99 protein-coding genes and 2 pseudogenes (1 of these 101 running past the window's edge) are annotated in these 115,343 nt (G+C 66.2%); 48 read left to right on the forward strand and 53 right to left on the reverse strand.

Going from position 1 to position 115,343, the window contains the following annotated elements; genetic code table 11:
• The first annotated feature begins 389 nt into the window (after positions 1–389).
• From AC5Y49_RS09395 to AC5Y49_RS09415, 5 genes and pseudogenes are all read left to right on the forward strand, one after another.
• The gene (locus tag AC5Y49_RS09395) at positions 390–1,259 is read left to right on the forward strand and encodes a DUF427 domain-containing protein (protein ID WP_499886380.1); all 870 of its coding nucleotides are present in this window, start codon (positions 390–392) and stop codon (positions 1,257–1,259) included.
• Positions 1,260–1,269: 10 nt separating this feature from the next.
• On the forward strand, positions 1,270–1,701 hold the full coding sequence (locus tag AC5Y49_RS09400) for a VOC family protein (protein WP_499886382.1): 432 nt from the start codon (positions 1,270–1,272) through the stop codon (positions 1,699–1,701).
• 90 nt (positions 1,702–1,791) lie between these two features.
• Positions 1,792–2,061 (forward strand): annotated as a pseudogene (locus tag AC5Y49_RS09405) (TMEM175 family protein); the annotation flags it as partial.
• A 333-nt stretch (positions 2,062–2,394) separates the two neighbouring features.
• Positions 2,395–3,480, forward strand: a complete 1,086-nt coding sequence (locus AC5Y49_RS09410) for a zinc-binding alcohol dehydrogenase family protein (RefSeq protein WP_499887210.1) — start codon at positions 2,395–2,397, stop codon at positions 3,478–3,480.
• A 112-nt stretch (positions 3,481–3,592) separates the two neighbouring features.
• Positions 3,593–4,423 (forward strand): SDR family NAD(P)-dependent oxidoreductase, encoded by an 831-nt coding sequence (locus AC5Y49_RS09415; RefSeq protein WP_499886384.1) that lies wholly within the window; start codon positions 3,593–3,595, stop codon positions 4,421–4,423.
• A gap of 95 nt (positions 4,424–4,518) precedes the next feature.
• Here the strand turns inward: AC5Y49_RS09415 and AC5Y49_RS09420 are convergent, their stop codons facing one another.
• The 3 genes from AC5Y49_RS09420 to AC5Y49_RS09430 are packed head-to-tail and all read right to left on the reverse strand — an operon-like array spanning position 4,519 to position 7,572.
• The gene (locus AC5Y49_RS09420; protein WP_499886386.1) at positions 4,519–5,385 is read right to left on the reverse strand and encodes a glycine betaine ABC transporter substrate-binding protein; all 867 of its coding nucleotides are present in this window, start codon (positions 5,383–5,385) and stop codon (positions 4,519–4,521) included.
• Positions 5,382–6,563 carry an NAD(P)-dependent malic enzyme gene (locus AC5Y49_RS09425; RefSeq protein WP_499886387.1) on the reverse strand — a complete coding sequence of 394 codons (1,182 nt, stop codon included), beginning with the start codon at positions 6,561–6,563 and terminating at the stop codon, positions 5,382–5,384. The genes AC5Y49_RS09420 and AC5Y49_RS09425 overlap by 4 nt, the downstream gene beginning before the upstream one ends.
• A 19-nt stretch (positions 6,564–6,582) precedes the next feature.
• Positions 6,583–7,572 carry a malate dehydrogenase gene (locus AC5Y49_RS09430; protein WP_499886388.1) on the reverse strand — a complete coding sequence of 330 codons (990 nt, stop codon included), beginning with the start codon at positions 7,570–7,572 and terminating at the stop codon, positions 6,583–6,585.
• Between the two features lie 153 nt (positions 7,573–7,725).
• On the opposite strand from AC5Y49_RS09430, the gene corA reads away from it, so the two are divergent.
• Positions 7,726–8,817, forward strand: coding sequence for a magnesium/cobalt transporter CorA (gene corA / locus AC5Y49_RS09435; protein WP_499886390.1), 1,092 nt, complete (start codon positions 7,726–7,728; stop codon positions 8,815–8,817).
• Positions 8,818–8,923: 106 nt separating this feature from the next.
• Here the strand turns inward: corA and AC5Y49_RS09440 are convergent, their stop codons facing one another.
• From AC5Y49_RS09440 to AC5Y49_RS09465, 6 genes are all read right to left on the reverse strand, one after another.
• Positions 8,924–9,532: a suppressor of fused domain protein gene (locus AC5Y49_RS09440; protein ID WP_499886392.1), complete on the reverse strand. Its 609-nt coding sequence runs from the start codon at positions 9,530–9,532 to the stop codon at positions 8,924–8,926.
• On the reverse strand, positions 9,529–10,710 hold the full coding sequence (locus tag AC5Y49_RS09445; RefSeq protein ID WP_499886395.1) for an ABC transporter ATP-binding protein: 1,182 nt from the start codon (positions 10,708–10,710) through the stop codon (positions 9,529–9,531). The genes AC5Y49_RS09440 and AC5Y49_RS09445 overlap by 4 nt, the downstream gene beginning before the upstream one ends.
• A 4-nt stretch (positions 10,711–10,714) precedes the next feature.
• On the reverse strand, positions 10,715–11,539 hold the full coding sequence (locus AC5Y49_RS09450) for a carbohydrate ABC transporter permease (RefSeq protein WP_499887212.1): 825 nt from the start codon (positions 11,537–11,539) through the stop codon (positions 10,715–10,717).
• A 4-nt stretch (positions 11,540–11,543) separates the two neighbouring features.
• Positions 11,544–12,443 carry a carbohydrate ABC transporter permease gene (locus AC5Y49_RS09455; RefSeq protein ID WP_499886396.1) on the reverse strand — a complete coding sequence of 300 codons (900 nt, stop codon included), beginning with the start codon at positions 12,441–12,443 and terminating at the stop codon, positions 11,544–11,546.
• Complete coding sequence (locus AC5Y49_RS09460) at positions 12,440–13,852, reverse strand: extracellular solute-binding protein (RefSeq protein ID WP_499886398.1); 1,413 nt, start codon at positions 13,850–13,852, stop codon at positions 12,440–12,442. The genes AC5Y49_RS09455 and AC5Y49_RS09460 overlap by 4 nt, the downstream gene beginning before the upstream one ends.
• 157 nt (positions 13,853–14,009) lie before the next feature.
• On the reverse strand, positions 14,010–14,537 hold the full coding sequence (locus AC5Y49_RS09465) for a YflT domain-containing protein (RefSeq protein WP_499886400.1): 528 nt from the start codon (positions 14,535–14,537) through the stop codon (positions 14,010–14,012).
• A gap of 75 nt (positions 14,538–14,612) precedes the next feature.
• Between AC5Y49_RS09465 and AC5Y49_RS09470 the strand changes: the two genes are divergently transcribed.
• A complete protein-coding gene (locus tag AC5Y49_RS09470; RefSeq protein ID WP_499886401.1) occupies positions 14,613–15,104 on the forward strand; it encodes a DUF4190 domain-containing protein in 492 nt (163 codons plus the stop codon).
• A 12-nt stretch (positions 15,105–15,116) separates the two neighbouring features.
• On the opposite strand, the gene AC5Y49_RS09475 is transcribed toward AC5Y49_RS09470, so the two are convergent.
• On the reverse strand, positions 15,117–16,088 hold the full coding sequence (locus AC5Y49_RS09475; RefSeq protein WP_499886402.1) for an HpcH/HpaI aldolase/citrate lyase family protein: 972 nt from the start codon (positions 16,086–16,088) through the stop codon (positions 15,117–15,119).
• A 24-nt stretch (positions 16,089–16,112) separates the two neighbouring features.
• Between AC5Y49_RS09475 and AC5Y49_RS09480 the strand changes: the two genes are divergently transcribed.
• The 4 genes from AC5Y49_RS09480 (at position 16,113) to AC5Y49_RS09495 (ending at position 20,658) form a co-directional block, all read left to right on the forward strand.
• The gene (locus AC5Y49_RS09480; protein WP_499886404.1) at positions 16,113–17,408 is read left to right on the forward strand and encodes a magnesium transporter MgtE N-terminal domain-containing protein; all 1,296 of its coding nucleotides are present in this window, start codon (positions 16,113–16,115) and stop codon (positions 17,406–17,408) included.
• Positions 17,405–17,950 carry a DUF1003 domain-containing protein gene (locus AC5Y49_RS09485; RefSeq protein WP_499886406.1) on the forward strand — a complete coding sequence of 182 codons (546 nt, stop codon included), beginning with the start codon at positions 17,405–17,407 and terminating at the stop codon, positions 17,948–17,950. The genes AC5Y49_RS09480 and AC5Y49_RS09485 overlap by 4 nt, the downstream gene beginning before the upstream one ends.
• Positions 17,951–18,083: 133 nt before the next feature.
• Positions 18,084–19,439 carry a lytic transglycosylase domain-containing protein gene (locus tag AC5Y49_RS09490; protein ID WP_499886408.1) on the forward strand — a complete coding sequence of 452 codons (1,356 nt, stop codon included), beginning with the start codon at positions 18,084–18,086 and terminating at the stop codon, positions 19,437–19,439.
• A 70-nt stretch (positions 19,440–19,509) separates the two neighbouring features.
• Positions 19,510–20,658: an Mrp/NBP35 family ATP-binding protein gene (locus AC5Y49_RS09495; RefSeq protein WP_499886410.1), complete on the forward strand. Its 1,149-nt coding sequence runs from the start codon at positions 19,510–19,512 to the stop codon at positions 20,656–20,658.
• Positions 20,659–20,742: 84 nt separating this feature from the next.
• Here the strand turns inward: AC5Y49_RS09495 and tatB are convergent, their stop codons facing one another.
• The 4 genes from tatB to sigE all read right to left on the reverse strand — a co-directional run bounded on the left by tatB (position 20,743) and on the right by sigE (position 23,997).
• On the reverse strand, positions 20,743–21,138 hold the full coding sequence (gene tatB / locus AC5Y49_RS09500; protein WP_499886411.1) for a Sec-independent protein translocase protein TatB: 396 nt from the start codon (positions 21,136–21,138) through the stop codon (positions 20,743–20,745).
• Positions 21,139–22,641, reverse strand: a complete 1,503-nt coding sequence (gene htrA / locus AC5Y49_RS09505) for a serine protease HtrA (RefSeq protein ID WP_499886412.1) — start codon at positions 22,639–22,641, stop codon at positions 21,139–21,141.
• A gap of 89 nt (positions 22,642–22,730) precedes the next feature.
• Positions 22,731–23,123, reverse strand: a complete 393-nt coding sequence (gene rseA / locus AC5Y49_RS09510) for an anti-sigma E factor RseA (RefSeq protein WP_499886413.1) — start codon at positions 23,121–23,123, stop codon at positions 22,731–22,733.
• Between the two features lie 112 nt (positions 23,124–23,235).
• Positions 23,236–23,997 (reverse strand): RNA polymerase sigma factor SigE, encoded by a 762-nt coding sequence (sigE, locus tag AC5Y49_RS09515; protein WP_499886414.1) that lies wholly within the window; start codon positions 23,995–23,997, stop codon positions 23,236–23,238.
• 212 nt (positions 23,998–24,209) lie between these two features.
• Between sigE and AC5Y49_RS09520 the strand changes: the two genes are divergently transcribed.
• The 5 genes from AC5Y49_RS09520 to AC5Y49_RS09540 all read left to right on the forward strand — a co-directional run bounded on the left by AC5Y49_RS09520 (position 24,210) and on the right by AC5Y49_RS09540 (position 28,843).
• A complete protein-coding gene (locus AC5Y49_RS09520) occupies positions 24,210–24,878 on the forward strand; it encodes an O-methyltransferase (RefSeq protein WP_499886415.1) in 669 nt (222 codons plus the stop codon).
• 82 nt (positions 24,879–24,960) lie between these two features.
• Positions 24,961–25,599: a TetR/AcrR family transcriptional regulator gene (locus AC5Y49_RS09525; RefSeq protein WP_499886416.1), complete on the forward strand. Its 639-nt coding sequence runs from the start codon at positions 24,961–24,963 to the stop codon at positions 25,597–25,599.
• The gene (locus AC5Y49_RS09530; protein ID WP_499886417.1) at positions 25,589–26,524 is read left to right on the forward strand and encodes an ABC transporter ATP-binding protein; all 936 of its coding nucleotides are present in this window, start codon (positions 25,589–25,591) and stop codon (positions 26,522–26,524) included. Before AC5Y49_RS09525 ends, AC5Y49_RS09530 begins: the two co-directional genes overlap by 11 nt.
• Positions 26,521–28,158, forward strand: a complete 1,638-nt coding sequence (locus tag AC5Y49_RS09535) for an ABC transporter permease (RefSeq protein ID WP_499886418.1) — start codon at positions 26,521–26,523, stop codon at positions 28,156–28,158. Before AC5Y49_RS09530 ends, AC5Y49_RS09535 begins: the two co-directional genes overlap by 4 nt.
• Before the next feature lie 10 nt (positions 28,159–28,168).
• Positions 28,169–28,843 (forward strand): methyltransferase family protein, encoded by a 675-nt coding sequence (locus AC5Y49_RS09540; RefSeq protein ID WP_499886419.1) that lies wholly within the window; start codon positions 28,169–28,171, stop codon positions 28,841–28,843.
• 96 nt (positions 28,844–28,939) lie between these two features.
• On the opposite strand, the gene glgC is transcribed toward AC5Y49_RS09540, so the two are convergent.
• Positions 28,940–30,154 carry a glucose-1-phosphate adenylyltransferase gene (glgC, locus tag AC5Y49_RS09545; RefSeq protein WP_499886420.1) on the reverse strand — a complete coding sequence of 405 codons (1,215 nt, stop codon included), beginning with the start codon at positions 30,152–30,154 and terminating at the stop codon, positions 28,940–28,942.
• A gap of 125 nt (positions 30,155–30,279) precedes the next feature.
• Between glgC and glgA the strand changes: the two genes are divergently transcribed.
• Complete coding sequence (gene glgA, locus AC5Y49_RS09550) at positions 30,280–31,443, forward strand: glycogen synthase (protein ID WP_499886421.1); 1,164 nt, start codon at positions 30,280–30,282, stop codon at positions 31,441–31,443.
• 10 nt (positions 31,444–31,453) lie between these two features.
• On the opposite strand, the gene AC5Y49_RS09555 is transcribed toward glgA, so the two are convergent.
• The 7 genes from AC5Y49_RS09555 to log all read right to left on the reverse strand — a co-directional run bounded on the left by AC5Y49_RS09555 (position 31,454) and on the right by log (position 37,035).
• Complete coding sequence (locus tag AC5Y49_RS09555) at positions 31,454–31,621, reverse strand: DUF3117 domain-containing protein (protein ID WP_003406247.1); 168 nt, start codon at positions 31,619–31,621, stop codon at positions 31,454–31,456.
• Between the two features lie 104 nt (positions 31,622–31,725).
• Complete coding sequence (locus AC5Y49_RS09560) at positions 31,726–32,301, reverse strand: DNA-3-methyladenine glycosylase I (RefSeq protein WP_499886422.1); 576 nt, start codon at positions 32,299–32,301, stop codon at positions 31,726–31,728.
• Complete coding sequence (locus AC5Y49_RS09565) at positions 32,298–32,612, reverse strand: DivIVA domain-containing protein (protein ID WP_499886424.1); 315 nt, start codon at positions 32,610–32,612, stop codon at positions 32,298–32,300. The genes AC5Y49_RS09560 and AC5Y49_RS09565 overlap by 4 nt, the downstream gene beginning before the upstream one ends.
• Positions 32,613–32,641: 29 nt before the next feature.
• The gene (locus AC5Y49_RS09570) at positions 32,642–33,592 is read right to left on the reverse strand and encodes a glucosyl-3-phosphoglycerate synthase (protein WP_499886426.1); all 951 of its coding nucleotides are present in this window, start codon (positions 33,590–33,592) and stop codon (positions 32,642–32,644) included.
• On the reverse strand, positions 33,589–34,413 hold the full coding sequence (gene folP / locus AC5Y49_RS09575) for a dihydropteroate synthase (protein WP_499887214.1): 825 nt from the start codon (positions 34,411–34,413) through the stop codon (positions 33,589–33,591). Before folP ends, AC5Y49_RS09570 begins: the two co-directional genes overlap by 4 nt.
• 129 nt (positions 34,414–34,542) lie before the next feature.
• A complete protein-coding gene (gene fadD6 / locus AC5Y49_RS09580; RefSeq protein ID WP_499886428.1) occupies positions 34,543–36,324 on the reverse strand; it encodes a long-chain-acyl-CoA synthetase FadD6 in 1,782 nt (593 codons plus the stop codon).
• A gap of 159 nt (positions 36,325–36,483) precedes the next feature.
• A complete protein-coding gene (gene log / locus AC5Y49_RS09585; RefSeq protein WP_499886429.1) occupies positions 36,484–37,035 on the reverse strand; it encodes a cytokinin riboside 5'-monophosphate phosphoribohydrolase in 552 nt (183 codons plus the stop codon).
• A gap of 46 nt (positions 37,036–37,081) precedes the next feature.
• Here log and AC5Y49_RS09590 point away from each other — a divergent pair, with 46 nt between their 5' ends.
• On the forward strand, positions 37,082–39,223 hold the full coding sequence (locus AC5Y49_RS09590) for an AAA family ATPase (protein ID WP_499886431.1): 2,142 nt from the start codon (positions 37,082–37,084) through the stop codon (positions 39,221–39,223).
• Here the strand turns inward: AC5Y49_RS09590 and dapE are convergent.
• On the reverse strand, positions 39,208–40,281 hold the full coding sequence (dapE, locus tag AC5Y49_RS09595; protein ID WP_499886434.1) for a succinyl-diaminopimelate desuccinylase: 1,074 nt from the start codon (positions 40,279–40,281) through the stop codon (positions 39,208–39,210). The two genes, AC5Y49_RS09590 and dapE, sit on opposite strands and share 16 nt — an antisense overlap.
• A gap of 17 nt (positions 40,282–40,298) precedes the next feature.
• Here dapE and dapD point away from each other — a divergent pair, with 17 nt between their 5' ends.
• Positions 40,299–41,252 carry a 2,3,4,5-tetrahydropyridine-2,6-dicarboxylate N-succinyltransferase gene (dapD, locus tag AC5Y49_RS09600; protein ID WP_499886435.1) on the forward strand — a complete coding sequence of 318 codons (954 nt, stop codon included), beginning with the start codon at positions 40,299–40,301 and terminating at the stop codon, positions 41,250–41,252.
• 78 nt (positions 41,253–41,330) lie between these two features.
• Here the strand turns inward: dapD and AC5Y49_RS09605 are convergent, their stop codons facing one another.
• Positions 41,331–42,722, reverse strand: coding sequence for an acyl-CoA synthetase (locus tag AC5Y49_RS09605; protein ID WP_499886437.1), 1,392 nt, complete (start codon positions 42,720–42,722; stop codon positions 41,331–41,333).
• 24 nt (positions 42,723–42,746) lie between these two features.
• Positions 42,747–43,544 (reverse strand): aminoglycoside phosphotransferase family protein, encoded by a 798-nt coding sequence (locus AC5Y49_RS09610; RefSeq protein ID WP_499886441.1) that lies wholly within the window; start codon positions 43,542–43,544, stop codon positions 42,747–42,749.
• Positions 43,545–43,645: 101 nt separating this feature from the next.
• Between AC5Y49_RS09610 and AC5Y49_RS09615 the strand changes: the two genes are divergently transcribed.
• The 3 genes from AC5Y49_RS09615 (at position 43,646) to AC5Y49_RS09625 (ending at position 45,882) form a co-directional block, all read left to right on the forward strand.
• Entirely contained in the window at positions 43,646–44,320 is a 675-nt protein-coding gene (locus AC5Y49_RS09615) for a helix-turn-helix transcriptional regulator (RefSeq protein WP_499886442.1), read from the forward strand.
• Positions 44,313–44,750 carry a group III truncated hemoglobin gene (locus AC5Y49_RS09620; RefSeq protein ID WP_499886444.1) on the forward strand — a complete coding sequence of 146 codons (438 nt, stop codon included), beginning with the start codon at positions 44,313–44,315 and terminating at the stop codon, positions 44,748–44,750. Before AC5Y49_RS09615 ends, AC5Y49_RS09620 begins: the two co-directional genes overlap by 8 nt.
• A gap of 130 nt (positions 44,751–44,880) precedes the next feature.
• Positions 44,881–45,882 (forward strand): Acg family FMN-binding oxidoreductase, encoded by a 1,002-nt coding sequence (locus AC5Y49_RS09625; protein WP_499886446.1) that lies wholly within the window; start codon positions 44,881–44,883, stop codon positions 45,880–45,882.
• Positions 45,883–45,905: 23 nt separating this feature from the next.
• Here AC5Y49_RS09625 and AC5Y49_RS09630 read toward each other — a convergent pair whose 3' ends face one another.
• On the reverse strand, positions 45,906–46,703 hold the full coding sequence (locus AC5Y49_RS09630) for a universal stress protein (protein WP_499886448.1): 798 nt from the start codon (positions 46,701–46,703) through the stop codon (positions 45,906–45,908).
• A 242-nt stretch (positions 46,704–46,945) separates the two neighbouring features.
• On the opposite strand from AC5Y49_RS09630, the gene AC5Y49_RS09635 reads away from it, so the two are divergent.
• The 8 genes and pseudogenes from AC5Y49_RS09635 (at position 46,946) to AC5Y49_RS09670 (ending at position 57,155) form a co-directional block, all read left to right on the forward strand.
• Positions 46,946–49,285, forward strand: a complete 2,340-nt coding sequence (locus AC5Y49_RS09635; RefSeq protein ID WP_499886451.1) for a nitric-oxide reductase large subunit — start codon at positions 46,946–46,948, stop codon at positions 49,283–49,285.
• 2 nt (positions 49,286–49,287) lie between these two features.
• A complete protein-coding gene (locus AC5Y49_RS09640) occupies positions 49,288–49,917 on the forward strand; it encodes a hypothetical protein (protein WP_499886453.1) in 630 nt (209 codons plus the stop codon).
• Complete coding sequence (locus tag AC5Y49_RS09645) at positions 49,914–50,711, forward strand: slipin family protein (protein WP_499886455.1); 798 nt, start codon at positions 49,914–49,916, stop codon at positions 50,709–50,711. The genes AC5Y49_RS09640 and AC5Y49_RS09645 overlap by 4 nt, the downstream gene beginning before the upstream one ends.
• Positions 50,712–50,809: 98 nt before the next feature.
• Complete coding sequence (locus tag AC5Y49_RS09650; protein ID WP_499886457.1) at positions 50,810–51,790, forward strand: Acg family FMN-binding oxidoreductase; 981 nt, start codon at positions 50,810–50,812, stop codon at positions 51,788–51,790.
• Between the two features lie 59 nt (positions 51,791–51,849).
• Complete coding sequence (dosR, locus tag AC5Y49_RS09655; protein WP_499886458.1) at positions 51,850–52,524, forward strand: hypoxia response regulator transcription factor DosR/DevR; 675 nt, start codon at positions 51,850–51,852, stop codon at positions 52,522–52,524.
• On the forward strand, positions 52,517–54,205 hold the full coding sequence (locus tag AC5Y49_RS09660; RefSeq protein WP_499886460.1) for a GAF domain-containing sensor histidine kinase: 1,689 nt from the start codon (positions 52,517–52,519) through the stop codon (positions 54,203–54,205). The genes dosR and AC5Y49_RS09660 overlap by 8 nt, the downstream gene beginning before the upstream one ends.
• A gap of 66 nt (positions 54,206–54,271) precedes the next feature.
• Positions 54,272–56,829: pseudogene (locus AC5Y49_RS09665) on the forward strand (SpoIIE family protein phosphatase).
• Complete coding sequence (locus AC5Y49_RS09670) at positions 56,829–57,155, forward strand: STAS domain-containing protein (RefSeq protein WP_499886462.1); 327 nt, start codon at positions 56,829–56,831, stop codon at positions 57,153–57,155. The pseudogene AC5Y49_RS09665 and the gene AC5Y49_RS09670 overlap by 1 nt, the downstream one beginning before the upstream one ends.
• A gap of 15 nt (positions 57,156–57,170) precedes the next feature.
• Here the strand turns inward: AC5Y49_RS09670 and AC5Y49_RS09675 are convergent, their stop codons facing one another.
• From AC5Y49_RS09675 to AC5Y49_RS09690, 4 genes are all read right to left on the reverse strand, one after another.
• The gene (locus AC5Y49_RS09675; RefSeq protein ID WP_499886463.1) at positions 57,171–57,506 is read right to left on the reverse strand and encodes a cupin domain-containing protein; all 336 of its coding nucleotides are present in this window, start codon (positions 57,504–57,506) and stop codon (positions 57,171–57,173) included.
• Between the two features lie 76 nt (positions 57,507–57,582).
• Positions 57,583–60,381, reverse strand: coding sequence for an aconitate hydratase (locus AC5Y49_RS09680; RefSeq protein ID WP_499886465.1), 2,799 nt, complete (start codon positions 60,379–60,381; stop codon positions 57,583–57,585).
• Between the two features lie 17 nt (positions 60,382–60,398).
• Positions 60,399–61,814, reverse strand: a complete 1,416-nt coding sequence (locus AC5Y49_RS09685) for a WS/DGAT/MGAT family O-acyltransferase (protein WP_499886467.1) — start codon at positions 61,812–61,814, stop codon at positions 60,399–60,401.
• 83 nt (positions 61,815–61,897) lie between these two features.
• Entirely contained in the window at positions 61,898–62,749 is an 852-nt protein-coding gene (locus AC5Y49_RS09690) for a hotdog family protein (protein WP_499886469.1), read from the reverse strand.
• 293 nt (positions 62,750–63,042) lie between these two features.
• Here AC5Y49_RS09690 and AC5Y49_RS09695 point away from each other — a divergent pair, with 293 nt between their 5' ends.
• The 3 genes from AC5Y49_RS09695 (at position 63,043) to AC5Y49_RS09705 (ending at position 65,518) form a co-directional block, all read left to right on the forward strand.
• The gene (locus tag AC5Y49_RS09695; RefSeq protein WP_499886471.1) at positions 63,043–63,540 is read left to right on the forward strand and encodes a lipoprotein LpqH; all 498 of its coding nucleotides are present in this window, start codon (positions 63,043–63,045) and stop codon (positions 63,538–63,540) included.
• A gap of 124 nt (positions 63,541–63,664) precedes the next feature.
• Positions 63,665–64,120, forward strand: coding sequence for a hypothetical protein (locus AC5Y49_RS09700; protein ID WP_499886473.1), 456 nt, complete (start codon positions 63,665–63,667; stop codon positions 64,118–64,120).
• A gap of 204 nt (positions 64,121–64,324) precedes the next feature.
• A complete protein-coding gene (locus AC5Y49_RS09705; RefSeq protein WP_499886475.1) occupies positions 64,325–65,518 on the forward strand; it encodes a glycosyltransferase 87 family protein in 1,194 nt (397 codons plus the stop codon).
• Positions 65,519–65,652: 134 nt separating this feature from the next.
• Here the strand turns inward: AC5Y49_RS09705 and AC5Y49_RS09710 are convergent, their stop codons facing one another.
• Positions 65,653–67,098, reverse strand: a complete 1,446-nt coding sequence (locus AC5Y49_RS09710) for an aldehyde dehydrogenase family protein (RefSeq protein WP_499886477.1) — start codon at positions 67,096–67,098, stop codon at positions 65,653–65,655.
• Positions 67,099–67,125: 27 nt separating this feature from the next.
• Positions 67,126–67,971: an esterase/lipase family protein gene (locus AC5Y49_RS09715; protein WP_499886478.1), complete on the reverse strand. Its 846-nt coding sequence runs from the start codon at positions 67,969–67,971 to the stop codon at positions 67,126–67,128.
• Between the two features lie 186 nt (positions 67,972–68,157).
• Between AC5Y49_RS09715 and AC5Y49_RS09720 the strand changes: the two genes are divergently transcribed.
• Positions 68,158–69,606 carry an MFS transporter gene (locus AC5Y49_RS09720; protein ID WP_499886479.1) on the forward strand — a complete coding sequence of 483 codons (1,449 nt, stop codon included), beginning with the start codon at positions 68,158–68,160 and terminating at the stop codon, positions 69,604–69,606.
• A 5-nt stretch (positions 69,607–69,611) separates the two neighbouring features.
• Positions 69,612–69,869, forward strand: coding sequence for a hypothetical protein (locus AC5Y49_RS09725; RefSeq protein ID WP_499887216.1), 258 nt, complete (start codon positions 69,612–69,614; stop codon positions 69,867–69,869).
• On the opposite strand, the gene AC5Y49_RS09730 is transcribed toward AC5Y49_RS09725, so the two are convergent.
• Both AC5Y49_RS09730 and pruA read right to left on the reverse strand, forming a co-directional pair.
• A complete protein-coding gene (locus AC5Y49_RS09730) occupies positions 69,846–70,808 on the reverse strand; it encodes a proline dehydrogenase family protein (RefSeq protein WP_499886481.1) in 963 nt (320 codons plus the stop codon). The genes AC5Y49_RS09725 and AC5Y49_RS09730 overlap by 24 nt on opposite strands.
• A gap of 53 nt (positions 70,809–70,861) precedes the next feature.
• Positions 70,862–72,493, reverse strand: a complete 1,632-nt coding sequence (gene pruA / locus AC5Y49_RS09735) for an L-glutamate gamma-semialdehyde dehydrogenase (RefSeq protein ID WP_499886482.1) — start codon at positions 72,491–72,493, stop codon at positions 70,862–70,864.
• 83 nt (positions 72,494–72,576) lie between these two features.
• Between pruA and AC5Y49_RS09740 the strand changes: the two genes are divergently transcribed.
• On the forward strand, positions 72,577–74,172 hold the full coding sequence (locus AC5Y49_RS09740) for a PucR family transcriptional regulator (protein ID WP_499886484.1): 1,596 nt from the start codon (positions 72,577–72,579) through the stop codon (positions 74,170–74,172).
• 9 nt (positions 74,173–74,181) lie between these two features.
• Here AC5Y49_RS09740 and AC5Y49_RS09745 read toward each other — a convergent pair whose 3' ends face one another.
• Positions 74,182–75,108 (reverse strand): DMT family transporter, encoded by a 927-nt coding sequence (locus AC5Y49_RS09745; protein WP_499886486.1) that lies wholly within the window; start codon positions 75,106–75,108, stop codon positions 74,182–74,184.
• Positions 75,109–75,266: 158 nt separating this feature from the next.
• Positions 75,267–76,136 carry an oxidoreductase gene (locus tag AC5Y49_RS09750; protein WP_499886487.1) on the reverse strand — a complete coding sequence of 290 codons (870 nt, stop codon included), beginning with the start codon at positions 76,134–76,136 and terminating at the stop codon, positions 75,267–75,269.
• A gap of 136 nt (positions 76,137–76,272) precedes the next feature.
• On the opposite strand from AC5Y49_RS09750, the gene AC5Y49_RS09755 reads away from it, so the two are divergent.
• A complete protein-coding gene (locus tag AC5Y49_RS09755; protein ID WP_499887218.1) occupies positions 76,273–77,274 on the forward strand; it encodes a diacylglycerol kinase family protein in 1,002 nt (333 codons plus the stop codon).
• 21 nt (positions 77,275–77,295) lie between these two features.
• Here the strand turns inward: AC5Y49_RS09755 and AC5Y49_RS09760 are convergent, their stop codons facing one another.
• On the reverse strand, positions 77,296–77,586 hold the full coding sequence (locus AC5Y49_RS09760) for a hypothetical protein (RefSeq protein ID WP_499886488.1): 291 nt from the start codon (positions 77,584–77,586) through the stop codon (positions 77,296–77,298).
• Positions 77,587–78,288: 702 nt separating this feature from the next.
• Between AC5Y49_RS09760 and AC5Y49_RS09765 the strand changes: the two genes are divergently transcribed.
• Genes AC5Y49_RS09765 through AC5Y49_RS09780 form a run of 4 tightly spaced genes read left to right on the forward strand, consistent with a single transcriptional unit; the run spans position 78,289 to position 85,361 of the window.
• Positions 78,289–81,522: a thioester reductase domain-containing protein gene (locus tag AC5Y49_RS09765; protein ID WP_499886489.1), complete on the forward strand. Its 3,234-nt coding sequence runs from the start codon at positions 78,289–78,291 to the stop codon at positions 81,520–81,522.
• Between the two features lie 47 nt (positions 81,523–81,569).
• The gene (locus tag AC5Y49_RS09770) at positions 81,570–82,478 is read left to right on the forward strand and encodes a metal-dependent hydrolase (RefSeq protein ID WP_499886491.1); all 909 of its coding nucleotides are present in this window, start codon (positions 81,570–81,572) and stop codon (positions 82,476–82,478) included.
• Positions 82,479–82,527: 49 nt separating this feature from the next.
• A complete protein-coding gene (locus AC5Y49_RS09775; protein ID WP_499886492.1) occupies positions 82,528–84,276 on the forward strand; it encodes an SDR family oxidoreductase in 1,749 nt (582 codons plus the stop codon).
• Complete coding sequence (locus AC5Y49_RS09780; protein WP_499886494.1) at positions 84,273–85,361, forward strand: PDR/VanB family oxidoreductase; 1,089 nt, start codon at positions 84,273–84,275, stop codon at positions 85,359–85,361. The genes AC5Y49_RS09775 and AC5Y49_RS09780 overlap by 4 nt, the downstream gene beginning before the upstream one ends.
• Here the strand turns inward: AC5Y49_RS09780 and AC5Y49_RS09785 are convergent, their stop codons facing one another.
• Positions 85,362–86,618, reverse strand: a complete 1,257-nt coding sequence (locus AC5Y49_RS09785; RefSeq protein WP_499886496.1) for an alpha/beta hydrolase fold domain-containing protein — start codon at positions 86,616–86,618, stop codon at positions 85,362–85,364.
• A 136-nt stretch (positions 86,619–86,754) separates the two neighbouring features.
• Between AC5Y49_RS09785 and AC5Y49_RS09790 the strand changes: the two genes are divergently transcribed.
• Positions 86,755–88,119 (forward strand): HNH endonuclease signature motif containing protein, encoded by a 1,365-nt coding sequence (locus tag AC5Y49_RS09790; RefSeq protein WP_499886497.1) that lies wholly within the window; start codon positions 86,755–86,757, stop codon positions 88,117–88,119.
• A gap of 79 nt (positions 88,120–88,198) precedes the next feature.
• Positions 88,199–89,659, forward strand: a complete 1,461-nt coding sequence (locus tag AC5Y49_RS09795; protein ID WP_499886499.1) for a flavin-containing monooxygenase — start codon at positions 88,199–88,201, stop codon at positions 89,657–89,659.
• Between the two features lie 6 nt (positions 89,660–89,665).
• Here the strand turns inward: AC5Y49_RS09795 and AC5Y49_RS09800 are convergent, their stop codons facing one another.
• Both AC5Y49_RS09800 and AC5Y49_RS09805 read right to left on the reverse strand, forming a co-directional pair.
• Positions 89,666–91,996 carry an APC family permease gene (locus AC5Y49_RS09800; protein WP_499886500.1) on the reverse strand — a complete coding sequence of 777 codons (2,331 nt, stop codon included), beginning with the start codon at positions 91,994–91,996 and terminating at the stop codon, positions 89,666–89,668.
• Positions 91,993–93,762, reverse strand: a complete 1,770-nt coding sequence (locus AC5Y49_RS09805) for an acyl-CoA dehydrogenase family protein (RefSeq protein WP_499886502.1) — start codon at positions 93,760–93,762, stop codon at positions 91,993–91,995. Before AC5Y49_RS09805 ends, AC5Y49_RS09800 begins: the two co-directional genes overlap by 4 nt.
• 80 nt (positions 93,763–93,842) lie before the next feature.
• Here AC5Y49_RS09805 and AC5Y49_RS09810 point away from each other — a divergent pair, with 80 nt between their 5' ends.
• Positions 93,843–94,769, forward strand: a complete 927-nt coding sequence (locus AC5Y49_RS09810; protein ID WP_499886503.1) for a GmrSD restriction endonuclease domain-containing protein — start codon at positions 93,843–93,845, stop codon at positions 94,767–94,769.
• Positions 94,770–94,778: 9 nt separating this feature from the next.
• Here the strand turns inward: AC5Y49_RS09810 and dapC are convergent, their stop codons facing one another.
• On the reverse strand, positions 94,779–95,864 hold the full coding sequence (gene dapC / locus AC5Y49_RS09815; RefSeq protein WP_499886505.1) for a succinyldiaminopimelate transaminase: 1,086 nt from the start codon (positions 95,862–95,864) through the stop codon (positions 94,779–94,781).
• A gap of 23 nt (positions 95,865–95,887) precedes the next feature.
• On the reverse strand, positions 95,888–96,214 hold the full coding sequence (gene fdxA / locus AC5Y49_RS09820; protein ID WP_499886507.1) for a ferredoxin: 327 nt from the start codon (positions 96,212–96,214) through the stop codon (positions 95,888–95,890).
• A gap of 328 nt (positions 96,215–96,542) precedes the next feature.
• Between fdxA and AC5Y49_RS09825 the strand changes: the two genes are divergently transcribed.
• Positions 96,543–97,088: a PadR family transcriptional regulator gene (locus AC5Y49_RS09825; RefSeq protein ID WP_499886509.1), complete on the forward strand. Its 546-nt coding sequence runs from the start codon at positions 96,543–96,545 to the stop codon at positions 97,086–97,088.
• Positions 97,085–99,103 carry an oxidoreductase gene (locus tag AC5Y49_RS09830; RefSeq protein ID WP_499886511.1) on the forward strand — a complete coding sequence of 673 codons (2,019 nt, stop codon included), beginning with the start codon at positions 97,085–97,087 and terminating at the stop codon, positions 99,101–99,103. The genes AC5Y49_RS09825 and AC5Y49_RS09830 overlap by 4 nt, the downstream gene beginning before the upstream one ends.
• A gap of 88 nt (positions 99,104–99,191) precedes the next feature.
• Here AC5Y49_RS09830 and AC5Y49_RS09835 read toward each other — a convergent pair whose 3' ends face one another.
• From AC5Y49_RS09835 to mshB, 4 genes are all read right to left on the reverse strand, one after another.
• Entirely contained in the window at positions 99,192–99,956 is a 765-nt protein-coding gene (locus AC5Y49_RS09835) for a maleylpyruvate isomerase N-terminal domain-containing protein (protein WP_499886513.1), read from the reverse strand.
• Positions 99,957–100,014: 58 nt separating this feature from the next.
• A complete protein-coding gene (locus tag AC5Y49_RS09840) occupies positions 100,015–102,618 on the reverse strand; it encodes a bifunctional FO biosynthesis protein CofGH (protein WP_499887220.1) in 2,604 nt (867 codons plus the stop codon).
• Between the two features lie 97 nt (positions 102,619–102,715).
• Positions 102,716–103,147 carry a hypothetical protein gene (locus AC5Y49_RS09845; protein ID WP_499887221.1) on the reverse strand — a complete coding sequence of 144 codons (432 nt, stop codon included), beginning with the start codon at positions 103,145–103,147 and terminating at the stop codon, positions 102,716–102,718.
• A gap of 139 nt (positions 103,148–103,286) precedes the next feature.
• Entirely contained in the window at positions 103,287–104,192 is a 906-nt protein-coding gene (gene mshB, locus AC5Y49_RS09850; RefSeq protein ID WP_499886515.1) for an N-acetyl-1-D-myo-inositol-2-amino-2-deoxy-alpha-D-glucopyranoside deacetylase, read from the reverse strand.
• A gap of 159 nt (positions 104,193–104,351) precedes the next feature.
• On the opposite strand from mshB, the gene AC5Y49_RS09855 reads away from it, so the two are divergent.
• A complete protein-coding gene (locus tag AC5Y49_RS09855) occupies positions 104,352–104,942 on the forward strand; it encodes a TetR/AcrR family transcriptional regulator (protein WP_499886517.1) in 591 nt (196 codons plus the stop codon).
• 27 nt (positions 104,943–104,969) lie between these two features.
• Here AC5Y49_RS09855 and AC5Y49_RS09860 read toward each other — a convergent pair whose 3' ends face one another.
• Positions 104,970–106,850: an ABC transporter family substrate-binding protein gene (locus tag AC5Y49_RS09860; protein ID WP_499887223.1), complete on the reverse strand. Its 1,881-nt coding sequence runs from the start codon at positions 106,848–106,850 to the stop codon at positions 104,970–104,972.
• Positions 106,851–106,938: 88 nt separating this feature from the next.
• Complete coding sequence (gene typA / locus AC5Y49_RS09865; RefSeq protein ID WP_499886518.1) at positions 106,939–108,813, reverse strand: translational GTPase TypA; 1,875 nt, start codon at positions 108,811–108,813, stop codon at positions 106,939–106,941.
• A 73-nt stretch (positions 108,814–108,886) separates the two neighbouring features.
• Here typA and AC5Y49_RS09870 point away from each other — a divergent pair, with 73 nt between their 5' ends.
• Positions 108,887–109,057 (forward strand): hypothetical protein, encoded by a 171-nt coding sequence (locus AC5Y49_RS09870; protein WP_499886519.1) that lies wholly within the window; start codon positions 108,887–108,889, stop codon positions 109,055–109,057.
• A gap of 19 nt (positions 109,058–109,076) precedes the next feature.
• On the opposite strand, the gene AC5Y49_RS09875 is transcribed toward AC5Y49_RS09870, so the two are convergent.
• The 5 genes in view from AC5Y49_RS09875 to AC5Y49_RS09895 are tightly spaced (at most 27 nt apart) and all read right to left on the reverse strand, a layout consistent with a single transcriptional unit that may run on beyond the window.
• Positions 109,077–109,463: a MarR family winged helix-turn-helix transcriptional regulator gene (locus AC5Y49_RS09875; protein ID WP_499886521.1), complete on the reverse strand. Its 387-nt coding sequence runs from the start codon at positions 109,461–109,463 to the stop codon at positions 109,077–109,079.
• A gap of 27 nt (positions 109,464–109,490) precedes the next feature.
• The gene (gene narI, locus AC5Y49_RS09880) at positions 109,491–110,246 is read right to left on the reverse strand and encodes a respiratory nitrate reductase subunit gamma (RefSeq protein ID WP_499886522.1); all 756 of its coding nucleotides are present in this window, start codon (positions 110,244–110,246) and stop codon (positions 109,491–109,493) included.
• Between the two features lies 1 nt (position 110,247).
• Entirely contained in the window at positions 110,248–110,901 is a 654-nt protein-coding gene (narJ, locus tag AC5Y49_RS09885; protein WP_499886524.1) for a nitrate reductase molybdenum cofactor assembly chaperone, read from the reverse strand.
• Positions 110,898–112,538, reverse strand: a complete 1,641-nt coding sequence (narH, locus tag AC5Y49_RS09890) for a nitrate reductase subunit beta (protein WP_499886525.1) — start codon at positions 112,536–112,538, stop codon at positions 110,898–110,900. Before narH ends, narJ begins: the two co-directional genes overlap by 4 nt.
• Positions 112,535–115,343 carry the 3' portion of a nitrate reductase subunit alpha gene (locus tag AC5Y49_RS09895; protein WP_499886527.1) on the reverse strand. It continues 860 nt past the right edge of the window, so the window shows 2,809 of its 3,669 coding nt (coding positions 861–3,669); its start codon lies off the right edge, out of view; it ends in the stop codon at positions 112,535–112,537. Before AC5Y49_RS09895 ends, narH begins: the two co-directional genes overlap by 4 nt.

The following is a 115,343-nucleotide window of genomic DNA, read 5'->3' on the forward strand; positions in this document are numbered from 1 at the left end:
CCGTCGCACTGGTGGCCGCGCACCAGGGCGGGGCGATGCTGACCTACACCACCGGCAGTGCAGAGCCGCTGCGCGCCGCGGTCAATGCCGCCGTCGACTACGTGCGCTCTTTCGCGCCGGGCTGACTGGCGGCGGCAGCGCCGCGAACATTCGAACCCTGACTTTCGCACCCTCGTCGCGCGTCGCTCAGACGGGATCATTCTGCTGCTGGACAACAGTTGTGCAGATAACCCATAATACTGGGTTAAGTATCCCATTCCGGGAGGAGCACATGTCGGCCTGCAATCCGTCGCTTCCAACAGCTCGACCCGGTAATCTCCGACGCCGCATCGCTGGCGTGTCGGACACCGTTCCGCGGCAATAGCTTTCCGCGCACGAAAGGAAATGCGATGGGTTTGGCATGGCAGCAGGGACCGTTGAACACCGGTTCGTTAGGACACTTCCTCACACCGCAGCCACTGCCGGAGCGACTGCTCTATGCCGAGCCGTTGCGCCGCCGGATGCGTGTGCGGTTCGCCGACGAATGGATCGCCGACAGCGAAGATGTGGTGCTGCTGCACGAGCCGGGCCGCTATCCGGTGGCCTACTTCCCTCACCGCGACATCCGCCCCGACACGCTCGTCGATGAAGACCGGACCACTCAGCACCGCGAGTTCGGCAATGTGCAGTGGTTCTCCGTTCACGCAGCGGAGCACGTGGCCAATCACGCCGCCTGGCACTACCCGGCGTTACCCGACTACGCCGATATCCTCGGCGGGCGGGTAGCGTTCGCCTGGCGGGCGATGGACGCCTTCTACGAAGAAGACGACCGCATCGTCGGGCATGCCTCGGACTTCTACCACCGCATCGACGTCCGCAACACCTCACGTCATCTGGTGGTGCGCCACGGTGATCAGGTCATCGCCGATACCCGGGCACCGCTCGCCTTATACGAGTCCGGCTTTGCGCCTCGCTGGTACGTGCCCCGCGCTGACATTGATGAAGCAGCGCTGAATCCCGTTGACGGGCAGACCTTCTGCCCTTACAAAGGCCTGGCCAACTACTACAACATCGGGGCCCGCAAACGCGCCGCATGGTCTTACGTCAACGCCTGGCCGGAGGTGGCCGCAGTGCGCAACCTGGTGTCCTTTGAACCCGACAAGATCGACGTCTACCTCGACGGCACCCAGCTGCACCTCGAGCCCGGTCAGACCGTGGTCTCCCACGGCATCGATCGCGGGCTGGACCCCGACGAAATCCTGCAGAAAAGCGCGGTCTGAGGGTTCGGCGATGAAGGCACAACTGGAAGTCGTGATTTTGCCGGTCTCGGATCCCGATCGGTCGCTGCGGTTCTACCGCGACCAGGTGGGCTTCAGCCTCGACGTCGATTACGCCCCGTCAGCTGATTTCCGGGTCGTTCAATTGACACCCGCGGGTTCAGGAACGTCGATCCAATTCGGCGTGGGACTGAGCGACGCACCAGCGGGCTCGGTTCGCGGCCTCTACCTCGTGGTCTCCGATATCGAAGCGTCTCGACAGGAATTGGAGGACCGCGGAGTCACCGTCAGCAAGATCCGGCACAAGGACACCAACGGCGGCTGGCGCGGCGGCTTCCACCCCGGCATCGACCCGGGCCGCGCTGACTATGCGAGTTTTGCGGACTTCCAGGACCCCGACGGCAATGCCTGGGCCCTGCAAGAACGCGGTCACGTCCCGGCGTGACCACGTCGTCGATGCCGAGCTTGCCGGCAGTGCTGGTATTCGATGACGCCAGTGTCTGGCCATCGCACCAGGATGAAGCCGGAGACTGCGATGACTGAGCGAAGAATCAGCCCAGACCGGCTCAGGCTGTTCTCCGATGCCGTGTTCGCGGTCCTCATCACGATCCTGGTTCTAAAACTCAAGCCGCCCGACAGCGCCACCTTCGGTGCCCTATTGCCGCTATGGCCAACAGGTTTGAGCTACGTGGTCAGTTACCTTTTCATCGCGATCGTCTGGGTCAACCACCATCACCTGCTCAGCTACGCGGAAGTGGCGACGCCCCGGCTGGTGTGGTCGAACTTCGCCCATCTCTTCTCCGTCTCGCTGATTCCCTTCACCACCGAATGGATCGCGGACAGCAGGCTGGCCGCGGCCCCGATGGTCCTCTACGCGGCTGTGTTCGTGTTCGTCGATGTCACCTACCTCGCACTCTGCTGGGAAGCCGTCGATCGACCCGCTCGTGACGATGTGCCAACGCGTATGCGCCGGTTGCTGCGCATGCGATCGTTCATCACCATCGGTGTATTCGCCGCCGCGGCAGCGGTCGCGGTCAGATGGCCGGTGGCAGCGATGGGAATGGTTTGCCTGTGTCTGGCCGGATACCTGCGGCCGGATTTTCCAGTACCGAAAGCCACCCCGACGAGAGGAAAAGCAATGGAGATTGCCGGCAACCACGGTTCGCCGACGCCGAACCAACTGCCGACGGCCTCGGACCAACTGCCGACGGCGCCGGCGGTGGTACGTGAGCAACCGGGGGGAGCCACCATGCGGGCGATCATCCTCGAGAAGTTTGGCGGGCTGGACAGTTTGGTCTACACCGATATCCCCAAACCGCTACCGAAAGACGGCGAAGTCGTCATCCAGGTCAAAGGATTCGGTGTCAACCACGCCGAGATGCACATGCGCCGGGGAGAATGGGCAGAGGCCGCCGAAGTCAGCGGCATCGAATGTGTCGGCATCGTCGAGTCGTGCCCCGGCGGGGAGTTTCCGATCGGTGCCAAAGTCGCTGCACTCATGGGTGGCTTAGGGCGAACCATCAACGGCAGTTATGCCGAATACACCCGCGTGCGCGCCGGCAATGTCGCGCTCATCGAGTCCGACTTGCCGTGGTCCCAGCTGGCTGCGCTGCCTGAAACCTATGCGACCGCCTGGACATGCCTGTTTCGCAACCTCAATCTCGCTGCCGGGCAAACCCTGGTGATCCGCGGTGCGACTTCATCTTTCGGTCAGGCTGCGCTGAAAATGGCGGTCGCCGCCGGTGCGCGGGTCATCGCCACCACCCGCAGCCGTGAGCGTTTTCGCCTGCTCGAAACACTCGGCGCCGAACGCGTGGAATTGGAACGGCGCGACTTGGCTCAGCACATCGCCGAAGCCAAACAACTCGACGCAGTCCTTGATCTGGTCGGCAACAGCACCATTCTTGATTCGCTCGACATGTTGCGCCGCGGCGGCACCGCCTGTCTGGCGGGATGGTTGGGTGGACTGGCTCCGATCGCTGACTTCAATCCGCTCCTGCAGATGGCCAGCGGCGTGTACCTGTCGTTTTTCGGTAGTTTCGTCTTCGGCACGCCCGGCTTTCCGCTGTCTGATGTGCCGTTGGCAGACATCGCACGGCAAGTCGCCGACGGCCGCCTCGAGGCGACGCCGGCCCGGGTCTTCTCGTTCCACGAGATCCACGATGCCCACCGGGTCATGGAGGCCGGCGAAGCCAACGGAAAGCTGGTGGTCGTCGTCGAATGAGCGGCCGCTGGCCCGATCGGGTCCGCGGAGTCCTCACATCGACCCAGGCCCGCATAGGCCGTACCGGGGGTACCGACTAGCCTCGACGGCAATCAACGAACAAGGAGTATCCATGGAGGGTTTTGCCGGCAAGGTCGCCGCGGTCACGGGCGCGGGATCGGGCATCGGCCAGGCGCTAGCCATCGAGCTGGGCCGCTCGGGCGCCAAGTTGGCGATCAGCGACATCGACAGCGAAGGCCTGGCGCAGACCGAGGAGCGGCTCACGGCCATCGGCGCACCCGTCAAAGCCGACCGCCTCAACGTCGCGGAACGCGAGTCCTTCCTTACCTACGCCGATGCCGTCAACGAGCATTTCGGCAAGGTGAACCAGATCTACAACAACGCCGGCATCGCATTCACCGGGGATATCGAGGTCAGCCAGTTCAAGGACATCGAACGGGTGATGGACGTCGACTTTTGGGGAGTCGTCAACGGCACCAAAGCGTTTCTGCCGCATCTGATCGCCTCCGGCGACGGACACGTCGTCAATATCTCCAGCATCTTCGGGCTGTTCTCGGTTCCCGGCCAAGCTGCCTACAACTCTGCCAAGTTCGCGGTCCGCGGCTTCACCGAGGCCTTGCGGCAGGAGATGGCACTCGCCAAGCATCCGGTGAAGGTGACCACCGTGCATCCCGGCGGCATCAAGACCGCGATCGCCCGCAACGCCACGGCGGCCGAAGGGATAGACGCCAATGAGCTGGCCCACTTTTTCGACACCCGACTTGTCTTCACCAGCCCGCAACGAGCGGCGCGGATCATTTTGGCCGCGGTCCGCAAGAACAAGCCACGGGTGCTGGTCGGCCCGGATGCCAAGGCGCTGGACCTGATCGTGCGCGCGACCGGCTCGGGTTACCAGGGACTGTTCTCCGCGGTAGTCGGCCGGATGCTGCCGTCGACCCGTTAGCCGCTCGTCGTCCTAGCCGCCGCGAGCGTGCGCAAAACACGTGATTTCGGCGGCGTGTCGGCCGGGGACACGCACGCTCGCGGCAAAAAAAGGGGTTAGCGGCCCAGGGGGTGTTCGCCCAGCCACGCGTCGGCCACCTTTTGCGGGTCGGCGCCATTGGCGACTTGGCGGCGCATGTCGACCAGCGCGGCGGTGTCCAACACACCGGCCACCTCGTTGATCGCCAGCAGCTGCCGATCAGTCAGCACGTTGCGCCGGTAGAGCGGCACCACGTTTTCCGCCTGCACCAACGCCGGCTTGCCGTCGGCCAGCACCACCACGTCGGCGGGCATGTCGGGTGCGGCGGTGGTGGTCCACGCCGCGGTGACCCGCCCATCCCGCAATGCGGCGAACATCGCTGCGGAATCAGGGAATTCGCGCGGAGCAGGCAATTGGCACCGGCTCACCTTCGCGGGAGTCTGAACGCCGCGGATCGCCCCGATGACGAGACCAGCACAGTGCCGCGGCAGTGCGCTGAGCTCAGTGCCGCCCCACGCTTTGGCGGTTGCCGGGGTCACCGCCAACGCGGGCTTGTCCTCGGCTGCAGTGGTGTAGTCGCCGGCGGCGATCCCCTCCGGCAGCACGCCGATCATCGCTCGGTAGACCTGCTCGTCTGATCGCACCTTCGCGCCCGGCTGAAAGACTTGTAATACCTGCCCGGTGAAGCCCGGAACGACGGTGAACGCTCCAGAATCCAACCCGGTCAGCGGATCGGAAGCCGGCTCGTTGCGCGCCGGGAAACCGTACGAACGCAGCGACCCGACGTAGATGTCGGCGAGCAGCACCGAGTCGGGATGCGATCCGACCACCAGCTCGCGGGGGTGCTGTCGGGTGTCGCCGCATCCGGCCAGCGCCAATGCCGCGACGAGCACCACTGCGCAACACGCAGCGGCTCGCCGCCGAAAAACAAGCCGGGCGCTCACTCCGCGGTGTCTGCGGCGGCCGCCACCGCGGCGGCAACCGTCGGGCCGACCTTTGGCTCCAGCGGGCTCGGGACGATCCGGTCGGGTGCCAGGTCATCGGCGACGACCGAGACGATCGCCTCGGCCGCGGCCATCTTCATCTTTTCGGTGATCTTGCGGGCACCGGCATCCAGCGCGCCGAGGAACACCCCGGGGAAAGCCAGCACATTGTTGATCTGGTTGGGGAAATCACTTCGGCCGGTGGCGACAATGGCGGCGTGCCGGGCGGCCACATCGGGATGGACTTCGGGGTCCGGGTTCGACAACGCGAACACAATGCTCTCCGGGGCCATCGACGCGATCAGCTCTTCGGGCACCACGCCGGCGGATACGCCCAGGAAGACGTCGGCGCCCTTCAGGGCCTCCACCATGCCGCCAATGAGGCCGTCCGGATTGGTGCGCCGTGCCAAGTCGGCTTTGACAGTGGTCAGATCATCGCGGTCCGGATGCAGGATGCCGCGCGAGTCCAGCACGGTGATGTGCGAAATACCTGCGGCCATAAGGATTTTCGCGCAGGCCACGCCCGCCGCACCGACACCGGAGATCACCACGCGCAGCGAGGCCATGTCCCGGCCGAGCACTTTGGTGGCGCCGATCAGCGCCGCCAGCACCACGATTGCGGTGCCGTGCTGGTCGTCGTGCATCACCGGGCAGTCCAGCGCTTCGATGAGGCGGCGTTCGATCTCGAAGCATCGCGGCGCCGAGATGTCTTCGAGGTTGACCGCGCCGAAGGTCGGCCGCAGCCGCACCAGCGTCTCGACGATCTCGTCGGGATCCTTGGTGTCCAGCACGATCGGGATCGAGTCCAGACCGGCGAATGCCTTGAACAGCGCGCTTTTGCCCTCCATCACCGGCAGCGCTGCCGCCGGCCCGATGTCGCCGAGGCCCAGCACCGCACTGCCGTCGCTGACCACGGCCACCAGTCGGTTCGCCCAGGTGTAGCGAGCCGCCAGGGTGTGATCGGCGGCGATCGCGCGACTGACCTGTGCCACCCCGGGGGTGTAGGCGATCGACAGCGCGCGCTGGGTGTCGAGCGGAGCCCGCAATTGCACGGCAAGTTTCCCGGCTACATGGGCCTCGAAGATCTCTTCGTCTGTTAAGACGATATGCGGGCTGTTCGCAGGGATGCTTTCAGACACTGCCTCAGGGTACTGCCGCTCAGATCAGGCCGAGATCGGTGACCGCGGTGCGCTCGTCGGCAAGCTCAGCGGTCGACTTGTCGATCCGGCCGCGGGAAAACTCGTCGACGTCCAGGCCACTCACGATGCTCCAGTCGCCGTCCTTGGTGGTCACCGGGAACGACGAGATCAAGCCTTCCGGCACGTCGTAGGAGCCGTCGGAGATGACCGCCATCGACACCCAGTCACCTGCCGGGCTACCCAGCAGCCAGTCGCGGGCAGCGTCCACGGTTGCCGAGGCCGCCGAAGCCGCCGAGGAGGCTCCCCGCGCGTCGATGATGGCCGCTCCGCGCTTGGCGACGGTCGGGATGAAGTCGTTCTCAATCCAGCTCTGGTCGTTGACCACCTCGGCGGCGCTGCGGCCGTTGATTTCGGCGTGGAAGATGTCGGGGTACTGGGTGGCCGAGTGGTTGCCCCAGATCGTCATCTTTTTGATGTCGGTGACCGCCGCACCGGTCTTCTGGGCCAGTTGCGAGATCGCCCGGTTGTGGTCGAGGCGGGTCAGCGCCGAGAACCGCTCCCGCGGAATGTCGGGGGCATTGCTCATCGCGATCAGCGCGTTGGTGTTGGCCGGGTTACCGGTGACACCGATGCGGATGTCGTCGGCGGCGACCTCGTTGAGGGCTTTGCCCTGCGCGGTGAAGATTGCGCCGTTGGCCTCCAACAGGTCGCTGCGCTCCATGCCCGGCCCGCGCGGACGGGCGCCGACGAGCAGCGCGAGATTCACGCCGTTGAAGATCTTGTTCGGGTCCGCGCCGATCTCGACACCGGCCAGCAGCGGGAAAGCGCAGTCGTCGAGTTCCATCACGACGCCCTCGAGCGCCTTGAGGGCAGGCTCGATTTCGAGCAGGTGTAGCTCGATCGGACGGTCGGGCCCCAGCAGCGAGCCGCTCGCGAGGCGGAACAACAGGCTGTAGCCGATCTGACCGGCGGCACCGGTGACGGCGACCTTGAGGGGAGTTGTGCTCACGTCGTTGGCTCCTTGTGCAGGGTTGCGTCGCGTCGAAACTAGCGCACCGAAGCCGGCCGGCAATCCCCCGGTCCCCCGAGCGGCTCACAGGCAGTGCCATGCTGCGGCGCGTAGCATTGCCGACGCTTGGTCAGCTGGGCGGGAGGTGACCCGATGCCATCGTTTCGAGGGTTGTCACCATCACTGCGGCCGGTCGCCCGGCCTAAGGTCACCGCTTCCGGCACGCCGCCGGTTACCCAGGTCATGGTCGACTGCGGTGTCTATGTCGACGGGGTGCGACTGGCCGGCACCTATACCCACGCCGAGGCGCTGGCCAAGGTACACGAGGTCGAGCAGACCGGCCAGAACGCATTCGCTTGGATCGGATTGCACGAGCCCGATGAACGCCAGATGCAGGATGTGGCCGACGTTTTCGGGATCCATCCACTGGCCGCCGAGGACGCGGTCCACGCTCATCAGCGACCCAAACTGGAGCGCTACGACGAGACCCTTTTCCTGGTTCTCAAGACGGTCAACTACGTTCCGCACGACTCGGTGGTGCTGGCGCGCGAGATCGTCGAGACCGGCGAGATCATGATCTTCGTCGGCAAGAATTTCGTGGTCACAGTCCGGCACGGCGAACACGGCGGGCTTTCCGAGGTGCGCAAGCGAATGGACGCCGAGCCCAGCCACATGCGGCTGGGCCCCTATGCAGTGATGCACGCGATCGCCGACCGGGTGGTGGACCACTACCTGGCGGTCACCAACCTGATGGAGACCGACATCGACACAATCGAGGAGGTGGCGTTTGCGCCCGGCCAGCGGACCGACGTCGAACCGATCTACCAGATCAAACGCGAGGTCGTCGAGCTGCGCCGATGCGTCAACCCGCTGTCGATTCCGTTCCAGCGGATGCAGACCGAACACAAGGACTTGATCTCCAAAGAAGTACGGCGCTATCTGCGGGACGTCGCCGACCACCAGACCCACGCCGCTGACCAGATCGCCGGCTACGACGAGATGCTCAGCTCGCTGGTGCAGGCCGCGCTGGCCCGGGTCGGGATGCAACAGAACACCGATATGCGCAAGATGTCGGCCTGGGCCGGTATCATTGCGGTGCCCACCATGATCGCCGGGATCTACGGCATGAACTTCGACTGGATGCCCGTCTTGCACCGACCCTGGGGCTATCCGGTGGTGCTTGCGGTGATGGCCACGTTTTGCCTGGTCCTGTACCGCACCTTCCGCCGCAACCGCTGGCTGTAACGGCGGGTCTGCGCTGCGGGCTTCGAGTGTGCGGATCGATACGCACTCCGCGGCGTGTCGCGTACGAAACCGCACAGCCAGCAGGTGTTTTCGACGGTGCCTGAATTCAGCTGGGCTGGGCGGCGCGGCGGTTGGGGTCCAAAACGTCGACGCCGTCGATCTGCCAGGCCTCCCGCATGGCGTCGGCGCCCTTCAGTCGCACCCAGGCCGCCTCGGTCGCGGTGATCGGCGTCGCCGTGACAAAGCTCACCGGATCGCGGGGCGGGTCCAGCGGCAACTCGGCAATATCGCTGCGGCCCAACAACACCGCGGTGAACGGCGCCCGCCCGGAGGGCCGCGTCCACAGCGGCGAACCGAGGTCGATCAGGGCGTCCGGCACCAAAACCACGCCCTCGACCGCGGGAGTTGCCGCTACCACTGCCAGGCTGCGGGCCAGCCCGGCGGCCGGCCCGGGATCATGCAGCTGCAGAACGACTTCGGCGCGCGGACCACGCAGCGGATCGGTTACCAGCGCCGTCGGGTCGACCATCGGATGCCGCGAGCAGCCCAGCGACACATAGTGCACCACCCCGTCGGCGGCGGCACGGAAGCGCAGCACCTCGATGGGCTGGGCACCCACAAACGTCACGCTGGCGACGTCGGGCTCCGCCTCGACGCCGGCTGCGGCAAAGTGGGCGCGCACATGCGCACGCACTTTGGTCAGCTCCGGTGTCACTCGACTTCGGGTGGTGGCGGAACGGTGAGATTGACGCCCGAATCGGCATCGAAGATTGCCAATTTCAGGGTGTCGAACGCCAATTCGATGGACTGTCCTTTGGCGGCCTTGGACTCCGACGGGACCCGCGCCACGAATTCGTGTTGGTCGCTGCTGGATTCGGCGTCGTCGTCGGCCAACTGGTCTGAGTGCACTGCGGCGCCCTCGGTGGTGAAGTACACGTACTTGTCTGCTCCCAGCGACTCGACCAGGTCGACCTTGGCCTCGAAGACCAGCGCTCTGATGCGCTGATAGCCGTCGATCAGGGCGGCATCAGCCAGATGCTCCGGGCGGATGCCTACGATCACGTTGTCCGGCGCAGGGTGCTGCGCGAGGACGTCGTGCACCGGCTGGGTCAGCGTCACCTCACCGAACGGCAGGTTCAGTCCGGTGGGCGTCAGGGTGGCCGGGAAGAAGTTCATCGCCGGGGAGCCGATAAAGCTGGCGACGAACAAGTTGGCCGGCCGCTCGTACAGCTCGTCGGGGGTGCCGATCTGCTGCGCCACCCCGCCGCGCATCACCACCACCCGATCGCCGAGCGTCATCGCCTCGGTCTGGTCGTGGGTGACATAGACGGTGGTGGTACCCAGTCGCCGTTGCAGTCTGGCGATCTCACCGCGCATCTGTACACGGAGTTTGGCGTCGAGGTTCGACAGCGGCTCGTCCATCAGAAATGCCTTGGGATGACGCACGATGGCCCGGCCCATCGCGACCCGCTGACGCTGGCCACCCGACAATTGGGACGGCTTGCGATCCAGAAAGTCAGTCAGGTCAAGGATTTTCGCAGTCTCCTCAACCTTCTGGGCGATCTCAGGCTTCTTCATCTTGGCCAACGTCAGCGGGAAGGCGATGTTCTGCCGCACCGTCATATGCGGGTAGAGCGCGTAGGACTGGAACACCATTGCGATATCCCGGTCCTTGGGCGCCTTCTCGTTGACCCGCTCGCCGCCGATTCGCAGCTCGCCGGATGAAATATCCTCCAGTCCGGCAATCATATTCAGCGTCGTGCTCTTGCCGCAGCCGGACGGCCCGACCAGAATGACGAACTCGCCGTCGGCGATGTCAAGGCTCAGCTCCTTCACGGCCGTCGCGCCGTCGGGGTAACTCTTGGTCACCCTGTCCAACACAATTTCGGCCATCGAGTTACCCCTTCACCGCGCCGGAGGTCAAGCCAGCAACAATTCGTCGTTGGAAGATTAGAACAAAAACGATGATCGGGACGGTGATCACCATCGCGCCGGCCGCGATCGAACCGGTCGGTTCTTCGAATTGGGAGCTTCCGGTGAAGTTGGCGATCGCCACCGGCGCGGTGATCGCTGCCTTGGTTGCCGTCAACGACAACGCCAGTAGCAGGTCGTTCCAGGCGAAGATGAACACCAGGATCGCGGCGGTGACGATCCCCGGTGCCGCGAGCGGCGCGATCACCTTGCGGAAGGCCTGACTCGGGGTGGCGCCGTCCATCTTGGCGGCCTTCTCCAGATCCCAAGGTATTTCCCGGAAAAACGCCGATAGCGTGTAGATGGCCAATGGCAACGCGAACGTGATGTAAGGAATGATCAGTCCCGGCCAGGTGTCGAACAGGCCGACGCTACGCTCGATGTTGAATATTGGTGTGACGAGCGAGATCTGCGGGAACATCGCGATCAGCAGGGCCGCACCGATCAGCAGATTCTTGCCCGGGAACGCCAGCCTCGCCACCGCGTACGCCGCCATCGCACCGATCACCACCGCGATCGCCGTCGTGATCACCCCGATGCCGAGGGAATTGATCAGCGCCGAGCTGAAGAAGTTGCCGTGGAAGATTCCTCGATAGTTGTCAAAAGTCACCGAGTCCGGAATCAGCTTGCCGTCCTTGACCGTTGACGTCGGCTTGAGCGACAGCGACAAGATCCACAGCACCGGAAACAGCGCGTAGAGCACCACCAAGGTGTCGATCACCACCCAGCTGGTGGCCCGCCGGACACCGATCCGCTCAGCCATCGCCGTCACCGCCGGGGGCCGAGGCGCCGAACACCTTGACGAACAGCAACGTGATGATGGCCACGCACAGGAAGATCAACACCGAAATCGCGGACCCCAGGCCGACATTGAAGCCTTTGAACAGGTTGTCGTAGCCCAGGATCGACACCGAACCGGTGTCGTTGGAGCCACCGGTGAGCACATAGATGTTGTCGAAGATCCGAAACGCGTCCAGGGTGCGGAACAGCAATGCGACCAGGATGGCCGGTTTGATCAACGGCAGGATGATCTTGACCAGCCGTCGCCACGCGCCGGCGCCGTCGACTTGGGCGGCCTTCAACAGGTCGTCGGGCACCAACGCCAGCCCGGCCAGTAGCAACAGCGCCATGAACGGCGTCGTCTTCCAGACCTCGGCGAGGATCACGATGCCCAGCGACGGGATCTGTTGGGTCAGTGGAGCGCTGCCCTGCGGCAGCAGGTTGGCCAGGTAACCAGTGCCCGGCGTCCAGGCGTAGTACCAACTGTAGGAGGCAGCCACCGTGACGATGCCGTAGGGAATCAGCACTGCGGTGCGCACCAGACCTTTACCGACCAGACTTCGGTGCATCACCAGTGCCAATGACAAGCCCAACACGAATTCGACCGCCACCGAGATCACCGTGATCGCCGACGTCACGGCCAACGCCGTCCACCACAACCGATCGGAAAGGATGGTCTGGTAATTGGCCAGCCCGACGAATGCGGTCTGGCTGGGTGTCGTGAAGTTATAGCGCTGCAGGCTCAGCCATACCGCGTAGCCGATCGGGTACGCCGTCACGGCCAGCATCAGGATCACCGCGGGGGCGACGAGGAAGAACGCCAACCGCCGCTCCGCCGTGCGGTTCTCGGTGGCAGCGGCAGCGGTCGCGGTCACGGGATCAGCCCCTTGCCGTCAATGGCTTTCTGCACCTGCTTGGTGAGCTGGTCGGCCGTGTGCTCGGGATCGATCTTGGTGATCGGAGCCAGCGTCGCTGAGATCCGGGTGGATACCGCCTGATAGACCGGTGTCACCGGCCGCACCGCGGCGTTGGTGAGCTGCCGGCGAATAACGTCATACATCGGGAACTTGGCCTGAAACTGCGGATCGGAGTACAGCGACGTGCGTACCGCCGGCAAGCCGCCTTCGATCGAGACGTACTTCTGGTTGGGCAGACTGCGCAGACAGCGCACCGCCTCGAAAGCTTCCGCCCGGTGCCGCGTCGTCTTGGCCACTGCCAGGTTCAGCCCGCCGATCGTCACCTTGGCCGGCCGGCCGGGCTGCACATCCGGATAGGGAGCGAACCCGAACACCGACTTGGCGGCTTGATAAGCGGCGCGGAACTGCTGATCGGTCGGCGCGAAACCCCCCTGTTTGTCGATGCTGCCGGCCAACTCCGGTCGCTGGTTCAGCGGTAAAAACCGCACGCCGCCTTTGACCGCGTTCTCCAGCAAGGACGGCAGCACGAACGGCCAGTTGACCTCCAACGCGGCCCTGCCTTCCTCGAACGCCAACCGTGCGGTGCCTTCGTCGGTCTGGGTGATCGACGGGTCGGCGCCCGGCGCGGTGGCCACCGACCTCAGAATCTGCAACGCCTTGACGGTCGCCGCCCGATGGGCGGGCGTGTCGGTCAACGTGACGGTCTTGCCGTCATCGGACAGCACCTGTCCCCCGGCGCTGACCAGCAGCGTGTTGAACCATGCCACCAGCCCCTCATACTGCTTGGCCTGCACGGCAATCCAACTGGGTTTATCGGCGGCGTGCAACCGGATCGCCTCCGCCACCATGGCGTCCCAAGTGGTCGGCGGCTTGTCCATCAAATCCGCGCGATACCAAAGCAATTGGGTGTTCGTCGTCATCGGCGCGGCGTACAGCGTGTGCTGTCGGCGGGCCGTGGCCAGCGGTCCCGGCAGCGTGTCGGAAGTGGCGTCGGCCTCCGCTCGTCCGGCCGGATCCTCGGACAGCGCCAGGGCCCATCCCGCGTCGGCGAACTCCGCGGTCCACACCACGTCGAGGGCCATCACGTCCAACGTGCGGTCATTACCGGTGAGCCGACGGGCCAGTTGCAACCGCTGGTCGTCGGCTGAGCGGGGCAGGCTGAACTGCCGAATGGCAAACCGCCCGCCGAACTGGCCGGTGCAGCGCTGAGCGATCTCGGTGAACGTCGCGCCTTCGTTGGCCGGGGTGTAGAGGCTGATCACCACGCCGTTGTCAGCCGATCCGCACGACGACAACACCGACGCGGTGGTCAACGCCGCCAACGCAGCCGCAGCCAGCCTGCGTGGGCGCCAGCGACGCTTCGCCACCACACCTGCCTCTCGTCCGTCCCCCCGTGGCGATCGCCAGCCCGGCGAAGCCGGGTGCAGCGGGTCGCCCACCGATGCCCCGCGCCAGAACGGTAGAGCGAGGTGCGCGTGAGATGCAACACGTCGGCGGGCGCGTCGCGCTCGTCGGCGCTGCTCTTCAGATCGCCAGGTGTGCGAGCAGATCGCGGGCCTTCTCGGCATTCTGCGGATCGCACAACACGTCGTATCGACCGGCGACCAATTGCATCGTCGAGCTGAAATCCCGGGTGCCGCGCGCCATCGCATAGGGGACCGCGGAGGTGATCAAGCCGAAGAACACCCCGGCAATTAGGCCGGTCGGCAAGAACGCTGACAGGTTCCCACCGAAGATGCCGAGCACCAAGCCGATGAATAGTCCAAGCCAGGCGCCGGAGAGCACGCCGCCGCCGAGCACCTTGGGCCACGTCAGCCGGCCGGTGACCCGCTCGACCTGCATCAGGTCGACGCCCACGATCGTCACTTGCTGCACCGGGAATTCTCGCTCGGACAGGTAGTCCACCGCTCGCTGCGCCTCGGCGTAGGTGGGATAGGAGCCGACCGGCCAGCCTTTCGGCGGGGTCGGCAATCCGGGCGCGCTGCGGCGGCCCGCGGCCGGGCCGGCGGATGTGGCACCGGGAACCTGTCCCGGCTGGTAAGGGCTGGTCATGCTCCCATTCTCCTCTGCCGACGCGGTGGCGGACGGTGCGGCCGTCAACCGCCCGCATCATTTAGGTTGAACAGCATGACAGTTCCCGGCGGCGACTCCGGCGAGAAGCCGCAAGGCGAACCAGACCAACCTTCGCAGCCTGGACAGACGCCGTTTGGTCATCCGCCGCCCTATCCGCCGACGCCGCCGCAGTACGGCGGGCCGCCGCCGGGGTACAGCCAGCCCTACCCGGGTGGTCCGGGCGGCTACGCCGGACCTCCGCCGCCCTGGTATCCCGACCCGTACGATCCCTACCGCGCTGTCCGGCCGACGGGTACCAACCCGTTGGCGATCGCATCGCTGGTTACCTCGATCATGGGATTTCCGCTGCTGTTCGTCTGCTACATCGGGATCGGAGGCTGGATCGCCGGGATCGTGCTGGGCATCGTCGCGCTCGGTCAGATCAAGCAGACTCAGCAAGACGGATACGGCCTGGCCGTGGCGGGCATCGCTGTCGGTGCCGTCGCGCTGCTGCTGGCGGTAATCGGCCTGATCGTGTTCTTCGGCCTGGTCGCCGCATCGGCCTGAGCCGTACGGACATTAGCCGCCCGGCGGCACGAAGGAGTCCGATTGGCGCCGCATGCCTGCTGCACGTCCCTTGGCCGCGATCACCAGCGCCATCTTTCGGCTGGCTTCGTCGATCATCTCCTCGCCGAGCATGACCGCGCCACGGGCACCGCCCGCGCTGGAGGTGTGCCATTCGTAGGCTTCCAGGATCAGCTCGGCGTGGTCGTACTCGTCTTGGCGGGGGCTGAAGATTTCGTTGCCGGCAGCGATCTGGTCGGGGTGCAGGACCCATTTGCCGTCGTAGCCCAGGGCCGCCGAGCGGCCCGCCACCCGCCGGAACGCCTCGATATCGCGGACCTTGAGATAGGGCCCGTCGACGGCGGCAACGCCGTGGGCGCGCGCTGCCACCAAAATCGTCATCAATGCGTGGTGGTAGGCGTCGCCGACGTCGTAGCCCTCCGGCTGTTCGCCGACGACCAGCGTGCGCATGTTGAGGCTGGCCATCAAATCAGCGGGACCGAGCACCAGCGCCTGTACCCGCGGCACGGCCGCGATCGCGCCGACATTGCACAGACCCCGGGCGTCTTCGATCTGCGCGTCGATACCGATGCCGCCGACCGGAAGGTCATGAAGCGTCTCCAACTGGGTCAGCAACAGATCGAGTGCCTGGACATGTGAGACATCGGAGACCTTGGGCAGCACAACGACATCGAGTTTCGCGTCGGGTGCAGCACCGACGGCCGACACCACTTCGATGATGTCGGCGTGGGTCCACGGCGTGGTCCAGCCGTTGACCCGAACGCCGCGCAGTTGTCCGGCCCAACCCGGCCCGGCGAGCGCGGCGGCCACCCGGGAACGGGCCGGCGCCTTCGCTTCCGGCGCAACGGCGTCCTCCAAATCGAGAAACACCTCGTCGGCCGGCAGACCTTTGGCCTTGTCGATCATCTTCTGGCTGCTGCCCGGAACCGACAGGCAGGTCCGGCGGGGCCGATAGGCGTTATTCACCGTTCCACTCCTACAGTTTGAACCATGACGTCGATCAACCGGGTGTACGCGGCGCGGCTGGCGCGAATGCTGGTACTCGGCCCGATGGGCGAGTCGCTCGGCCGCGTGCGCGACGTCGTGGTCAGCATCAGCATCGTGCGCCAACAGCCACGTGTGCTTGGCCTCGTCGTCGATTTGCCTTCCCGCCGAAGGATTTTCGTGCCGATCGGTCGAGTGTCGGCGATTGAACCCAATGCGGTGACGCTCAATACCACCAGCCTGTCGTTGCACCGGTTCGAGCAGCGGCCCGGCGAGGTGCTGGCACTGGGTCAGATTCTCGATACCAAAGTGCGGGTCAACGACCCAGAGTTGCCGCAGCTGGCCGACACCGAGGTGGTGATCACCGACCTCGGCATCGAGCAAACCCGAACCCGCGACTGGATGGTGACCCGGCTCGCCGTCCGCAATCAGCGCCGGCTGGGCCGCCGGGCGAACGTCTACGTCGTCGACTGGCACAACGTGGTGGGCCTGACCCCGTCAGCACTGGCGATGCCCGGCCAAGGCGTGGCGCAGTTGCTGCACCAGTTCGAAGAATGGCGGCCGATCGAAGTGGCCGACGCTCTGCGTGAACTGCCGCCGAAGCGGCGCTACGAGGTGGTCACCGCGCTCGACGACGACCGGCTCGCCGACATCTTGCAGGAGCTCCCTGAAGACGACCAGGCCGATGTGCTCAGGCAGCTGGGCACCGAGCGCGCCGCCAGCGTGCTCGAGGAGATGGATCCCGACGATGCCGCCGACCTGCTCGGCGCGATGAATCCGACCGATGCCGAGCTGTTGCTGGGCCGGATGGACCCGGGGGAATCCGATCCGGTGCGACGGCTGCTGAAGCACTCACCCAACACCGCCGGCGGCTTGATGACGTCGAATCCGGTAGTGCTGGGACCCGACACGTCGGTTGCTGAGGCGCTGGCCCGGGTCCGCGATCCCGACGTCACGCCGGCGTTGTCGTCGCTGGTGTTCGTGGTGCGCCCGCCCACTGCCACGCCGACCGGCCAGTATCTGGGTTGTGTGCCGCTGCAGCGGCTGCTGCGTGAGCCGCCGGCCGCGTTGACCGGCGGGATCATCGACACCGACTTGCCGTGGTTGGCGCCGGAAACCTCGCTGGCCGCGCTGACCCGCTACTTCGCTGCCTACAACCTGGTCTGCGGGCCGGTCGTCGATGAACAGAACCACCTGCTGGGTGCAGTGACGGTCGACGACGTGCTCGACCACTTGCTGCCGCATGACTGGCGCGAAAGTACCGAGGAACCCGCGCTGAATGCGGCCGGAGGGGCGCCGTGAGCAAATCATCGGCACGGCAACGGCTCTACACGCCGCGGACCTCGCGGATTTTCGCGCCGCGGGTGGACCCCGAGACCGTCGGGCAGGTCACCGAATCGGTCGCGCGCTTCTTCGGCACCGGCCGGTATCTCCTCATCCAGACCCTCGTGGTGGTGGCCTGGATCGTGCTCAACGTGTTCGCGGTCCGACTGCGCTGGGACCCGTACCCGTTCATTCTGCTGAACTTGGCTTTTTCCACCCAGGCCGCCTACGCGGCGCCGCTGATTCTGCTGGCTCAGAACCGCCAGGAGAACCGGGACCGGGTGACCTTCGAAGAGGATCGCCGGCGCGCCGAGCAGACCAAGGCCGACACCGAGTATCTGGCCCGCGAGTTGGCCGCATTGCGGTTATCCATCGGCGAAGTGGCAAAAACGCGCGAATACCTGCGCCATGAGCTGGAAAGTCTGCGGGTCCTGTTGGAGGAGCGGCAACCGGAAGGCGCGGACACCGCCGCGGTGCGTGCCGGCGACGGCAGCGACGGTCGCGCCAAGAAATCGAGCTAGCCGGAATACAGGCTCACATACTCCGCCATTGTTGCCACTGGTGTCACAACTGTTATGTATGGTGACTTAGTTCACGGGGCCGGCATGGCGTCGGGAGCACCCGGATACGACTCGAATACTCAAGGACGGTCGAGTGCGCATAGGGGGACGCTGGGATGCACGCCCGGCCCTAGCCCGGCGTGCCGCCCACCTGCGTGAGGCGGTGCAGCGGTCCGCTACTCGTGTGGCCGGGACGCCGGCATTCGGTCTTGCGGTGATCATCCCGCTGGTGCTGGCCGGGGCGGTCGGTGGTGCGCCGCCGTTCCCCGCCGCCACACACACAGTTCGCGACACCGGCATCACGCCGGTCGCGGCCGTGGCACCCGCGCCGCGTGACCTTTCCGGCCCATCGGTCATCGCTGTCGCGCGTCCACCGGATGCCTTCCACATCGCGGCGGCCACCGCGACGGCTCCGCCGCCAACCGTGGTCGTGAGCGCGCCGGGCGCACTGCGCATCCCGACGATGGCGCTATCGGCGTACCGCAACGCCGAGCAGATGATGGCGAGCTCCTACCCGGCGTGCGGCATCAGCTGGAATCTGCTGGCCGGGATCGGGCGCATCGAGTCGATGCACGCCAACGGCGGGGCCACCGACGCCCGCGGCACCGCGGTACGGCCGATCTATGGACCCACGCTGGATGGCACCCTGCCCGGTAACGAGGTCATCGTGCAGGGCAATGCCGGAGGCCGGGTCACCTACGCCCGCGCGATGGGGCCGATGCAGTTCCTGCCCGGCACGTGGGCGCGTTATGCCTCAGACGGCGACCGCGACGGCGTGGCGGATCCACAGAACCTGTACGACTCGACGTTGGCCGCCGCCCGCTACCTGTGCAGCGGCGGACTGAACTTGCGGGATTCGACCCAGGTGATGTCGGCGATCCTGCGGTACAACAACTCGATGCCGTATGCCCGCAACGTGCTGGGCTGGGCGGCCGCGTACGCCACCGGCGTCGTGCCGGTCGACCTGCCGCCGCTGACCGGGCCGGCGCCGCCGATCGCCGACCCGCGTCTCGAGCATCTCGAGCACCCGGAAGGCCTTGGCCCCGGCTTGCCGCTCAACATGCACGGCCTGCCCTCCACCGACCCGTTGTCGCGGTCGCCGCTGATCGATCTCAGCCAGTCCGCCGCGCCGACCCAACAACCGATGTGGCCATGGCAGTCACCCGCTCCTCGCCCCGCTACCTGCACGGTGATCTGCATCGGGGCACAAGAGGCGGCGCCGGCGCAACAGCCGTCGACGCCACCGTGGCTCGCCCCGCCGCCAGCTGAGCCCCCGGCTCCGGCTGCCGTACCTCCGGCCCCCGCCGCCCCGCCGGGCCCGCCGGCCGCGCCCGCACCCCCGGCGCCTGCTGCCGCGCCTGCCGCGCCATCACCGGCCGGACCGCCACCGGCCGCCGCGCCAGCAAACCCGCCGTCCGGACCGGGGCCCTTACCTGGCCCAACCGGCTGACTCCCGAGCGGAGTGACCCCCGTCTCACGCCGTCTCGATCCGCGTCGCCGCGGCACTACACTCGGCGGTGATGTCTGGAACTCATGATGACGCCGAACTGACTTCGGCTGTCCGCGCCGCGCTGGGCAAGGTGATCGACCCTGAACTGCGACGGCCCATCACGGAACTCGGGATGGTCAAAGGTGTCGAGATCGCCCCGGATGGCGGGGTCCACGTCGAGATCTACCTGACCACGGCCGCCTGCCCGAAGAAGACCCAGATCACCGAGGAAGTCAGCGGAGCCGTCGCCGATGTGCCCGGCACCGGCGCGGTGAAGGTCAGCTTGGACGTGATGAGCGACGAGCAGCGCACCGAACTGCGCAAGCAACTGCGTGGCGACACCCGTGAGCCGGTCATCCCGTTCGCCCAGCCGGGGTCGCTGACTCGGGTCTATGCCGTCGCCTCCGGCAAAGGCGGCGTCGGCAAATCGACCGTGACGGTCAACCTGGCCGCCGCGATGGCGGCGCGCGGGTTGTCGGTGGGGGTGCTCGACGCCGACATCCACGGTCACTCCATTCCGCGGATGATGGGCACCACCGACCGGCCCACTCAGGTCGAGTCGATGATCCTGCCGCCTATTGCCCATGAGGTGAAGGTCATCTCGATCGCCCAATTCACCCAGGGCAACACCCCGGTCGTGTGGCGCGGACCGATGCTGCACCGCGCGTTGCAGCAGTTCTTGGCCGACGTGTACTGGGGCGACCTCGATGTGCTGTTGCTTGATCTGCCGCCGGGAACCGGCGACATCGCCATCTCGGTTGCCCAACTGATTCCGAGCGCGGAGATCCTGGTGGTGACCACGCCCCAGCACGCCGCCGCCGAAGTGGCCGAGCGCGCGGGCAGCATCGCGCTGCAGACCCGTCAGCGGATCGTCGGCGTGGTGGAGAACATGTCGTGGCTGATGCTTCCCGACGGTTCGCAGCTGCAGGTGTTCGGCGAGGGCGGTGGCCAGCAAGTGGCTGAGCGACTCTCGCGTGCCGTCGGCGCCGACGTGCCCTTGCTGGGGCAAATCCCGCTGGATCCCGCGCTGGTCGCCGCCGGCGACTCGGGCGTGCCGATCGTCCTCAGCGCACCCGACTCGGCAGGTGGCAAGGAACTGCGCAGCGTCGCCGACGCCTTATCGTCTCGGCGCCGCGGACTGGCCGGAATGTCGCTGGGCTTAGACTCCACGCGGCGGTAAGTCCGCGACTGTGCGGTTCCATACGCGTGCCGCGGCGTGTCGCGTATGAAACCGCACTCTCGCCAGAGGTTTCGCTCGACGGCCCTAGGTCGCGTCGGTGTCGAACGGCGCTGGCCCGGCGCCCGGAGGTTCCGGCTCACCTAACGGCGGGTGGGCGGCCGGCTCGGGCACACCTTCCTCAACCCGGTCGAATTTTCCGGTGAACAGCGAATCGTCGCCGTCGAGTAGGTGCTTGGTCAGCGCCGCACGCGGCGTCATCCCGCGCAGCTTCTGTAATTCGCGCAGCGGCTCCCGCAGATCTTCGAACTCGGGGCCGATGTCCTCGCGCAGCTGTGTCGTCATTCCGGTGAGGTAGTCGCGGGCCTGGCGCAACGCGTTGGCACTCCACCTGATGGCGCCCGGAAGCCGCTCGGGGCCGAGCACCACCAGCCCGACCACGACGAGGACGAGCATTTCCCCCCAGCCGACATTGGCGAACACTTAGCCGTTGTCCGGGCCGGGTTTCACCGTCAGCGTGACGTGCCGGCCGTCGCGCACCACCTCGATCGGCGCATCCTGCCCGATCGTCAACTGCCGCACGGCAACCACCATCTCGTCGGCGTCGGCGACGGCACGGTTGCCAACCTTGACGACGACGTCGTTCTCCAGGATGCCGCCCTGCTGCGCGGGGCTGCCCGCCTTCACGTTGGCCACTTGGGCGCCGGAGGCGATCGCGTTGCTCACCGAGCGGGTGCTCAACCCCAGCGTCGGGTGCACGATCTTGCCGTCCTTGATCAGCGTCTCCGCTACCTGCTTTGCCTCGTTGACGGGGATCGCGAAGCCTAACCCGCTGGCGCTGTCCGACAACGACTTCCCGGCTGTGTTGATGCCGATGACCTGCGAATCCATCCCGATCAGCGGGCCCCCGGAGTTGCCGTGGTTGATCGACGCGTCGGTCTGCACCGCATCGATCACCGTGTCGGTGTCCGAACCGTCACCCGACAACGGGATCGGGCGGTGCAAGGCGCTGATGATGCCGTGAGTCACGGTGCTCCGCAGTCCCAGCGGCGCGCCGGCCGCCAGCACCTCGTCACCGACCCGTACCTTGTCCGAGTCGCCGAGCCGGGCCACGGTCAAGTTGTCGACGTTGTCCACCTTCAGGACGGCCAGGTCGGTTTTGGGATCGCGGCCGACCAGGTTGGCGGGCACTTCCTTGCCGTCGTTGAAGACAACGCTGGTCTTGAACTGGCTGGGGTTGTTGGCCGCCTCGGAGATCACGTGGTTGTTGGTGACGATGTAACCGCGACCGTCGATCACCACCCCGGAGCCCTGCATGCCCTCCTGGTCGCTGACCGACTCGACAGTCACCACGGAGTCCGCCACCGCGGCGGCGACCTTGGCGAATCGGCCGGCGGGCCCTTCGCCGTTGTCGCCGGTGGACAGCGTGACCTTCGACGTGGTGAACGCCTCGGCAACCTCGGCGGTCTTGTTGCCCACCCAACCGCCCAGGGCTCCGATCGCCAGCGCGATGGCGGCGAGCAGCGCCAAGGCACGGTAGGAGACTTTGCCGCCGAACAGCACGTCGCGGGCACCGAGCTTGCCCGCAAACCTGCCGCCGCCGCGCGGGGGGGACGGCGTCAGCGCTGGGCCGCCCAGGGCGGCGGCCGCTCCGGGGTCGCGCCAGGGGTCGTCACCGTCCTCGGACTGGTCTTTGTCCTTCTCGCCGTCCAGCGCGCCGGCGTCGGTGGGATGACGCTGCAGCGAGTCTGCGCCCGGGAACGGGCGGCCGAAGGCTTCGGCCATCACCGGGTCGGCCGGCTCGTCGTGCGGCGTGAAATCACGCTGGTCGCGGTACTTCTGCGGACGGACCAGCTGGGAGATGAACGATCCCCGCACGCCCTCGGGACGGCTGAAGGTCTGCTGCGAAGCGGGATCGACCGACGGCCGCGAGACGGGCCGCGGCGCCAGGCGGTGGCCGCCGTACTTGTCCTGGTCGGAGGTCACGTCATCCTCTTCCGAGCAGTTGGGAAATACGCGCTATGACAACGAGCGCGGCGTCAGACACCGGCTTAACCAGCCTAGTATCCACCAGGCTACCGGCGCTTACGCCGGTCAGGCGTGATGTCGTCGGCCAATTGATCCGAGAAGGCCGCGGCTTCGTCGGGCGGCGAGTGCGGAATCTGCGAGAGCATTCCGAGCAGGGTGCTGGGGATGCTGATCGGGCTGGAGTCGCGCAGCGCGGCACGCGCTCGGCCCTGATCCTCCACTTCGGTGGCGCACTGCGGGCACAGCGAAATGTGATGGGCGGCGCGCAGGTGGGCGTTCATTCGCAGCTCACCGTCGACGAATGCAGCGATGGCCTCGGTGGACAGGTGCTCGGTAGAGCCGAACTGGCGCGGCGCACCGACCGGCGCGTCGCTCTGTGAGGCGAACTGGGAGGGGAGCCAGGAGAACGCACGGCGGAACACATGTCCCCGGTCGGGCATCACCAGCTCCTCTCGACACTGCGTTGTGTTTGCATGGCGGCACTACCTTGAATGTAGCGCGCTGCCCGCGACGCGACAGCACTGAACAGCCGAGAAGCCCGAGTGTCGCCGGTTAGGCGCTGGCGCCCTCGGATCGCTCGGTGTGCTCAGGATGGGCCGCCAGATAGTCGCGCAACGCCTGCCGTCCACGGTGTATCCGGCTGCGCACGGTGCCGAGCTTGACGCCCAGCGTCGCACCGATCTCCTCATAGGAGAGACCCTCGATGTCGCACAACACCACCGCGGCCCGGAATTCCGGCGCCAATGAATCCAGCGCCGCCTGCAGGTCAGCGCCCAGCCGCGCATCGTGGTAGATCTGCTCGGGGTTGGGCTCGTCGGCGGGCACCCGGTCGTAATCCTCGGGCAACGCCTCCATCCGAACGCGGCTGCGCCGGCGCACCATGTCCAGAAACAGGTTGGTGGTGATGCGGTGCAGCCAGCCCTCAAAGGTCCCCGGCTGATAGTTCTGCACCGATCGGAACACCCGGATAAAAGTCTCCTGAGTCAAGTCCTCTGCGTCGTGCTGGCTGCCCGAGAGGCGATAGGCCAGCCGGTACACCCGATCTGCGTGCTGACGCACCAGCTCGTCCCAGGACGGCATCGCCGCCTTGTCCCCGGTTGCGTCGAAGACCGCAGTTCCGTAGGGCTCGTCAGCTGGCTCGACCCAGTCGGCGTCGCGGTACCGCTCGGGGTGCGACATGCTCGCCGGGCTCATCAATGTGGTGATGTTCGGATCCTCCGGGTTGATCTTGCCGTCAAAGGTGGACAGTGCGTCACCGCGGGCAACACGCAGACACCCGGCTGTATTCCCGGCCCAGCGCTCTCCGCGTTCCATATAGCTACCGTCGCTTATCGGCGTGTGGCCGATATGTGATGGCACTGTGCATTCACTGAGAAACCGGCCAGGCAGCCCCTTGCGCTGGGGGTTTGGCGCGCGATGTGACATTGTGCGGCTTGGACTTCCGGGCGTGTCGCGGCTCACGGGGCCAGACCGTCGTTCGGGCGCGCCTGCCCGCGTGGAGCATAGGTTGGTCTTACGCTGCGGGCATGGCCAGCACCGACGACGCAACCGGCCGGACGGCCCAAACCAGTCGGGCCGCAGCGATCTCCGCGCATGCCGAGGGGTCGATCTCCGAGGATGCGGTTTTGGCGGCAGCGCGAGACCGTGCCGTCGAGATCGGCGCCGGCGCCGTCACGCCCGCCGTCGGCGCGTTGCTGAGCTTGCTGGCCAGGCTGAGTGGCGGCAAAGCCGTCGTCGAGGTCGGCACCGGCGCCGGGGTCAGCGGATTGTGGCTGCTCTCCGGTATGAGCGATGACGGCGTGTTGACCACCATCGACATCGAGCCCGAGCATCAGCAGACCGCCAAGCAGGCGTTCAGCGACGCCGGGATAGGTCCGTCGCGCACGCGGCTGATCAGCGGCCGTGCCCAAGAGGTGCTGACCCGGCTCGCCGACGAGTCGTACGACCTGGTGTTCATCGACGCCGACCCGGTCGACCAGCCGGACTACGTGGTCGAAGGTGTACGGCTGCTGCGCTCGGGCGGGGTGATCATCGTGCACCGCGCGGCGCTGGGCGGCCGGGCCAATGATCCCGCCGCCCACGACGCCGAAGTCACCGCGGTCCGCGAAGCCGCGCGGCTGATCGCCGAAGACGAACGCCTCAACCCAGCGTTGGTGCCGCTCGGCGACGGCTTGCTCGCTGCTGTCCGCGACTGACATCTTCCGGCGCTCTTCCGGCGCTGATGGTCTGGTGAGTCACGCTTGACAGCCGACTGAACGCGCGTTTAGCCTACTGAACATGCGTTCAGCCGACTTGACCGCAGCCGCGCGAATCCGTGATGCGGCCATCGAGCAATTCGGTCAGCACGGTTTCGGGGTCGGACTGCGCGCGATCGCCGACGCCGCCGGCGTGAGCGCGGCCTTGGTCATTCATCACTTCGGATCCAAAGACGGCCTGCGCAAGGCCTGCGACGACTACATCGCCGAAGAGATCCGCAGCGGCAAATCGGAGGCGATGCAGTCGACCGACCCAGGCACCTGGTTTGCTGCGATGGCCGAAATCGAGTCGTACGCGTCGATGATGGCCTACCTCGTTCGCTCCATGCAAACGGGCGGTGGCCTTGCAAACACATTGTGGCGCAAGATGATCGACGATGCCGAGGAATACCTCGACGAAGGTGTGCGGGCGGGCATACTCAAGCCCAGCCGAGATCCCAAGGCGCGGGCAAAATATTTGGCGATTACCGGCGGGGGCGGCTTCCTGCTCTATCTCCAAATGCACGACTCCCCGACGGATTTGCGCGCAGTGCTGCGCGACTACGCCCGCGACATGGTTCTGCCCGCTCTGGAGATCTACACCGACGGCCTGCTGGCAGACGACACCAGGTACAACGCATTCCTCGCCGAAGCAGAACAGGGAGAATCCAATGCCAGTTGACAACGGCCAGGCGGCAATCGAAATCCACCACCTGACGAAATCCTTCGGCGCAGTGCGGGCACTCGACGGACTCGATCTGACGGTGCGCCAAGGTGAAGTGCACGGCTTTCTCGGGCCCAACGGCGCCGGGAAATCGACGACGATCCGCATCCTGCTGGGCGTGGTCAAGGCCGACGCCGGTACGGCCCGACTGCTCGGCGGCGACCCGTGGACCGACGCGGTGGAATTGCACCGCCAGATCGCCTACGTGCCTGGCGATGTGACGCTGTGGCCCAACCTCACCGGCGGTGAGACCATCGACCTGCTCGCCCGCATGCGCGGTGGTATCGACGAGCAACGCCGAGCCGAGCTCGTCGAGCGCTTCGAGCTCGATCCGCGCAAGAAGGCGCGCACCTACTCGAAGGGCAACCGGCAAAAGGTCTCCCTGATTTCGGCGTTCTCGTCGCGAGCCCGGCTACTGCTGCTCGACGAACCCAGCAGCGGCCTGGATCCGCTGATGGAAAACGTGTTTCAGCAGTGCGTCGCCGAGGCCCGCGATCGCGGCGCCACGGTCCTACTGTCGAGCCACATCCTGGCCGAAACGGAGGCACTCTGCGAACGGGTGACGATCATCCGGGCCGGCCAGACCGTGGAGAGCGGGTCGCTGGATTCGATGCGCCACCTCAGCCGCACGTCGATCAAGGCTGAAATGATCGGCGATCCCGGCGATCTCACCCGGATCAAGGGCGTGGAGGACGTCAGCGTCGAGGGAACCACACTGCGCGCACAAGTCGACGGCGAGAGCCTCGGCGAACTCATCCGGGTGCTCGGCGACGCCGGCGTGCGCAGTCTGATCAGCCAGCCCCCCACGCTGGAAGAGCTGTTTCTGCGTCACTACGGCACCGATGGTCAGGATGTGCGCAGCGGAGAACAGGTGCCCGCATGAGCACCACCACGCTGGACCGGCCGGCTCATCAAGCGCCGCAGCGTAGTTCGAGCTTCTCAGGCACCGTAGGGATGCTGCGGCTCTATCTGCGCCGCGACCGGGTCGTGTTACCGCTGTGGGTGCTGTTGCTTTCGGTGCCGCTGGCCACCGTTTATATCGGCAGCATGGCTAAGGTGGCGCCCACCCAGGCAGAGCGCGCGACGTTCGCGACGTCGATCATGGCGAGCCCGGCTCAGCGCGCGCTCTACGGCCCGGTCTACAACGACAGCCTTGGCGCGGTCGGCATTTGGAAGGCCGGGATGTTCTATCTACTCATCGCGGTCGCGGTCATCCTCACCGTGATGCGTCACACCCGTGCCGACGAGGAGACCGGACGCGCCGAATTGATCGACTCGACGGCGGTGGGGCGCTACGCCAGTTTGACCGCCGCGCTGCTGCTGTCGTTCGGCGCATCGATCAGCACCGGCGCGATCGGTGCAGCCGGACTGTTCACCACCGAGGTCGCACCCGGCGGATCGCTGGCATTCGGGGCGGCGCTGGCCGCCTCCGGGTTGGTATTCACGGCGGTGGCCGCGGTTGCGGCACAACTGTCGCCGAGCGCCCGATTCGGCCGGAGCGCGGCATTCACCGTGCTGGCCGCCGCTTTCACCGTGCGCGCTGTCGGTGACGCCGGTTCGGGCACCTTGTCCTGGCTCTCACCTCTGGGCTGGTCGCTGCAGGTCCGGCCGTATGCCGGAGACCACTGGTGGGTCCTGGCGCTGCATCTGGTGACGACGGTGCTGCTCACCGGGCTGGCCTACCGCCTGCTCGCCGGCCGCGATGTCGGCGCCGGGCTGATCGCCGAACGCCCGGGTCCGGCGCGAGCCGCAGCGACATTGCGCAGCGTGTCAGGGCTGGCGTGGCGGCTGGACCGCGGTGCGCTGCTGCTGTGGACGGTCGGACTGTGCCTGTATGGCTTGCTGGTCGGCAGCGTCGTGCACGGGATCGGCGATCAACTTGGCGATAGCACCGCCGCGCGTGACATCGTGACCCGGATGGGCGGCACCAGCGCCTTGGAACAGGCGTTCATCGCGATCGCGTTCGCCATGCTGAGCATGGTGGCCGCCGCGTTCGCGATCTCGCTGTCGCTGCGATTGCACCAGGAGGAAACCGGCCAGCGGGCTGAAATGCTGCTGAGCGGTGCCGTGAGCCGAAGTCGTTGGTTGGCAAGCCATCTGACGACTGCGCTGGTGGGATCTGGCGCCGCGATGCTGGTTTCCGGACTGGTCGCCGGACTCACCTACGGCGTCGCCGCCGGCGATATCAGCGGCAAACTGCCCGCAGTCGTCGGCACCGCGGCCGCGCAGCTGCCCGCGGTGTGGCTGCTTGCCGCCGTGACGCTGGCGTTGTTCGGGCTGACGCCACGCTTCACCCCGGCGGCCTGGGGTGTGTTGGTCGGATTCATCGCGTTGTACCTTGTCGGTTCGTTGTCGGCATTGCCGCAGTGGCTGTGCGACCTCGAGCCGTTCGCACACATTCCCCGGATCGGCGATGGTAGCTTCACGGCGGCTCCGCTGCTGTGGCTGCTGGTGATCGACGTGTCGCTGATCGCACTCGGCGCGGCGGCCTTCCGACGCCGCGATCTTAGAAGCTGAGGAGGCTGCTATGAAAACCATTGTCAAAGCGGCGCTTTCGAGTGTGTGGGGACTTGTGGTGTTCGGGTTGGTGGTGTTCCTGCCAGCCGGCACGTTCCATTACTGGCAAGGATGGGTTTTCCTCGGCGTATTCGTCGTATCCACCTGGATCCCCGGCATCTATTTATTGCGAACGAACCGGGATGCGCTTGATCGGCGGATGCGCGCGGGGCCGTTGGCCGAAGACCGAACGCTGCAGAAGGTGATCATCTCCGTCGCACTGTTTTCGCTGGCGGCCATGTGCGTCGTCAGCGCCCTGGACCACCGGTTCGGGTGGTCATCAGTTCCGGCCGCGGTGTGTTTGGTCGGCGATGTTTTGGTCGCGATCGGTCTTGGCCTCTCGATGCTGGTGGTCATCCAAAACGCTTATGCGGCCGCCAATGTCACCATCGAGGAGGGTCAGCGGGTCGTCTCCACCGGGTTATACGGGATGGTGCGACACCCGATGTACACCGGAAACCTGATCATGATGCTGGGGATCCCGCTGGCGCTCGGCTCGTACTGGGGGCTGGTTTTCGTCATCCCGGGCCTGATCGTGCTGGCTGTTCGCATTCGCGATGAAGAACAGCTTTTGCAAGAGGATTTGAGCGGATATCGGCAGTACACCGAGCAGGTGCACTACCGGCTGCTGCCTTACGTGTGGTGACCGAGCGCCGCACCCCCGCCGCGACAGTGCGCAAACCCGGAAAAGAGCTCGGCGTGTCGGGCGGGAACACGCACGCTCGCGAAAAACCGGCGCGGGTTAGATCCAGACGCCTTTGCCCACCGCGACCACTCCGCCGGCGCTGATCGCGAAGCGTTCGCGGTCTTTCTCCAGGTCCACCCCGACCATCTCGCCCGGTCCGACGACCACATTTTTGTCCAGGATCGCGTGGCGTACCACCGCACCGCGACCGACCCGGGTGCCCGGCATGATCACGCTGCCCTCCACGATCGCGCCGTCGTCGACGACGACGTTCGACGACAGCACCGAGTTACGCACCGACGCCGCCGAGATGATGCTGCCCGCGCCCACCACCGACTCCTGGGCGGATCCGCCGTTGACGAACTTCGCCGGCGCCAGGTTCTCCGTCGCACCGTGGATCGGCCAGCGTCGGTTGTACAGGTTGAACACCGGATGCACCGATACCAGGTCCATGTGGGCGTCGTAGAACGCGTCCAGCGTCCCCACGTCGCGCCAGTAGCCCCGATCGCGATCGGTGGCACCGGGCACCTCGTTGTCGGAGAAGTCGTAGACCGCGGCCATCCCGTCGGACACCAGCCGCGGAATGATGTCGCCGCCCATGTCGTGGTCGGAGTGGTCGTCTTCGGCGTCGGCGCGGATGGCGTCGATGAGCACCTTGGTGGTGAAGATGTAGTTGCCCATCGAGACGAACGTGGCCTCGGGATCGTCGGGCGTGCCCGGTGGCTCAGTCGGTTTCTCGACGAAGCTGTGGATGCGGCCGGACTCGTCGGCGTCCAGACACCCGAATGCAGTGGCCTCCGCCCGCGGCACCCGGATCCCGGCCACCGTCGCGCCCGCCCCGCTGCGAATGTGAAATCGCAGCATCTGCTCGGGGTCCATCCGGTAAACGTGGTCAGCGCCGAAAACCACGATGTATTCCGGGTCTTCGTCGAAGATCAGATTCATCGACTGGTAGATCGCGTCGGCGGAGCCGGTGTACCAACGCGGGCCGAGCCGCTGCTGCGCCGGAACCGGGGTGATGTACTCGCCGGCCAGGCCGCTCAGTCGCCAATTCTGTGAGATGTGCCGGTCCAGCGAATGCGACTTGTATTGAGTGAGAACGCAAACCCGCAGGTAGCGGGCATTGACAAGGTTGGACAGCACGAAGTCGATCAGCCGGTAGGCGCCGCCGAAGGGAACCGCGGGTTTGGCCCGGTCTGCGGTCAGCGGATACAACCGCTTGCCCTCCCCGCCGGCCAGGACGATGCCCAGCACGTGTGGCGCTTCCCTCATGGTTTCAAACCTATCGGCCGCTGAACACTGCTGCCACGTCAATCGACTGATTACCCGGCGTGGACGGGCTGTCCGTCAAGGTATTTGGTTCGGCGCGACGCGCCGCAACCGTTACCGTGCGGAGTATGCGGGTGGCGATGATGACTCGGGAGTATCCCCCTGAGGTGTACGGCGGCGCCGGGGTGCATGTCACCGAACTGGTCGCGCAACTGCGCAACCTGTGCCGCGTCGACGTGCACTGCATGGGCGCCCCCCGGCCGGGGGCCTTCGTTTACCAGCCCGATTCGCGGCTAGAAGGCGCAAATCCGGCGCTGGCGACGCTGTCGTCCGATCTGGTGATGGCCAACGCCGCCCTGAACGCCGACGTGGTGCACAGCCACACCTGGTACACCGGCCTGGCCGGGCATCTGGCCGGTCTGCTCTACGACATTCCGCATGTGTTGACCGCGCATTCGCTGGAACCGTTGCGGCCGTGGAAGGCCGAACAGCTCGGCGGTGGCTACCGGCTGTCGTCTTGGGTGGAACGCACTGCCATGAGTGCAGCCGATGCGGTGATCGCCGTCAGCTCTGGGATGCGCGATGACGTCTTGTCCACTTATCCGGCTTTGGATCCGTCCCGGGTGCATGTGGTGCACAACGGTATCGACACCGACGTGTGGCATCCCGTCGAGCCGAAACCAGGCGAGTCGCTGCTGGCCGAATTGGGGGTCGACCCTCGCCTGCCCACGGTGGCGTTCGTCGGGCGGATCACCCGCCAGAAGGGCGTTGGTCATCTCTTGGCCGCCGCCCACCGGTTCAGCCCCGAGGTGCAGTTGGTGTTGTGCGCCGGGGCGCCCGACACCCCTGAGATCGCCGCCGAAGTCGCGGCGGCCGTCGCCGAGCTGGGTCAGCGGCGCAACGGCGTGTTCTGGATCCGCGAAATGCTCCCCATCTCGCGGCTTCGTGAAATATTCTCGGCGGCAACGGTTTTCGTATGTCCATCGGTATACGAGCCGTTGGGAATCGTCAACCTCGAAGCAATGGCTTGCGCGACGGCCGTGGTGGCCTCAGACGTCGGTGGGATACCTGAGGTGGTGGCCGACGGCGTCACCGGCTCGCTGGTGCACTACGAGGCTGACGATTCAGCCGGTTACCAGAGCCGTCTGGCCGAGGCGGTCAACGCTTTGGTCGCCGACCCCGAGAGGGCAAAGCGCTACGGTCAGGCCGGACGACAGCGGGCTATCGCGGAATTCTCCTGGGCGAACATCGCCGAGCAGACGTTGGAGATCTATCAAAAGGTGGGTAGCTAGCGGCGGGCGCTCAGCTGGTGACGCCCTTGAGTTCGTCGCCGAGTGCGGCGGCTTCGTCGGGCGTCAGCTCGACGACGAGTCGGCCACCGCCCTCCAGCGGCACCCGCATCACGATGCCGCGCCCCTCTTTGGTCGCTTCCAGCGGACCATCACCGGTCCGGGGCTTCATCGCCGCCATCGAGTGCTCCCTCCAGGTTCGAGCTGCCCCGCCGTCAACTGCCAATTCACCCCCCCATTGTTCCCTATCGACACCGGCAGGGTGTACAAGACCCGGGTGCTGGCCTACGCGGGCGTGTCTAACCCGCTAGCCGATGGCACCCAGCAGGTGCGCAGGTGGTCGTCGACCATCCCCGTCGCCTGCATCAAGGCATAGGCGGTGGTAGGTCCCACGAACCGGAATCCGCGCCGCTTCAATTCCCGGGCCATCGCGGTGGATTCCGCGGTCGCCGACGGCACTTCGGAGGCGTCGGCGGGCCGTCGCGAGATGGGTCGCGGCGGCGGCGCAAACGACCACAACAGGTCGGAGATATCAACTCCGCTGGCGACTCGCGCGTTGGCGATGGTCGCCTCGATCTTGGCGCGATTGCGCACGATGGAATCGTCAGACATCAGCCGGGTCACGTCGGCATCGGTGTAGCGCGCGACCGACTCGATGTCGAAACCGGAGAAGGCGCGGCGGAAGTTCTCCCGCTTCTTGAGGATGGTCAGCCAGGACAGCCCGCTTTGAAACGCCTCCAGGCTCAGCCGCTCGAACAGCGGCACCCGGCCATACAGCGGCCGGCCCCATTCGTTGTCGTGGTAGTCGCAATAGAGGTCACCGGTTGCCCAACTGCAGCGGCTGCGTCCGTCGTCGGTCACTCGGGGTCCTCATCGGCGTCCGGTTGTCCGGCCTGCACCGACGCGAGTTGGCCGCGCAACTGGTCGAGCTCCCGGCCGAGCCGGTCCAGTACCCAGTCGACCTCGCTGGTCTTGTAGCCGCGCAGCACCTGGCTGAACTTCACTGCGTCGACATCGGCCCCGGTGACACCGGAGGCCGGCAGCACTGTCGCGGTCGTCGCCCGGGGCAGCGGCGGCAGCTGCTCCCCGCGGCCGTACAGCATGCTGGCCACGCCGAACAGCACGATCGCCACCAGGATCAGCACCACCAGATACAGCAACACCAACGCCACGTCACCGATCCTGCCTTATCCCGGCCTGCTCAGCGCGGCCGCAGCGTACTCATCGGTGGGCGGTCGGACAGCGACACCGGCGACGTGCGCGGCGTGAACCCGTCACCGTCGACGAAGAACTGGGTCAGACCCACCCCGGAATCGGGGATGCCGCAGCGGGAGAGCAGCGTGGCCACCACCTGCCGGCTCATCGGGCCCAGTTCGGCAAGCGGCCGGTTGCGGTGGGCCCGTACACCGAGGTTGACCTGGGCGATTGCATCGAAGCCCAGCCTGTCGTAGGTGTCGACCAGCAGGCCGATCTCCACTCCGTAGCCCGGCGCGAAGGGCAGTGACGTCAGCAGTTCGCGAGTGGCCGCGTATTCGCCGCCCAGCGGTTGCAGCACCCGGCCCAGCTCGGGCCGCAGCGCCGCGAGCAGCGGTCGCGCCACCAGCTCGGTGACCCGACCCCCGCCGGTGCCGTCGGTGTTGAATGGCCGCCGGTAGAAGCTTTTGACCAGGTGGGTGCCGTCGCCGGCGAGCAGCGGGCCGACCAGCCACGGCACGAACATCGGGTGCGGGTCGATCAGGTCGGAGTCGACGAACACGATGATGTCGCCGCTGGTGGCCGCCAGCGAGCGCCACAGCACCTCGCCCTTGCCGGCACGCGGGGCGACATCGGGCAGCGCTTGTTCGCGGGTGACGACCCGGGCGCCGGCGGCGATGGCGCGGATCTCGGTGTCGTCGGTCGAGCCGGAGTCCAGCACGATCAGCTCGTCGACCAGCCCGCCGAGCACCGGCGAGATGCTGTCGATGACCGATTCGATGGTGCTTTCCTCGTTGAGGGCGGGCAGGACCACCGAAATGGTGCGGCCGGCCTTCGCGGACACCAGTTCGTCGACCGTTTTGGGGTGACTCCAACTGCGGTCGGGCAGCCAGGTGTCGCCGGGCAGCGCGGCCAGGATTCCGTCGCCGACGAGATCGACCAGCTCTGATGCCGTCATGCCAATCCTCTCACCGTGCGTGTCGGCGGTCGTCGTCCTTGAATCGACGCCACCATCTCCAGCACCCGTCGGGTGGGGGCGACCTCATGCACCCGGAACATCCGGGCGCCGGCCGCGGCGGCCAGCGCGGTCGCGGCCAGGGTCCCCTCCAGCCGTTGCGTCAGATCCACGCCCAGAGTCTCCCCGACGAAATCCTTATTGCTCAACGCCATCAACACTGGCCAGCCAGTGTCAACAAGATCTTCCACATGACGCAACAACGCCAACCCGTGGAAGGTGTTCTTACCGAAGTCGTGGGTCGGGTCGATCAATACCCGGTCGCGGTCCACCCCGGCGGCGACGGCTCGTTCAGCAGCGGCGGTGACCTCACCGATCACGTCGTCGACCACGCCGCGGGTGCTCAGGCCGTAGCTGACCCGAAAGGGCCGGGTGCGCGGAGACACGCCGCCGGTGTGTGAACAGACCAGCCCCGCCCCGAATTCGGCGGCCACCTCGGGCATCTCGGGGTCGACGCCGCCCCAGCTGTCGTTGATCAGATCGGCACCCGCCCGGCAGGCCCGTCTGGCCACCGTGGAACGCCAGGTGTCGACGCTGATCAGTTGGTCGGGGTAGGTCTCGCGCAGCCACTCGATGAACGGCACCACCCGGGCGGTCTCGGTTTCGGTGTCAATGCTCTCCCCAGGGCCGGCCTTGACGCCGCCGACGTCGACGACGTCGGCCCCATCGGCGATGACCCGGTGCGCGGCGGCCTTGGCCGCATCGTCGCTGAAAGTGGCGCCGCGGTCGTAGAACGAATCCGGGGTGCGGTTGACGATCGCCATGATCAGCGGACGGTTGGCCGCGACTGGGCGGCCGCACAGTGTTGACTGCACCCGTCTATGGTGCCCGCCCTGGCCATCGAGACTGCGCCCAGGGCGACCAGACCCCGGGCAGGCTCGACTGACGCGCCGCTAACCTTGCGGTCGCTTACCGGCTGCGACCTCGTCGGGGTAGTCGTCGTAGAACGGCACGTAGCCGTCGTCGCGGCCGGCCAGTACGTACAGCGGGTCGTCGATGCCGGGGCCGTAGGCCTGCTCACGCAGATCCACCTTGCGGCTCTTGAAGGTCGTAGTGTGCTCCATGGACTCCACCACCCGCACGAACAACGGCAGCGCATACACCGGCAACCGCTCGTAGAGGGTGCGCGCCAGCGCCTGGCCGTCGAACTCGGCGCCGTCGCGCAGCTTGACCGCAGCCATCCCCGCGCGGCCACCGGTGCGTGGGATTTCCACGCCGAAGACCGCGGATTCCTCGACAGCCGAGTCGAGTCCCAGCGCCGCTTCCACCTGGGTGGTGGCGACGTTCTCGCCCTTCCACCGGAACGTGTCGCCGAGCCGGTCGACGAACGCGGCATGCCCCATGCCTTGCGGATTCATCACGTCACCGGTGTTGAACCAGCAGTCGCCCTCGCGAAAAGCGTTGCGCACCAACTTCTTCTCGCTGGCGGCGGGGTCGGTGTAGCCGTCGAACGGCTGCAGTTTGTTGACCGGGCTGATCAGCAGACCGGGCTCGCCGGGAGGGACCCGGCGCACCCGGCCATTCTCGTCGCGCAGCGGGGCACCGGTGTCGGGGTCGTACTCGACGTAGGCCAACGGCAGCGGCGAAATCCCGGTCGTCTTGGGCACATTGAAGATGTTGATGAACGCGGTGTTGCCCTCGCTGGCGGCGTAGAACTCACAGACCCGCTCGATGCCGAACCGGGTGGTGAACTCCTCCCAGATCTCTGGGCGCAGGCCGTTGCCGGCGATCAGCCGTACCTTGTGTGCGCGGTCGGTCGGCTTGGGTGGCTGGTTGAGCAAATAGCGGCAGACTTCGCCGATGTAGATGAACGCCGTTGCGTCGTAGGCGATCACCTCGTCCCAGAACTGCGACGCTGAAAACTTCTTACCCAGCGCCAGTGTCGCCCCGGAGTTGATCACCGACGACACCGCGACCGTCAACGCGTTGTTGTGGTAGAGCGGCAGGCAGCTGTACAGCGTGTCGCTGCTGTGCAGTCGCAGACCCAACCCACCGAACGCGGCCAGCGCGGCCAGCCACCTCCGATGGGTCATCACACTGGCCTTGGGATGCCCGGTGGTGCCGGAGGTGAAGATGTAGAAGGCGGTGTCCTTGGCCAACACCGCCGAGGCCGACGGCGGATTGGTCGTGGGCGCGGTGGCGGCCAGCCGCTCCAGTTCCTCGATGGTCAGCGGCTCGGCGCCGGGAGCGCCGCATTCACTGATGACGTCGACCAGGTCGGACTCGGCGACCAGCACCTTGGCGTCCAGCAGACCCAGGCTGTGGGCCAGCACCTCGCCGCGCTGGTGGTAGTTGATCATGCCGGCGACGGCGCCGCATTTGACCACGGCCAGCATCATCAGCACCGCGTTGGGCGAGTTGCGCAACACGATCCCGACGACGTCGCCGTGGCCGACACCGCGGGCGGCCAGCACCGCGGCGTAGCGATTGGCCGTCGCATTGGCCTCGGCGTAGGTCAGTTGCTGTTCACCGAACCGGAGGAACACCCGCTCGCCGTAGCGGGCGGCCCGGTCCTGAAACACCTTGCCGATCGACGCCTTGGACGTGGGCCGGGCCAGCAGCCCGGTCAGCGCTCCGCGCACCATCACCGGCACGTCGGCGATGAGACCGGGCACCCGGGTTGCGATATCGACCAGCCCGACTTCGGACACGTGGCACCTCTCTAGGTCCGCCATTCCCACTGAACTTGGCGGCCAGCCTAGCCGGTGACGATGCAGACCGCGGAGCGGTCTGAGGAGGAGCCGGGCCATCTAACCTAGCCCAGCGTGAACCCAAGGTCACACTCGTCGACGAACGTGAACCTGGCTTCACGCTCGCGAGGTAATCCGGGCGCCTCAGCCGGGCGCGCAGGCGTCCAACGCAGCATCGACCTGGTCGACCACGATCAGCCGGTCCAGCGCGGCCTGAGCGACGTAACCGGTATCGATCAGCCCGTAGAGCCAGGCCCGTAGCCCGTCGAAGTGCCCGCGCGGGTCGAGCATCACCACGGGTTTGTCGTGCATACCGAGGTATCCGCCGGTCCAGGTCTCGAACAGCTCCTCGAGGGTGCCGATGCCGCCCGGCAGGGCGAGGAACGCGTCGGCGCGATCTTCCATGACTTGTTTGCGCTCCCGCATGGTGTCGGTGACGATCAGCTCGTCGGCGTCGGTATCGGCCAATTCACGGTGGACCAGCATTTTGGGGATCACGCCGACGGTCCAACCGCCGCGAGCCCTGGCCGCGGTGGCCAGCGCGCCCATCGCCGAGACGTTGCCGCCGCCCCACACCAACGTCCAGCCCCGCTTCGCGATCGCCGCGCCGACCTCGGCGGCCAGGGCCAGCAATTCGGGGTGCGTGGGTCCGGAAGCGCAATAGACACACACCGCCCACGCTTCGGACCGCCCCATGCCGGAAAGGCTATCCGGCGGTGGCCGGGCACCGTAAACTCCGGCGGTGCCGATTCGGTGGAACGTCCCCCAACACGCGGCCGCATTGGAGCAGTTGAAGACGGCACTGGGCCGCGACGTTCCCGGCGCGCAGTCCGGGGCGGTGGTGCTGGGGCCCGACGGTATCGGCAAATCCACATTGGCTCGGCTGGCGGCCGAGCATGTCGTCCAACAGCACCCGGCCACGCTCACCCAGTGGGTGACCGGCACCCCGACCGAGCGCGTCGTGCCGTTCGGAGCCTTCAGTCATCTGGTCGAGATCGCCGACATCGGCAAGCCGGCCGCGCTGTTGCGCGCGGCCCGGCAATCGCTGGCCCGCGGCGCGCAGGAAAGCGATCTTTTGCTCGTCGTCGACGACGCGCACCACCTGGACGTCCTCTCGGCCACGCTGGTCTACCAGTTGGCCCTGGCCGGTGTGGCCCGGATGGTGGTCACCGCCCGTGCCGATGCCGCGCCGGCGGCGATCGCCGCGTTGTGGACCGACAACCTGCTCGGTCGGATCGACATCGAGGCACCCGCCGGCGCCACGTCTTCCGCGGAGGTCGACGCATACCTCAACGAGTTGCCCACCGGCGCCCGCTCGGTGCTCGACTATCTCGCGGTACAAGAGCCGCTGGCGCTTACCGACCTCACCGCCCTGACCGGCGACGGCGCTATCGAGCAGGCCATCGAACTCGGTGGGGCCGAGACCCGGGTGCGCGGCGGGCAGAGCGCGGATCCTGTCGTGTACACCGCTCACCCGCTGTTCGCCGAACGTGCGCTGATCGCCCTCGGCAGCGAGGGGATACGACGACTGCGCACCGAGGTGGTCACGCTGCTGTCGCGACAGCCCTCGATCCATGTCAGCGACCGGCTGCGGCTGGCGTCGCTGGCGGTGGACAGCGATGCGCCGCAGCCCGTCGACGAGGTGGCAGCGGCCGCGCAGCAGGCGTTGCGGCTGGGCGACCTGCCGTTGGCCAGCCGGTTGGCCGGCTCGGCCGTCGACCGCGGCGCCGGATTGCCGGCGCGGCTGGCGCTGGCTTATGCGCTGGCGTGGCAGGGCCGGGGACGGGAGGCCGGCGCGGTGCTGGCTGCCGTCTATCCGGACACGTTGTCGGAGACCGAGTTGATGGCCTGGGCGCTGCCGCGGGCGGCCAACCAGTTCTGGATGCTCAGCGAGCCGGAACGGGCGACCACGTTCCTGCAGACCACCCGTAACCGGGTCACGGCGCCGGCGGCGCGGGCCATGATCGACGGGCTGGCGGCGACCTTTGCCATGAACGCGGGCTCCCCGTTGCGGGCATTGCGCGTGGCCGATGAGGTGCTGGCTTCCCCGCATGCCGGCGACATCGGGTGGGCGGCTTCAGCCGCAGCGCTGTGCTCGGCCCGGATCGGCCGCTTCGGCGACGTCGAGACGCTCGCGGCGAGAGCGGTGGCCGCCGAGCATCCGGGTTTGTTGAGGTTCACCAGTGGCTTCGCCCGGGTCACGGCGCTGCTGATGGCCGGGCGGCTGGACGCGGCGCGCTCGTTGGCGCAGCGCCATACCGATTTCGCCGAGCTGCAGCAGCCGGGACGAGCGATCGGCGAGGTGTTGGTCGCCTATGTGGCGATTGCCCAGGGCGACTTCGACACCGCGGTGACGCTGCTGGAGCCCGCTGCCGCCACGCTGGAGCGCACCGGCTATTCATGGGGCCCGCTGTCACTGTCGCTGCTCGCGCAGGCGCTGGGCCAGCAAGGCGAACAGCTCGCGGCGGCAAAGGCTTTCAGCCGCGCGGAGTCGAGGCACGGTCTGAAGTCGGCACTGTTCACTCCGGAGCTGGCATTGGCCAAGGCGTGGTCGAAGGCGACGCGCAGCGATACCACCGGCGCCATCGTCGCCGCCCGGGAAGCCGTGCAGGCCGCCGAACGCGGCGGGCAGTCGGCGATCGCGCTACGGGCGCTGCAGGACGCGGCCCGACTCGGCGACACCAGCGCGGTGTATCGCGCCGAACGCCTGGCACTCGAAGTGGACTGTGTGCTCGGCCGGCTCACGCTGGCTCATGCCCGCGCGCTGGCGGCCGGTGATCCGGTCGCGCTGGCCGACGTGTCCGCCGACCTGGCCGATGCGGGATTGCTTCCGGCGGCCGTCGATGCCGCCGGGCAGGCCAAGCGTGCTCAGCTGGATAGGTAGCGGCGCAACATGTCCACCGCGGCGCTGATCTGCCCAACCGGCACCCGCTCGTCGCGACAATGCGCCACGTTGGGGTCGCCAGGACCGTAGTTGACCGCGGGGATACCGCGGGCCGCGAACCGCGAGACGTCGGTCCAGCCGTATTTCGCCCGGACCTGCCCGGCCGCCGCCTCGACCAACGCCTTGGCGGCGGGCTTGCCCAGGCCCGGCAGCGCGCCGGCGGCGGAGTCGGTCTGTTCGATCCGGACATCGAGCCCGTCGAACACCTCGTGCACGTGTTCCAGCGCGGCCTCCGGCGAGCGGTCGGGGGCGAACCGGAAGTTGACCGTCACCGACGCCGCATCGGGGATGACGTTGCCGGCCACGCCGCCGTCGATGCGGACCGCCGAGAGGCCCTCGCGGTAGGTGCAGCCGTCGATGTCGACGTCGCGGGCCCGATAGGCCGCAAGCCGGTCCAGCACAGCGCCCAGCTTGTGGATCGCGTTGTCGCCCAACCACGATCGCGCCGAATGAGCGCGTGTTCCGTTCGCGTGGATCGCGACGCGCAGCGTGCCCTGACAGCCGGCCTCGATGTAGCCGGCGGTCGGCTCGCCGAGGATCGCCACATCGGCGGCCAGCCATTCGGGCAACTCACGCTCGATGCGGCCCAAACCGTTTGAGGCGGCGTCGATTTCCTCACAGTCGTAGAACACCAGGGTCAGGTCGTGCGCCGGGTCGGTGACGGTGGCGGCCAGGTGCAGGAACACCGCGTCACCGGACTTCATGTCGGCGGTGCCGCATCCGTAGAGCAGGTCGCCGTCTCGGCGACTGGGCACGTTGTCGGCGATCGGAACGGTGTCGAGGTGCCCGGCCAGCAGCACCCGCGTCGGGCGGCCGAGGTCAGTGCGGGCCAGCACGGCATCGCCGTTACGCAGGATTTCGAACCCCAGAGACCGGGGCGTCTGAGCGCGCAGCGCGGCCTCGACCTCGTCGGCGATGAGTGCTTCGTGCCGCGACTCGCTGGGGATGTCGACCAACGCCGCGGTCAGCTCGATCGGATCCCCGGCTAAGTCCAGCACACTGCCAGCCTAGTAGCGTGGCCACCGTGACTGCAGCTTCGGGTATTGGGCTGGCGACACTCGCCGCCGACGGGTCGGTGCTCGACACTTGGTTCCCCGCACCAGAACTGATCGATGCCGGTGAGAGCGGCACCGTACGACTGTCGGTGGCCGAGGTTCCCGACGAGTTCGCTGCTTTGGCGGGCCGCGACGACGACCGCGGTACCGAGACCGTCGCGGTGCGCACGGTGATCGGTTCGCTGGACGACAAGCCTGCCGACGCCTACGACGCCTATCTGCGCCTGCATTTGCTTTCGCATCGGCTGGTCGCGCCGCACGGGCTCAACGCCGACGGGTTTTTCGGCGTGTTGACCAATGTGGTGTGGACCAATCACGGGCCTTGCGCCGTTGAAGGTTTCGAGGTGGTGCGGGCGCGGCTGCGTAGTCGCGGACCGGTCACCGTCTACGGCATCGATAAGTTTCCGCGGATGGTCGACTACGTGGTGCCGGCCGGGGTGCGGATCGCCGACGCCGACCGGGTGCGGTTGGGCGCGCACTTGGCCCCCGGCACCACGGTGATGCACGAGGGATTCGTCAACTACAACGCGGGAACGTTGGGCGCGTCGATGGTGGAGGGCCGCATCTCGGCGGGCGTGGTGGTCGACGACGGCTCCGACATCGGCGGCGGCGCGTCGATCATGGGCACGCTGTCGGGCGGCGGCACCGCGGTTATCTCGATCGGCAAGCGTTGTCTGCTCGGCGCCAATGCGGGGTTGGGCATCTCGTTGGGCGACGACTGTGTCGTCGAGGCCGGCTTGTATGTCACTGCCGGCACCAAGATCGCGATGCCCGGCGGAGCCGCGGTCAAGGCTGGTGAGCTCTCCGGCGGCAACAACATGCTGTTCCGTCGCAATTCGCTGAGCGGCGCGGTCGAGGTGGTGTCCCGCGACGGCCAGGGCATCGCGCTCAACGAAGACCTGCACGCCAACTAGCTGCGCCCGTCTTGGCGCGAGCGTGCGTGTCTGTACGCCGACACGCCGCAAACTGCGTGCGACTGCGCACGTTCGCGGTTAACTCAACAGCTCCTTCTTGAGCACCTTGCCCATCGCATTGCGCGGCAGGCTGTCGACAAGACGGACCTCACGCGGCCGCTTGTGTACCGAAAGTTGCTGGGCCACATAGTCGATCAGCTCACCGGTGTCGGCGTCACCGACGACGAACGCGACGATACGCTGTCCCAGGTCCTCGTCGGGCAGCCCGACGACGGCCGCCTCACTCACGCCGGGATGGCCCAGCAGCACCGTCTCGATTTCACCGGCCCCGACCCGGTATCCGCCCGACTTGATCAAGTCGACCGACTCGCGGCCCACGATGCGATGCATCCCGTCGCCGTCGACCACCGCAGCGTCACCGGTGCGATACCAGCCGTCGGCATCGAACGCCTCGGCGGTCGCGTCCGGCCGGTTCAGGTAGCCGTCGAACACTGTCGGACCGCGAACCTGAAGCCGCCCAATGGTTTCCCCGTCGCACGCCACCAAACCACCGGCGTCGTCGACCAGCCGGGTCTGCACGCCGGGCAACGGCAGGCCCACCCAGCCGGGACGGCGTTCCCCGTCGGCGCGGGTGGACACCGTGATCAGCGATTCGGTAGCACCGTAGCGTTCGACGGGCGCGTGCCCGGTAAGCCGGACCAGCTGCTCGAAAACCGGCACCGGCAACCCCGCGCTGCCCGACACCAGCAGCCGCGCCGGCCGCAGCGCCTCGACGGCGGCGGTGTCAGAAACTATCCGCGACCACACCGTCGGCACGCCGAAATACAGCGTGCCCCCCGCTGCGGCGTAGCCCTCGGGCGTGGGTTTTCCGGTGTGCACGAAGCGGTTTCCGACCCGCAGCGAACCGAGCAGACCCAACACCAGGCCGTGCACGTGAAACAGCGGCAACCCGTGTACCAAGACGTCGTCGGCGGACCACTGCCAGGCCTGCGCCAACGCGTCCAGATCCGCGGCGATGGCGCGCCGGCTCAGCGGCACCCCCTTGGGTGGACCGGTGGTGCCCGAGGTGTAGATGATCAGCGCGGTAGCCTCGGGCGCCGGCTCGGGATAGCGGTGCCATGAGCGGGCGTGCAACCGCACCGGAATGTGTGGCAGACCCTCAGGCTCATCCGGCGGCGGACCCAGCCAGGCCTGGGCACCGGAATCGGTCAGGATATGGCGTCGCTCGGCCTGGCCGACGTCGGCGGGCACCGGCACCACCGGGACGCCGGCGAGCAGGCAGCCCGTGACCGCCAGCACCGTCGCCGGGGTCGGGGTGGCCAACACCGCAACGCGGCCAGCGCCGCTGACTCGCTCGGCCACCGACGTGGCGGCGCCAACCAGGTCGCTGCGGCTCAACGTCACGTCACCGATACGTACGGCGTCACCGATATCCGTGGCCGCCGCGGGGTTCAGCGAGGTCAGCAGCACGTGAGCGAGATTACCGGGCGCAACTCATGCCCGGTCCAGTCGCTCAAGGGCAAGGTCGGTGATGGAGTGCGGAAATGCCGCGAGCATGTCGTCACCATCCTCGAGATGCCAGATTCCGGAGAGCGCAGACCACGACGCGATCCAGCGCAACAGGTCATCGCGGTCGAGGTCGGCGGTGCCGGCCACGATATGCAGCCGCACGTCGAAGTTCGCGACGGCCTCCTCGGGCGTGAAGTTGGTGAAGATGTTGCAGTAGTCGAACTCTCGGGGGCCCACGATTCCCTTGGGGTCGATGGCCAACCACCCTCGATTCGCGCCGTCGAGCACGTTTTCGTGGTGCAGATCGCCATGCAGGAGCACCGGCGGGGCGTCGCGCTGCAAAAGCTGGTCCGCAATCTGTCTCACCCGATCGAACCGTGGGCTGGTATCGGCGAACAGGGAAGCGAACCAGCCACGCAGGGACGGGAATTCAGTCAAGCTCTCGGGAGTGTTGCTGTGGAGTCGGGCTGCTACGGCACACAGCGCCCGGGTGGCAGCGGTGTCGTCGGTCACCTGCGAACGTAGTGTTGCCCCCACCCGTTCCAGCACCATCGCGTTGCCGTCGCGTGCGAGTAGCCGGACAGCGCCGCCCCCATCCCATTCCTCCAGCGCTCGCGCGCCGGCGAGTTCCTCCGGTTCGTTTGTCACCTTCAACAATGCCGGTCGTCCCTCGAAGGTCACCGGTGCGACCACCGACGCAAGAGATGGCCACGGCGCCCCGTCGGGACAAACCCCGAGCCGGATCAGCGCATCGTCGACCTCCGCGGTCGACGGCTTCGGCATCAGCGGCACCCGACCCATGATTCCAAGTCGCGGCTACTGGCGTGGCGACTAATATTAATGAATAATATCCGTTAAATAGCCCACGACGGAAAGGCACCGAGGTGAACGACGAGCGGCGTAGCCGCGGGCCACGTAACCGGCAGCGTGAGCGTGTGCTTGAGCTGGTCCGTGACCACGACGGACCGGTCGACGCGGCCGAACTCGCCGCGCAGCTGGAGCTGCACGTGACCACTGCGCGCTTTCACCTCGACGCGCTGTGCGACCAGGGCGTCGTCGAGCGCACCCGCATCGCGCCGACCGGCGTCGGCCGTCCCCGTACCGGCTACATCGCGGTGCAGGGCCAGCTGGACTACCAGATCCTCGCCGAAGTCCTCGCACTGGAGCTCGGCGACACGGCCGACAAGCGCCGGCGCCGCGCCCAGCGCGCCGGGCGGCGCTGGGCCGAGGGCATCACCACCCGCTCAACGATGGATCCACCAGCGGCACAAGCGGGTGAGGTGCTCGATCGCCGGGCGCAGCGAACGACAGAGGTTTTCCAACGGATGGGTTTCGGGCCGGAACTGATCTCTACCGCAAGCACCCATCGACGCACGATCCGGTTGCACGGCTGCCCGGTGCGCGAACTGGCCGCCGCACACCCGGAGGTCGGCTGTGCGCTGCACATGGGACTGCTCGAGGGTCTCGTCGCCGGCCGCGAAAGTTCACGGCTGCAGGCCGAGCTGCAACCGTTCGTCGAACCGGAATTGTGCATCGCGCACGTGATCGCCAATGACTGACGTGCAGGTACTACCGGAGCAGGACTGCGCGGACCTGACGGATCGCGCCGATGTCGAGGCGTTGCTGCGACGGTTCTATGGCCGTGTGCTCGACGACGACGTTCTGGCTGAGCCCTTCAGCGAGGTGCGCACCCGGGGACTGGATACGCACATACCGAGGATGTGCGACTTCTGGGAGACGGTGCTGTTCCGTGCCGGTCTCTACAAGGGCAGTGCGCTGCACGCACACCGCCACGTCCACGACAGGACTGAGTTGTCCGGCGGTCACTTCGTCCGCTGGCTGACGACCTGGCAGAACACCGTCGACGAGATGTACAGCGGGCCGGTCGCCGAGCAGGCGAAGGTCCAGGCCGCCCGGATCGCCTGGGCCATGCATCGGCGATTGACCGGCGCTGACGCTCCCGACCTCGACGCCCTGCTGAAGCGCTGACTGAGCCGCCCGCAAGCGGTGGACAAAAGTCCTTTCGACCTGAGGTCTTCCTGCTCTGGGCCGACCGGTGAGAGCACGGCAGCCTAAGAGTGACACCAGTTTCTGCACTGCACCGAAGGTGGCACGGCCGATGAATGCGCACTTTCCCGATAGCGACGCGATCCGGACAGCCCTCACGCTGGCCGGCCGGGCGCCGTCGATCTACAACTCGCAACCCTGGCGCTGGCAGGTCAGCGACGACGCGCTGGACTTGTTTGTCGACCCGGGCTTGCAGTTGCCCGGCGCCGACCCCGACGGCCGGGAGCTGATTCTGAGTTGCGGTGCCGCGCTGAATCATTGCGTGATCGCGCTTGCCACGCTGGGCTGGCGCGCCCGCGTGCACCGACTGCCCGACCCGGACAACCCCGATCACTTGGCGCGGATCGAAGTGTGTTGCTGTGACGTCGATCAGGTCGATGTCATGCTGGCGGCGGCAATCCCGCGGCGGCGAACCGATCGGCGAATCTACAGCTCCTGGCCGGTGCCCGACGGCGACATCGCGTTGATGGGAGCGCGCGCCGCCCGGACCGGCGTGATGTTGCGCCGCGTCGACCCGGTGGACAAGCTCAACAAGATTGTCGCGCAGGCGGTCTGGCGCCACGCCGGCGACCATGACTATCTCGCCGAACTCACCGCGTGGAGCGGGCGGTACGGCTCGGTGGCCGGCGTGCCTGCACGCAACATACCGACGCCCACCTCGGCTGCGGTGATACCCGGGCGGCTGTTCGCCGGTCCTGCACTGGCGCAGCCGCCCGGCGTCTCCCCCGCCGAGGACAACGCGGTCATTCTGGCGTTGGGCACCCAAGTAGACGACCGGTTGGCCCGCCTGCGCGCCGGCGAAGCCACCAGCGTCGTGCTGTTGACCGCCACCTCGATAGGTTTGGCCAGTTGTCCGGTCACCGAGCCGTTGGAGATCGCCGAAACCCGCGACGCGATTCGCTCAGACGTGTTCGGCGCCAGCGGATACCCACAGATGTTGCTTCGGATCGGCTGGGCCCCGGCCAACGCCGATCCGTTGCCGTCGACGCCGCGCCGCGCAGTCAGCGACGTCATCGAGTGGCGAAACGAGTGTGAGCAACATGCTTTCGCATAGCAAGCCTCCAGCTGGGTAAGCGGCTACAGATGGCTTGCCCGCACGGTCAGCACTGGGCAGTCGACGGGCCTATCTGAATCGCAACCCCGCATGCCAGTCACGAATACCTCTATCGAATCCGCGTTTTGGGCAAGGTAGCGGCGAAGGCTGCCACGCACGACGGTCGGTTCGATCGCCACGTCGGGGTACAGTCGCGTCCAGCGGGCGATTTGACGGCCCAGATGCGCTCGCGCCAAACGTTTCCCGTCGCTGATGTCTTCGGGTACCTCTGGAAACCATGCCACGGCCGCGCGGAGCGGCACTCCCCGTAGCTGCGCCTCTTCGAAGGCATGGTGCAGCGCTATCCCGTTGTCCACCTCGACCAGAATGCTGCGCTGCTCGAGGTTGACCGCCGGGCCGCGGGGCACGCCGATGACGGCCACCGGACATTGGGCCAGCGCGGGCAGGACCGCTGCGACGGAACCGGCACCGCGGCATGCGTGTTTGGTCCCGATAGAGCCGACGCAGACCATCGCAGCAGACCGCGACTCTTCGGCCAATCTGGCCAGCGGCTTCCCGGTCAGCGTCTCGGTTTCGATCTTGACCGGTTTCCCGGTGGCCTCGACGGCGCGCTGCGCGCGGCACAACACCGTACGCGCAGAAGCGAATTGACTGCGATCGGAACCAGTGGCAGACGAATCCGCCGGATCGACGACGTACACCAGACGCAGCGCGATATCCCGGCCGACGGCCTCGTCGACCGCCCAGAGCGCCGCCTGGATCGCGGCCCTGGATCCGTCCACGCCTACCACAACTGCGGGAGCTGAACAAGAGTCACACATCGCGATCACCTTTGGTCCAAAGGCTCAACGTATTTCCTGATGATCACGTTAGGAGTGCGGGGCCGGCCCGCTGAGGGCCGTTTGTCACTTCACGGTTCGGCATTGGTCCTTTTTGCGAGGTTTGCTGTAGCACAACCGACGTCGTAACGGCATGATCGTGCGAAACGAAAATCCGGCGTTTCATCAGAGCGCAGCGGGTTAAATACAGGGCAATCCGTCCACCGACCAGAAGGGTGCTCGGTATGGCAACCGAACCGGCAGAGGCGCAGCGCTCAACCCCGGCAACGTCAGAGCCGTTGATCGGAAAGGGCTGGGTCCAGGGTGTGGCCCTGGTGATGATCTTCGGCTTCCTGGTGATGGGCATCCTGGCCTACCGCACCTACACCGCCTCGATGCCGATGCCCGACAAGGTGGTCAGCGAGTCCGGCCAGCCGCTGTTCACCGGTGCCGACATCACCCGCGGCCAGGAGCTCTTCCAGGCTCGCGGTCTGATGGAGTACGGGTCGGTGCTTGGTCATGGCGCCTACTTGGGACCCGACCGCACCGCCGAGTACCTGCGCATGGCGACCGATAAGGTCGCCGACCAGTGGCGGGCGCAAGGTATCACCGACCCGCACGACCGGGTGGTGACCGAATTCCGGACCAATCGCTATAACCCCGACACCAAGACGCTGGTGTTCACCGACCGGCAGGCACGGGCATTCGAGGACATTCAGCAGCACTACGCGACGTACTTCGGTGAGGACTCCACGAAGTACGGCTTTCTGCCGCACATGATTACCGACAAGGCCCAGATCCATGATCTCACCGCCTTTTTCGCGTGGACGGCATGGGCCGCGGCGGCCGAACGGCCAGGCCACAGCTACACCTACACCAACAACTGGCCGGCGGAGAAGCGCGTCGACAACGGCCCGACCGCTCAGGTCATCGTGTGGTCGGCGCTGTCACTGGTCGCGCTGCTCGGCGGGATCGGGATCATGTTCGCGGTCTACGGACGGTGGAGTCAGAAGATCGGTTGGCACGGCGACGCAACCTCGTCCACGCTGTCGTTCCGCGAGCCGGGCGAGGTGAGCTTGACGCCGGCGCAGCGCGCCACGATCTGGTTCTTCGCCATCGTGTCGGTGCTGTTCTTGGCGCAGACACTGGTCGGCGCTGCCGCCCAGCACTACCGGGCCGACCTGTCGACCTTCTTCGGCCTGGATCTGGCTCGAGTGCTGCCGTACAACCTGGCGCGGACCTGGCATGTGCAGCTGTCCCTGTTCTGGACCGCGGCGGCGTTTCTGGCCGGCGGCATCTTCCTGGTGCCGTTCATCGCCCGCCGCGAACCGCGACGCCAGAGCTGGCTGGCCTATGGGCTGCTGGGTGCGGTCGCGGTCGTGGTGTTCGGGTCGCTGATCAGCGAGGCGCTGTCGATCTACGGCGTGATCCCGCCCGGCGGCCTGCTGTCCCAGCAGTGGGAGTACCTGGACCTGCCGCGGCTGTGGCAGATCCTGCTGTGCGTCGGCATGTTCCTGTGGATCGTGATCATCTGGCGCGGCATGCGAACCCGGCTGCGCACCGAATCGAAGATGAACCTGCCGTGGCTGTTTTTCTTCGCCGGCCTGGCCATCCCGGTCTTCTACACGGTCGGCCTGCTGGCCGGCAGCGCAACCCACTTCTCGGTCGCCGATTTCTGGCGGTTCTGGGTGGTGCACCTGTGGGTGGAGGATTTCCTCGAGCTGTTCACCACCGTGATGGTGGCCTACATCTTCGTGCTGCTCGGGGTGGTACGCGAACGGATCGCGCTCGGCGTGATCTTCCTCGATATCATCCTGTACTCCGCCGGCGGTGTGATCGGCACGATGCACCACCTGTACTTCTCCGGCACCCCGGTCGAGCACATGGCCTTGGGTGCCTTCTTCTCGGCGGCCGAGGTCATCCCGCTGACCTTTTTGACCGTGGAAGCGTGGGCGTTCCTGCAATTGGGATCCCGTCAGCAGGCCGGTGACGCCAAGCCGTTCCCGCACCGCTGGGCAGTGCTGTTCCTGGTGGCCGTCGGGTTCTGGAACTTCGTGGGCGCAGGGATTTTCGGGTTTTTGATCAACCTGCCGATCGTGTCCTACTACCAGATCGGCACCGCGTTGACGGCCAACCACGGCCACGCGGCAATGATGGGCGTCTACGGCATGCTGGCCGTCGGCTTGGCCATGTTCGCGTTCCGCTACGTGATTCCGGCCGAAAAATGGCCGGAAAAATGGGCTCGGATCTCGTTTTGGGGAATGAACCTCGGGTTGGCATGGATGGTGTTCGCGACGCTGTTACCCCTCGGCGTGCTGCAGCTCTACCACTCGGTCAACGACGGCTACTACGAAGCGCGCTCGCTGGGTTTCATCGCCCAGCCCGGCAACGCGCTGCTGGAATGGCTGCGGCTGCCCGGTGACGTCATCCTCATCGTCGGTGGGGTGCTGCCGTTCATCTACATCGCATTGCTGGCGTTGCGCCACTTCCGGTCCGGCTCGGTGGCCGACGAGTTGCCCGAGCATCCGCTGTACACCGAATTGACCACCGCCGCAGCAGAGCCCGCGGCACCGGCGAAGGAGTGACGATGACAGCGCCGACGGCATCGGTGTGGCTGGTCGCCGGCTACTCGCTGGTGCTGGTGGCGATCGCCTGGGGCTTCGACACCATGGCGAAGCGGGTGTCGAAGCAGGCCGCGCGCTGGCGCACCGGGAACTTCGTGTACCGCCCCGACCACGACGCCTGGGTCTGCCCGCAAGACCACTGGCTGTGGCCGACGTCGTTCGATCCGCAACACCGGGTGATGCGGTATCGGGCGCTGCCCGTGGTGTGCAACAGCTGTCCGGTGAAGTCCACTTGTACGACGTCGGATCATGGCCGGGAAATCAACCGTGACATCGACCCGTGGCCGCACTCGGATGCCGGCCGCTTCCATCGTGGAATCGCCTGTTTTGTGGCCGCACTCGGGGTGATCATGCCGCTGGCGATGCTGATCGGGCGGCACAGCGCCATCGATCTGCTGATCCTGGGTGGCGCCGCTGCGCTGGTGGTGACCGCTGGACTGCCGCTGACCCGACATTTGTGGAACTCGCCGTCAAACGCCCCGGAATACCTGCCGCACCGAACGGGCCTGGAAGACCAGGTGGCTGTCGCAATCGACCGGTATTCCACCCGGTGGGGCAGCGATTGGGCGCAGAAGGAGGACAGTCCCCAGTGACCGGTGTGGTGATCGTCGTGGTGTTGGCCGCGCTGGCAGCGCTGGTGGTGCTGGCGTTCTTTTCGCTGGTAGTGCTGCGCGAGTACGAGCGCGGCGTGGTGTTCCGGGTAGGTCATGCCCGTCCGTTGTATCAACCCGGATTGAAGTTCCTTATCCCGTTGGCGGACAGGATGATCCGGGTGGATCAACGGGTCGTGACGCTGACGATCCCGCCGCAGGAGGTCATCACCCGAGATAACGTGCCGGCCCGCGTGAACGCAGTGGTGATGTTTCAGGTCGTCGACCCGCGCAAAGCCATCCTGGCGGTGGAGAACTTCGCGGTGGCGACCTCTCAGATCGCCCAGACCACACTGCGCTCACTGCTCGGCCGGGCCGACCTGGACACGCTGCTGGCCCATCGCGAAGACCTCAACAGCGACCTGCGCACGATCATCGAAAAGCAAACCCAGCCCTGGGGTGTCGAAGTGCGGGTCGTCGAGATCAAAGATGTCGAGATTCCCGAGTCCATGCAGCGGGCGATGGCGCGCGAAGCCGAGGCGGAACGCGAGCGTCGCGCCAAAGTCATCAACGCGCGTGGTGAGCTGCAGGCCTCCGAGGAGCTGCGCGAGGCGGCCGAGACGCTGTCGAAAAGCCCGGCGTCCCTTCAACTGCGCTACCTGCAAACCCTGCTGGAATTAGGCGCCGACCAGAACTCGACGGTGGTCTTCCCGCTGCCCGTCGACATCATCACCCCATTCTTGAAACACCCAGAGGTGTTGTCGGACATCGCAGATTCCCCCGGCGAGCATCGCTGACCGGTCGGGCCTAATGGCACCACTGGAAGGACCAATGGCCCTTACCTCGGCCGGATTTGCAGGGAATGCTTGAAGGCAGGTAGAGATCGGAGGTTCAGATGCCTGCCACGATGGTAGAAACCGAAGTCATCAAAGATGCGGTGCGCTTAGCCTGCCGTGCCCCGTCGCTGCACAATACTCAGCCATGGCAGTGGGTCGTCGACACTGACCAACTGCAGCTGTTCCTCGATCCGCGCCGGGTCATGCTCTCGGACCGCTCGGGGCGAGAAGCACTGATCGGCTGCGGGGCTGCGCTCGACCACCTTCGGGTGGCCATGGCTGCCGCCGGGTGGCAGGCGCATGTCGAGCGGTTCCCAAACCCCAACGACCCCAACCATCTGGCGTCTGTTCACTTCACCCCGATGGAATTCGTGACCGACGCACATCGTCGCCGCGCCGACGCCATCCTGCTGCGGCGCACCGACCGACTTCCGTTCCTCGGGGCAATCCGATGGGAATCGTTTGAACCAGTGCTGCGCAACGCCGTCGACGGCGATGCCGTGTACCTCGACGTCGTGCCCGACGAGCTGCATTCGTGCCTGGCGGAGGCTTCCCAGCTTGCCGAGTCGCTGCGCCTCTATGATTCGCGGTACCACGCCGAACTGGGCTGGTGGACAGCGCCATTCGAGGCGTCGGAGGGCATACCCTACAGTGCGCTGGTCTCCGCGGCCGAGGGCGACCGGGTCGACGTCGCTCGGGCCTTCCCGGTCACACACCAAAGCGAACGGCGGACGGGAATCCCGGAAGACGAAGCGACGATTCTGCTGGTGTCCACCGATGACGACAGTCGGGCCGCCGCATTGGCGGCCGGGGAGGCGCTCTCCGCGATCCTGCTGGAATGCACGATGGCCGGTTTGGCTACCTGCACGGTGACTCACATCACCGAAGTCCGGGCCACCCGCGAGATGGTCGGGACGTGCATGGAACGCGAGGCTGTGCCGCAAATCCTGGTGCGGGCCGGCATCGCGCCCGCGATGGAAGAGGTACCACCGCCCACGCCGCGACGACCGCTCAACGAAGTCATGCGCGTAGATGGCTGAGCAGAGCTTGCTATGAGCGGTCCTTGCGCCGGCCTGGTTTCCGACCCACAGTGTTGGATATGAGCCCGAATAACCCTGCCGCTGCCGCGGTCAAGATCTTTCTGGTCGACGACCACGAAGTTGTTCGGCGCGGCCTTATCGACCTGCTCAGCTCCGATCCGCAACTGGAGGTGGTGGGCGAGGCCGGATCGGTTGACGAGGCGCTGGCCCGAATTCCCGCGGCACAGCCTGATGTCGCGGTTCTCGACGTGCGACTGCCCGACGGCAACGGCATCGAACTGTGTCGCGATCTGCTGTCGCGAATGCCTGATCTGCGCTGTCTGATGCTGACCTCGTACAGCTCGGACGAGGCGATGCTCGACGCGGTTCTGGCCGGCGCCAGTGGATACGTCGTCAAAGACATCAAAGGTATGGAGTTGGCCCGCGCCATCAAAGATGTCGGCGCCGGGCATTCGTTGCTCGACAACCGTGCCGCGGCGGCGCTGATGGCCAAGCTTCGCGGCGAAGCCGAGCAACCCGACCCACTGTCCGGTCTCACCCAACAGGAACGCGTGTTGCTTGATCACCTAGCGGAGGGGCTGACGAACAAACAGATCGCGGACCGGATGTTTCTGGCCGAGAAGACGGTGAAGAACTACGTGTCCCGGCTGCTGGCCAAGCTGGGCATGCAACGGCGGACCCAGGCGGCGGTCTTCGCCTCCAAGCTCGAACGGCCGCGGCGCCACGATGGATAGCACTCCCCCACTGCGCGACACCCTTTCTCAGCTGCGGCTGCGAGAACTGCTGACCGAAGTGCAAGACCGCGTCGAACAGATCGCTGCCAGTGGTGACCGCCTCGACGGGCTGATCGAGGCAATGCTGGCGGTCACCGCCGGCTTGGAGCTGGATGCCACCCTGCGCTCGATCGTGCAAACCGCCACCCATCTCGTCGACGCTCAATACGGCGCACTGGAGGTGCACGACCAGTCCAAGCGCGTGTTGCAGTTCGTCTACGAGGGCATCGACGAGGAAACCTTCCGCAGCATCGGTCAATTACCCCAGGGCCGTGGCGTCGTGGGCCTGCTCATCGACGAGCCCAAACCCCTTCGCCTGGACAACATCGCCGATCACCCTGCGTCCGTGGGCTTTCCGGAGAACCACCCGCCCATGCGGACCTTTCTTGGTGTGCCCATCCGCATCCGCGACACCGTGTTCGGCAATCTGTATCTGACTGAGAAGGCCAACCGGCAACCATTCACCGAGGATGACGAAGTCTTGGTGCGGGCCTTGGCGGCGGCCGCAGGCATCGCGATCGCCAATGCCCGCCTCTACCAGCAGGCCAAGGCGCGTCAAGCCTGGATCGAATCGACCCGCGACATCGCCACCGACTTGTTGTCGGGCACCGAGCCGGCGGCGGTCTTCCGGCGCGTGGCCGAAGAGGCGCTCAAGCTGACCGGCGCCGACGCGGCGATGATCGCCGTTCCCGCCGACGACCACACCGCCGGCGACAGGGTGGCAGAGCTGGTGGTCGTCGAAACCGTGGGCGACGCCGTCGCAGCTACCGCAGGAGAGGCGATTCCGCTGGCGCACAATGCGGTCGGCGACGCTTTCATCAAGCGTGATCCGCAGCGCGTCGAACGGATCGAGTTCGACGGTGTCGACGGCGCGCGGCCCGCGCTGGTGCTGCCGCTGCGAGCCTCCGATACCGTAGCCGGTGTTGTCGTGGTGCTGCGCGAGGTCAAATCGACACCGTTCACCGAGGAACAACTCGACATGATGGCCGCGTTCACCGACCAAGCTGCCTTGGCGTGGCAGTTGGCTACCACCCAGCGCCGGATGCGTGAACTCGATGTGCTGACCGATCGAGACCGCATAGCCCGCGATTTACACGACCACGTCATCCAACGGCTCTTCGCGGTCGGCCTGGCGTTGCAGGGCACGATACCCCGGACTCGCGATTCCGCAGTCCAACAACGTCTCTCGAGTGCCGTCGATGATCTGCAAGCGACCATCCAAGAGATTCGGGTTGCCATCTTCGACCTGCACGGCGGCCCGCCCGGAGCGACGCGGCTACGGCAGCGTCTCGACAACGCCATCACTCAATTCGCGGATGCGGGCGTGCGCACCACAATCCAGTTCGTCGGGCCGCTTTCGGTTGTCGACGCCGGACTGGCCGATCACGCGGAAGCGGTTGTGCGCGAGGCGGTCAGCAATGCCGTCCGCCATGCCAGCGCTTCCGAGGTGTCCGTCGATGTCAAGGTCGAGGACGAGTTGGCGATCGACGTCGTCGACAACGGCAGCGGCCTGGCCGGGCCGGTCACCGAAAGCGGCCTGGCGAACTTGCGCCGTCGCGCCGAGGAAGCCGGCGGCGCGTTTACCGTCGGAAACGCCGAAGGTGGCGGGGTTGTGCTGCATTGGTCGGCGCCGCTGCCGTGAGCCCTCCATCCGGCGGGCTGGCCCAGACGGCAGCGGTCGCCGACCCGACCGATTAGGTTGACGTATGTGAACAGCGACCGAAGTGGTTCCGCGTTCGCCGACCCGGCCGGTGCCGGCCGGTGACCGCAGAGCATTCGCAACTTGACGAGCTGCGGGCAGCTCGAGACCAGCTGGAACAGCTGGTGCAAATCATCGTCGAGATCGGTTCCGATCTGGATTTGGCCGCGACGTTGCACCGAATCATCAATACGGCGATGGAATTGACCGGCGTCCGCTACGGAGCGCTGGGCATCCGCGGGTCCGACGGTCGGCTGTCTTTCATGCACGTGGGTATCAACAACGACACAGCGCGCCGACTCGGCGATCTGCCGGTTGGCGACGGTCTTCGCATCGATGATGTGGGGGGTCATCCGCAGACCGCCCGGCTGCACGCACATGACCCGCAGCTGCGGGCGCTGCTCGGAATACCGATCACCGTCCGGTCAACTGACTTCGGAAACCTCTACCTGGCCGACGATCGGCCCGGCCGGGTGTTTTCCACCCTCCAGGAGGACGCCGTGCGGGTCTTGGCCTCGGCGGCGGCGGTCGCCATCGACAATGCGCGGCTCTTCGAGCGCGAACGCGAAACGGCGAAGTGGACAAAGGCCAGTCGTGAGATCACCAGCGCGCTGTTGTCCGCCGATCCACAGACGACGCCGTTGCAGCTCATCGTGGACCTGGCCCTCGAGTTGGCCGATGCTGAGCAGGCGATACTGCTGGTGCCCAGTGAGCCCGATTTGCCGGCCTACGAACTCGACACCCTGGTGGTGGCCGCGACGGCGGGCCGGTATGCCTCCGAGGTGATCGGTCAGCAGGTTCCGATGGACGGCTCCACCACCGGAGGTGTGGCCCGCCGGGGCATCCCGCTGATCACTGATTCCTTCCAATATCCGATCCAGGGGTTCACCGATGTCGGTGAACGTCCGGCGGTTGTCATGCCGCTGATTGCCGACGAGGCGGTGCTCGGTGTTATCGCAGTCGCGCGCAATCCGCGGCAGCCGGCATTCGGCAACGACTACCTGGAGCTCGTCAGTGACTTCGCCCGGCACGCTGCTCTTGCACTGGCGCTGGCGGCTGGTCGCGAACATGCGCTCAACCAGCAACTCGCCCAAGCCGACACCGTCGATGACGCAGTGCACGCCGCGGTCGATGAACTGCGTCGACTGTGGCGGGCCCGCCGCGTCCTGGCCGTCGCCTTCGGCACCCACAACACCACCCCGGAAACCGCACCGGACGTGGTGTCGGTCGGCGAGCCCGCGCGCTGGGACGACCTACCGTCGCAGACCAGAGAGCTGCTCAGCTCGTTGTGCGACGGCGACCTGCTCGCCCCCTACACCGCAACGCCGGGGACTGCCGGTATCGCGCTGCAGCATCCCGAGGGTGTGCTCGTCGTGTGGATCGACCTGGCCGAAAATCGGCCGTTCACCCTCGAGGACCAGACCTTGCTCACCGTGCTGGCAGGCCGCCTTGGCCAGGCTCTGCACCGCCTCCACCAGGTTGACCAACAGCGCGAAACCGCACTGGCCCTGCAACATGCGATCCTCGGCCCCGCCGATCTACCTAGCGGGTTCTCGGTGCGCTACCAGGCCGCCAGCCGGCCCCTACAGGTCGGCGGTGACTGGTACGACGTCATCGATTTGGAGGACGGGCGCATCGCCTTGGTTGTCGGCGACTGCGTCGGCCATGGCCTTGCCGCGGCCACCGTAATGGGGCAGTTGCGCAGCGCCTGCCGCGCCCTGCTGCTCGACCAACCCAGCCCTGGCGCCGTCCTTGCAAAGCTGGACCGCTTCGCCGCGCGGCTACCCGGTGCCCAATGCACCACCGCCGTCTGCGCGGTGCTCAAACCCGACACCGGCGAACTGGTGTACTCCAACGCCGGGCACCCGCCGCCCATTTTGGTCCACGCCGACGGCACCACCCGGGTGCTCGACGACGGGCACACCATTCCGTTGGGAATACGACCCGACCGGCCCCGCCCGGAAGCGCACATCACCATCCCCGCGCGTGCAACGCTGTTGCTTTACACCGACGGTCTGGTCGAACGTCGCCGCAGTTCTTTGGACGTCGGCATCGGCCGCGCCGCCACCCTCGTCCAAGACGGCCGCGGCGCCACGCTGGATGATTTGGCCAACCAGATCATGCTCGCTCTCGCGCCAACCGGCGGCTATCAGGACGACGTTGTGTTGCTGCTGTACCGCCAACCTGCCCCGCTGGAGATGAACTTCCCCGCTCACGTCAGCCACCTCGCGCATTCCCGCGCCGCCTTGCGCAGCTGGTTGAACCGAGCCCAGGTGGACCCGGACCAGGTTTATGACCTGCTCGTCGCCGCCGGCGAAGCCGTCGCCAACGCCATCGAGCACGGTCACCGACATAGTCCGGGGGGCGAGATCAGCCTGCGCGCGACCGCACTAGTCGATCAGGTGCAGTTGACCATTACCGATACCGGCTCGTGGAAGACGCCACAGCCGGAGAAGAATCCCCACCGCGGCCGGGGCATCACGCTGATGCGAGCGCTCACGCACGACGTCACCATCTTCCCCGACAGCGCCGGAACAACGGTTCACTTATCCGCGAGGATCACCTGATGCCCACATCGCTGACAGTCGATACCGCGCGCGACAACGACGGCCAACTCGTGCTGGTTGCGGTGGGAGAAATCGACCTGAGCAACGTCGAGACATTCACGCGGGCGCTCACCACGGCCATCACCGAAACTGCCGGCAGCGCCGAGAAACTGGTTGTCGACCTCAGCGCGGTCGAGTACCTCGACAGCGCCGCGATCAACGTTCTGTTCAATTACGCCGAGCACATCCATCTGATCGTCCGGCCCCTGCTGATCCGCGTCCTCACTGTCAGTGGCCTCACCGAACTGACCACCGTCGAACCCGCTTCGCCGAGAGCAGAACGCTGACGTCAGGGGCGTCACTCAGCGGTTCGTCTTGGCCACCGTGAGCAGTATCGCCGAGTCCTCCATGGCACTGAGTTCATCTACGGCGTTCGGCAGGACGAGCAGGTCGCCGGTCCGGCCGATCCAGTCAGTTTGGTCGCCGACGAGGCGGACCCGGCCACCCAGCACATAGATCGTCGCCTCGTCGAGGCTGTGGTGCTCGTCGAGTGCATGACCTTGCCGCAGCGCGATAACGGTCTGCCGCAAGACTTGCTCATGGCCGCCGAACACGGTGGCTGCGCTACGCCCGCTGCTCTCGGACTTGGCGCGGTCCAGTTGGTCACGAGCCAACGCAGTCAACGAGAATTTCATCATCTGGGGACACCCATCATCAGCGGGGCGCAGCTTCGGCACTGACCACTGTAGGGGCTACCGGCGAAACGAAGCGACCCTAGGCACTCGGCTCGGCTGCCAACAGCTTGCGCAGTACGTACTGCATGATGCCGCCGTGCCGGAAATAGTCAGCTTCGCCCGGGGTGTCGATGCGCACCACCGCATCGAATTCCACACCGCCGGCTCTGACGTGCACGGTGTCGGGGATCGAGTCGTTGAGCGCACCGACGCCGGTGATTTCGAAGGTTTCGTCGCCGGTGATCCCCAGCGTGTCCGCGTTCTGGCCGTCGGGAAACTGTAATGGCAGCACTCCCATTCCGATCAGGTTCGAGCGGTGAATGCGTTCGTAGGACACCGCGACCACCGCGCGTACGCCGAGCAGTAACGTGCCCTTCGCCGCCCAGTCCCGCGACGAACCCGACCCGTACTCCTTGCCGGCCAGAATCACCAGCGGCGTACCCGCGTCGGCGTAGTGAACTGATGCGTCGTAGATCGTGGTCACTGGGCCGTCAGGTCGAGTGAAGTCGCGGGTCCACCCGCCTTCGGTGTCGGGGGCGAGTTGATTGCGCAACCGGATGTTGGCGAAGGTGCCGCGGATCATCACCTCGTGGTTGCCGCGTCGCGACCCGTAGGAGTTGAAGTTCTTGCGGTCAATCCCGTTTTCGGACAGGTACTTTCCGGCCGGCGAATCGGTGCGGATGGACCCGGCCGGGCTGATGTGGTCGGTGGTGACGGAGTCGCCCAGTTTGGCCAGCACCCGCGCGCCGGTGATGTCGGATACCGGTTGCGGCTCAGGGTTCATGCCGTCGAAGTAGGGCGGTTGGCGCACGTACGTCGAATCAGGATTCCACTCGAAGGTGCCAGTCTCGGGTACCGGCAAAGAGCGCCAATTGTCGTCGCCGGCGAACACGTCGGCGTAACTGGCGGTGAACATCTCGGCCTGCAGATGGTTATCGACCACCTCGGCGATTTCGGCTGTCGTCGGCCAGATGTCGCGCAGGTACACCGGTTCGCCGTCGCTGCCTACCCCCAGCGGCTGTGACGTCACGTTGATGCGCATGGTGCCGGCCAGTGCATAGGCGACCACCAGCGGCGGGGAAGCAAGGAAATTCATCTTGGTCTCGGGATGGATGCGGCCCTCGAAGTTCCGGTTGCCCGACAGCATCGAGCAAACCGTCAGGTCGTTGTCGGTCACCGCTGAGCTGACCTCTGGGATCAGCGGGCCGGAATTCCCGATGCAGGTGGTGCAGCCGTAGCCAACCAGGTTGAAGCCCAGCTTGTCCAGATACGGTGTCAGGCCGGCCTTTTCGTAGTAGTCGGTCACCACTCGCGAGCCCGGGGCCAGCGACGTCTTGACCCACGGCTTGCGGCTCAGACCTCTTTCCACTGCCTTCTTCGCCAGCAGGGCCGCGCCCACCATCACCGACGGGTTGGAGGTATTCGTGCACGACGTGATCGCGGCGATCACCACATGCCCGTTGTCCAACTCGACCGCGGTGCCATCGGCGAGTGCCACGTGCACCGGCGCCGAGGGCCAGTCGCCGTCCTGCGAGACATCGGGTGGGTGCGGCTTGTCGTGTGGTCCATCGGCGCTGATCGCGATTGGGTCGCTGGCCGGGAAGGACTCCGCCGACGCCTCGTCGAGGCCGTCCAGTGCCTCCTCGGTCGTCTGCGCGCCGGCAAGCAGCGCGCTCACCGCCTGCGGTGCGACGCGCAGCGGGATGCGGTCCTGCGGACGCTTCGGCCCGGCGATCGACGGCTCGACGGTGCTCAGATCCAATTCGACGGTCTGGGAGAACGTGGGCTCGTGACCGGCCTCGTGCCACAGGCCCTGTTCTTTGGCGTAAACCTCCACCAACCGGATCTGCTGCTCGGAGCGTCCGGTCAAGCGCAGATAATTCAGCGTCACTTCGTCGATCGGGAAGATCGCGCAGGTGGCCCCGTATTCGGGACTCATGTTGCCGATCGTCGCCCGGTTGGCCAACGGCACGTTGACCACTCCGGGCCCGTAGAACTCGACGAACTTGCCCACCACGCCGGTGCGGCGCAGTAACTCGGCCACGGTCAGCACCAGGTCGGTGGCGGTGGTGCCAGGTGGCAGTTCACCAGACAGTTTCAGCCCGAGCACCTGCGGGATCAGCATGCTCATCGGCTGCCCGAGCATCGCGGCTTCGGCCTCGATGCCACCGACCCCCCAGCCCAGCACGCCGAGGCCGTTGACCATCGGCGTGTGCGAGTCGGTGCCAACCAGCGTGTCCGGGTATGCCTGTGGTCCGCCGGGCCCATCGCGGGTGAATACGACCCGGGCCAGGTATTCCAGGTTGACCTGGTGGCAGATCCCGGTGTCCGGCGGCACCACGCTGAAGTCCGTGAAAGCCTGTTGGGCCCAACGCAACAGCTGGTAGCGCTCGGCGTTGCGCTCAAATTCGAGGTCGGCGTTGATACGGAACGCGTCGGCTCGGCCGAAGACGTCGGCGATGACGGAGTGGTCGATCACCAACTCGGTCGGACACAGCGGATTGATCCGGGTGGGGTCGCCGCCGAGGTCGGTGATCGCATCGCGCATCGCCACCAGGTCGACCACGCACGGCACGCCGGTGAAGTCCTGCATCAACACCCGCGCCGGTGTGTACGCCACCTCCCTCCCGTGCGCGGCCGTCGGATCCCATGCCGCCAGCGCCTCGACCTGTTCGGCGGTCACCAACCGCCCGTCCTCATTGCGGGCCAGGTTCTCCAAGAGCACCTTGAGGCTGTAGGGCAGGCGTTGCGACCCGTCGATGCGGTCCAACCGATGGATATGGTAGTTGGTGCCGTCGACCGTGAGCTGATCGCGTGTTCCAAAACTGTTCGAAGTCAAGGTATTGTCTCCCCGCCTTAGGCGCCCACCACCAGGGACAGACCGCGACGGTCACGAGCTGCCTTGCGTTTGCTGCTGGCCACCAAGCGAGCCACTGCGGTCTCGATACCGCGCGCGAGCTGTTCGACATCGGGCACCGCGTCGAAGTCGGCAAGGATGCCGAAGAACAGGTCGTCGGCGTAGCTGAGCATGGCTACCCCGGTCCGCAGTTGCATCGCGATCGGCGGCACCGGCATCACACCAACCACCGTGCGGCCCATGATCTTCAACGGCTCGCGCGGCCCCGGCACATTCGTGGCCAACGTGGTCACCCCGCGCTGCGGTAGCCGGGTCAAAAACCGTATCGCCCACGACGTCAACGCGAACGGAACGACGTTGGCCACCGACACGGCGGCGCTGCCGGCCTGCCGCTGGCCGTTCGACTTGGTGCGGGTCAACCGGGAATGCACCAGCCGCAGCCGGCGGACCGGATTTTCCACCTCGACGGGTAGATAGGGCAACATCACCGAGACGCGGTTATCGGTCTTGCCGAACGCGTCGGCCGAGCGCATCGACACCGGCACCAGTGCCCGCAGCGAATCGGGCAGTGGCTCCTCGCCGCGCCGGGTCAGCAGCGCCCGGTAGCTCTCGGTCAGCGCGGCCAGTGCGACGTCGTTGATCGTGACATCGAATGCTTGACACACCTGTCGGATGTCGTGAAGTGAGACGTGTGCCGCACTGTAGCGGCGCAGGTTGCCCATCGGTCCGTTCAACGACGACGACGTCGGGCGCAACAGCCCGGCGGCGATTTCAGTCGCCCCCCGAAACGCGCGGGCGGCAGCCACCGTCATCGCAGCAGACGTGTTCCACAGCCCGTTCATCCAATTCAGCGGATTGACAACGTTGGCCAGTGCGGCTCCCCAATCGTCAACCGGCTCCGGCTGTTCCTTGGCGGCGCGGATCTGGCTGGCGAAACTTTGGCCCACCCCGCCGTCGGACAGGCCGGCGAGCATGTGTGCGGTGGCGATCCCGTCGGCGATGCAGTGATGAACCTTCATCAGCATCGCCCACCGGTCGTCGGCCAGCCCTTCGATGACCCAGATCTCCCACAGCGGACGACTGCGATCCAACCGCCGCGCCATCAGGTCGGCGATCAACCGGAACACCTCCGGTTCGTCACCGGGCCGCGGCACTGCAATACGGCGAAGGTGGTGGGCGAGATCGAAATCGGGATCGTCGACCCATTCAGGTGCGCCGAGGTCGAGCGGCCGCAGCCGCAGCCGCTGCTTGAATCGTGGACAGGCGGCAATGCGCTCGGCCATGGTCGTGGTGAACGATTCCCGATCGGGTGCCGGCCCCTCCAGAACCGCGAGGCCGCCGATCGCCAGACTTACCCGCGGATCGGAATCTTCGGCCTTCAAAAAACCCGCATCGAGTGTTGTCAGTTGCTCCACGGCTCGGCCCTCCACGGCATGTGCTACGCGTAGTACAACTATCTCGCTGTCCATACCTGCTGGGCAGGGCCATAAGTCCTCAGTTATGCGGCCGTACGAAAGACGTATGACGCGACGGTGATGAGCTTTCCGTCAGCGCCCTCGTCGTACAGCAGCACTCGTACCGCCACAATCCCGGTAGTGCCCGCGATCGGCTGACCTTCGGCCCGGAACGGGCCCACCTTGCCGCGGGCGATAAACATGACGTGCGACGAAAGTCCCTGCAGCCGATCGGTTCCGGTGAGCTGTGCAGCACTGTCGAGCGCTGCGGTCTCCAGTGCCACGAACTGCGGCCCCACGTGCAACGCGGCGTCCGGGGAGGCCACCTCCGCCGACAGTTCGGGTAGTGCCCAAAAGCCGTCTGCTCGCCGGTAAGCACCGAAAGCCTGCCATAGCGGAGGAAGGGTGGGTGAGTCGACGACCTCGATCGGTTCGACAGTCATCTTCCCCAGTCCCTCCGGGGGCACGCCGATACTGACGCCCTGGCCCTCTGTCAGCGCGAGTACCCGGTTGTGGTTGTCCGCGTCGACAATGCGGGAACGGCTGTAGGCCATCCGTTGTCCGCGTTTGAGGTCTTCGGTGATGACTTCGAAGCGCGAAACGTCGCTTCCCGGATCGAGCACCTGGCAGGAATGAATCACCGGGTTGGGCACTGCCTCCATGTCAGTGACAAGGCCACCTTCGGGCGCGGCAATGCCGAGAACGGCAAAGAGTATGCCCCCGGCGGGATTTCGCATGTCGTGTCGCACGGTGACTGTGTCGTCGGCTGGACCGAGGTTCATCGACGCATGGCTTCGCCCGATATACCGATAGCTCAACAGGCCGCCCCAGCGCCGTTGCAGCTCCTGCGCATACGCCGCGGGATCCGAAGCCAGCTCACGGATATCTCGAAGCAAGTGTCCCGTCTCCCTTCAGCATGCTCACACTATCTGCCTTTGCCCGTGTTATCTGAACATCTGCGCTCAGTTCCACCCCACGTCGAGGCGCAGCGTCGAGCGGAACATCCCGAATCCCATGTGCGACTTGCGCTCCCGAAAGATGTTGCATGCCTCGGATCCTCTTAACGGGTTTCGCCGAAATGGCTTGAAAACCTCGCGATGATGTGATAGTGGGCCTTAGGTTCAGCTACGCCGGCTGCGAGATCAGCCGCTGGTGGGACTCATTGTTTCTCACGAGGAAGGAAACAATCATGAGGGGAACCATCGAGAAAACACTCGGCACGACGGCGGCGCTGGCCCTCGGCATGGCGCTACCCATCGGTGTGGCCTACGCCGCTCCCGGCACCGCGAGCGCCACGATTACCGTCAACGGGCAACAGGTTGCCCCCATTAACGGGAAAATCAGCTGCACCTATGAGTACACCGGGTTCGTCATTCAGGCGGGCCACGATAGAGGCTCAGCTTATGTCGAGATCGACCACACCCCGTCCATGGATGGGCAGCCACTGAAGATCGACAAGGCGCGAATCACGCAAACCGACGGCGCGGAATACAGCTACGACGACACGATTCAGGGCATTGCGGGCGACGTGCACTATCAGGGGCCGCCCGATCCTGTGTCCCATCAGAGTGGGAACTACAAGATCACCGGGCATCTCCAGAAGACCCGCAACGGAGGGGAGCCTGACCTCGGGTTTGTGCAGAACGGGCCGCTGGTTCCGTTTGAGATCGACGCGACCTGCCCGTAGACGCTTTCCGCGGTTCGCCCGCCAGACCCCTTGGCGGGCACCAACTTACAACCCGCTGCCCAGTATTGCGGACACGCACTAACCATTCACCGCGGAAGGGCATCTGCGGTGCGGAAGGAACATCATGAAAACTATCCTGGCCGGGCTCACGGTAGCCGCCATCGCTCTACAGATGACCCCGGCTCACGCCGCTCCGTACTTCACGCAGAACTCCTTCGATAAGTTCACCGTCAACAACGGCGAGGTCACCGCGCAGGGTGCGGCCCACTGCGAGAACCCCCAAGTCGCCCCCACGTACCTGACCATCACCGCCACCGACACCACCCCCACCGGGAAGATCGCGACGGCTGAGCTGGACCCCTCCCGCACCCAGGTAACCAGCGTCGAGATCACCACCCCCCAAGGTCCCAAGTTCTGGCACTACCGGGTCGCCACCCCCGGCGTGGCGGGAACACCGGGTAGCGCCAGCGTCACCAAAGCCGCCAACGGCGGTTTCGCGGTGGTGGGCACCATCGCAGTCGAGCAAGGTGCCGCCTCGGTGGGAGCGCCCGTGCCCTTTGAGATCGACGTGATGTGCTGATCAGAAGTACTGTGCTGGCGTCACTGGCTGCCGTGACGTTCCTGACTTTCCCGCCGCTTGACCGAGGGTCCCGGCGCCTATCGTTACGGCCTTCACGATTTCCGTAGCTGCCCAGTCACGGGATGGTGACGTTCAGTCGGCACGTCAACAGCTCGACTTCCGGTGGTCGACGCTGGTGATCCTGCTCGTCGCGGCGGCCCCCTCGTGAAGCTGCGAGCCCCCTTCGGCCTGCTGGTAGGTGGGGCGGATTTCTTGGTTTACCGCGACGGCGGTCGCCACGTCCTCAACGGCCTGCCGCTCTACGACACGCCCCACGGCGGCGGCCTGCTCCTGTACATCTACCCGCCGTTCTCCGCGCTAATTTTCGTGCCGCTTGCCTGGTTGCCCGATGGCGCAGACATTCACATCTGGCTGGCCATCAACGTCGTGCTGCTGATTGCGAGCGTGATGCTGTGCTTTCGGATACTGGGCTACCGAATCACCCCGTACCTGGCCGGCGTCTCCGCGCTGCTCGCGCTTGCCTGCGCTTTCCTGGAACCGGTTCGCACCACGCTGTTCTACGGGCAAATCAACTTGCTGCTAATGCTGCTGGTCCTGTGGGACGCCTCGCGCGGGGAGCGCAGCCGACTCAAAGGGATCGGCATCGGCCTCGCGGCGGGCATCAAGCTGACGCCCGCTTACTTCGTCTTGTACTACCTGCTCGTACGTCAGTGGCGGGCCGCCGGGGTCGCCGCCGCCACGTTCATTGCCACAATCGGTCTGGGGTGGCTGGTGCGTCCCCGCGACTCCTGGCGGTACTGGAGCCGACAGTTCCTCGACACCAGCTGGCTCGACTGGCTCGACAAGCACCTCTTCGACGCCGGCAACCAGTCCGTCCGCGGAGCCATTGCCCGTCTCACCGGAGAGGCCCCCTCGCCCTGGTTGTGGGGCCTGGCCAGTGCGTGCGTAACGGCACTCAGCATGTGGATCGCCGTGCGCCTGTACCGCCGCGAAGAACCCCTGCTCGGAGTCACCGTTGCAGGATTGAGCTCCTGCGCGGTGGCACCGTTTACCTGGCACCACCACTGGGTGTGGTTGGTACCGATGATCGTTTACCTCGTAAATCGGGCGTTGACCAACTCATGGTGGTGGGTCGGGGTAGCAACATTGCTCGCGGTGATGGGTGCATGGCCGTATTCATTTCCGGGTGACCGATGTCAATTTTGTGTACCTGCCGAGCCGCGCATCGGTCTGTTCCTATTCGCGCCGATGTGGGTTCGATGGCAGCCCCTGGTGAATCTGCACCTGATCGTCTATGCCGCCCTGCTGATCGTTGCGGCCCTCATCGCTAGCCGTCTGAAATGCGCCGGGCGCCCCGAGGCCGAAAGCTCTTCTTGTAACGACCCGGTGGCTTGGTAGCTGCCGTCGGTGTATGTCGTTATATAGGCATGGCTTTGGGTGCGGCCCGGCCGAAGAGCCTTGGCCCCGAGAGGATTCTGATCAACTGCGTATGCCGGGTACCATCGTCACCGCGAGTTTCACGGAGAACACCGTCAGCCGGGAAGGCCGATGGCTTTGGGTTCCATGTACTGGTGCAGCCCGCGGATTCCGCCGCCCTCGCGACCAAAGCCGCTTTGCTTGAAGCCGCCGAACGGCGCGTCGCCGGGCCCGCTGCCGTTGATCGCGATCTGGCCGGTGCGGATGCGGCGTGCAACGCCGACAGCGCGATCGACGTCGGCGCCCCATACCGCACCGGAAAGTCCGTATCGCGAGTTGTTGGCGATCGCGACAGCCTCGTCGTCGTCGCGGTAGCGCAGCACGGTCAGCACCGGCCCGAATACCTCGTCCTGGGCGATGGTAGCGCCAGGGTCCACGTCGGTGAGGATCGTCGGTTCGAAGTAGAAGCCGGTGTCCAAGCCGGCCGGGCGCCGTCCTCCGGTCACCAGTTTGGCCCCGTCGTCGACGGCGGCGGCGACATGTGCTGCTACCCGGTCCGATTGCATACGGCTGATCAGTGGACCCATCTGGACCGCCGGGTCGGCCGGGTCACCCACCTTAACTCCGCGCGCAAGCGCCACCAGTTGCTCGACGACTTCATCGTGGACCGAGTCTGCAAGCAACAGCCGACTCTGCAGGATGCAGGCCTGCCCGGCGTGAAATGTGCACGCATCGAACAGGATTCGCTCCAATGCGGCGCGGTCGGGAACCAGGTCATCGAGCACGATATTGGCCGATTTCCCGCCGCACTCCAACAAGATTCGGGTCATGTTGGCACCGGCGGCCGACATCACCTCGCGGCCCACCGCCGAGCTGCCGGTGAAGCTGATCATGTCCACGCGCGGGTCGGTGGTCAGCAACTTGCTCGCCTCGATGCCACTTGGTGTGACGACGTTGACCACGCCAGGCGGGATGTCGGTGTGCTCGTCGATGATCCGCGCCAGGGCAAGGCCGGCCAGCGGTGTCAGCGGTGACGGCTTGAGCACGACGGTATTGCCCGCGGCCAGTGCCGCGCTCAGTTTCATCACATTGAGCATGTGCGGGAAGTTCCACGGCGTCAGGATCGCGACCACACCCAGTGGTTCGTGGCGCAGCAGCGTGGTCCCGTTCTGTTCTTCGGTCAGCTGCAGCGCCAGTCCGGCAGTGCGAGTGGGCAAATAGGCGGCGTTGTCGACCTGGATTTGTCGTTCGTTGGCGACGCAGCCCCATTCGATTTGTGCCAACGCGAGGAACTCATCGGCGTGCTTGTGCAGCGCGTCGCCGAGCTGGACGAGGCATGCTGCGCGCTCCCCGGGTGCAGTGTCGGCCCACGGGCCCGAGTCAAACGCCCGGCGGGCAGCCGCAATCGCCTCCGTCACCTGACCGACACTGGCGTCGGGCGCGTGAGCAATCCTGTCTTCGGTGGCCGGGCAGATGTCGTCGTAGCGACCGTCTTCCGGGTCAACCCACCGCCCGTCGATGTAAAGCCCGTAGCTGTCGATCAGTGAGCGGGAGTCAGCCATCCGGATTCCTTTCGGCGGTCCGACATCTCAAGCGGGGTCCCGTCGCGTCCGCGAACCCTCCCGTGCGGACCGCTCGCGTGCTGTGTCGGGGCGCGGAAACAGCGGCCGCAAGCCCGCCGGCGGCCGGAATGGCGCCCACTCGCCCAGTGGCTGCGCCAATCGGTCTGCGACAGCAAAGACCACCGCCGGATTGTGCCCGTAGCCGAAGTGGCTGCCGATCACCGCGATGTTTTCGGCCTCTGCCGAGCACAGATCGAGACATGCCTGCCAGGCGACCACCCCGTCGTATCGGGAATAGATCGAGGTCGCCGGCACGGGCAGGGCTTCGGTTTCCAGCTCCAGCGGCGCCGAGGCCCGCTCGACATGCAGGTGTGAGAAACGGTTGAACGCCGCGCTGGCACGGGTTTGGTTTCTATCGGTGAGCCGAAAGGGCGTGCCGAGCGTAATGACCTGGCGCACCGACGATGGGCGCCGGCGGGCCATCGCGCGCGCATAGATGCCGCCGAGGCTCCAGCCGATCACGCTCACCGGGCTGCCATACCGGCTATGTAAGTCATCGAGGCGATCGCCCATGCCCGTGACCGCTTGGGCCGTCGGACCGATGTTTCGGCCGAGCCGCCAGCCGTGCACCCGGTAGCCGAGGTCGCGCAGCAGGCGCCGCAAGGCCAATGTCGATCCGTCACCGGCCAACAAGCCGGGCAGCACCAACACCGGGTGCCCGTCCCCGGTCGGCAACATCCGCCGCAGTGGTAGCGAAGCCAGCAGCAGCCCGAATTCGGCCGCCGCACGGGCAGGATCGGTCAGCGACAGTGACCATGGCGGAGCGCCGGAGCGCCGCGGCCGCTCGACGGGTTCGAACATCGGCTCAGACATAACTGCGCTGCTCCTCCTCATCGCTTCGTCCCCAGCTTCGCGGGGACCCCGCTGCATCGTCGCCAGCGCGGCGCATAAATGTCAGCCTGCCACCACTTCACCGATTCGCGCGGCCGGTTCGCCACAGCGTGCCGCGCTGATCGATACCCCCGGATAGGACTCACCCATTCTGGGTATGCCGCCGCGATGAGCAGCGACGTACAGACCGGGACCATCACCACGCAGGTGCCGGCCCGACTGGACCGACTGCCGTGGTCGCGCTTCCACTGGCGGGTGGTCATCGGGTTGGGCGGGGTGTGGATTCTGGATGGCCTGGAAGTCACCATGGTGGGCAATGTCGCGGCCCGGCTCACCGAGCCCGGCAGCGGGATCACGATCAGCGCAGCGCAGATCGGGGTGGCAGCGGCCTTCTACATCGCCGGCGCGTGCACCGGCGCGTTGTTCTTCGGTCAGCTGACCGACCGCTTCGGCCGTAAGAAGCTGTTCGTCCTCACGCTGGTGATCTATCTGGCGGCCACTGCAGCGACGGCCTTCTCGTTCGCGCCGTGGTATTTCTTCGCAACACGGTTCTTCGCAGGCACCGGTATCGGCGGCGAATATGCCGCGATCAATTCGGCGATCGACGAGCTGATCCCTGCTCGGGTCCGGGGCCGGGTTGATTTGGCGATCAACGGCTCCTTTTGGCTGGGGTCGGCGCTGGGTGCCGCCGGCGCATTGCTGCTGCTGAACACATCTCTGTTCCCAATCAACATCGGGTGGCGAATCTCGTTCGGAATCGGCGCGGTGTTCGGGTTAGCCGTACTGCTGGTCCGCCGCAGTGTTCCGGAAAGCCCGCGCTGGCTTTTCATTCACGGCCGAGAAGAGGAGGCCGAGCGCATCGTCGGCGGCATCGAGGAGGACATCGAGCGCCAGCAGAACGAACCGCTGCCACAGCCGGAGGGATCGCTGACGGTCCGTCAGCGCAAGACGATTTCGGTTGCAGAGATCGCCAAGGTGGCCTTCAAGCTCTATCCCCGCCGCGCGATCCTGGGCCTGGCGCTCTTCATCGGGCAGGCGTTCATGTACAACGGGGTCACCTTCAACCTCGGCACGCTGTTGCACGGGTTCTATTCCGTGACCTCCAGCATGGTCCCGGTGTTTTTCATCCTGTGGGCACTGTCGAACTTCGCCGGGCCGGTGCTACTCGGGCCGCTCTTCGACACGGTCGGGCGCAAACCGATGATCTCGCTGTGCTACCTGGGTTCGGCGGTGCTGGCGGCGGTTCTGGCCGGCGTGTTCGTGAGCCAGCTCGGCGGCGTGTGGACGTTCCTCGCCGTGCTGATGGCATGTTTCTTTCTGGCCGGTTCCGGTGCCAGTGCCGCATACCTGACGGTCAGTGAGATCTTCCCGATGGAGACCCGTGCGCTAGCGATCGCGTTCTTCTACGCAGTCGGAACAGCCATCGGTGGCATCAGTGGCCCCGTGCTGTTCGGTCAACTCATCGGATCCGGAGAGCGCCATCTGGCTGTCCTGTCATTTCTGATCGGCGCGGTGGTCATGGCGATTGCGGGCGTGGTCGAACTGTTCCTCGGCGTCAAGGCCGAAGGCCAGAAACTCGAGGACCTCGCGCAGCCGCTGACTACTGCGGACGCGTGACGCCGATGACGTGGGCGTGCCGAGTGATGGGCCATCGACCGCGCTTCCACGCCGAGGGCCGCACCATGCACTGGGCATGCGAGCGCGGCTGCGGCCAAGCCAGCGGCTACAAGACGTACCCGACCGCCCAGCAGGCGCAGCGATACGCCACTGCCTTTGATCGTCGCAACGAGTTAGGCAAGCGGGCACCGTTGATCGGGCTGCTGCCACTTCGGCTGTGGCACAGGTTCCGTCAGCCGTCAACGCTGCGCCAGCGCCCGTAAGAAAAATCCCAGGTTGGCCGGGCGCTCGGCCAGACGTCGCATGAAATACCCGTACCACTGGGTGCCGAACGGCACGTACACCCGTACCCGGTTACCGGTGTGAGCCAGCCGAACCTGCTTACCAGCACAGATGCCATAAAGCATCTGGTACTCGAAATCATCGACGTCCCGGCCAGATTCGCGCGCCAGCACTGGAACCCTCTCGAGGACCGCGGGGTCGTGCGAAGCGACCATCGGGTAGCCCGTTCCTGCCATCAGCGCCTGAAGGCAACGCAGATACGAATCGGTGACCGCGTCGCCGTCGCGGTAAGCCACCGACGCCGGCTCGTCGTAGGCGCCCTTGCACAACCGAACCCGGGCCCCGGCGGCCGCACAATCCCGGCAATCACCCAGCGTTCGCCGCAGATAAGCCTGCAAAACCACCCCCAGCCAAGGGAAGTCGGACCGCAGGTCAGCGACGATCGACAAGGTGGACTCGGTGGTGGTGTGGTCTTCGGCATCCACCGTCACCCAAGCTCCGGCCTGTTGCGCGCGTGCGCAGATGGTGTGGAGGTTTTCCCGCGCGATCTTTTCGCCGTTGCGCTCCAGGGCCTGCCCCAGCGCCGACAACTTGACCGACACCTCGAGCGGTCGCACACCGTCGCGCGCCGCATCGAATCGCCTGCCCAGCGCGTCGAGTAGGTCAAGGTAGGCCTGCATGGTCGCGGTGGCGTCATCGGCATCGGCGACGTCCTCGCCCAGGTAGTCGACGGTGACCATGCGACCCGACGCCCGCAGTCCGGCAACGCTGTCCATTGCCTGCTCCAGCGTCTCCCCCGGCACAAACCGGTGCACCACCGTGCGGGTGAGCGGTAGCCGCTCGACGGTGCGGCGCAACAAAACTGATCGACTGGCGGCCAGGATCACCGGGCGTACCGACGTGCCAAACATCGACCTCATGGGGCGACCCGCTGCGCCCGGCTTCGCCGCGCTTGCGATCGCCCCGGTCATCATCACTGCCCCGCCATGTGCGGATAGTTGTGGTCGATGGCCGCGACGAAGGTCTCCTTGATTGTGCGCGCCGATGTCCAGCGCAGCAGATTCAGCGCCGAGCCGGCCTTGTCATTGGTCCCCGATCCGCGGGATCCGCCGAACGGCTGGCGCCCTACGACCGCCCCGGTCGGTTTGTCGTTGACGTAGAAGTTGCCGGCCGCGAACCGGAGCCGGTGCTGTGCGGCCAGCACGGCGTCCCGGTCGTCGGCGATCACCGCGCCAGTCAGCGCGTAGCGCGATCCGGTGTCGACTACGTCGAGGATCCGTTCGTAGGCGTCGTCGGCGTAGACGTGGACCGACAGCAGCGGGCCGAAGTACTCGGTGGAAAACGCTTCGTCGGCTGGGTCGTCGGACAGCAGCACTGTCGGACGGACGAAATACCCCACGCTGTCGTCGTATTCGCCGCCGACCGCGATCGTGACGGCGGCCGCGCCTTTGGCCCGCTCGATCGCGTTGACGTTCTTGGTGAAGGCCCGCTGATCGATCAGCGCACCGCCGTAGTTGGCGAAGTCGGTGATATCGCCGTAGCGGATGTCAGCGGTCGCCGCCAGAAAGTCATCGCCCATCTTTTGCCACACCGAGTGCGCGATGAACGCCCGCGACACCGCCGAGCATTTCTGGCCCTGATAATCGAACGCCCCGCGGATCAAGGCGGTGCGCAGCACCGCGGGTTGCGCCGAGGCGTGGGCGACGATGAAATCCTTGCCGCCGGTCTCACCGACCAGCCGGGGATAACTCCGGTAGCGCTCGATGTTGGTTCCGACTTCACGCCACAGCTGCTGGAAGGTGGCCGTCGACCCGGTGAAGTGGATGCCGGCCAGCCGCGAATCTGCCAGCGCCACATCGGAAACCGGGTAGCCGTCGCCGGTGAGCAGATTGATCACGCCCGGCGGTAATCCGGCGGCCTCTAAGAGCTGCATAGTCAGATACGCCGCCAAGGTCTGGGTGATCGACGGCTTCCACACCACGGTGTTTCCCATTAGCGCCGGCGCGGTGGGCAGGTTGCCGGCGATCGACGAGAAGTTGAATGGCGTAATCGCGTAGACGAATCCGTCCAACGGCCGATAGTCGGTGCGGTTCCATTCGCCGTGCCCGCTGATCGGCTGCTGCGCCAGAATCTGGCGGGCGAATGCGACGTTGAACCGCCAGAAGTCGATCAGCTCACAGGGCGCGTCGATCTCGGCCTGGTAGGCGGTTTTGGATTGACCGAGCATGGTTGCAGCGGCGATCTTTTCCCGCCACGGCCCGGCCAGCAGATCGGCCGCACGCAGAAAAATCGCGGCGCGTTCGTCGAACGGGGTTGCCGCCCAGTGGGTCCGGGCCGCCATGGCAGCTTCGATTGCCGCCGCGGCGTCGGCGTGAGTGGCGTTGGTCAGCGTGCCGAGCCGCGCGGCGTGCCGGTGCGGTTGGACGACGTCGATTCGCTCACCGGCGCCCAGCCGATGCGCGCCGCCGACGACATGCGGCAACTCGATGGGGTCGGCGGCCAGTGAGTTCAGCGCGGCGCGCAGCCGCGCCCGTTCGGGGGAATTCGGCGCGTAGTCGTGGACCGGTTCGTTAGCGGGCAGCGGAACATCGGTGATCGCGTCCATGGTCTCAGGATGCTCGCCGAGGGGTCCAACATGTTTGGTTGATCAGACAAGGGGGCTGACTCCGGATAGTAGAATCGGACAATATGCGGGTGGCCGGTGTGGGGCTGGGCCAGCTGCTGCTGGCGCTGGACGCGACCATGGTGAGCCTGGTCGATGCTCCGCGCGGGCTGGATCTGCCGGTGGCCTCGGCGGCGCTGATCGATTCCGACGATGTCCGACTGGGATTGGCGACCGACGCGGATTGGGCCGACGTGTTCTTGTTGCTCGGTGTCGGCGACGAGGAGGCGGTGCGGTGGCTGGGTGGACAAGTCAAGCAGGCGAGCGCGCCGGTGGCCGTCTTCGCCAAAGAGCCGTCCGATGCCCTGGTGGCCCATGCTGTCCGGTCGGGGACGGCGGTGGTGGCGGTGGATCCGCGGGCGCGCTGGGAACGGTTGTACCGCTTGGTCAACCACGTCTTCGAACACCACGGCCCGTCGCCGGCCGATCCACACTATGACTCGGGCACCGACCTGTTCGGCCTGGCGCAAGCGGTCGCCGACCGCATCCACGGCATGGTCAGCATCGAAGACGAACAGTCGCACGTGCTCGCCTATTCGGCGTCCAATGCCGAGGCCGACGAGCTGCGGCGGCTCTCCATCCTCGGCCGCGCCGGGCCGCCCGACCATCTGGAGTGGATCAGCCGATGGGGCATTTTCGACGCCTTGCGGACCAGCGAGCAGGTGGTTCACGTCGCGGAACGCCCGGAGTTGGGCCTGCGGTCACGCCTGGCGATCGGGATTCACCAGCCGCCTGCCGACACCCGGCGAGCACCCGGGTTCGTCGGTGCGATCTGGGTGCAGCGGGGTTCGAGCGCGTTGGCCGACGACGCCGAGGAGGTGCTGCGTGGCGCGGCCGTGATCGCCGCGGGCATCATGTCGCGGCTGGCGGCCCGCCCGTCGGCGCATGCGCTGCGGGTGCAGCAACTGCTGGGCCTGGCTGACACGGATCGGCTCGATACCGTCGACATCGCCCGCGAGCTGAGTATCTCCGCAGATGGCAGCGCCGCGCTCATCGGACTAGACGCCGCGGACCGCCATGCCCGGCTGACTGAGATAGTTGCGTTGAGCGCCAGCGCTTTTCGGGCCGACGCCCAAGTCACCTCAAGCGAAGCACGAATATATGTGCTGTTTCCACACATCACGAAGCCGGCTTCGCTCACCTCATGGATTCGCGGCATGATCGGCACCCTGCGTGCGGAGCTGGGCCTACAGCTGCGGGCTGTCGTCGCAGCGCCGGTCAGCGGACTATCCGAGGCGGCCGCGGCACGCGCGGATGTGGACCGTGTGCTGGATAGCGCTGAGCGGCATCCGGATTCGATCGGTTCGGTCACCTCGGTTGCCGAAGCGCGCACCACCGTGCTGCTCGACGAGATCGTCACGATGGTCCGCGCCGACGAACGGCTCATCGACGCGCGGGTGCGCGATCTGCGTGCCCGCCAGCCGGCGCTGGCCGAAACACTGCGGATTTACCTGGACGGCTTCGGCGATGTGGGTGTGGCGGCGCAACGGCTGCACGTGCATCCCAACACCGTGCGCTACCGGATCCGCCGGATTGAACAGGTGCTGTCGACGTCGCTGGCCGATCCTGATGTGCGGCTGGTTCTTTCGCTGAGCTTGCGGGCCACCGAGCACTCGGGATGATCGTGCGGGTCAGCCGCTCACGTGTGGCGACGGCGCCTCCGGACGTCCGGAGATTTGCGCGTCGTGCCCCGCGCCGGCCGCCATGCTGGCGGCCTCGCCGCGCGCCAGAGCCACCGTCGCGACGATCACCAACACCGCCGACGCCACCAGCAAAAGCCACTCTGGGCCATCGGCCTCCAACGTCTCCTTGAGCACGATGATTCCCAGCGTGGTGGCCACCACCGGCTTCGCGACGGTCATCGTCGGCAATGACGCGGTCAGCGCACCGGCACGAAAAGCCGACTGCTGAAAGATCATCCCGGCCACTCCCGCGAGCACCCAGGCGTACAGCTCAGGTGTTCGCACCAATTCGCCGGCGCCGTGTTCGAGTACGTCGACGACGCCCTTGGTCAGCACCGCGAACAGCGCCAACGACGAACCCGACACCGCCGCCAGCAGCACCGCCGACGCCGGGCGATCCGACCAAATCCGGGCAGCCAGCACACACAGCGCCAACGCCGGACCCATCACCACGGCCACCAGGATCCACGTTTCCATCGGGCCACGGGACTGGCCTTCCGTCGGATCCGCGACCGTGACGAGGACCGCCAACGCGACGGCCAGCACTACCGCCCAGCTCCACTCCCGGCGGGTTATCCGATGCCGAGTGAACCGCGCATAGATGGGTAGGGCGAACAGCAGCACCGTCACCTGCAGCGCCGTGACCAACATGACCGAGCCCTTGTCGAGGGCCGCAGCAAGCAGACAGTAGCTGGCGATGTCGCCAATGCCGCCCAGCCACCACCGACCGTCGCGGACCAACATGCCGAACAGCTCCAGGTGGCCGACCTGTTTGTCGGTGATCTCCTGCGCGCAGCGTTGACGCACCACGCTGCCGATCGCGGCTGCCAGCGCAGCGCAGAGGGCGAGAAAGCCCGCGATATCCGTATTCGACATGGGGTGACCTCCTCGCCGACGTTCAGCCCGGAAGCCGCTACGCCCACGCGCTGTTCACCTGGGCTGTTTCGTCCGCGGTGACTCTGGTGTGCAGAGAGTGCTCAACAGGTCTCGCGCCGAAACCACCCCAATACCTACCCGAACAATCTAGACGCCGCTCAAAGCGGAAATTTGGTGCCCGTCAGCTGTTCGGACAGCTCCCACAGCGCCCCGGCGGTGGTGGCGCGTGTGGCCGGCCAGTTGCGCCAGGTCGGCTGGGAGCGACCATACAGGCCGAATCGGGGGCCGACGAAGGTGTTGCCGGGCAGATCCTGCGATACCGCGTACAGCGTCTGGCGGGCGCCGAAGTCGGCGTCGGTGGACACCACACGATCGACCGCCAAGACCGCCGCGTCGCCCAGCTTGCGGCCGGAGTTGCCTTGCAGGTTGGTGTGCGACCAGCCGGGGTGGGCGGCCAGCGCGCGCAACGAGCTGCCGGCGACATCCAGGCGGCGCTGCAGCTCGCTGGTGAACAGCAAATTGGCCAGCTTCGACTGGCTGTAGGCCAGCCACGCCGAATACGGCCGCGACTGCCAGTTCAAATCTTTGAGGCTGATGTAGCCGAAGTGGTGCATCAGCGAGGACAACGTCACCACCCGGTCGGCGAGCTTGGGCAATAACAGGTTGGTCAACGCGAAATGACCGAGGTGATTGGTGCCGATCTGGCCCTCGAAGCCGTCGCCGGTCAGCGCGTACTTGGTGGCCATGATGCCGGCGTTGTTGATCAGGACGTCGACTCGGTCGACGCCGTCGGCGAAGCGCCGCACCGACGAGAGATCCTGGAGGTCAAGTTGTCGAACCTCAACCTCACCCCCCATGCGCTCGGCGGCTTCGTCACCCTTTCCGGTGTTGCGCACGGCCAAGATGACGTGGGCGCCGGCCCGGGCCAACTCACGGGCGGTCACCTCACCCAACCCGGCATTGGCGCCGGTCACGATGACGGTGCGTCCGATGAACGACGGCAGGTCTGCTGCGGTCCAGTCAGGCATGGCAGACACCCTAATCCGAGCGTTGTGCCGGGGCTGCGACGACGGGCACGGCCTGTGACACCGGTCATGAGCTCGTCCGACCCCGGGGTACCGCGGGTATCGTGCGGGGATGACGCGCGGAGCCCCACCTGGGCGGATGTATCTAGGCGTCATCGTCAATCCGCAAGCACGCAGGAACCGCGGTGTGGCGGGTGAGCGCAGCGCCGAACTGCGTCGCATCATCGGCCCGTGGGGCGAGGTGCACGAAACCGCGTCGCTCGAGGACCTCCACAAGACCATGGCGGAGCTTCATCCACGGGTCACCCATCTCGTGGGCGACGGCGGTGACGGCGCGCTGCACTGGTTGATCAACGAAATCCAGGACTGCATCGCCGATCCGGAACGCTGGCCGACCTTCGTGCCGACCAACGGCGGCAGCGTCAACGCCGTCGCGCGCAAGGCGCGGGTACGTGGGCGCGCCGATGCGATTGTCCGGGCGCTGGCGGCCGCCGCCGCAAAGGACCGGCCGCCGCCCGAATGCCGCCTCGACACGCTGCAACTCGACGGTGCGACCGAGGACGGCGCGGCGTTTCACCGGATTTGCTTCGGGCTGGCGGCCGGAGGTTTGGGCAATCGGTTCTACGACAAGTACTACGCCAATCCAGACCACAACCGAACGGCCGTCGCACGAACGATCGCTCACACGTTAGGCGACTACGTAACCTCCAAGGTTGCGCCCGGCCACTCCGACCGGACCAACTGGGCGTCGCATCTGTTCGCTCCCACGCACGCCCGCGTCGTGATCGACGGCGAGGAGGTCCCGACGCGAACACACCGGTTGCTGCACGCCGGTGCGATCGACCTTCGGATCGGCGGTCCGTTCCGGCTCTTTCCGAAGGCCTCCGAACCCGGTGCGCTGCATTTCCAAGCCGGGGAGACCTCGCCTTCCCGAATCATCGTGCAGCTTCCCGCGGCCCTGACCAAGGGCGGGATCCGAGGCAGCCGGGTACGCGATGCCAACGGCCGAGAGATGATCATCGAGGCCGAGGACGAGCCGCTGTCACCGATCATCGACGGCGAGCGTTTCACCGGCATCGTCAAGCTGGTGGCCCACGCCGGACCGAGGATCCGGGTCGCTCAGGTAACGACCAAGGCGTGACGCGGCGCTAGTTCGCGGGAGTCACCGCCGGGCCCGGATGGCGCGGGTGATCTGGGCGGCCAATTTGGGATCGGCCAACAGTTCGTCGACGAGTGCGGCGAGGACCTCTTGTCCGGTGACGCGCGCGAATCCAAGACGGTCGGCGGTGTCTCGCTGCCAGCGATCGAGGGCCCGGTGCTGGGCGGGTGAGAGGTCGACTGTTCGGCGGGTCTTTTGAGCGCGAGGGCGGCCGACAGAGAAGCGTTCGGTCGGCGCTGCCGCGGCCGCGGACGTCAATCGCGGGTGGGACCGTTCGCCGTCGGCGTTGTTCATCGTGAGTGCCCTAACCTCGGCGGAAGTTTTCAGTATGTCAGTATATCAGTCTCAGTAGCTGCGGAGATCATGAACTGTCCGCCCGCTGGTTCGACCGGCGACGACGCCATGGCCGGCGAGCGGTCTACCCGGCCCGCCGGGGCGCCGACCGTCCCGCCCAGGGCGCTGCCCTCCGCTCACGCCGCTATGCCGGATGACGCGTTGCCCGTTGGCCTGGGAATGGTTGCTGGATGACGAACTGATTGAGGCAAGTATTCGCGCTGCCGATGTATTTGATGTTTGCCAGCAAGCTGCTTGAAGGACTTTCGAATTTATTGCAATTCCTGATGCCCCGGCACTAGGACCGTAGGACGGTCATGGAATACGGATGTCCGGAAACGCGTATCTCAGTATCTACGTATCACACGTTTATAAAGCTCAGAAGGCTATCATGCTTTACTGAGGTACTGATCGCAGTACCTACGGACATCGTCTCAGTACATCATCCCGCTACCGGACTACTGGGCACACCAGTCTCGCTGAGAATGCAACTTCCTTGATAGCTGTACGCATCCTGTGAGGTTGTTGTGCAAGAAGGAAAAAGCCTTCACGAGCTTTGCTTGAGATATGCTGACCGCGCTACGATCGGGTTTACCGATTCCGGTAAAAACAGTTGTTCTGATGATCTCGGCTAGGACTGACGTAGAGAGGGGTGCTCCTGCGATGGAGACGCTTATCGACTATTTGGACATGTGGGAAGCACGCAAGCCAGACCAAACCCTCTACCGGTTCGTCGATGTCGACGGTCACGAACTCGAGCAGTACACCTACCACAGCTTCGCCGAGCGGACGCGTGAGCTGGCCGCCTACCTGTACGCAGAGGCCGGCCTCCGGAAAGGCGACCGGGCGCTGCTGGTCTACCCGCCGGGTTTGGAAATGGTGGCAGCTTTGTATGCCTGCGCGCGCATCGGCGTGATCGCCGTGCCGGTCAGTCCTCCGCTGCCGATGGCGTTCGAGGCGGGGCTCGCGAAGCTCAGCTACATCGCGCGCGACTGCCAGGCCAAGGCGGTGCTGTCGACCAAGCAGTTCGAATACGACTTCCGTTCCCTAGTCGGCAACCCAGAAGCCGGCTGGCCCGACGCGGTCCACCCGCCTGAGCTGCCCTGGTACGCGACAGATGGTGCGCAGGACTTCGGCGGCGGGCCCGTGCCGAATACGCCGAACCCCGTGCTGTTCCTGCAGTACACCTCCGGATCCACCAACGATCCCAAGGGCGTGATCGTCAGCCACGCGAACGCCATCGCCAACAGCGCGGGCTTCGACAACGAGGAACTGGTTTGCGTCAGCTGGCTCCCCCAGCATCACGACATGGGCTTGATCTCGGCGTACTTCTTCGTCCTTGTCCTCGGCGGCACCACCCATGCAATGTCGCCGGCCGACTTTCTGGTGCGGCCGTCGTCGTGGCTGCGGCTCATCAGTCAGGTGCGCGCCACCCACACGCCGGCACCGAATTTCGCGCTGGAGTACTGCCTGCGTGAGGACAAGCTGCCCAGCTCTGAGCTGGAGGGAATCGACCTGAGCAGCCTCGACTGCATCGTGGTCGGAGCAGAGCCGCTGCGAGCGAAGAGCTTCACCCGCTTCCGGGAGCGGTTCGCGCCGTACGGTCTGGAGCCCAGCGCGCTGACCGGCGCGCATGGCTTGGCCGAAAACACTTTGTGCGTGTCGCTCAAGGGCCGCCAGACCCTGGCGCTGAACAAGCGGGCACTGGACAAGAACGTCGTCCGGATCGAAAAGGCCCTGCCCGAGAACAGCAACCAGGCCCCGGTGGTCAGCTGCGGCAAGCCGCTGGCGAGCAACGTCGTCCGCATCGTCGACCCCGAGTCACGCCAGGACCTGGGCGAGGGTCGGATCGGCGAGATCTGGGTGGACGGCCCCTCCAAGGGAGGCGGCTACTGGCGTCGCCCCGACAAGACCGAAGAGACCTTCGGAGCGCGCATCGTGGGCGATACCGAGCACACCTACCTGCGCACCGGCGACCTCGGCTTCCTCTATGAAGGTGAGCTGTTCTGCTGCGGCCGGACCAAGGACCTGATCATCGTCCGCGGCGTCAACTCCTACCCCAGCGACATCGAGGTCGTCGTCGAACAGGCCGCCGAGATCCGCAGAGGCTGCGTCGCCGCCTTCGCGGTCGAGCGCGACGACGAAGAGGTGTTGGCCATCGTCGCCGAGGTGCGGGACGAGAACGCGCTTCCGGACGGCAAGGCCATGGCTCGAGCGATCCGCAGGCAATGCCACATCGATCCGCACACCATCGTGTTCGCGCCGCAGCGCAGCGTTCCCAAGACAACGTCCGGGAAGATCAGGCGGGCCGAGACCCGCAAGCTTTGGCGCAGCGGCGAGCTGCGCGTGTTGGCCAGCTACACCAATCCGGCCCAGGAGGGCCTGGACGCCGACGCGGGTCCGTTGGATCGTTTCCGCTATCTCGTCGAGAGCTACGACCTCACCGGGGACGAGGATTGCTCGTTCGCCGATCTCGGTATCGACTCGCTGACGCTGGCGGAGCTCCGCACTGACCTACAACGTCTTCTGGAAGAGCACGGCGCGGGCAAGTTGGCCCAAGAGGTCAACACGCGCCTGCTTCAGCGCCTGACGGTCGCCGAGTTCTTCCAGCTCATGCGGCAGTTCGGTGAGGGGTCCGAACTGCCGCTCCAAGCCGTGCGGGAACAGCTGGACCAGATTTCGGCTGAGTATGAGGCGTACGAGGCCCAGCAGATGCGCGCCGACGCGCAGCTGCCGTTGCCGGAGCTTCCGCCGGCGCGGCCGGGCGCGCCCACCGACATCCTGTTCACCGGCGCCACCGGGTTCCTGGGGCCGTTCCTGCTGAGCAACCTGCTCGGCCAGACGGCCTACACCGTCCACGCGCTGGTCCGCGCTACCGATGCGGCACACGGACTGGACCGGATCCTCGCGTCGTTGCGTCGAGCTCAACTATGGTCACCGGAGCTCGAAGCCGACGTCCGGTCGCGGGTGAACGTGGTCTGCGGGAACCTGGCCGAACCCAACCTCGGCATCGGCGAGGCGGAGTTCCGTCGACTGGCCGACACCGTCGATGCGATCGTGCACAACGGCGCGTTAGTCGACTATGTGCGGACCTACGACGGCCTGCGGCCCGCCAACGTGCTCGGCACGCGGGACCTGCTTCGGCTGGCCATGACCACCCACCGCAAGGCCTTCCACCTGGTCTCTAGCACGTTTATCTACGGCTGGAGCACCCTGCCGGTGGTCGGCGAGTGGGACGCGAACACTGAGATGAGGGGGCTGGACTTCGGTTACTCGCAGACCAAGTGGGTCGCCGAGCAGCTGACGCTGGCCGCCCAGCAGAAGGGCCTCGACGTCCGCATCTACCGGCCGTCGCTGATCTCCCCGACCAGCGCGGGCTTCGGCAGCCAGGAGGACATCCTGGTGCGCCTCACGGCGTTCATGATCCAGCACGGCATCGCCGCCGAAGCGTACAACCAGATCAGCCTGCTGCCGGCCGACCTGATCGGCGAACACATCGTCGCGCTGATGGGTCTGCCGGCCGAGGCGGGCACGGTCTTCAACATGACCGCGGATGGCTACTACAACCTGATGGACGTCACCCGGATCCTGTCCGAGCGGTACGGCTACCGGTTCGACTACCACGACATCGCGTCCTTCACCGAGCAGGTAAATCAGCGGTGCGGTCCACGCGATTCGCTGTATCCGCTGGCCGATTTCCTGACCCGCTCGGCGGACAAGATCTCGGCGATGCGGGACAAGCGCTACGACAACGCCCAATACCAGTACGCTCGGGCGCTGGCCAAGGCGCGGCTACGGGAGCCGGCGCTGACCGACACGGTCGACCACCTCGTGCAGTTCCTGCGGCAAGAGCGTCTGATCACCGAGTCGGAGGTCGAGGCGCAGTACAGTGCCTGACCGCCGTCTAGATTTAAGTATCAGGATGTTGAGGCAAGGGGTTCACGATGTTCACCGTCGATGACCAGGCAGCCGGTCCGCACGACGCCTCGCTCGATCACGAGCGACTCGTGCTTCAGCCTCGTGACGTCGAGTTCGACTGGGCGAAACTGCCGTTCTACTACGTGCCCAACGAGCCCTTCGCCACCCACTTCTGCAACGTCTTGCACCTGCTGCTGCCGGCGGGCGAGGAGTGGATCGTCGATGTGTTCAAGAAATCGTTGCCGCTGATCCGCGACGACCAACTGCGGCTGGACGTGCAGGGCTTCATCAGCCAGGAGGCCATGCACTCCCAAGCACACTCGGGCGTGGCCGAGCACTTCGCGGCCAAGGGCGTCGACCTGACACCGTTCACTGACCAAATCCGCTGGCTGTTCAACAAACTCGTCGGTGACCGGCCCCGGTGGAGCCGCAGGCGACAGCAGAGCTGGCTGTTGGAGCGGGTGTCGATTGTGGCGGCTCTCGAGCACTACACCGCGATCCTGGGTGAATGGATTCTCGACACGCCTCAGCACGACGCCCTCGGCACCGATCCGGTGATGCTGGACCTGCTGCGTTGGCATGGCGCCGAAGAGGTTGAGCACAAAGCGGTCGCGTTCGACACGATGAAGCATCTGCGTGGCGGGTATTGGCGACAGGTACGTACCCAGCTGCTGGTGACGCCGGCGATGCTGTGGTTGTTCGTTCGCGGCGTGCGGTTCATGTACTCGGTCGACCCGTACATGCCGCCCGGCAGCAAGCCACGCTGGCGCGACTACTTCGGCGCGGCACGCCGGGGTTTGGTGCCAGGACCATTCGAATTCCTGCGCGTCATCCTCGCCTACTACACGCCTGGTTTTCATCCGTCCCAGTTGGGCGGGGTCGGTCGAGCGGTCGACTACCTGGCTCGATCACCTGCTGCCCGCGCCTCGCACTGATGACGCGCCGGCGACGATGCAGAGCGAAGCGATGAGGAGGAGCGGCGCCATGAGTGCGACCGTCACCGCATCGGACGGCGTTTCGCTGGCCGTCCACGCCTACACCGATATCGATCAGCGACGCCCAACCATCCTGGCGATTCACGGCTACCCGGATAACCACCATGTCTGGGACGGGGTGGCCGAGGAACTCGCCGCCAAATTCAACTTTGTGGCCTACGACGTGCGCGGCATCGGAGAATCGTCGGCGCCGGCCGATCGGTCGGGATATCGGCTGCCCCAACTTGTTTCGGATATCGGCGCGGTGATCGACAGCCTCGGAGTCGACGAGGTTCACCTGCTGGCCCACGACTGGGGTTCGATTCAGGGCTGGGCGGCGGTCACCGACGAGTCGGTGATGGACAAAGTCGCCTCGTTCACCTCCATCTCGGGGCCGCACCTGAATTACGCGGGCAGGTTTCTGCGGTCGGCGCGTACACCACAGGCCGTCGCCGATGTCACCAGGCAATTCCTGGCCTCTACCTACATCTGGTTCTTCTTGTGCCCGGGCGTACCGGAGCTGGCGATCCGGTCCCGGGCGACGGCGAAAGTGTTTGAGGCGGTTGCGCGTATCGGCCGATCAAGCACCCGCAGCCAACGTGGTGCGGTGCCTCGATCGACGCAGGACTACCTCAACGGCCTGAACCTGTACCGCGCCAACATGCCTGGACCGCTGCTGTCCCCCGGCGAGCAGTTGCCGCAGACCCGCGTCCCGGTGCAGGTACTCGTACCGCGCAAGGACTATTTCGTGTCGCCTCCTCTGCAGCGGTTCACCGGCGCAATTCCGGACGGCAGCCGGGTCATCACGATCGAGGGCGGCCACTGGGTGGTCAGCTCGCGTCCCGACGTGATCGCCCGGCTGACCAGCGAGTGGGTCGACTTGGTCACCGAGGGCGCAGCTCCGGTTGGGCAGTCCGTTGCCGGCGGCGGCCGTCGTGACGTGCGCGGCAAACTCGTACTGGTGACCGGAGCGGGCTCCGGGATCGGCCGGGCCACCGCGGTGGAGTTCGCTCGTCAGGGCGCAGCCACCGTCGCGCTCGCCGACCGAGATCACGCTGCTGCCAACGACACTGCAGAGATGGTCCGGTCGGCCGGCGCCGAGGCCGCGGTCTATCAGCTCGACGTCACCGACGAAGCGGCGATAAACGACCTTGCCGCCCAAGTACACAACAAGTACGGCGTGGTCGACATCCTGGTCAACAACGCCGGCATCGCGATGGCGGGCCGGTTCCTGGAGACAACGTCGGAGCAGTGGGACACCATTATTGGAGTCAACGTGCGCGGCGTCATCAACGGCAGCCGGGCGTTCGGCGATCAGATGGTCGAGCGCGGCCAGGGCGGCACGATCATCAACATCGCGTCGGCAGCGGCGTTTCTGCCGTCGAAATCCATGGTGGCTTACGGAACCACCAAGGCTGCGGTGTTGGCGTTGAGCGAATCGATGCGCGCAGACCTCGCCGACGACGGCATCACGGTCACGGCGGTGTGCCCAGGCTTCGTCAACACCAACATCGCCAAAAGCACCATCTACGCCGGCATGTCGGCCGACGAACAAGAGCGGGCCCGGCAGAAGGCCGACGCGGCCTATCGGCGGCGCAACTACACGCCGGAGGCCGTCGCAAAGGCGATCGTCAAGTCCGTGCGGACCGGGTCGCCGGTGCTGCCGATCGCGGCCGAGTCCAGGGTCGGCTACGCCATGCGCCGCATCAGCCCCTCGCTGGTCCGGCTGATCGCGCGATTCGACATCAGGCAGACATGAGAGACAAAGCGACGCACAGCGTTTGGGACAGCAGACCGGCCGACCTCTACGGCCGCCGTAAGCGCGACCGGATCTACACTGCGCTGGTCGGCGTGGGCGCATTGTTCGGCGGTTTCGCGTCGGCGTCGCGCTGGACACCGTCACGGGTATCGCCGGTGCAACGCGCCAACACCGCGGTAATCACCGAACGCCAATTGCTTTCACCCGACGTCGTCGGTTTGACGCTGGCTGATCCCGACGGCGGATTGCTGCCGTCCTGGACGCCCGGCGCGCACATCGACGTTCGGCTGTCCGCCGAACGCCGCCGGCAGTATTCGCTGTGTGGGCCGCCGGGGCGGCGCACCGACTACCGGATCGCGGTGCGCCGGATCGCTGACGGCGGTGGCGGTTCGATCGAGATGCATGAGGCTTTCGACGTCGGCGACACCCTGGTTTTCGAAGGCCCCCGCAACGCGTTCTACCTCGTCACCGACGAACGCGAGGTGTTGTTCGTGATCGGCGGCATCGGGGTGACGCCGATTCTGCCGATGATCCAACTCGCCGAGCAGCACGGAATCAATTGGCACGTCGTGTATGCCGGCCGTAGCCGCCAGTACATGCCACTGCTCGACGAAGTGGTGGCAGTGGCCCCGGATCGGGTCACGGTGTGGGCCGACGACGAGCGCGGCCGGTTCGCCACCGCGGAGGAGTTGCTTGCCGATGCCGGACCCACGACGGCTGTGTACGTGTGCGGCCCGACCGGCATGCTGGAGTCGGTGCGCACCGCGCGCGACAAACATGCCAACGCGCCGCTGCACTACGAACGGTTCAGCCCGCCACCGGTTGTCAACGGCGTCCCGTTCGAGCTGGAACTCGCGCGCTCGCAACGGGTGCTCAGCATTCCGGGCAACCGGTCGGCGCTCGACGTCATGCTCGACCACGACCGCACGACCGCGTATTCCTGCCAGCAAGGGTTTTGCGGGACCTGCAAGGTCAAGGTACTGGCCGGAGACGTCGATCGCCGCGGTCGCACCGTCGAAGGCGATGACGAGATGCTGGTCTGCGTGTCGCGGGCGAAAAGCGATCGTGTCGTGATCGACGCCTGATCAACCTGCTTGCCGGATTTCCGCGCGGCTATAGACCTCCGCGAGGAACTGCTCAACAGCCACCGCAGCATGCGCAGCGCGCGCGGACCCGAAGATATCGAAAGCGTGTTGCGCGAACGGCATTTCGGCGTAGACCACCGGGTTGCGGCTGACTTCACGCAGTCGTGAGCTGAAGGCGCGGGCCTGCTCGACCGGGATCAGCGAGTCATTGCGGCCGTGCAACACGAAAAACGGTGGCGCGTCCTGCGAAACGTAGCTGATCGGTGAGGCAGCACGGAATGCATCGACGGTCTCGTTGCGCGATAATTTGAACACGTACTTGGCCAGTGACGGCACCATCAGCGGGTGCATCGACGTATCGGTTGCGGTGAAGTCGTAGACGCCATAAAACGGGACCGCTGCCCGCACGCTGGTATCGGCACCCTCGAAACCGGGTTGAAACTGCGGATCATTCGCGGTGACCGCCGCCAACGCGGACAGGTGCCCGCCCGCGGAGCCGCCCGTGATCGCGATCCAGTCAGGGTCGCCGCCGTATTCCGCGATGTGCTCCCTGGTCCAGGCCAATGCACGTTTGACATCGATCAAGTGGTCGGGCCAAGTCGAGCGCGGACTAAGGCGGTAGTTGATGGCGACACACACCCAACCAAGCTCTGCCAGATGGCTCATCAACGGATAGGCCTGTTGACGTTTACTGCCCACCATCCACGCGCCGCCGGGGACCTGCAACAGCACCGGTGCCCGACCATTCGGGTCCAGATCGGGGCGCCGCCAGATGTCGAGGTGGTTGCGCGAGCCATAAGGGCCGTAACTGATGTCGGTGTCGTGCGCATAGTCGCCATAGATCCGCATCATCCGGAGCACGCCGGGGGTTTTGGCGGTGCCCGCACCGGCCGGCCGCTTCCACAAGTCACCCGAATCGGTGCGACGCCCCACGCCCAGTCCGGCGTCGAGGGCGGCGGTCAGCGGCCGGTCAGCCTGCCGGCCGATGCGATACAGCCCCACCAAGCCCAGCCATGACAATCCGGACACCAGCCAAGCGAACCAGCGCAGCCGCGGGGTGAGCCAGCGGGTCGCAGCGGCCAGCAGCGTCGCCTGGCTGCCCACGATTGGCAGCGGAAGCTCCGACGCGAACACTCCGTAGCCGAACGCAAACAGCGAGGGATAGCCTCGCTTGCTCAGCGGCTGGTACCCGTTGAGGGTGAATGCCAGTCCGGTCAGCGGAGCCAGTACGGCAAGCAATCGCTTCACAGTGGCCACTTAACCATCCGGTGGACTGTCCATTCAGGGTCGGGGTACCCGGGCGACAGGTGCCACTGAAATCACTTCTGCCACTTTGGCTTCAGTGGTCTCATCCCGCGGGTTTGTTGTCGGTGGACGGCGCTATTATTCGAACATGCGTTCGGATAGCCGGGAAGAGATCGATGAGGTCTTCGACGGGCTGGCCGCCTACCTCAAACGGGCCTTGGACCTGTGTTTTGACGGGCTGACCACGCCTGAGCGGCTGACCATGCTGCAGCGGTGTGAGATGCTGCGCCGCCAGCTGCCCGCCGTCGAGCATCCGCTGATCAACCAGCTCAGCGAGCAGGCCGACGAAGCCGAACTGGGCGGCAAGCTGTCGTTTGCGCTGGCTGAGCGGTTACAGGTCACCCGCGCCGAGGCCGCCCGGCGCATCGGTGAGGCCGCCGACCTGGGACCACGTCGGGCGATGACTGGCGAACCGCTCGAGCCGCTGCTGCCCGCGACGGCCGAGGCGCAGCGTGCCGGACGCATCGGGGCCGGGCATGTGGCGGTGATCCGCAGCTTTTATCACCGGCTGCCCGATGCCGTTGACGTGGAAACCCGCCAGCGCGCCGAAGCCCACCTAGCCCAGCTGGCCGGCGAGCATCGCCCCGACGACTTGCACAAGCTCGCCGACCGACTCACCGACTGCCTCAACCCCAATGGCGATTTTTCCGACAATGATCGCGCTCGGCGGCGCAGCCTGATCCTGGGCAAACAAGACCTCGACGGCATGTCGAAGATCAGCGGGCTACTGACGCCGGAGGCCCGCGCCACCCTCGACGCGGTGTTGGCCAAACTGGCCGCCCCGGGCATGTGCAACCCGGAGGATTCCACGCCGTGTCTCGGCGGCACGCCGTCGCAGGAAGCCATCCAGGGCGACACCCGCACTACTGGCCAACGCAACCACGACGCGCTCAATGCTGCCGGGCGCGCGCTATTGGCTTCCGGAAAGCTGGGCCAACACAACGGGCTACCGGCCACCATCATCGTGTCCACCACCCTGGCCGAACTCGAAGCCGGCGCCGGCAAAGCCCTCACCGGCGGCGGCACCCTGCTACCGATGAGTGATGTGATTCGGCTGGCATCGCATGCGCACCACTACCTGTCGATTTTCGACAACGGCAAGGCGATCGGGCTCTACCACACCAAGCGGTTGGCCTCACCGGGACAGCGAATTGTGCTGCACGCCAAAGACCGTGGCTGTTCGTTCCCTAATTGCGATGTGCCGGGCTACCTCACTGAAGTCCACCACGTCACCGACTTCGCGCAGTGCCGGGAGACCCACATCGATGATCTGACCCTGGGCTGCGGACCCCACCACAAACTCGTCACCTCCAGCGGCTGGACCACCCGCAAACTCAAAAACGGCGACACCCAATGGATCCCACCCCCACACCTCGACCACGGCCAACCAAGGACAAACCGCTATCACCACCCCGAAAGAATCCTCCGGGCAGACGACGACGAGGTGCCGTAGCCGGCGCCGAGCGAAGGTTGCGGGCTCAGTTCCGGCAAGCATAAGGTTCGAGTATCCCAACGCATTACGGAGCAGCGTGATGAACCAAACTCGCCAACGGGAACCTCGCATCGTGATCATCGGAGCCGGCATGGCGGGGATCGCCGCTGCCCACACCTTCAAGCAAGCTGGCTTCACTGACTTCGTGATCCTGGAAAAGGGTGCCGACGTCGGCGGGGTTTGGCATTGGAACCGCTACCCCGGGCTGCGATGCGACATACCGTCATACGCCTACCAATTCGCATTTTTGCCGAAACCCGACTGGAAGCATGTATGGGCCACCGGCGAGGAGATCCAGCAATACCACCACGATGTCCTCGAGCGCCTCCAACTCGACCAACAAGTGAGATTGGGATGCGAGGTCACTTCGGCGGTCTTCGTCGGCAACCGATGGCGGGTGTCCACGGCCGACGGTGATGAGATCGACGCCGACTTCGTCGTGGCCGCTACCGGCGTCCTGCACCACCCGTTCATCCCGGACATTCCCGGCTTGAACTCCTTCACCGGACCCGTTATCCACACAGCCCGTTGGACCGACACCGATACTGCGGGCAAACGTATCGCGGTGATCGGCACCGGATCGACCGGCGTTCAAGTCTTTTCCGCACTTCAACGCGACGCAGCACAGATCACTCATTTTGTGCGCACGCCTCAGTGGGTGACATGGATGCCGATGCGACTGCGCCAACCACGCCTAGTCGGTCGGCTGCTGCGGGTACTACCGCGCTTTGAGCGAACGGTCGACTGGGCGCAGCGCCTCGGCTCCGACCTTTTCGTCGACTTAGTGACCCGGCCGACTTGGCGACGACGGCTAGCCCAAGGCTATGCGCGGTTGTGCCTACGGGTGTTGGTGCGGGACAAGGATCTTCGTGCCCGGCTCACCCCCGATTACCAACCATTCTGTAAGAGGCAGGTGGTTTCCGGTGACTACTACCGACGGATCCGCCGGCCCAACGCTCGTTTCGTGAGTGAGCCCATCACCGAGGTCACCGAGACCGGCCTGCGCACTGCGGACGGTGTCCAGCACGATCTCGATGTCATCGTGCTGGCCACCGGTTTCCAGGCGCACAACTACATGCGCCCGATGAACCTGCGCGGCCGCGATGGACTGTCCATCGACGATGCGTGGGAAAAGGGCCCCCGTGCCTGGGCGATGACGGCGATCCCCGGATTCCCCAACCTATTTACGGTCATGGGCCCCAACTCACCGACCGGCGTGATGTCAATGCAACTCGTCGCCGAATTGACGGCCCGCTACATCATTGAATGGCTGCGGCGTTTCCGCGTCGGAGAAATCGTGACGGTTGAAGTCACCGAGGAAGCCACCAACAGGTTCGCCGACGACGTAGCCGCGGCGATGGTGCCGACCGTGTGGAACTCTGGTTGCAACTCCTGGTATTTCGCCGATGACAACCACATCGACCTCTGGCCGTTCACCCGCAGACGCCTCACCAGCATGTTGACCGAGCCCCGCGACGAGGATTACCTCTTCACCAGGTAACGGCGGCTAGTGCACTTCCTCCGGCTGCTCCAGCACGACGTACGTCGGGTCGACCATCGACACCGGCCCGTTGCCGCTCTGCCGCGCTTTCCCGGTGATGCGCAACAGTTGTCCCGGCTGGATGTCGGCGCCTCCCCCTCCGGGACGGAACGTGACGCGGACATCGCCGCTGTCGTCACCGACGATGATCCACCGCAAAGTCCGTCGCCGTTTGGCGATGTCTTCGACCTGGCTGACCCGTCCTTCGATGGTGGCGCGTTGCCCGGGAATCAAGCCCTCCACGGCGATCACCGCCGACGGTCGCTCCGGATGCTCGTAGTCGTCGACGTTCTGTTGCTCACCGCGCGACACCCGCGCTTGCAGCTTGTCGACTTCGCGCGCGATGCGCTGCTCGAGCGAGTCGGGAAAGGCGTCCCTGATCCGGGATTGCACATCGTAGGGGACGATCGTGGCGGCGGCGTCCGGGATGCGGCTGACGGCCCGGGCGATCTTGTCGGCGGTGCGGTCGTGCAGCAGTCGTCCCAGCAGCGGCGCGTAGGTGCGGCGCGGCAACAGCACCGTCACGTTGGTGTCGGGGTGTTCGTTGCCGGCCTTGGCAACCAGTACCTGTGCGGCGCGGGTGATCTGCCGGTCCGGGCAGTCCACCACCCGCAGCCGGGTGTCGAGATCGAAGTGTTCCCACCGTTTGCGTAACTGCGCGGCAAGAGCAGCGTCGACCATGAAATGCACCGCGATCAACTCGTCGGACCGCAATCCCCGGCCATATCGCAGCGCCTCGATGACCGCAAGGTCGACGGAGTTCACGAAGACGAACACCCGGTGACGGGCGTATTTGACCAATTCCGGTCGGTCGGTGCGAAACATCTCGAGAATGGCTGCCTCGGCGCGGTATTCGCGGTTCAGGCGGGTCAATGCGAACACCAGCAGCGGGAAGACCACCACCACCATCCAGGCGCCCTCGGTGAATTTCGCCACCGCAAAGATGCCCACCACCACTGTCGACAGGATTCCCGCGGAAAGATTGATCGCCAGCTTGTGACGCCAACCGGTCTGCCGGTGCGTCAGGTGGTGCTTGGTCATTCCATAGCCGGCCATCGAAAACCCGGTGAACACCCCGATCGCGTAAAACGGCACCAGCGCGTTGACCGAACCGCCGGTCACGATCAGCAACGCCACCGACAGCGCGGTGAGCGCAATGATGCCATTGGAGAACACCAGACGGTGACCGCGTTTCATCAGCTGACGCGGCAGAAAGCGGTCCTCGGCAACAAAACTGGCCAGCGCGGGAAACCCATTGAAACTGGTGTTGGCGCCGGTGAACAAGATCGCCGCCGTCGCGGTCTGCACGAGCAGATAAAGACCATGCCCAATCAACCCGTTGCCGAATACCGCCCGAGCCACCTCCGAGAGCACCGAAGGGTACTCGTCGAGATAGGGAGTGGCATGCGTGGCGTGGGCCAGATAGGCGACACCGGCCAACAAGAAACCGAGGGTGCAAGCCATTGCGGTGAGCACCCGGCGGGCGTTGTGGCCCTGCGGCTTACGAAAGACATTGACGGTGTTGGAGATCGCCTCCACCCCGGTCAACGACGACCCGCCGTTGGCGAACGCACGTAGCACCACCAGAATCGTCGCACCCATCATTAGCCCGTTGGTGTGGTGAACCGGGACCGCGCCGGCAAGGTGTTCGGAATCGTAAACGGGCAATCCCCAGAAGATCTTTCGTACGACACCAGTGACAATCGTCAGCGTGATCATGAACACGAAGGAATAGGTGGCCGCCGCGAAAGGCAGTCCTGCTTCCCGTAATCCGCGCAGATTCGCATAACAGATGGCGAGCACCACGCCGACGGTGATTTCCAGACTGTAGGGGCCAAGCGATGGGATCGCGGAAACCACCGCAACGGTTCCCGCCGCGGACTGCACTGCGACCGTGACCACGTAGTCGATCAGCAGTGCAGCGGCGGCGACCTGCGCCACCCGCGGACCGAAGTTCTCCCGGGCCACCACGTAGGAGCCGCCGGCCCGGGTGTAGGCCATCACCACCTGGCGATACGACGCGGCCACCAACACCAGAATCAGCAGGATGGCGCCGGTGATCGGGAGCAACAAAACGAAGGCGGCCAGGCCGGCATGCGGGAGCAACTCCACCAGGATCTGCTCTGGGCCGTAGGCGGTCGACGAGATCGCGTCAGGTGAAAGAGCGCCAAGTGCAACGGGATTCGATAGCCGCTCGGAGCTCAGCTCCTCGGTGATCAAGGGTTTGCCGAGGAAGATGCGCTTGCCCACGTCGCCTAAGGACAGCGGGATGCGCAGTGGGCGAGTCGGTGTCGTCACGTGACCAGGGCGCCGTCGACGAGTTCGTCGAACCGCTCGATCGCCTCGTCGCCGTCGGCGTCGATCCCTCGCAGCGGGCCGCGGTCGGCCAAATAGCGCTGGGCGTATAGCCGGGCGACCAGCGCTTTGCGTTCCGCTCCACGGGACTCCCGCTCCCAGGCCGCCTGCTCGACGAGCAGGGCGCCCGCGTAGACGTCGCCCATGAACTGGGTGAGCGGGAACAGCCGTGCTTCGGCCACCCCGCCGTCCAGTTTGGTCCAGGCGGTGATCGCCGCTTCGAGGTCCTCCGCACGGCGTGATACCAACCGCGTCGTGTCGTCGTCGTCCGATACCGACACCGCATCGTGCAGCCGCTCGAGCAGCGGCGTCTGCGCTTCGATGCGCTCGATGCCGCGCCGCACGTCCAGGCACAGGATGTTGTCCGGGCCCTCCCAGATGGTGTTGACCTGTGCGTCGCGCAGCAGCCGTGCCACCGGCCACGACTCGATATAGCCGTTGCCACCGTGGATTTCGATCGCATCCGAGGCCATGGTGATGCCGAGCCGGCAAACCTTGAGCTTGGTGACGGGCACCGCGATGCGCTGACGCACCGGTCTTGGCTGGCGGTGGTTGACGGCGCCGGTGCCGTCGAAAACCATCGCCTGGGCGGCTTCGACGTCGACGATCATCTCGGCCAGCTTGCGGCGCATCAACGGCTTGTCGATGAGCGCGTCGCCGAACGCCTGTCTTCGCCGCGCATAACAGAGCGACTCGACCAGCGCTCGGCGGGCGTTGCCGACCGCGAACAAGGCAATGCCCAACCGCGCGGCGTTGGTCAGCTCCATCATCCGGCCGAGCCCCTTGCCGTCGTGCGAGCCTTCGCCGGGCGGTTCGCCGGAGAGCAAAAACGCTTCGGCGTCGACGAACTCGACCTCGCCGGAGGCCACCGAGCGGGTGCCGAGCTTGTCCTTCAGTCGGCGGATGCGCACGCCGTTGCGCGACCCGTCGCGCCGCGTCCGCAACACCAGGAAGGTGGCCACCCCACGACTGGAGTCGGGCGCCCCCTCGGGTTTGGCCAACACGACGAAAACCTGGCCGTCGCAATTGGATGCGAACCACTTGAACCCGTTGAGCAGCCATGCGTCCCCGCGTCGCGTCGCCGTCGTCTCCAGCGCGCCGAGATCCGAGCCGCCGGTGCGCTCGGTCAACAGTTGCGCGGTCTCGCCCTCCCACTCGCCGGTCTCGAATTTGGCCAGCACGTGCTCGCGCACGTCGGCCGGCGCGTACGCCGCGACCAGTGACTTGACCATGCCGCCGCCGGTGCCCAGCGCACAGCCCATCCCGATGTCCGCCTGGTTGAGCAGATAGTTGGCCGCGAACAACGGCAGCGACGGGTTGACACCGGCTTTTCGGGCGTCGTCTTTGAGAGCCTGGTTCGCGTCCAGGATCGCGCGTTTGGACTCGGTGAACGACGTCGGCTGGAGCACCGTGCTGACGTCATGTCCCCAACGGTCGTAACGCTCGAGCCGCGCCGGGTTGCGGTCGGTCTCCTCTGCCCACCGCGCCACCGGTCCGCCCATCAGTTCGCCGATGCGTGTCAGGTGCTTTTCGGCGACGGCCAATGCATCGGGTGCCAGGTAGTAGGCCATGGTGAACTGCAGGCTCGGATCGGTTTTGTACCAGTTGAGCCCGACGGCTCCCCGGTAGTTCTCCGTGCGGTACCGGTCGGACTTCTCGGGCGTGGCGAACGGCAACCGGTCCACGGCCTCCAGGTCGTACTGGGTCATGGTGTGACGGTATTACACGGCGCTGGGAATTGAGCCTCGCAACAGCCAAGAGCTGATAGCCTCCGCCACGATCCCTCGACGTGACTAAAGAGGCTGCTGTGGTGGAACAGTCGTATCCGGTCAAGGCTGCCGGAGCGTTCATCGGTGCGCTGATCGTGATCGGCCTTGTGACGCTCGGCAACACATCCAGCCCGCCGGTGATGGCGCTGCCGTCGACCGAGGTGCCGTCGCCCGTTCCGAACCGGCCCGCGGGGGTTCCTGTCGAGGCAGACACCTTGGCGAAGCTGGACTCGTTGGCCATCAAGGGGCGTGCACCCAAGACCGGCTACCACCGCGACCTGTTCGGCCAGCGGTGGAGCGACGACGTGACGGTGGCCGACGGCCACAACGGCTGCGACACCCGAAACGACATCCTGCGCCGCGACTTGACGGACAGCACCATCAAACCGGGAACGCACGGGTGCGTCGTGCTGGCCGGGACGCTGAACGATCCCTATACCGGCACGACGATCGCGTTCCAACGTGGCCAGGACACCTCCCGGCAGGTGCAGATCGATCACATCGTGGCGTTGTCGGATGCGTGGCAGAAGGGCGCCCAGCAATGGGACGAGGACAAGCGCCGCAACTTCGCCAACGACCCGCGCAACCTTCAGGCCACCGACGGGCCGGCCAACGAGCAGAAAGGCGACGGCGACGCGGCAACGTGGTTGCCACCCAACAAGTCTTACCGCTGCACCTACGTGTCGCGGATCGTCGACGTCAAAGCCGCCTACGGCGTCTGGGTCACCCAGGCAGAGCACGATGCCATCGACCGGATTCTGGCGAGCTGCGATGGGTCCGTCGACGCAACCTCGATCGCCCCAGTTGCGCCCGCGGCTGCACCGTCGTCGGTCTATTACCCGAACTGTAAAGCCGCCCGGGCCGCCGGCGCGGCGCCGTTGCACATCGGCGAACCGGGATATCGGCCGGGGCTCGACGGCGACGGCGACGGCGTCGCCTGCGAGTAGCGGGCTGGCCTAACCGAGCCGCGCAACCGCGGCGGCGATCCGTTCATCGGTGGCGGTGAGCGCCACCCGCACATGGCGGGTGCCGCCGCGGCCGTAGAACTCACCGGGTGCGACCAGGATGCCGCGCTCTGCCAGCCATGCCACGGTGTCCCGGCACGGCTCGCCGCGGGTCACCCACAGATACAGCCCGGCCTCGGAATGGTCGACGGTGAAGCCGGCCGAGCGGAACGCGGGCAGCAGCGCGCTGCGCCGACGCTGGTAGCAGTCGCGCTGCTCGCGCTCGTGGCCGTCGTCGTCGAGTGCCGCGACCATCGCCGCCTGCACGGGCGTGGGCACCATCATCCCGGCATGTTTGCGCACGGCCAGCAGTTCGCCGACCACCAGCGGGTCTCCTGCGACGAAACCGGCCCGGTAGCCGGCCAGCGACGAACTCTTGGACAGCGAATGCAGCGCCAGCAGACCGGTATGGTCGCCGTCGCACACCGACGGATGAAGAATCGACAACGGCGCGGCGTCCCAGCCCAGACCCAGATAGCACTCGTCGGACGCCACCAGCGCGCCGCGTTCCCGCGCCCACTCGACGACGCTCCGCAGCTGGTCTGCTCCGAGCACCCGGCCGGTCGGGTTGCTCGGCGAGTTCACATACACCAGCGCCGGCGACTGCGAACCCAGTTGGGACACCGAATCAGCGTGCAGCACTTCCGTCCCGGCCAGCCGGGCACCGACGTCATAGGTGGGATAGGCCAGCTCGGGCACCACCACCAGATCGGCTGCGCCCAACCCCAACAGCGTCGGCAGCCACGAGATGAGCTCTTTGGTGCCGATCACCGGCAGCACGCCCGCCTCGGTCAATCCGGTGACGCCGAAGCGGCGGCTCAGCGCGTCGACGGCCGATCGCCGCAACCGGGGAGTGCCGGCGGTGGTGGGGTAGCCCGGCGCCGCGCTGGCCGCGGCCAGGGCCTCGCGGACCAGCGGCGCCACCGGGTCGACAGGGGTGCCGACGGACAGGTCGACGATGCCGCCGGGGTGAGCGTTGGCCAACGCACGCGCTTCATCGAGGGTGTCCCAGGGGAACACCGGCAACGACGCCGACACCGGCCGCCGGCGAGTGATCTCGCTCAGGCGTCCTCGCCCTGTGGCGGCAGATCTTTGACCACCTGCGGGTCGTTCTCGGTCATGCCGACCTTGGCCGCACCGCCCGGTGATCCGAGCTCGGTGAAGAAGTCGGCGTTGAGCTGTGTGTAGTTACTCCACTGCTCGGGCACATCGTCTTCGTAGTAGATGGCCTCGACGGGGCAGACCGGCTCGCAGGCGCCGCAGTCCACGCATTCGTCAGGGTGGATGTACAGCATCCGGGCACCCTCATAGATGCAGTCGACCGGGCATTCCTCGACGCATGCCTTGTCTTTGATGTCGACGCAGGGCTCGGCGATCGTGTACGTCACGAAGGTCTCCTCCATGTGCTGTTCAATGACGCGGACCTGTTGGTTACTGATACTAGACGTTGCATCTAACGGCGGTTGGTGGTGGTGTCGGTGCCGGGTGGTTACCAATGCCCGCCGACAGGACGGCACTGGCCAACACCCAACTCGTGTTGGCGAAACCGGCCCGAACGACGCGGGAACCGACGTTCGCGCCGCACCTGCGGCCTGAACCGACGACGCCCGAGAACGGCGAGCCAAAACACCACGCTGTTTGGCCAGCTTCAGACGTTGCATATACAGAACAAGCACCGCACTGTCTATGCAACTAGTTGCATAGTATGCTGCCCGAGTGGCATTGCCGCACGCGATCCTGGTGTCCCTGTCCGAACAGTCCGGCTCTGGCTACGAGTTGGCCCGCCGATTCGATCGCTCGATCGGGTATTTCTGGACCGCCACCCATCAGCAGATCTACCGCACCCTGCGGGCGATGGAGGACGACGGCTGGGTGCGCGTGACGCCGGTGGCCCAGCAGGGGCGGCCGGACAAGAAGGTTTACACGGTCTCCGACGCCGGACGCGCAGAATTGGCCCGCTGGATCGCCGAACCGCTGACTGGGCGGGGCAGCGCGTTGTCCGACACCCGAACCCGTGATGTCGCCGTCAAACTGCGCGGCGCGGCCTACGGCGACCTGTCGGCGCTGCGGACCCAGATCGCAGCGCTGCGCGCCGAGCATGCCGAATTGTTGGACGCCTACCGCGGATTCGAGAAATCCCAGTTTCCCGATCCGTCTGCGTTACGCGGCACCGCACTTCATCAGTACCTGGTGCTGCGCGGCGGCATCCGCGCCGAGGAGAGCGCGATCGATTGGCTCGACGAGGTGACGAAAGCACTATGACATATCCAAACCTGTTGTCGCCGTTGGATTTCGGCTTCACGACGCTGCACAACCGGGTCGTCATGGGGTCGATGCACACCGGGCTGGAAGACCGGTCGCACCACATCGACCGGCTCGCCGAGTACTTCGCCGAACGGGCCCGCGGCGGTGTCGGCCTGATCATCACCGGCGGTTACGCACCCAACCGGACCGGATGGTTGCTGCCGTTCGCCTCGGAGTTGGTTTCCTCTGCGCAGGCACGCCGCCACCGTCGCATCACCAGTGCCGTGCATGACGCCGGCAGCAAGATCCTGCTGCAGATCTTGCATGCCGGACGGTATGCGTATCACCCACTGTCGGTGAGCGCCTCGTCGATCAAAGCGCCGATCAATCCGTTTCGGCCACGCGCGTTATCGTCCCGCGCCGTCCAGAGCACGATCGCAGATTTCGTCCGCTGCGCTGCGTTGGCGCGCGAAGCCGGTTACGACGGCGTGGAAATCATGGGCAGCGAAGGCTATCTGGTCAACCAGTTCCTGGCGCCACGGACCAACAACCGCAGCGACCACTGGGGCGGCACACCGGAGAAGCGCCGCCGCTTCCCGGTGGAGATCGTCCGCCAGACCCGCGCCGCCGTCGGCCCCGATTTCATCCTCTGCTACCGCATGTCGCTGGCCGACTACGTCGAGGACGGCCAGAGTTGGGACGAAACCCTCGCGCTGGCAACCGAAGTCGAAGCCGCTGGCGCTACTCTGATCAATTCCGGTTTCGGCTGGCACGAGGCGCGGGTACCGACGATCGTCACGTCGGTGCCGGCCGGCGCGTTCGTCGACATCAGCCATGCCCTCGCCGGGCACGTCAGTATTCCGGTGGTGGCGTCCAACCGGATCAACATGCCGCAGGCCGCCGAGCAGATCCTGGCCGATACCGACGTAGCGCTGATCTCGATGGCACGACCGCTGCTGAGCGACCCGGAGTGGGTGCGCAAAGCCGCTGCCGATCGCGCCGACGAGATCAACACCTGCATCGCGTGCAACCAAGCATGTCTGGATCACGCGTTCGTGCACAAAAAGGTGTCGTGCCTGCTGAATCCGCGAGCCGGCCACGAGACGCAGTTGGTGCTGTCACCGACGCGGCACGCCCGCTCGGTGGCGGTCGTCGGGGCCGGCCCGGCCGGGCTGGCCGCCGCCGTCAACGCCGCGCAGCGCGGCCACGCCGTCACGCTGTTCGAGGCGGGCGACGTCATCGGCGGCCAATTCGACCTCGCCCGGCGAATTCCCGGCAAGGAAGAATTCAACGAAAGCATCCGGTATTTCACGACAATGCTGGATCGACACGGCGTCGCGGTGCGGCTGCGCACCCGGGTATCGGCCGACGAATTGTCCGGCTATGACGACGTCGTACTGGCTACCGGGGTGGCGCCGCGGATCCCGGCGATCCCCGGCATCGACCATCCGATGGTGCTGACGTATGCCGAGGCCATCAGCGGCGCCAAGCCGGTCGGCAAGTGTGTCGCGGTGATCGGCGCCGGCGGTATCGGCTTCGACGTCAGCGAATTCCTGGTCACCGATTGCTCGCCCACGCTCAACCTCAAGGACTGGAAGGCCGAATGGGGTGTGGCCGACCCGCACGACGGCCGCGGCGGGTTGACCACGCCGATCCCTGCGCCGCCGGCGCGCGAGGTCTACCTGCTGCAGCGCAGCAAAGGCCCGCAGGGCAAAGGGCTGGGGAAGACCAGTGGTTGGGTCCACCGAGCGTCGCTGAAATCCAAAGGCGTGCACCAACTCTGCGAGGTCAATTACGAACGCATCACCGACGATGGCCTGCATATCAGCTTCGGGCCGAACCGGCGGCGCCCACAGCTGCTCGCGGTGGACAATGTCGTCGTTTGCGCGGGCCAGGAGCCGGTACGTGACCTCGAAGAGGGGTTACGGGCCCGCGGGGTGAACCCGCACATCATCGGCGGGGCCGCCCTGGCCGTCGAGCTGGACGCCAAGCGCGCGATCCGCCAGGGCACCGAGTTGGCCGCGCGGTTGTAGCCCCGCCTCTGCCGCGAGCGTGCGTGTCCCCGGGCGACACGCCGAGCGTGTCGCCGGGACTGCGCACGCTCGCGCCCCCAAGACGGAACTAGTACCCGGCCAGCAGACGCCGCACCCGGCTCAGTGCTTGCGGACCGGCGGTACTGCGGATTCGCGAGGGATCGGCGGGGCGCCGCCCCCACAACAGCAGCACCCGGGCCGCCGCATCGGTTTCCAGCGTGGCGGGTCCGTCCGGCGCGACGAGCGCGATAGTGACCGACCCCGCCTCGGCGGTCACGGCGATGTCGTCGGCGCCGGGAACCCGCAGCCTCGACTCGATGCGTTCGCCGGGATTGAGCAGCTTAGCGCCCTTGGCCAGCAACGGTTTTCCCACGGCGACCACGCTGTGTGTCGTCATCCACGGTTGGGCCAGTTGGGTTTGCGCTGCGGCATCGTCGCCGGTGATGTCCCAGCTGTGTAGGACCAGCTCTTCGCGCATGTGCTCGGCGAACCAGGGAACTTTCATCGTCCGGCCGGTCCAGGCGACATCGGTATCGCCGGGTAGGTCGTCGGCGGCGTGGGCGACCTCGTTCAGCGTTGCCATTCGTGCCTGCAGCGCCTCCCACAGCTCGGTGTCGTTCAGTGCGCGCAGCGGTCCCTCGCGTTCCTCGAAGCTGCGCGTCTCGACGGGTGTGCCCTCGAGATGCCCGCTGAGCACCCGGGCGAGTTCCTCGGCGTTGCCGGCTTGATGGACGACGATGTCGCGCACGGTCCACGCCTCACACCAGGTTCCGGCGTCGGGGCGGCGCCGCTGGACAGCGTCGAGGAAGGGTTGCCACTCGGGGAATCGGTCGGTGTCGATTTTTGACTGCACAGTGCGGATCTCCCCTCCGGACGGTTCATCACGCCGCGAGCGTGCGTGTTCCCGGTCCTCAGCGCGGCGTGTCGGCCGGGGACACGCACGCTCGCGCAGAAACAGGAAGGTACGTGGTGGTGCGCTGGCGGGCGGGGCGGCCGATGCCCTCGGCGATTGCCACCAACTCGGACACGGTTTTCGCCGACCCGTATTCCGAGCCGGCCATCCGCGAGATGGTCTCCTCCATCAGGGTGCCGCCCAGGTCGTTGGCGCCGCCGTTGAGCATGACCTGCGTGCGCTCCACACCAAGCTTCACCCAGCTGGTCTGGATATGAGAAATACGATCGTGCAGCATGATTCGGGCCAGCGCATGCACAGCGCGGTTGTCCCGATGGCTGGGCCCGGGCCGCGCCGCGCCCGCCAGATACAACGGCGAGCTCTGATGCACGAACGGAAGCGGCACGAACTCGGTGAAACCGCCGGTGCGGTCTTGGATGCCGCGCAACACGTTCAAGTGGGCAACCCAATGCCGCGGATTGTCGACGTGGCCGTACATCATCGTCGACGACGACCGCAGCCCCACCTGGTGGGCGGTCGTCACGATGTCGATCCACTCCGACGTCGGCAGCTTTCCTTTGGTGAGCACCCAGCGCACGTCGTCGTCGAGAATCTCGGCGGCGGTTCCCGGAATGGTGTCCAGGCCGGCCTCCCGCAGGCTGATCAGCCACTCCCGGATCGAAAGCCCGCTCTTGGTCACCCCGTTGGCGATCTCCATCGGCGAAAACGCATGCACGTGCATCGACGGCACCCGGGCCTTGACGGCCCGCACCAGGTCGGCGTAGCCGGTGACCGGCAGCTCAGGATCGATACCGCCCTGCATGCACACTTCGGTCGCGCCCGCGACGTGGGCCTCCCAGGCCCGGTCGGCGACCTCCGCGGTCGACAGCGAATAGGCATCGGCATCGCCCTTGCGTTGGGCGAACGCGCAGAACCGGCACCCGGTGTAGCAGATGTTGGTGAAGTTGATGTTGCGGTTCACCACAAACGTCACGTCGTCCCCGACGGCATCACGGCGCAGCGAATCCGCCAGTGCGGCAACAGCGTCCAACGCAGGGCCATCGGCGTTCGCCAACGCCAAATACTCGTTATCGGAGCAGCCGGCGGGGTCGCGTTCGGCAGCGCGCAGTGCGGCCAGTACGTCGGTGTCGATGCGCTCGGGTGCGCGCGCAGCCAGCTCTTCGACATGCGCACGGATTGCATCCCAATCCCCGAACGCGCTGTCGAGGTCACTGCGGGCCTCGGTGCTGCGGCCTTCGCTGTCGATCGCGGCGTTCAAATCCACCCGGCCCGACGATCCCACGTCGTCGGGCTCTTGCCACGGCATACCGGCCGGCTTAAGGTCGCGGGCCAGGCCGGTCTCTGAATCGGCAAGCGCCGCAACGTGATCACGGACACGGGGATCGATCCACGCCGCACCGGCCTGCACATATTTGGGCTGCGCGGTCAGCCGCTCCACCAGGTCATAACCGGCTTCGGCGGTGACGGCGGCGAGCTCGTCCAGAGCGGGCCAGGGCCGTTCCGGGTTGACGTGGTCGGGAGTCAGCGGGGAGACACCGCCCCAGTCGTCGACACCCGCGGCGAGCAGGGCCAGGCATTCGGCCCGCGACACCAAATTCGGCGGCGCCTGGATTCGCATTCCCGGTCCGAGTACCAGTCGCGCAACCGCCACGGTGGCCAAAAAGTCGTCGATGCCCGCGTCTGGCGCCAACGCCATTGCGGTGTGTTCCTTGGCCCGGAAGTTCTGCACGATCACTTCTTGAATATGGCCGAACTCCTTGTGCGACTTGCGGATCGCGTGCAGGGTGTCGGCGCGCTCATGCAGCGTCTCGCCAATGCCCACCAGCAAACCTGTAGTGAACGGAATCGACAGCCGGCCGGCGTCGGTCAGCGTGCGCAGCCGAACCGCCGGATCTTTGTCCGGGCTGCCGTAATGGGCCAGCCCGCGGGTTTCGAACAGCCGCCGCGACGTCGTCTCCAGCATCATGCCCATCGACGGCGCCACCGGCTTCAGTCGCGACAGCTCCGACCAGCTCATGACGCCGGGGTTCAAGTGCGGCAGCAGCCCGGTTTCCTCCAATACCCGGATCGCCATCGCCCGCACGTAGGACAGCGTGCTGTCATACCCGCGTTCGTCAAGCCACTGGCGCGCCTCCGGCCAGCGCTGCTCAGGCCGGTCACCAAGGGTGAATAGTGCTTCTTTGCAACCCAGTTCGCCGCCGCGACGGGCGATGTCGAGGACCTCATCCGGTTCCAGATACATCCCGGCGCCGTGAGCGCGCAGCTTACCCGGCACGGTCACGAATGTGCAGTAATGACAGGTGTCGCGGCACAGATGTGTGACCGGGATGAACACCTTGCGCGAGTAGCTGACCGGCAGCCGGCCGTGCGCACCGCGTCGCCCAGCCGATTGCAGGCCCGCGTCGCGTACCCGCGCCGCGCTGCGGCACAGTTCAGCCAGATCTTCACCCCGCGCGGTCATCGCGATGGCCGCTTCATCGATGTTCAATGCCACCCCGTCGCGGGCTCGCCGCAACACCCGCCGCAGCGCAGACGTGCTGGGTTTCGGCGGCACTGCGGGGTTGGGCAGCACGGTCGGCTCATCGCCGGATCTCAGCGGCACGGTGGTGTAACTTCCCTCCGGCCGGATTTCATCCGCGCCCAGCAATCCGAAATCCCGGCATATGCCATACGCGCAACAGTAGCGGCCGCCGATGACGCTAAGGCTGGTCCCCTGAGCGACGGGTTCGCTGTCGCCACAGCACCCAGCCCGGCGGAGCCACGCCCAGCACAATCAGCAGCAGCGGGCGCACGAACCTGCCGGTGCAGGTATCCAGAATGCAATCGTCACCGGGGCCGCCCAACGACATCGCCGCGACCGTCAACAACCACGTCCACAGCGGCAGTGCCGCCACCTGCGCCGACTGTGTCCATCGCCGGGCCGCCCAGACCAGAGCCGCGTTGACCAGACCACTGATCAATGCACTGATGGGAAAGGGAATCGAACCGATATAGGCGGGTAGCAGCAGCGCGCCAACGATTGCGGAGAGGATGCCGTCGACGGCCAGCAGCGTCAGGACGACGATCCGAATAGCGGGATCCGTCGCGCCGGTGTTCTCAGCCGACCCGGCGCTCGGCTTCGTAGCGATCAGGTGGGAACGCTGTCCAGCTGAGCAACCAGCGAACCGATCACCCACTGGAAGCTGTCGAGCCGGTCCTGCCAGTGCTGCTGGTTGTAGTCCAGGTCGGGATCCATATCAGTTCCTTCCGCGGCGGCCTCGTTCGGAAAGCCTACCGCGTGGCCACGTCGTTCACTGAGAGTCCGGCCAGCAGGTCGGTTTCCCAGCCGCGCTGATCGCGGTCTCCCGCGGCGCCGGCCGCGAGAACATAGTGCTCCTGCCCCAAAATGGGCAGGGCCAGGTTGTTCGACAGCGCGCACGCCCGTCCGGTGGGTCCGACGATGACCTGGGTGGCGTGCGCGGCCAGCGCCGCTCGCTTGGCGGGCAGTGCGGCATGGGCGTCGACGACGGCGTCAATCTGGTCATCGGAGTAGACGAGCGCGTCGAACTCACCGCTATCCGTCGGCACTGCCCATTCGGGTCGCAAATCATCGGGTTCGAGTCCGCTGAGTCCCGCCGCGATGGCGCTTTTGGCCATGACCGTCCAGTACACCTTCGGAACCGTCCACGGCGTGCCGGCATAGTCCTCGGTGGCTGCCGCACGCACTGCCGCCGTGGTGACGACATGGACGTGCACATGGTCGGGGTGCCCGTAGCCGCCGTTGGGGTCGTAGGTCACCACGACGTGTGGGCGTAACTGGCGAATCAGTGCGACCAGCGCGCCGACCGACTCGCGTTCGTCGGCGTCGATGAATCGTTGCCAATGCCGCGGCGCCGTCCCGGCCATGCCCGAGTCACGCCAGCGTCCCGCGCCCCCGAGAAAGATCGGCGCACCGACGCCCAGGGCATGCAGCGCCGCGGTGAGTTCGCCGATGCGGTAGCCACCGAGTTGGTCGGCGTGGTCGACGGCGAGGTGCGCCCAGCGCTCGCCAATGACCTCGCCCTCCTCGCCCAGCGTGCACGTGACGACATGGACCTGAGCCCCTCGAGCGGCGTAGTGCGCGATGGTGGCACCGGTGGTGAGGCTTTCGTCGTCGGGGTGCGCATGCACGAACAGCAGCCGCGGCGTCTCCTGCATGAACGCACGATACCCACGGTGCGCGGCATCGTGAATATTTAGTAGACGCTGCCGTTGCGCCAGCCGTGGCGAGTCCCCGCGTGGATAGCGGAAACGGTTGGGCCGCATGGACAGCCGCACCAACTGATGCCGCTGAGAAACGCTGGTGACTACTATCAGATGATGATTCAGCAGAGCACCGCAGTCCGCAGCCGACGGCGTGGCCGAGAACTCGAGCACGCGTTGTACGACGCGGCGTTGGCCGAGCTTGCGGCGGTGGGCTACGGCGGGCTGACGATGGAAGGGATCGCCGCGCGGGCCCGGACGGGTAAGGCCGCTCTGTATCGACGCTGGTCCAGCAAGCATGACTTGGTGCAGGCCGCCATGCAGTACGCGTTGCCGCCGCTGGCGGAGCCGCGCCCGGACCGGACGGCACGCGAGAATCTGCTGGCGGTCTTCACCGCGCACTGCGATGTGCTGGCGGGCAAGACGGCGTTTCCCAGCTTGGCCATCATCGGCCAGCTCATTCACGAACCTGAACTGCGCGCCATCTTCGCCGACGCCGTGGTGGCTCCCCGGCTGCGGATCATCGAATCGATTCTGGGAGCCGGCGAACGTAACGGCGACGTTGATTCAGACGCGCTCACGTCGCTGACTGCGCGAGTCGGACCGGCGTTGATCAATCAGCATCTGCTGCTCACCGGCGCTCCGCCGAACAAGCGCCAACTCATGCGCATCGTCGACACGGTGATCCCGGTGCGCAGCGAATAGCTCTGCGGCGCAGTGCAAACGCCGGCCCTACCGGGCTGTTTTGACCCACTCCCCCGCGTCGCCGACGATCCCCACCGGCACCGAGCCGGAAAGGCTCACGTTTTGTACGCTGGGTCCGGCTGCGACGATCGTGGTGTCCTGAAGGATCGGCAGCACGGCGGACATGTTCCACAGCCGCGGCTCGACCGCATTGATCACGTCGTTGATGTTCTTGGTGCCGTTGAGCGCGGCGTCGATATTGGACTGGATGCTGCGGTCGCAGACTCCGGTGATGTTCGACGGCGCCTGCACCAGCGCGCCCGGCTCCGGCGCCCGGCTCGATCCCGGCGTCGGTGTCCCCGGAGCCGCCTTGGATGTCGGAGACTCGTCAGCGTTGGACGTCGGCGCCGCCGCGGTCGACACTGCCGTCGCCTCCAGGGCGGGGCAGCCGTACCGCGAGGCCAGCAGCGTCGCCAAATTCCCGCCGGCCTGGCGCCACCCGACGATGGCGTCCACCCTGTTGTCGACCAACGCCTCGCGGTAGAGCGCCACCGGATCCAGCCCCAGGACCGTCGCGGCGATACCGACGTTGCGCAACTGGTCGGCAGCGGTGTTGGCAACGGCGATCGACGTCGGGTCGTTGGCGGCCACCCCGATAACCAGTGACAGCTGCTTGCCGTCCTTACTGACCCGGCCGCGGGTGACTTCGGGCGGCCCGGCGCCCAGCGGTGTGGTCGGCGAATCCGCGTCCGGTGGCGGCACGGACGCTGATGCGTCGCTTTCGATCTGGTACCCGGAGCTCTGCAGCAGCCCCAACGCCGCAGCATTGCTCATCGCCGGCGGCGCCGTCGGCACGTAGCCGGGGTCGCTGGGCGAGCGGATCTGCGCCTGATCCAGGGTGACGGTGTTGTCGCTGCCGGCTCCCACCGCGGCCAGCAGATCGACGTCGAGCAGCCCCAGAATCGCCTTGCGCACTTGGGAATCGGCCAGTTTGGGCACGTTGGCGCGCAACGTGAGCTGCATGACGCGCGGCGTCACGATCCGGGCGGTCCGCACATCCGGGATCGCAGAGAGTTGCGCAAAAGCCGCCGAGCCGCCGTGTACCTGAGCCACCTGGGTGTCGCCGTTGCGGATCGAGTCGGCCAATGCCGCGGGCGCACCGGCCCGCCGGAACAGGATCAGGTCCGGTTTGGCCGGCGGCCCCCAATAGCGGTCGTTGCGGGCGAGCAGGATCTCGTCGCGCTGCGGGTCGATGGTTTCCACCCGGAACTGTCCGCCGGTGACCGGTAGCGCGCGCACCAGCCCGGCCGGAAAGCCGCCCGGCACATCCTTGACGATGTGGGCCGGCAGGATGTTGTTGAACAACTCCCGCCATCCCGGATAGGGCTGCGCGAACGTGACGACGGCCTGCTTGCCGCCGTAGATCGACTGCACGCCGGTGATCAGGTCGTAACCGGCCGGATCCACCACACCGGGCTGGCCGACCATCTGCCGCCACAGGTACCAGAAGTCGTCGGCGGCAATCGGCGCGTTGTCGGTCCACTGTGCCTCCGGCCGGATCTTGTAGGTGACGGTGAACGGGTCTTCGCTGGTCACCTCCGCCGACACCAGCAGCGTCGGATCCATCTCCCAGCGCGACCCAGTGGGAGTGTTGGGGTCGGGCACCGGACGAAACGCGCTGGGCAGCACGAGTGCGCTGATCGCGGCGTTGACCGCCGACAGATCCGACAGCAGATGCGGGTTGAACCCCGCGCCGATCGAGTCGATGCCCATGATGATCTGTGTGACGCGCGGCGGCGGGGGCAGCGCGCTCTTCGACGTCTCGGTGCTCTGCGGCGCCGGCGGCGGGCTGACGGTGCAGCTGGCCACCACCACGACCAGCGCGGCGATCGCCAGGCGGGCGCGGCGCGCTGGTTTCGGCACGCCCAACAGGGTATCGGCTTGCGCCGAGCGTGAAGCTGCTGCGAGATTCCCGGCGATTCTTCGCAATGACTTCACGTTCGGTGACGATTGACGGTTAGGCCCGGGCCTTGGCCCGCGCGCGGCTGCGGGCCCGGGTGGTGGCGTCGAGTTCCACCTTGCGCACCCGCAACACCTCCGGCGTCACCTCGACGCACTCGTCGGTCGCACAGAACTCCATGGCCTGCTCGAGGTCGAGTTCGATCGGCTTGGCCAGCGTCTCGATCACGTCGGCAGTCGACGAACGCATATTGGTGAGCTTCTTCTCCCGGGTGACGTTGATGTCGAGATCCTCGGCGCGCGGGTTGATGCCGACAACCATGCCCTCGTAAGTGTCTTGTCCGGGTTCGACGAAGAACTGCCCGCGATCGGCCAGCTGAATCAACGCGAACGGGGTGATCGCACCGGACCGGTCGGATACCAGCGAGCCGGTGTGCCGGGACCGGATCTCACCGGCCCACGGCTTGTAGCCGTCGAACACCGCGTTGCCGATGCCGGTGCCACGGGTCTCGGTCAGGAAGTCGGTACGCCACCCGATCAGTCCTCGGCTGGGGACCACGAAATCCATTCGCACCCAACCAGTGGCGTGGTTGGCCATCTCGACCATCCGCCCCTTGCGGGCCGCCATCAACTGGGTGATCGCACCGACGTACTCCTCGGGGCAATCGATGGTGAGCGCCTCGAACGGCTCGTGCAGTTTGCCGTCGACGGTTTTGGTCACCACTTGCGGCTTGCCGACGGTCAGCTCGAAACCCTCCCGGCGCATCTGCTCGACCAGCACCGCCAGCGCCAACTCGCCGCGGCCCTGGACCTCCCAGGCATCGGGCCGGCCGATGTCGAGCACGCGGATCGACACATTGCCGACCAACTCGGTGTCCAGCCGCGATTTGACCATCCGCGCGGTCAGTTTATGTCCGGACACCTTGCCCGCCAACGGCGAGGTGTTGGTGCCGACGGTCACCGAGATCGCCGGCTCGTCGACGGTAATCCGTGGCAGTGCAACAGGATTCGCGGGGTCGGCAAGTGTGTCGCCGATCATGATCTCCGGGATGCCGGCAACCGCGACGATATCGCCCGCGATGGCCTCTTCGGTCGGTGAACGTTCGACGCCCTCGGTGGCCAGCAGTTCGGTGATTTTCGCGGCGCTGGGGCCGACGTCGCGCAGCCACGCCACCTGCTGGCCCTTGCGCAACCGGCCGTTGTAGATCCGGATCAGCGCGAGCCGGCCCAAAAACGCCGAGGCGTCCAGGTTGGTGACCAGCGCCTGCAGCGGCGCATCCGGGTTGCCGGTGGGCGGTGGAATGTGTTGCAGCAGAACATCGAACAGCGGGTCGAGGTTGTTGCCGTCGGGCACCTGGCCGTCATCGGGTTGGGCCGTGCTGGCCACGCCGGCACGTCCGGACGCATACAGCGTGGGCAGCCCAAGGGCTTCCTCAGCGGCCTTGGCCGCCTCGTCGTCGAGATCGGCTGCGACGTCGAGCAGCAGGTCGTGGCTGGCGTCGACGACCTCGGCGATGCGCGCGTCGGGCCGGTCGGTTTTGTTGACGACGAGGATCACCGGCAGGTGTGCGGCCAGCGCCTTGCGCAGCACGAAGCGGGTCTGCGGCAGCGGCCCCTCCGACGCGTCGACCAGCAACAGCACTCCGTCGACCATCGACAGCCCGCGTTCGACCTCGCCGCCGAAGTCCGCATGGCCCGGCGTGTCGATGACGTTGATCACGGTGACGCTGCCGTCGTTGTGATGGCGGTGCACGGCGGTGTTCTTGGCCAGAATCGTGATGCCCTTTTCCCGCTCCAGGTCGCCGGTGTCCAGGACCCGCTCGGTGGCCTCACCGCGCTCGTGCAGCGCTCCGGACTGCCGCAGCATCGCGTCGACCAGCGTGGTTTTGCCGTGGTCGACGTGGGCGACGATGGCGACGTTACGGAACTGCACCGGGTGATTCTGGCAGTGTGGAGGCCAGTTCGCGAAACTCGCCCACTGTGACTCGGCAGGACCGCCACCCACTGTGAAGCTCAGCAAGCTCGCCGATGCCAAGCCGAAGAAGAAGTGTTGCCGCAGCTCGCCGCGGTGCCAACGGTGTCCGGTGGTGATTCAGGCGGTGCGCAAGGCGCATCAGGACGGAACTCGGGGCAAGAAGCTGCAGAAGGTCTACCGGCGCGCCCGTCGGCGCGAGTGAGAACCGCCACACTTCGGCGTTATCGCCCCAGCGAGGCGATGCTGAGCCGTTCCAGCTCTTCGAGATGTATCGCGGTCAACGCTTCCAGCCGACCGGAGCCTTCGGCAGTGAGCTGTAGTCGGATCACCCGGTGATCGTCACTGTCGCGGACGCGCCGGACCAACCCCGCGGCCTCGGCTCGCTGGGTCAGTTCGCCGGCGCTGTGGTGGCGCAGCAGCAGGTAATCCGCGACCTCGCCGATCGTGGGTCCACGCCGGTCGGCGTGTCCGCGGATCGCCAGCAGTAACTGGTGCTGCATGGGTGTCAGACCGGCAGCCCGGGCCTGCTCGGCGCTCCACCGCTCGAAGCGGCGCAAATCGGTCCGCAGCCGCAACAACCGCGCGTAGACGTCATCGGGCAGACCCATGTCTGCCACGATATGACGATCGCCGGCCTACCAGCCGCGGCGACGGGGCGCCGACCCCACCAGTTGGTTCTTGTCGCCCGTTTCGCGGCGGCGAACCGCGTCACGGCTGCGGTAGACCACGTAGGGCCGGAACAAATATCCGATCGGCGCGCTGAATGCGTGCACCAACCGGGTGAACGGCCACAAGCAGAACAGCACCATCCCGATGGCCGCGTGCAATTGGTAGTCCAGCGGCGCGCCGACCATGTTTTCCCCGCCTGGCCGGAAAATGAAGATGCCGCGGAACCACACGCCGACGGTATTGCGGTAGTGGTACACGTGGGCGTGGCCTTCGATCCCGGTGCCCTGCAAGGTGCAATACAAGCCGACGACGAGCGCCAGCATCAGCACCACGTACATCACTTTGTCGCTGCGGGCGGTGGCCATCCGCACCGGCCCGCGGGTCGCGCGACGGTAGATGAGCAACCCGATCCCGGCCAGTGTCGAAAGCCCGGCGATGAGCCCGAAAACGACCGCCTGCACGTGGTATGTCTCCTCGCCGACTCCCAACCATTTGGTGGCCGTCGGTGGGACGACCAAACCGATGACGTGCCCGGCGAAAACCGTCAGGATGCCGAAATGAAAGATCGGGCTGGCGATCTGCAGCAGCCGCGACTCGTAGAGCTGCGACGAGCGGGACGTCCAGCCGAACTTGTCGTAACGATAACGCCACCAGGTGCCGACGATCAGGATCGCCAATGTGACATACGGCGAGATGTCCCAGAAAATTGCGGCGCGGTCCAACTCAGCCGCCTCCTTCGCGTCGCGGTGGCACGGTCAATGTGAATGGTTGCAGTCCAACCGATTCGGCGGGCGGCCCCGCTTCGGCCAATCGGTGAGCCCGCTGCACTTCCTGGTCGGTGACCGGCGGCAGCGTTTCACACACGGCGGCGACGGCGTGCGCGTAGGGCGACTGCGCGCGGGTCAACGCACCCAGCAGCACGTCGATCGGTATCCGGTGCTCGATCAGCAGCCGGCGGCCCACGTCAGGGTCGACGGTGGCGGCGAACTCGAGCACGACGGGCAAGTGGTCGGGGGCCTCGCTGCGCGGCGGCTCCACCCCCGACTCCCGGTAGGCGCTGGCGAATGCCAGCATTTCGCGGCCGCGGTTGCGGGTGTCTCCGGCGGTCCAGTACGTCAGGTACATCGTCGAGCGGCGGCGCATATCGAAGGTTTCGACGTACTCGGTGGCTGCGGCCAGTGGATCGGTGGCTCGCAACGCCGCGACGGTGCGCCCCAGCAGCTGCGCCGCGGTCCCGTCGACATGGGCCAGCAGTGCGTCCGCGGTGTCGAGGCGCTCGTCGCGGTGTTCGTCGGGATAGGCCAGCAGCAGCGAGGCCGCCTGCCAGACCAATCGGTCGGCCAGAGCCGGACCCCGCGATCTGGTCAGCAGTTTCATTGCTTCTGCTCTTCTGGGAACATCCCGGCCGGCACGTCTCCGCCATCCCAGTTCAGCAGATTCACTCGCGAAGCACGACCGCCGTTGCCGTCCGGCGGGCGCTTCTGCATCGCGTGGAAGGATTCCACCGCCACCGGCACTGGGCCCTCGGTGGGGTTGGCGAACGGACCCGACTCGTACATGCCCGGGCCGCCGTCGCTCGACAGTGAGCACTCCATGTCGGCGGCCGCCGCCGGGATCTCACCGGTGTAGGCAGTCGGGATCACATAACGCTCTTCGTATTTCGCGATGGCCAGCAGCCGGTACATCTCGTAGATCTGTTCCTCGCTCAACCCGACCGCCGCCGGGATGTGCGGCTGGGTCTCGCGTCCGAGATTGATGTCGCGCATGTAGGAGCGCATCGCGGCCAGCCGCTGCAACACCTGGTCGACGACTTGGGTGTCGCCCGCGGTGAACAGCTCGGCCAGGTACTGAATCGGGATACGCAACGCTTCGATCGCGCCGAACAGGTTGCCGACGTCTTCGCCGTCGTGTCCGTCGCGGCTGACGGCGTCGACCACCGGGGACAGCGGCGGGATGTACCAAACCATCGGCATGGTGCGGTATTCCGGATGCAGCGGCAGCGCCACCTTGTAGGTGTTGATCAGCGCGTAGATCGGCGACCGCTGGGCGGCCTCGATCCACTCGTCGGATATGCCTTCGCCGCGCGCAGCGGTGATCACCTCGGGATCGTTGGGGTCCAGCAGGATTCGGCGCTGCGCCTCATACAGGTCGGTATCCCGCTCCACCGACGCCGCCTCCAGCACCCGGTCGGCGTCGTAGAGCACCAGACCCAGATAGCGCAGCCGCCCCACGCAGGTCTCTGAGCAGATCGTCGGCAACCCGACTTCGATGCGCGGATAGCAGAACGTGCACTTTTCGGCCTTGCCGGTCTTGTGGTTGAAATACACCTTCTTGTAAGGGCATCCCGACACGCACATCCGCCAGCCACGGCAGCGGTCCTGGTCGACCAGCACAATGCCATCCTCGCTGCGCTTGTACATCGCGCCCGATGGGCAGGATGCCACGCACGACGGGTTGAGGCAGTGCTCGCAGATCCGCGGCAGGTAGAACATGAAGGTCTCTTCGAGCTTGAGCTTGATCTCGTCGCTGACCTTCTTCAGCACCGGGTCATCGCGCAGCGTTTCCGTTGAGCCGGCGAGGTTGTCGTCCCAGTTGACTCCCCACTCGATCTTCATCGGCTTGCCGCTGATCTGGCTGCGCGGTTGCGCAACCGGGAACGTGTCGCCCAGCGGTGCCGACGTCAGGTTCTCGTAGTCGTAGGTCCACGGCTCGTAGTAGTCGCCGATGCCGGGCAGCTTCGGGTTGGCAAAAATCCGCAACAGTTTGTGAATGCGGCCGCCATCACGCAACCGCAGCCGGCCCTTCTTGTCGCGTATCCAGCCGCCGCGCCAGCGGTCCTGATCCTCATAGGTGCGGGGATAACCCACACCCGGGCGGGTTTCGACGTTGTTGAACCAGACGTATTCGGTGCCGGAGCGGTTCGTCCAGGCCTGCTTGCAGGTCACCGAACAGGTATGGCAGCCAATGCATTTGTCGAGGTTCATCACCATCGCCATCTGCGCCATTACCTTCACTGGTACTTCACCTCCTGGCTGCGGCGGCGCACCACGGTCACCTCGTCGCGCTGGTTGCCGGTCGGGCCCAGGTAGTTGAACGCGAACGCATGCTGGCCGTACCCGCCGGCCAGATGACTCGCCTTGATCCGCACCCGGGTCAGCGCGTTGTGGTTACCACCACGCTTGCCGGTGGTCTCGGTGCGCGGAACGTCGACGGTGCGTTCCTGCACGTGATAGACGAACACGACGCCGTCAGGCATTCGGTGCGACACGATCGCGCGGCACACGAAGACACCGTTGGCATTGACCGCCTCAACCCAATCATTGTCACGCACACTGATTTTGGCTGCATCGGCTGGACTCATCCACATGGTGGGGCCACCGCGCGACAGCGACAGCATGTACAGGTTGTCCTGGTAGGTGGAATGGAATGACCACTTGGAGTGCGGGGTCAGATACCGCACTGTCAGGCCGATTCCATCACCTGTCGGGCCGAGCTCGGGGGCGTCGAACAGCCGCGCCATGTCCAGCGGCGGGCGGTAGACCGGCAAATGCTCCCCCAACTCCTCAATCCAGTCGTGCGCGAGATAGAAGTGCATCCGCCCGGTCAGGGTGTGGAACGGCTTGAGGTGTTCGATGTTGATCGTGAACGGTGCGTAGCGGCGGCCGCCGGTCTCGCTCCCGGACCACTCCGGGCTGGTGATCACCGGGACGGGACGAGCCTGGGTGTCGGCGTAGGTGATACGGCGCTCTTCGCTGCCCTCAGCCAAGTGGGCCAACTGCTGGCCGGTGCGCTTCTCCAGTTCCCGGAAGCCCTCGACGGCGAGCCGGCCGTTGGACGTTCCGGACAGCGCGAGTATCACGTCGACCATCCGATCGGCCTTGGTGATTGCCGGACGGCCTGCTCCCGCACCGGAATTCATCACCCCGAACTTGGCGGCCAGTTGCCTGACCTCCTCGAAGGGATGCACGGTGTAGCCCTTCACCGTCAAGCCGAACTTGTCGACCAGCGGGCCCAGCGTCATCCACTTGTCGTAGATCGCGGTGTAGTCGCGCTCCACCACGGTGAGCTTGCCCATGGTCTTGCCCGGCACCGGCGTCTCACCGGTTTGCAGCCAATCACGTTCGGTGCCATCGGGATAGGCCATCGCGTCCGCAGTGTCGTGCTGCAGTGCGGTGAGCACCACGTCGCTGCGGGTGCCCAGATGCCGCTTGGCCAGCGTGCTGAAAGTGCGAGCGATGGCGCCGAAAGCGTCGTAGTCGCTGCGGGTTTCCCACGGTGGGTCGACCGCGGCGCTGAATGCGTGCACGTAGGGGTGCATGTCGGTGCTGGATATGTCGGCCTTCTCGTACCAGGTGGCCGCTGGCAGCACCACGTCGGAGACCAGCGTTGTCGACGTCATCCGGAAGTCGATCGACATCATCAGGTCGAGCTTGCCCTCGGGGATGTCGTCGCTGGGCGGATCGGCCTGCACGTTGGAGTCGGTACCGAGCAGGTGGCGCAGGAAGTACTCGCCGCCTTTGCCCGACGAACCGATCAGGTTGGCCCGCCACACGGTAAGCACCCGTGGCCAGTTCACCGGATTGTCCGGGTCGGTGACCGAGAGCTTGAGCTTTCGTGCAGCCAGTTGCTCGGCCACGTATTCGCCGGGATCTTGGCCGGCTGCCAGCGCTTCGTCGGCGACATCGAGGCTGGAGCGGTCGAACTGCGGGTAGAACGGGCTCCAACCCATCGCCGTCGCCGAGCTCAGCACGTCCATCGTGTGCTTGTCGGCGAACCGGCCCCGGCCCACCGGGCTGGACAGTTTGTCGGCGCCGTAATTGTCGTAGCGCCATTGGTCGGTGTGGGCATACCAGTACGAGGCGCCGGGTACCTGCCGCGGCGGACGCGACCAGTCGGTGGCCATCGCCATCGTCTGCCAGCCGGTGAGCGGCCGGACCTTCTCCTGGCCGACGTAGTGCGCCCACCCGCCGCCGTTGCGGCCCATCGACCCCGTCAGCATCAGCAGTGCCAGCACCGCGCGGTAGATGGCGTCACTGTGGAACCAGTGACAGATGCCGCCGCCCATGATGATCATCGACCGCCCGCCGGATTCTTCTGCGCTGCGGGCGAATTCACGGGCAACCCGAACAGCCTGCGCGGCCGACACTCCGGTGATCGGCTCCTGCCAGGCCGGGGTGTTCTGGATCGTGGCGTCGTCGTAGCCGGTCGGCCATTCTCCGGGCAGCCCGGCCCGGGCCACCGCGTAGTGGGCCAGCATCAGGTCGAAGACCGTGCACACCAAATGGCTTCCCACCCGTCGCACCGGCACGCCGCGCGCCACCATCTCGCCGTGGCCGTCGGTGGTGTCGAAACTGGGCAGTGACACCAGTGCGCTGGTGCGATCACCGTTCAGGGCGTGCGGACGATCAACGCTCAGGGCCGGCACCACGTCACCGAGGTCGAGATTCCACTTGCCGACGCCCTCTTCGCCATAGCGGAAACCCAGCGACCCGTGCGGCACGACGACGGTGTCGGTGACCTCGTCGAGCAAAACCGGTTTGAATGCTCCGTTTTCTACATGCTGGCCGATGTCGGCGGCCGTCAGGTTCTTGCCCGGCACCAGCGTGTCGCCGCGCTCTTCCAGTTTGATCAAGAACGGCAAGTCGGTGTAGCGGCGCGAATAGTCAACGAAGAACGGAACCTGTTTTTGCACATAGCATTCCGACAGGATCACATGGCCCATCGCCATCGCCAGCGCCGCGTCGGTACCTGCAGCGCACGGCATCCACTCGTCGGCGAACTTGGTGTTGTCGGCGTAGTCGGGGCTGACGGTTACCACC

Source organism: Mycobacterium sp. NGS62 (genome assembly GCF_059812285.1).

What these genes read in the sequence shown, in the direction of transcription:
- AC5Y49_RS09395 (WP_499886380.1), top strand. Translation starts at nt 390, where the DNA reads ATGGGTTTGGCATGGCAGCAGGGACCGTTGAACACCGGTTCGTTAGGA.
- AC5Y49_RS09400 (WP_499886382.1), top strand. Translation starts at nt 1,270, where the DNA reads ATGAAGGCACAACTGGAAGTCGTGATTTTGCCGGTCTCGGATCCCGAT.
- AC5Y49_RS09410 (WP_499887210.1), top strand. Translation starts at nt 2,395, where the DNA reads ATGGAGATTGCCGGCAACCACGGTTCGCCGACGCCGAACCAACTGCCG.
- AC5Y49_RS09415 (WP_499886384.1), top strand. Translation starts at nt 3,593, where the DNA reads ATGGAGGGTTTTGCCGGCAAGGTCGCCGCGGTCACGGGCGCGGGATCG.
- corA (WP_499886390.1), top strand. Translation starts at nt 7,726, where the DNA reads ATGCCATCGTTTCGAGGGTTGTCACCATCACTGCGGCCGGTCGCCCGG.
- AC5Y49_RS09445 (WP_499886395.1), bottom strand. Translation starts at nt 10,710, where the DNA reads ATGGCCGAAATTGTGTTGGACAGGGTGACCAAGAGTTACCCCGACGGC.
- AC5Y49_RS09465 (WP_499886400.1), bottom strand. Translation starts at nt 14,537, where the DNA reads ATGACCAGCCCTTACCAGCCGGGACAGGTTCCCGGTGCCACATCCGCC.
- AC5Y49_RS09470 (WP_499886401.1), top strand. Translation starts at nt 14,613, where the DNA reads ATGACAGTTCCCGGCGGCGACTCCGGCGAGAAGCCGCAAGGCGAACCA.
- AC5Y49_RS09480 (WP_499886404.1), top strand. Translation starts at nt 16,113, where the DNA reads ATGACGTCGATCAACCGGGTGTACGCGGCGCGGCTGGCGCGAATGCTG.
- AC5Y49_RS09495 (WP_499886410.1), top strand. Translation starts at nt 19,510, where the DNA reads ATGTCTGGAACTCATGATGACGCCGAACTGACTTCGGCTGTCCGCGCC.
- rseA (WP_499886413.1), bottom strand. Translation starts at nt 23,123, where the DNA reads ATGCCCGACCGGGGACATGTGTTCCGCCGTGCGTTCTCCTGGCTCCCC.
- sigE (WP_499886414.1), bottom strand. Translation starts at nt 23,997, where the DNA reads ATGGAACGCGGAGAGCGCTGGGCCGGGAATACAGCCGGGTGTCTGCGT.
- AC5Y49_RS09520 (WP_499886415.1), top strand. Translation starts at nt 24,210, where the DNA reads ATGGCCAGCACCGACGACGCAACCGGCCGGACGGCCCAAACCAGTCGG.
- AC5Y49_RS09525 (WP_499886416.1), top strand. Translation starts at nt 24,961, where the DNA reads ATGCGTTCAGCCGACTTGACCGCAGCCGCGCGAATCCGTGATGCGGCC.
- AC5Y49_RS09530 (WP_499886417.1), top strand. Translation starts at nt 25,589, where the DNA reads ATGCCAGTTGACAACGGCCAGGCGGCAATCGAAATCCACCACCTGACG.
- AC5Y49_RS09535 (WP_499886418.1), top strand. Translation starts at nt 26,521, where the DNA reads ATGAGCACCACCACGCTGGACCGGCCGGCTCATCAAGCGCCGCAGCGT.
- AC5Y49_RS09540 (WP_499886419.1), top strand. Translation starts at nt 28,169, where the DNA reads ATGAAAACCATTGTCAAAGCGGCGCTTTCGAGTGTGTGGGGACTTGTG.
- glgC (WP_499886420.1), bottom strand. Translation starts at nt 30,154, where the DNA reads ATGAGGGAAGCGCCACACGTGCTGGGCATCGTCCTGGCCGGCGGGGAG.
- glgA (WP_499886421.1), top strand. Translation starts at nt 30,280, where the DNA reads ATGCGGGTGGCGATGATGACTCGGGAGTATCCCCCTGAGGTGTACGGC.
- AC5Y49_RS09555 (WP_003406247.1), bottom strand. Translation starts at nt 31,621, where the DNA reads ATGGCGGCGATGAAGCCCCGGACCGGTGATGGTCCGCTGGAAGCGACC.
- AC5Y49_RS09570 (WP_499886426.1), bottom strand. Translation starts at nt 33,592, where the DNA reads ATGACGGCATCAGAGCTGGTCGATCTCGTCGGCGACGGAATCCTGGCC.
- folP (WP_499887214.1), bottom strand. Translation starts at nt 34,413, where the DNA reads ATGGCGATCGTCAACCGCACCCCGGATTCGTTCTACGACCGCGGCGCC.
- fadD6 (WP_499886428.1), bottom strand. Translation starts at nt 36,324, where the DNA reads ATGGCGGACCTAGAGAGGTGCCACGTGTCCGAAGTCGGGCTGGTCGAT.
- log (WP_499886429.1), bottom strand. Translation starts at nt 37,035, where the DNA reads ATGGGGCGGTCCGAAGCGTGGGCGGTGTGTGTCTATTGCGCTTCCGGA.
- AC5Y49_RS09610 (WP_499886441.1), bottom strand. Translation starts at nt 43,544, where the DNA reads ATGCCGAAGCCGTCGACCGCGGAGGTCGACGATGCGCTGATCCGGCTC.
- AC5Y49_RS09620 (WP_499886444.1), top strand. Translation starts at nt 44,313, where the DNA reads ATGACTGACGTGCAGGTACTACCGGAGCAGGACTGCGCGGACCTGACG.
- AC5Y49_RS09625 (WP_499886446.1), top strand. Translation starts at nt 44,881, where the DNA reads ATGAATGCGCACTTTCCCGATAGCGACGCGATCCGGACAGCCCTCACG.
- AC5Y49_RS09630 (WP_499886448.1), bottom strand. Translation starts at nt 46,703, where the DNA reads ATGTGTGACTCTTGTTCAGCTCCCGCAGTTGTGGTAGGCGTGGACGGA.
- AC5Y49_RS09635 (WP_499886451.1), top strand. Translation starts at nt 46,946, where the DNA reads ATGGCAACCGAACCGGCAGAGGCGCAGCGCTCAACCCCGGCAACGTCA.
- AC5Y49_RS09640 (WP_499886453.1), top strand. Translation starts at nt 49,288, where the DNA reads ATGACAGCGCCGACGGCATCGGTGTGGCTGGTCGCCGGCTACTCGCTG.
- AC5Y49_RS09650 (WP_499886457.1), top strand. Translation starts at nt 50,810, where the DNA reads ATGCCTGCCACGATGGTAGAAACCGAAGTCATCAAAGATGCGGTGCGC.
- dosR (WP_499886458.1), top strand. Translation starts at nt 51,850, where the DNA reads ATGAGCCCGAATAACCCTGCCGCTGCCGCGGTCAAGATCTTTCTGGTC.
- AC5Y49_RS09660 (WP_499886460.1), top strand. Translation starts at nt 52,517, where the DNA reads ATGGATAGCACTCCCCCACTGCGCGACACCCTTTCTCAGCTGCGGCTG.
- AC5Y49_RS09670 (WP_499886462.1), top strand. Translation starts at nt 56,829, where the DNA reads ATGCCCACATCGCTGACAGTCGATACCGCGCGCGACAACGACGGCCAA.
- AC5Y49_RS09675 (WP_499886463.1), bottom strand. Translation starts at nt 57,506, where the DNA reads ATGATGAAATTCTCGTTGACTGCGTTGGCTCGTGACCAACTGGACCGC.
- AC5Y49_RS09695 (WP_499886471.1), top strand. Translation starts at nt 63,043, where the DNA reads ATGAGGGGAACCATCGAGAAAACACTCGGCACGACGGCGGCGCTGGCC.
- AC5Y49_RS09700 (WP_499886473.1), top strand. Translation starts at nt 63,665, where the DNA reads ATGAAAACTATCCTGGCCGGGCTCACGGTAGCCGCCATCGCTCTACAG.
- AC5Y49_RS09710 (WP_499886477.1), bottom strand. Translation starts at nt 67,098, where the DNA reads ATGGCTGACTCCCGCTCACTGATCGACAGCTACGGGCTTTACATCGAC.
- AC5Y49_RS09715 (WP_499886478.1), bottom strand. Translation starts at nt 67,971, where the DNA reads ATGTCTGAGCCGATGTTCGAACCCGTCGAGCGGCCGCGGCGCTCCGGC.
- AC5Y49_RS09720 (WP_499886479.1), top strand. Translation starts at nt 68,158, where the DNA reads ATGAGCAGCGACGTACAGACCGGGACCATCACCACGCAGGTGCCGGCC.
- AC5Y49_RS09725 (WP_499887216.1), top strand. Translation starts at nt 69,612, where the DNA reads ATGACGTGGGCGTGCCGAGTGATGGGCCATCGACCGCGCTTCCACGCC.
- AC5Y49_RS09730 (WP_499886481.1), bottom strand. Translation starts at nt 70,808, where the DNA reads ATGAGGTCGATGTTTGGCACGTCGGTACGCCCGGTGATCCTGGCCGCC.
- pruA (WP_499886482.1), bottom strand. Translation starts at nt 72,493, where the DNA reads ATGGACGCGATCACCGATGTTCCGCTGCCCGCTAACGAACCGGTCCAC.
- AC5Y49_RS09740 (WP_499886484.1), top strand. Translation starts at nt 72,577, where the DNA reads ATGCGGGTGGCCGGTGTGGGGCTGGGCCAGCTGCTGCTGGCGCTGGAC.
- AC5Y49_RS09745 (WP_499886486.1), bottom strand. Translation starts at nt 75,108, where the DNA reads ATGTCGAATACGGATATCGCGGGCTTTCTCGCCCTCTGCGCTGCGCTG.
- AC5Y49_RS09750 (WP_499886487.1), bottom strand. Translation starts at nt 76,136, where the DNA reads ATGCCTGACTGGACCGCAGCAGACCTGCCGTCGTTCATCGGACGCACC.
- AC5Y49_RS09755 (WP_499887218.1), top strand. Translation starts at nt 76,273, where the DNA reads ATGTATCTAGGCGTCATCGTCAATCCGCAAGCACGCAGGAACCGCGGT.
- AC5Y49_RS09760 (WP_499886488.1), bottom strand. Translation starts at nt 77,586, where the DNA reads ATGAACAACGCCGACGGCGAACGGTCCCACCCGCGATTGACGTCCGCG.
- AC5Y49_RS09765 (WP_499886489.1), top strand. Translation starts at nt 78,289, where the DNA reads ATGGAGACGCTTATCGACTATTTGGACATGTGGGAAGCACGCAAGCCA.
- AC5Y49_RS09770 (WP_499886491.1), top strand. Translation starts at nt 81,570, where the DNA reads ATGTTCACCGTCGATGACCAGGCAGCCGGTCCGCACGACGCCTCGCTC.
- AC5Y49_RS09775 (WP_499886492.1), top strand. Translation starts at nt 82,528, where the DNA reads ATGAGTGCGACCGTCACCGCATCGGACGGCGTTTCGCTGGCCGTCCAC.
- AC5Y49_RS09780 (WP_499886494.1), top strand. Translation starts at nt 84,273, where the DNA reads ATGAGAGACAAAGCGACGCACAGCGTTTGGGACAGCAGACCGGCCGAC.
- AC5Y49_RS09790 (WP_499886497.1), top strand. Translation starts at nt 86,755, where the DNA reads ATGCGTTCGGATAGCCGGGAAGAGATCGATGAGGTCTTCGACGGGCTG.
- AC5Y49_RS09795 (WP_499886499.1), top strand. Translation starts at nt 88,199, where the DNA reads ATGAACCAAACTCGCCAACGGGAACCTCGCATCGTGATCATCGGAGCC.
- AC5Y49_RS09805 (WP_499886502.1), bottom strand. Translation starts at nt 93,762, where the DNA reads ATGACCCAGTACGACCTGGAGGCCGTGGACCGGTTGCCGTTCGCCACG.
- AC5Y49_RS09830 (WP_499886511.1), top strand. Translation starts at nt 97,085, where the DNA reads ATGACATATCCAAACCTGTTGTCGCCGTTGGATTTCGGCTTCACGACG.
- mshB (WP_499886515.1), bottom strand. Translation starts at nt 104,192, where the DNA reads ATGCAGGAGACGCCGCGGCTGCTGTTCGTGCATGCGCACCCCGACGAC.
- AC5Y49_RS09855 (WP_499886517.1), top strand. Translation starts at nt 104,352, where the DNA reads ATGATGATTCAGCAGAGCACCGCAGTCCGCAGCCGACGGCGTGGCCGA.
- AC5Y49_RS09875 (WP_499886521.1), bottom strand. Translation starts at nt 109,463, where the DNA reads ATGGGTCTGCCCGATGACGTCTACGCGCGGTTGTTGCGGCTGCGGACC.
- narJ (WP_499886524.1), bottom strand. Translation starts at nt 110,901, where the DNA reads ATGAAACTGCTGACCAGATCGCGGGGTCCGGCTCTGGCCGACCGATTG.